This window comes from Bacillus sp. FG16 (assembly GCF_057809515.1).
Genome location: NZ_JBMDKC010000012.1, coordinates 1 through 82,791, shown reverse-complemented (window position 1 = coordinate 82,791; position 82,791 = coordinate 1). Strand labels below are relative to the sequence as shown.

Annotated in this window: 80 protein-coding genes, 4 pseudogenes and 1 riboswitch; of the genes and pseudogenes, 65 read left to right on the top strand and 19 right to left on the bottom strand. The window is 34.3% G+C overall.

From position 1 onward, the window contains the following. The coding region (locus ACODS7_RS07075; RefSeq protein WP_488826311.1) for a hypothetical protein at window positions 1-1,097 on the top strand (1,097 nt) is incomplete at its 5' end. Window positions 1,098-1,373: 276 nt separating this feature from the next. Beyond that, entirely contained in the window at window positions 1,374-1,970 is a 597-nt protein-coding gene (locus ACODS7_RS07070; protein WP_000487795.1) for a hypothetical protein, read from the top strand. 96 nt (window positions 1,971-2,066) lie between these two features. Here ACODS7_RS07070 and racA read toward each other — a convergent pair whose 3' ends face one another. Then, window positions 2,067-2,609, bottom strand: coding sequence for a chromosome-anchoring protein RacA (racA, locus tag ACODS7_RS07065; RefSeq protein ID WP_000456013.1), 543 nt, complete (start codon window positions 2,607-2,609; stop codon window positions 2,067-2,069). Between the two features lie 354 nt (window positions 2,610-2,963). Here racA and ACODS7_RS07060 point away from each other — a divergent pair, with 354 nt between their 5' ends. Together ACODS7_RS07060 and ACODS7_RS07055 are read left to right on the top strand one after the other, a co-directional pair. After that, complete coding sequence (locus tag ACODS7_RS07060; RefSeq protein ID WP_016081756.1) at window positions 2,964-4,319, top strand: hemolysin family protein; 1,356 nt, start codon at window positions 2,964-2,966, stop codon at window positions 4,317-4,319. Window positions 4,320-4,451: 132 nt separating this feature from the next. Next, window positions 4,452-5,876, top strand: a complete 1,425-nt coding sequence (locus ACODS7_RS07055; protein ID WP_029442231.1) for an aldehyde dehydrogenase family protein — start codon at window positions 4,452-4,454, stop codon at window positions 5,874-5,876. A gap of 115 nt (window positions 5,877-5,991) precedes the next feature. Here the strand turns inward: ACODS7_RS07055 and ACODS7_RS07050 are convergent, their stop codons facing one another. Next, window positions 5,992-6,384 (bottom strand): YueI family protein, encoded by a 393-nt coding sequence (locus ACODS7_RS07050; protein ID WP_016081754.1) that lies wholly within the window; start codon window positions 6,382-6,384, stop codon window positions 5,992-5,994. Window positions 6,385-6,620: 236 nt separating this feature from the next. Here ACODS7_RS07050 and ACODS7_RS07045 point away from each other — a divergent pair, with 236 nt between their 5' ends. Then, the gene (locus ACODS7_RS07045; RefSeq protein WP_080117203.1) at window positions 6,621-7,754 is read left to right on the top strand and encodes a BA2291 family sporulation histidine kinase; all 1,134 of its coding nucleotides are present in this window, start codon (window positions 6,621-6,623) and stop codon (window positions 7,752-7,754) included. A gap of 33 nt (window positions 7,755-7,787) precedes the next feature. On the opposite strand, the gene ACODS7_RS07040 is transcribed toward ACODS7_RS07045, so the two are convergent. Beyond that, window positions 7,788-8,537 (bottom strand): DUF4397 domain-containing protein, encoded by a 750-nt coding sequence (locus tag ACODS7_RS07040; RefSeq protein ID WP_016081752.1) that lies wholly within the window; start codon window positions 8,535-8,537, stop codon window positions 7,788-7,790. Window positions 8,538-9,490: 953 nt separating this feature from the next. Here ACODS7_RS07040 and ACODS7_RS07035 point away from each other — a divergent pair. The 10 genes from ACODS7_RS07035 to ACODS7_RS06990 all read left to right on the top strand — a co-directional run bounded on the left by ACODS7_RS07035 (window position 9,491) and on the right by ACODS7_RS06990 (window position 18,973). Further along, window positions 9,491-10,801, top strand: coding sequence for an aspartate aminotransferase family protein (locus tag ACODS7_RS07035; RefSeq protein ID WP_243168112.1), 1,311 nt, complete (start codon window positions 9,491-9,493; stop codon window positions 10,799-10,801). Further along, a complete protein-coding gene (gene atoD, locus ACODS7_RS07030) occupies window positions 10,798-11,496 on the top strand; it encodes an acetate CoA-transferase subunit alpha (protein WP_016081751.1) in 699 nt (232 codons plus the stop codon). The genes ACODS7_RS07035 and atoD overlap by 4 nt, the downstream gene beginning before the upstream one ends. After that, a complete protein-coding gene (locus ACODS7_RS07025) occupies window positions 11,481-12,143 on the top strand; it encodes a CoA transferase subunit B (protein ID WP_000525277.1) in 663 nt (220 codons plus the stop codon). The genes atoD and ACODS7_RS07025 overlap by 16 nt, the downstream gene beginning before the upstream one ends. A gap of 15 nt (window positions 12,144-12,158) precedes the next feature. Next, the gene (locus ACODS7_RS07020; protein WP_016081750.1) at window positions 12,159-13,427 is read left to right on the top strand and encodes a peptidase; all 1,269 of its coding nucleotides are present in this window, start codon (window positions 12,159-12,161) and stop codon (window positions 13,425-13,427) included. After that, window positions 13,424-14,323, top strand: a complete 900-nt coding sequence (ablB, locus tag ACODS7_RS07015) for a putative beta-lysine N-acetyltransferase (RefSeq protein ID WP_029442232.1) — start codon at window positions 13,424-13,426, stop codon at window positions 14,321-14,323. The genes ACODS7_RS07020 and ablB overlap by 4 nt, the downstream gene beginning before the upstream one ends. Before the next feature lie 163 nt (window positions 14,324-14,486). Beyond that, the gene (gene rocR, locus ACODS7_RS07010; RefSeq protein WP_080681755.1) at window positions 14,487-15,872 is read left to right on the top strand and encodes an arginine utilization transcriptional regulator RocR; all 1,386 of its coding nucleotides are present in this window, start codon (window positions 14,487-14,489) and stop codon (window positions 15,870-15,872) included. A gap of 210 nt (window positions 15,873-16,082) precedes the next feature. Next, a complete protein-coding gene (gene kamA / locus ACODS7_RS07005; protein WP_000902145.1) occupies window positions 16,083-17,504 on the top strand; it encodes a lysine 2,3-aminomutase in 1,422 nt (473 codons plus the stop codon). Next, window positions 17,501-17,773 carry a YokU family protein gene (locus ACODS7_RS07000; RefSeq protein ID WP_000995766.1) on the top strand — a complete coding sequence of 91 codons (273 nt, stop codon included), beginning with the start codon at window positions 17,501-17,503 and terminating at the stop codon, window positions 17,771-17,773. The genes kamA and ACODS7_RS07000 overlap by 4 nt, the downstream gene beginning before the upstream one ends. 72 nt (window positions 17,774-17,845) lie before the next feature. Beyond that, complete coding sequence (locus tag ACODS7_RS06995; RefSeq protein ID WP_000750717.1) at window positions 17,846-18,061, top strand: YozE family protein; 216 nt, start codon at window positions 17,846-17,848, stop codon at window positions 18,059-18,061. A gap of 249 nt (window positions 18,062-18,310) precedes the next feature. Continuing rightward, complete coding sequence (locus ACODS7_RS06990; protein WP_000101498.1) at window positions 18,311-18,973, top strand: hypothetical protein; 663 nt, start codon at window positions 18,311-18,313, stop codon at window positions 18,971-18,973. 4 nt (window positions 18,974-18,977) lie between these two features. Here ACODS7_RS06990 and ACODS7_RS06985 read toward each other — a convergent pair whose 3' ends face one another. Continuing rightward, window positions 18,978-19,133, bottom strand: coding sequence for a DUF3930 family protein (locus ACODS7_RS06985; protein ID WP_000431486.1), 156 nt, complete (start codon window positions 19,131-19,133; stop codon window positions 18,978-18,980). Window positions 19,134-19,282: 149 nt separating this feature from the next. Here ACODS7_RS06985 and ACODS7_RS06980 point away from each other — a divergent pair, with 149 nt between their 5' ends. The 5 genes from ACODS7_RS06980 to ACODS7_RS06960 all read left to right on the top strand — a co-directional run bounded on the left by ACODS7_RS06980 (window position 19,283) and on the right by ACODS7_RS06960 (window position 22,026). Further along, window positions 19,283-19,462 (top strand): YozD family protein, encoded by a 180-nt coding sequence (locus ACODS7_RS06980; RefSeq protein ID WP_000658451.1) that lies wholly within the window; start codon window positions 19,283-19,285, stop codon window positions 19,460-19,462. 110 nt (window positions 19,463-19,572) lie between these two features. Continuing rightward, window positions 19,573-19,755: a hypothetical protein gene (locus ACODS7_RS06975; RefSeq protein ID WP_000473371.1), complete on the top strand. Its 183-nt coding sequence runs from the start codon at window positions 19,573-19,575 to the stop codon at window positions 19,753-19,755. Then, complete coding sequence (locus ACODS7_RS06970; RefSeq protein WP_029442234.1) at window positions 19,755-20,576, top strand: serine/threonine protein kinase; 822 nt, start codon at window positions 19,755-19,757, stop codon at window positions 20,574-20,576. The genes ACODS7_RS06975 and ACODS7_RS06970 overlap by 1 nt, the downstream gene beginning before the upstream one ends. Then, complete coding sequence (locus ACODS7_RS06965; protein ID WP_243168111.1) at window positions 20,558-21,313, top strand: sporulation protein; 756 nt, start codon at window positions 20,558-20,560, stop codon at window positions 21,311-21,313. The genes ACODS7_RS06970 and ACODS7_RS06965 overlap by 19 nt, the downstream gene beginning before the upstream one ends. Window positions 21,314-21,390: 77 nt before the next feature. Then, complete coding sequence (locus ACODS7_RS06960) at window positions 21,391-22,026, top strand: phosphatase PAP2 family protein (RefSeq protein WP_000833369.1); 636 nt, start codon at window positions 21,391-21,393, stop codon at window positions 22,024-22,026. Here ACODS7_RS06960 and ACODS7_RS06955 read toward each other — a convergent pair. The 3 genes from ACODS7_RS06955 to ACODS7_RS06945 all read right to left on the bottom strand — a co-directional run bounded on the left by ACODS7_RS06955 (window position 22,016) and on the right by ACODS7_RS06945 (window position 24,361). Continuing rightward, on the bottom strand, window positions 22,016-22,897 hold the full coding sequence (locus ACODS7_RS06955) for a cation diffusion facilitator family transporter (protein ID WP_000380385.1): 882 nt from the start codon (window positions 22,895-22,897) through the stop codon (window positions 22,016-22,018). The two genes, ACODS7_RS06960 and ACODS7_RS06955, sit on opposite strands and share 11 nt — an antisense overlap. A gap of 353 nt (window positions 22,898-23,250) precedes the next feature. Next, window positions 23,251-23,565: a thioredoxin family protein gene (locus tag ACODS7_RS06950; protein ID WP_016081745.1), complete on the bottom strand. Its 315-nt coding sequence runs from the start codon at window positions 23,563-23,565 to the stop codon at window positions 23,251-23,253. A 265-nt stretch (window positions 23,566-23,830) separates the two neighbouring features. Then, window positions 23,831-24,361 (bottom strand): GNAT family N-acetyltransferase, encoded by a 531-nt coding sequence (locus ACODS7_RS06945; protein WP_000627261.1) that lies wholly within the window; start codon window positions 24,359-24,361, stop codon window positions 23,831-23,833. Between the two features lie 203 nt (window positions 24,362-24,564). Between ACODS7_RS06945 and ACODS7_RS06940 the strand changes: the two are divergent. The 6 genes and pseudogenes from ACODS7_RS06940 to ACODS7_RS06915 all read left to right on the top strand — a co-directional run. Then, a pseudogene (locus tag ACODS7_RS06940) lies at window positions 24,565-24,669 on the top strand (2TM domain-containing protein); the annotation flags it as partial. A gap of 231 nt (window positions 24,670-24,900) precedes the next feature. Continuing rightward, window positions 24,901-25,140 (top strand): hypothetical protein, encoded by a 240-nt coding sequence (locus ACODS7_RS06935; protein ID WP_029442237.1) that lies wholly within the window; start codon window positions 24,901-24,903, stop codon window positions 25,138-25,140. Window positions 25,141-25,403: 263 nt separating this feature from the next. Next, window positions 25,404-25,679: a hypothetical protein gene (locus tag ACODS7_RS06930; RefSeq protein ID WP_000355695.1), complete on the top strand. Its 276-nt coding sequence runs from the start codon at window positions 25,404-25,406 to the stop codon at window positions 25,677-25,679. 144 nt (window positions 25,680-25,823) lie between these two features. Further along, on the top strand, window positions 25,824-26,075 hold the full coding sequence (locus tag ACODS7_RS06925; protein WP_029442238.1) for a DUF3947 family protein: 252 nt from the start codon (window positions 25,824-25,826) through the stop codon (window positions 26,073-26,075). 137 nt (window positions 26,076-26,212) lie between these two features. Continuing rightward, window positions 26,213-26,749, top strand: a complete 537-nt coding sequence (locus tag ACODS7_RS06920; RefSeq protein WP_001278088.1) for a C1q-like domain-containing protein — start codon at window positions 26,213-26,215, stop codon at window positions 26,747-26,749. Window positions 26,750-26,902: 153 nt separating this feature from the next. Then, window positions 26,903-27,478 (top strand): complement C1q domain-containing protein, encoded by a 576-nt coding sequence (locus tag ACODS7_RS06915; protein ID WP_029442239.1) that lies wholly within the window; start codon window positions 26,903-26,905, stop codon window positions 27,476-27,478. 692 nt (window positions 27,479-28,170) lie between these two features. Here the strand turns inward: ACODS7_RS06915 and ACODS7_RS06910 are convergent. Next, the gene (locus ACODS7_RS06910) at window positions 28,171-28,365 is read right to left on the bottom strand and encodes a hypothetical protein (protein WP_043936529.1); all 195 of its coding nucleotides are present in this window, start codon (window positions 28,363-28,365) and stop codon (window positions 28,171-28,173) included. 272 nt (window positions 28,366-28,637) lie between these two features. Between ACODS7_RS06910 and ACODS7_RS06905 the strand changes: the two genes are divergently transcribed. The 7 genes and pseudogenes from ACODS7_RS06905 (at window position 28,638) to ACODS7_RS06875 (ending at window position 33,689) form a co-directional block, all read left to right on the top strand. Continuing rightward, window positions 28,638-29,234, top strand: coding sequence for a hypothetical protein (locus ACODS7_RS06905; RefSeq protein WP_016081741.1), 597 nt, complete (start codon window positions 28,638-28,640; stop codon window positions 29,232-29,234). Window positions 29,235-29,688: 454 nt separating this feature from the next. After that, a complete protein-coding gene (locus tag ACODS7_RS06900; RefSeq protein ID WP_029442240.1) occupies window positions 29,689-30,687 on the top strand; it encodes a glycoside hydrolase family 25 protein in 999 nt (332 codons plus the stop codon). Window positions 30,688-30,889: 202 nt separating this feature from the next. Beyond that, window positions 30,890-31,740, top strand: a pseudogene (locus ACODS7_RS06895) (peptidylprolyl isomerase PrsA). Window positions 31,741-32,157: 417 nt separating this feature from the next. Then, window positions 32,158-32,376 carry a hypothetical protein gene (locus ACODS7_RS06890; RefSeq protein ID WP_000864277.1) on the top strand — a complete coding sequence of 73 codons (219 nt, stop codon included), beginning with the start codon at window positions 32,158-32,160 and terminating at the stop codon, window positions 32,374-32,376. A gap of 247 nt (window positions 32,377-32,623) precedes the next feature. Further along, a complete protein-coding gene (locus ACODS7_RS06885; RefSeq protein WP_042968896.1) occupies window positions 32,624-32,854 on the top strand; it encodes a KH domain-containing protein in 231 nt (76 codons plus the stop codon). A gap of 14 nt (window positions 32,855-32,868) precedes the next feature. After that, window positions 32,869-33,030, top strand: coding sequence for a hypothetical protein (locus ACODS7_RS06880; RefSeq protein WP_230690613.1), 162 nt, complete (start codon window positions 32,869-32,871; stop codon window positions 33,028-33,030). 323 nt (window positions 33,031-33,353) lie between these two features. Then, a complete protein-coding gene (locus tag ACODS7_RS06875) occupies window positions 33,354-33,689 on the top strand; it encodes a YolD-like family protein (protein WP_001999741.1) in 336 nt (111 codons plus the stop codon). A 208-nt stretch (window positions 33,690-33,897) separates the two neighbouring features. On the opposite strand, the gene gerPF is transcribed toward ACODS7_RS06875, so the two are convergent. Further along, on the bottom strand, window positions 33,898-34,113 hold the full coding sequence (gene gerPF, locus ACODS7_RS06870) for a spore germination protein GerPF (protein WP_001141569.1): 216 nt from the start codon (window positions 34,111-34,113) through the stop codon (window positions 33,898-33,900). 208 nt (window positions 34,114-34,321) lie between these two features. On the opposite strand from gerPF, the gene ACODS7_RS06865 reads away from it, so the two are divergent. From ACODS7_RS06865 to ACODS7_RS06845, 5 genes and pseudogenes are all read left to right on the top strand, one after another. After that, a complete protein-coding gene (locus ACODS7_RS06865; RefSeq protein WP_016081736.1) occupies window positions 34,322-34,657 on the top strand; it encodes a hypothetical protein in 336 nt (111 codons plus the stop codon). Window positions 34,658-34,701: 44 nt separating this feature from the next. Beyond that, window positions 34,702-34,989 (top strand): annotated as a pseudogene (locus tag ACODS7_RS06860) (hypothetical protein). Window positions 34,990-35,130: 141 nt separating this feature from the next. Next, the gene (locus tag ACODS7_RS06855) at window positions 35,131-35,838 is read left to right on the top strand and encodes an SDR family oxidoreductase (RefSeq protein WP_243168110.1); all 708 of its coding nucleotides are present in this window, start codon (window positions 35,131-35,133) and stop codon (window positions 35,836-35,838) included. 245 nt (window positions 35,839-36,083) lie between these two features. Further along, on the top strand, window positions 36,084-36,758 hold the full coding sequence (locus ACODS7_RS06850) for a DUF6944 family repetitive protein (RefSeq protein ID WP_016081734.1): 675 nt from the start codon (window positions 36,084-36,086) through the stop codon (window positions 36,756-36,758). Window positions 36,759-36,957: 199 nt separating this feature from the next. Then, a complete protein-coding gene (locus tag ACODS7_RS06845) occupies window positions 36,958-37,170 on the top strand; it encodes a YqaE/Pmp3 family membrane protein (RefSeq protein WP_016081733.1) in 213 nt (70 codons plus the stop codon). 65 nt (window positions 37,171-37,235) lie between these two features. Here the strand turns inward: ACODS7_RS06845 and ACODS7_RS06840 are convergent, their stop codons facing one another. Continuing rightward, the gene (locus tag ACODS7_RS06840; RefSeq protein WP_000977080.1) at window positions 37,236-37,445 is read right to left on the bottom strand and encodes a KTSC domain-containing protein; all 210 of its coding nucleotides are present in this window, start codon (window positions 37,443-37,445) and stop codon (window positions 37,236-37,238) included. Window positions 37,446-37,911: 466 nt separating this feature from the next. On the opposite strand from ACODS7_RS06840, the gene ACODS7_RS06835 reads away from it, so the two are divergent. Beyond that, the gene (locus ACODS7_RS06835; RefSeq protein ID WP_243168109.1) at window positions 37,912-40,428 is read left to right on the top strand and encodes a PBP1A family penicillin-binding protein; all 2,517 of its coding nucleotides are present in this window, start codon (window positions 37,912-37,914) and stop codon (window positions 40,426-40,428) included. Window positions 40,429-40,821: 393 nt separating this feature from the next. On the opposite strand, the gene ACODS7_RS06830 is transcribed toward ACODS7_RS06835, so the two are convergent. Beyond that, window positions 40,822-41,106 (bottom strand): hypothetical protein, encoded by a 285-nt coding sequence (locus ACODS7_RS06830; RefSeq protein ID WP_029442241.1) that lies wholly within the window; start codon window positions 41,104-41,106, stop codon window positions 40,822-40,824. 235 nt (window positions 41,107-41,341) lie between these two features. On the opposite strand from ACODS7_RS06830, the gene ACODS7_RS06825 reads away from it, so the two are divergent. The 8 genes and pseudogenes from ACODS7_RS06825 to ACODS7_RS06790 all read left to right on the top strand — a co-directional run bounded on the left by ACODS7_RS06825 (window position 41,342) and on the right by ACODS7_RS06790 (window position 51,026). Beyond that, window positions 41,342-42,487, top strand: a complete 1,146-nt coding sequence (locus ACODS7_RS06825) for an MFS transporter (protein ID WP_029442242.1) — start codon at window positions 41,342-41,344, stop codon at window positions 42,485-42,487. 15 nt (window positions 42,488-42,502) lie between these two features. Then, a pseudogene (locus ACODS7_RS06820) lies at window positions 42,503-42,793 on the top strand (HesB/YadR/YfhF family protein). Window positions 42,794-43,188: 395 nt separating this feature from the next. Beyond that, the gene (gene mmgD / locus ACODS7_RS06815) at window positions 43,189-44,310 is read left to right on the top strand and encodes a citrate synthase (RefSeq protein WP_016081729.1); all 1,122 of its coding nucleotides are present in this window, start codon (window positions 43,189-43,191) and stop codon (window positions 44,308-44,310) included. A gap of 98 nt (window positions 44,311-44,408) precedes the next feature. Beyond that, the gene (gene prpD, locus ACODS7_RS06810; protein ID WP_029442243.1) at window positions 44,409-45,845 is read left to right on the top strand and encodes a 2-methylcitrate dehydratase; all 1,437 of its coding nucleotides are present in this window, start codon (window positions 44,409-44,411) and stop codon (window positions 45,843-45,845) included. An 18-nt stretch (window positions 45,846-45,863) separates the two neighbouring features. Continuing rightward, window positions 45,864-46,772: a methylisocitrate lyase gene (gene prpB, locus ACODS7_RS06805; protein ID WP_029442244.1), complete on the top strand. Its 909-nt coding sequence runs from the start codon at window positions 45,864-45,866 to the stop codon at window positions 46,770-46,772. Between the two features lie 154 nt (window positions 46,773-46,926). Beyond that, window positions 46,927-48,636 (top strand): acyl-CoA dehydrogenase FadE, encoded by a 1,710-nt coding sequence (locus tag ACODS7_RS06800; protein ID WP_029442245.1) that lies wholly within the window; start codon window positions 46,927-46,929, stop codon window positions 48,634-48,636. A gap of 16 nt (window positions 48,637-48,652) precedes the next feature. Further along, window positions 48,653-49,543: an NAD(P)-dependent oxidoreductase gene (locus ACODS7_RS06795; RefSeq protein WP_016081726.1), complete on the top strand. Its 891-nt coding sequence runs from the start codon at window positions 48,653-48,655 to the stop codon at window positions 49,541-49,543. 22 nt (window positions 49,544-49,565) lie between these two features. Beyond that, window positions 49,566-51,026, top strand: coding sequence for a CoA-acylating methylmalonate-semialdehyde dehydrogenase (locus tag ACODS7_RS06790; protein WP_000633344.1), 1,461 nt, complete (start codon window positions 49,566-49,568; stop codon window positions 51,024-51,026). Window positions 51,027-51,096: 70 nt separating this feature from the next. Here ACODS7_RS06790 and ACODS7_RS06785 read toward each other — a convergent pair whose 3' ends face one another. Then, window positions 51,097-51,729, bottom strand: a complete 633-nt coding sequence (locus tag ACODS7_RS06785) for a LysE family translocator (RefSeq protein WP_000572348.1) — start codon at window positions 51,727-51,729, stop codon at window positions 51,097-51,099. Between the two features lie 252 nt (window positions 51,730-51,981). Further along, the gene (locus ACODS7_RS06780) at window positions 51,982-53,037 is read right to left on the bottom strand and encodes an enoyl-CoA hydratase/isomerase family protein (protein WP_029442246.1); all 1,056 of its coding nucleotides are present in this window, start codon (window positions 53,035-53,037) and stop codon (window positions 51,982-51,984) included. 330 nt (window positions 53,038-53,367) lie between these two features. On the opposite strand from ACODS7_RS06780, the gene ACODS7_RS06775 reads away from it, so the two are divergent. From ACODS7_RS06775 to ACODS7_RS06760, 4 genes are all read left to right on the top strand, one after another. Then, window positions 53,368-53,625, top strand: coding sequence for a hypothetical protein (locus ACODS7_RS06775; protein WP_001119409.1), 258 nt, complete (start codon window positions 53,368-53,370; stop codon window positions 53,623-53,625). A gap of 184 nt (window positions 53,626-53,809) precedes the next feature. After that, window positions 53,810-54,049 carry a DUF2584 family protein gene (locus ACODS7_RS06770; RefSeq protein WP_029442247.1) on the top strand — a complete coding sequence of 80 codons (240 nt, stop codon included), beginning with the start codon at window positions 53,810-53,812 and terminating at the stop codon, window positions 54,047-54,049. Window positions 54,050-54,064: 15 nt separating this feature from the next. After that, window positions 54,065-55,222 (top strand): exonuclease SbcCD subunit D, encoded by a 1,158-nt coding sequence (locus ACODS7_RS06765; RefSeq protein ID WP_029442248.1) that lies wholly within the window; start codon window positions 54,065-54,067, stop codon window positions 55,220-55,222. Further along, window positions 55,219-58,308, top strand: coding sequence for an AAA family ATPase (locus tag ACODS7_RS06760; RefSeq protein ID WP_243168108.1), 3,090 nt, complete (start codon window positions 55,219-55,221; stop codon window positions 58,306-58,308). Before ACODS7_RS06765 ends, ACODS7_RS06760 begins: the two co-directional genes overlap by 4 nt. A 107-nt stretch (window positions 58,309-58,415) precedes the next feature. Here ACODS7_RS06760 and ACODS7_RS06755 read toward each other — a convergent pair whose 3' ends face one another. Beyond that, window positions 58,416-58,589: a hypothetical protein gene (locus tag ACODS7_RS06755; protein WP_016081721.1), complete on the bottom strand. Its 174-nt coding sequence runs from the start codon at window positions 58,587-58,589 to the stop codon at window positions 58,416-58,418. A 331-nt stretch (window positions 58,590-58,920) separates the two neighbouring features. On the opposite strand from ACODS7_RS06755, the gene ACODS7_RS06750 reads away from it, so the two are divergent. Next, the gene (locus ACODS7_RS06750; protein ID WP_000214794.1) at window positions 58,921-59,220 is read left to right on the top strand and encodes an ArsR/SmtB family transcription factor; all 300 of its coding nucleotides are present in this window, start codon (window positions 58,921-58,923) and stop codon (window positions 59,218-59,220) included. 58 nt (window positions 59,221-59,278) lie between these two features. On the opposite strand, the gene ACODS7_RS06745 is transcribed toward ACODS7_RS06750, so the two are convergent. Next, window positions 59,279-59,464, bottom strand: coding sequence for a YkvS family protein (locus ACODS7_RS06745; RefSeq protein ID WP_000646793.1), 186 nt, complete (start codon window positions 59,462-59,464; stop codon window positions 59,279-59,281). A gap of 354 nt (window positions 59,465-59,818) precedes the next feature. Here ACODS7_RS06745 and ACODS7_RS06740 point away from each other — a divergent pair, with 354 nt between their 5' ends. The 10 genes from ACODS7_RS06740 to ACODS7_RS06695 all read left to right on the top strand — a co-directional run bounded on the left by ACODS7_RS06740 (window position 59,819) and on the right by ACODS7_RS06695 (window position 76,435). Continuing rightward, on the top strand, window positions 59,819-61,021 hold the full coding sequence (locus ACODS7_RS06740) for an L-lactate MFS transporter (RefSeq protein WP_043936523.1): 1,203 nt from the start codon (window positions 59,819-59,821) through the stop codon (window positions 61,019-61,021). Window positions 61,022-61,660: 639 nt separating this feature from the next. Continuing rightward, on the top strand, window positions 61,661-62,446 hold the full coding sequence (dhbA, locus tag ACODS7_RS06735; protein ID WP_016081719.1) for a 2,3-dihydro-2,3-dihydroxybenzoate dehydrogenase: 786 nt from the start codon (window positions 61,661-61,663) through the stop codon (window positions 62,444-62,446). A 25-nt stretch (window positions 62,447-62,471) separates the two neighbouring features. Next, complete coding sequence (dhbC, locus tag ACODS7_RS06730) at window positions 62,472-63,671, top strand: isochorismate synthase DhbC (protein WP_029442249.1); 1,200 nt, start codon at window positions 62,472-62,474, stop codon at window positions 63,669-63,671. 12 nt (window positions 63,672-63,683) lie between these two features. Beyond that, window positions 63,684-65,300, top strand: coding sequence for a (2,3-dihydroxybenzoyl)adenylate synthase (locus tag ACODS7_RS06725; protein WP_029442250.1), 1,617 nt, complete (start codon window positions 63,684-63,686; stop codon window positions 65,298-65,300). Between the two features lie 24 nt (window positions 65,301-65,324). Then, window positions 65,325-66,218, top strand: coding sequence for an isochorismatase family protein (locus tag ACODS7_RS06720; protein ID WP_029442251.1), 894 nt, complete (start codon window positions 65,325-65,327; stop codon window positions 66,216-66,218). Window positions 66,219-66,251: 33 nt separating this feature from the next. Beyond that, window positions 66,252-73,409, top strand: a complete 7,158-nt coding sequence (locus tag ACODS7_RS06715) for an amino acid adenylation domain-containing protein (protein ID WP_243168107.1) — start codon at window positions 66,252-66,254, stop codon at window positions 73,407-73,409. After that, a complete protein-coding gene (locus ACODS7_RS06710) occupies window positions 73,406-73,630 on the top strand; it encodes an MbtH family protein (protein ID WP_000184060.1) in 225 nt (74 codons plus the stop codon). The genes ACODS7_RS06715 and ACODS7_RS06710 overlap by 4 nt, the downstream gene beginning before the upstream one ends. Further along, window positions 73,630-75,060, top strand: a complete 1,431-nt coding sequence (locus ACODS7_RS06705) for an MDR family MFS transporter (protein WP_000644934.1) — start codon at window positions 73,630-73,632, stop codon at window positions 75,058-75,060. The genes ACODS7_RS06710 and ACODS7_RS06705 overlap by 1 nt, the downstream gene beginning before the upstream one ends. A gap of 57 nt (window positions 75,061-75,117) precedes the next feature. After that, window positions 75,118-75,867 (top strand): 4'-phosphopantetheinyl transferase Sfp, encoded by a 750-nt coding sequence (gene sfp, locus ACODS7_RS06700; RefSeq protein WP_048564095.1) that lies wholly within the window; start codon window positions 75,118-75,120, stop codon window positions 75,865-75,867. A 25-nt stretch (window positions 75,868-75,892) separates the two neighbouring features. After that, window positions 75,893-76,435 carry a hypothetical protein gene (locus ACODS7_RS06695; protein WP_000959120.1) on the top strand — a complete coding sequence of 181 codons (543 nt, stop codon included), beginning with the start codon at window positions 75,893-75,895 and terminating at the stop codon, window positions 76,433-76,435. A gap of 38 nt (window positions 76,436-76,473) precedes the next feature. Here ACODS7_RS06695 and ACODS7_RS06690 read toward each other — a convergent pair whose 3' ends face one another. After that, complete coding sequence (locus ACODS7_RS06690) at window positions 76,474-76,746, bottom strand: HU family DNA-binding protein (protein WP_001043905.1); 273 nt, start codon at window positions 76,744-76,746, stop codon at window positions 76,474-76,476. A 204-nt stretch (window positions 76,747-76,950) separates the two neighbouring features. Here ACODS7_RS06690 and ACODS7_RS06685 point away from each other — a divergent pair, with 204 nt between their 5' ends. Continuing rightward, on the top strand, window positions 76,951-77,718 hold the full coding sequence (locus ACODS7_RS06685) for a DUF3891 family protein (protein WP_043938677.1): 768 nt from the start codon (window positions 76,951-76,953) through the stop codon (window positions 77,716-77,718). Between the two features lie 14 nt (window positions 77,719-77,732). Beyond that, window positions 77,733-78,257 (top strand): DinB family protein, encoded by a 525-nt coding sequence (locus ACODS7_RS06680; protein ID WP_043938679.1) that lies wholly within the window; start codon window positions 77,733-77,735, stop codon window positions 78,255-78,257. Window positions 78,258-78,348: 91 nt separating this feature from the next. On the opposite strand, the gene ACODS7_RS06675 is transcribed toward ACODS7_RS06680, so the two are convergent. From ACODS7_RS06675 to ACODS7_RS06665, 3 genes are all read right to left on the bottom strand, one after another. Next, window positions 78,349-79,542 (bottom strand): S8 family peptidase, encoded by a 1,194-nt coding sequence (locus ACODS7_RS06675; RefSeq protein WP_043938680.1) that lies wholly within the window; start codon window positions 79,540-79,542, stop codon window positions 78,349-78,351. A gap of 232 nt (window positions 79,543-79,774) precedes the next feature. After that, window positions 79,775-81,142: an alanine/glycine:cation symporter family protein gene (locus ACODS7_RS06670; RefSeq protein ID WP_043938682.1), complete on the bottom strand. Its 1,368-nt coding sequence runs from the start codon at window positions 81,140-81,142 to the stop codon at window positions 79,775-79,777. Window positions 81,143-81,248: 106 nt separating this feature from the next. Next, window positions 81,249-81,369: riboswitch (glycine riboswitch) on the bottom strand. Between the two features lie 208 nt (window positions 81,370-81,577). Further along, window positions 81,578-82,153, bottom strand: coding sequence for a hypothetical protein (locus ACODS7_RS06665; protein ID WP_048564094.1), 576 nt, complete (start codon window positions 82,151-82,153; stop codon window positions 81,578-81,580). 132 nt (window positions 82,154-82,285) lie between these two features. Here ACODS7_RS06665 and ACODS7_RS06660 point away from each other — a divergent pair, with 132 nt between their 5' ends. Then, entirely contained in the window at window positions 82,286-82,630 is a 345-nt protein-coding gene (locus ACODS7_RS06660; protein ID WP_043315206.1) for a hypothetical protein, read from the top strand. Window positions 82,631-82,791 lie beyond the last annotated feature (161 nt).

Below are 82,791 nucleotides of genomic sequence, written 5' to 3'. Positions count from 1 at the left end.
ATGCATTTCTTAAATATAAAGCGATGCAATTTCATCATTATTTAATTGAAGCTAAAAGTTTTTTACGTCAAACAATTGAAATATTAGAAAGAGAGAAAAAGAAAAAATCAGAAGAATTTCAAGCCGTAAAAACGATTATACAAACAATTGAGCGTAATGGATCAGTAACCGATAGAGAGAAGCAAAAATATAAAAATATACATTTACTAAAAGAAGCTGATTTACGAAAGAGCTCAATGAAAATACAAGAATATAAAATATTGGCGCATATTGTTCATGAAAATGTACAATACTTTCAAATATTAATGCACTCCTCGTTTTGGAGGGAAGTTACTGAAACGAGTAACATGAACTTACATGATTTACCGATACCACATCAACAATTACTACATCATTTAGAAGTACTCCCGCAATATACGGATCAATCTCCATCGTTATTATTTGTTAATAAGCCAACGTTTTTAGTGTATGAATATTACGCTTTTTTTATCGTTATTTCAATTTTAGAGCAAATTGGTTTTGAGGCTAGAAATTCCATTCGTGAACAAATACAAGAACATTTTTATGTAGATGGATTACAAGATGGAACGACAGTAGTTTTACAACGAGATGATATAAAGGTGCATGTCGCATTTAATGACTTAATTGAAACACATCCTCTTATTGCATTAAGTAAAGGGAGTAATTTTTACAATGGTGAGGATACGAAGAAGCCAGATATTCGCTTAGACTGTTATGTAAAAGAAGATGGGAAATACGTATATAAATCTTCTATTATTATTGAAGTGAAGTATAGTCCAATGTACAATATTTTTCAGCACGTCGGAAATACGAAAGCAACTGAGCAAATGTATAAGTATTGGTCTATAAAGTATGTAGAAGAACAGGATGGAAAGCGAGTCTATTATCGAAGGTCAATTTATGAAGTCATTTGTGTATATCCAGGAAGCCATATGCATAGTAAAAAAATTGAGTCTGGATGCGGTGTTTTCTTGCAGTTATATCCATATAAGACGAAACAAGGGGAAGAGAAATTAGCTGGAAAACATGGGATGGTACAAATTTTTGAAAAGTGGTTAAAAAGCATTGAGAAGTAAAAGAAATCCTTTTTCATAAAGGATTTTTTTAGATTAAGAAGAATTATATGCTGTATGGAAAGAAACATATTGTAATTTAGATTTGAAAAGTGATACAAATGTGTTATTAAAAGGAATGTGAGCGTGGGATAAAAGTCGATTAAATTGGAATCTAATTCATTTTGCAGAATATAATAAGTCATAAATATTTTTAGTTGCATACGAAGATTTGTTCTTATATGATAGATAGTGAAAGCGTTATCAAAAACAGAGCGACGATGGGAAAGGCGGTTAAATATGTTCCAGCGTGTTCAAACAAAGGAAGAACATTTTGGGTTCGAGCAACTATGGGGAGATTTTTGTGAAGAAAGAAACTTAATGTTCGTAGAACGTAATTTAAATCCATCACGATTTTTATTAATAGAAGATGAACATCCTATTGGTACAGTAGAATGTATTAAGTATACGGTACCTGAACAATCAAATTCTGAGTTTTTCTATCCGTTTTCTAAAAATGATTTAGTAAAAGATTTGAAGAATGTGTATGAAATAGGCAAGTTAAGTATTTCGAAAACGTCTCGTGGGAGAGGACATTTTAAAAGGCTAACAGCTATTTTATTTATACATGCGTTAGAAACAAAAGCTGAATGGTACATTGCAGCAGTAACAAAAAGAATGTATATGTATTTACTTACACTCGGTTTTCCAATTGAACCGATAGATAATCCATTTCAGTTTCATGATACTTTACAAGGTGTACCAGTAAGAATTCATGCTCGAAAAGGGGTTACGCATTTATATTCTTTAAAAGAATTTCGTGATGTGATTCAAGGGAATGCTCATGCACAGGCATTAATTGCAGAATACAGTAAAAATATTATGTTAACAAAATAAAACGAAGTGAATATGTATAATAAAGAGAATAATATTTTTATAGGATATAACTCTTCATTAAAAAAGACCCTTATTATTTTAATAAGGGTCTAAAAATTATAATCCAAATATACTAAAAATCATTTTGCGGCGCTTAGGTTTCTTTTCTCGTTCGTAGGTTGGTTTTGAATCAGGAGTAATATAAATGGGTTCTTCTTTCGTTAGGGCAGCTTCTAACTTTTGAATTCGCTCTAACATTTCCTCCATTTCACGACGGTGTTGTAAAAGTTGGTACGTGACGACATCATTTGCCTTATCTTGCATTTGTTCTTCCATTCGATCGAGTCTTCTCGTAATAGTGTTTAATTGATCAGCTAATTGTTCAAAATCATTCGATGATATGTTTTGAACAATTGTATTGACTTGAGTTTTTAATTCTTCAACCTCATTTGAGGAAGTCTTTTGAGTAGGTTGAGGATTTTGAGACTGCTCTATTTGAAATAGATGGTGTTCTAACATTTGATCGACATCATCTTGTGTGAAAATAAAGTGACCATATTTATTTTTTTCTATCGTAAGATTTAATTGTTGCGCGATCCGGACAACAGCCTTTGGGCTAACACCTAATTTTTTTGCGATAAATGGTGTTTTATATTCCAAAATAATCCCTCCTATATATATCCTGTTGAATGATTTCGAGCTATGAAGTAAGTTCCCTTCTAGTGCGACAAAAGAAGTGTGGAATCGGCAAAGAAAGTGTTTTTTCACGAAATTGAGTTAAGAAGAATAGTTTGTTTAAATAAAAATATTTTATCGTAACATTTAGAATAATTTGACTAGTGTAAATGAATTAGATTATCATAATGATAAATATCTTTTTTATGTATGCATATAATATATAAAAAGGTGGTTGCTAATGTAGAATTTTGTTAGAGTATTAGAATGCTTACTTCACTTGAATAAAATTAAGTAGGAGGTGGCTTCCTTGCTTACAATGTAAGTAAGGAAAAGTATTTGGACATATATAGTATAAGTATAGTGATTGTTTTAATTGCCTTAACGGCATTTTTCGTTGCAGCAGAATTTGCAATTGTTAAAGTGAGAAGTTCACGAATTGACTATTTAATTGCAGAAGGAAATAATCGTGCAACATCGGTCAAAACAGTCATTACAAACTTAGACGAATATTTATCTGCTTGTCAGCTAGGAATTACTGTTACAGCTTTAGGAATTGGGTGGTTTGGTAAACCTGCGTTAAAGCAAATGTTTGATACGCTTTTTGCAAATTGGAATATCTCTACTCAACTAGCAGACATTTTTGCTGTAACTTTAGTATTTTTGTTAATTACTTTTTTACATGTTGTAATAGGGGAATTGGCCCCAAAAACATTTGCAATTCAAAAATCTGAACAAGTGAGTTTGCTTGTTTCTAAGCCGTTAATTTTCTTTTATCGTATTGCATTCCCATTCATTTGGCTATTAAATGGTTCAGCTCGAATCATTACGAAGCTGCTAGGGCTGAAACCGCCGAAGGGGCATGATGAGGTTCATTCAGAAGAAGAATTACGGTTGTTAGTTTCAGAAAGTTATAAAAATGGTGAGATTAATCAATCTGAATATAAATATGTAAATAAAATTTTTGAATTTGATGATCGGATTGCAAAAGAAATAATGGTACCTCGAACTGAAATGAATATTATAAGTAAAGAAATGCCCGCTGAAGAAGCTTTGCAAAAAATGTCTCGCGAAAAATATACAAGGTATCCAGTTGTTGATGGCGACAAAGACCACGTAATAGGTTTTGTGAATTTTAAAGATATTTTTACTGAGTTTGTACAACATAAAGCTGTTAATAAGAATACAGTAGAGCAATATATGAGACCAATTATTTTAGTTATCGATTCTATTCCAATTCATGATTTGTTTTTAAAAATGCAAAAAGAAAGAACACATATTGCTATATTGATAGATGAATATGGTGGGACATCTGGACTTGTTACTGTTGAAGATATTTTGGAAGAAATTGTTGGAGATATTCAGGATGAGTTTGATACGGATGAGCAGCCAGAAATTCAACAAGTTAGTGAAACGAAGACGATACTAGAGGGAAAAGTACTTGTTAGTGAAGTGAATACGTTATTTGGTTTAGGGATTGATGATGATGGTGTTGATACAATCGGTGGTTGGATTTTAACGAAGAATATAGAGATTGCTGAAGAGGATTTCATTGAAATTGAAAATTATAAGTTTTGTGTGAAAGAATTAGATGGACATTATATAAAAAGATTAGAAGTTACAAAGATAGTAGAATCGATTGTTATTTTAGAAGATGAAAAACAAATTTCGTTACAAGAGCAAATTAGCTCGTAAACTCTGCTATATAGCAGAGTTTTTTTGAGCATAATGTTTTTTGAGGAATAGGGGCTATGATACAATGACATAAGTCAGACCTTTCACTAGGTGAAGTATTGTTGTATACATATATTTGGAAGGAGAAGAAGTATGAAAAAGCATTTATATATAAACGGAGATTGGAAATCTGTAAACACGTATAAACCATTATACGCACCATATTCTGAAGAAACATTAGCAGAAATTGCACAAGGAACGGAAGAAGATGTAAAAGAGGCTGTTACTGCTGCAAAAAATGCAATGACAAAAATGAATAAATTATCTGCATATGATCGAGCGACTATTTTAGAGAAGGTTGCACAAAAAATGGATGAAAGAAGAGAAGAATTTGCAGAGATTATTGCAAAAGAAGCTGCAAAACCAATACGTGCTGCAAGGGGAGAAGTAGATCGTACTGTTCAAACGTACAAATTTGCAGCTGAAGAAGCGAAGCGTATATATGGTGAGACATTGCCATTAGACGCCGCACCTGGTGCGGATGGGCGTATTGCATATACAATCCGAAAGCCGATTGGGGTTATAGGGGCTATTACCCCATTTAATTTCCCATTAAATTTAGTTGCGCATAAAGTTGGACCTGCAATTGCTGCCGGAAATACAGTTGTATTAAAGCCAGCTGATCAAACGCCATTATCATCTTATGCATTAGTTGAGTTATTTGAAGAGGCAGGATTGCCAAATGGAGCTTTAAATATCATTTCTGGCCCTGGCGCCACGGTTGGTGAGGCAATCGTCAAAAATGATTACGTTGCTTCTATTACTTTTACCGGAAGTCCAAAAGTTGGAATCGGAATAAAACAAAAGGCTGGGCTAAAACGAGTTACGTTAGAACTAGGCTCAAATGCTGCTGTTATTATTGATGAAGATGTAGAGTTAACAGATGAAATAATTGAACGTGTAAAATGGGGAGCATTTGTTAATAATGGGCAAGTTTGTATTTCCGTACAACGTGTTTTTGTACATGAAACGAAAATGCATGAATTTCTCTCGAAGCTAAAGAAAGTGATGGAATCAGTTGTTGTTGGTGATCCACTGCTTGAGGAAACGGATGTATCAGCTTTAATTTCAAAAAAAGATGTAGAGCGAATTGATATGTGGGTTCAAGAAGCAATCAAGGAAGGAGCAACTGTTTTATGCGGTGGTAAGAAGCGGGATGCAAGAATTTTTGAACCGACTGTATTAACAAATGTTCCAGATCATGTATCTGTGCAGTGCCAAGAAGTATTTGGTCCACTCATGACAGTAAATACATTTAAAGAATTTGATGAAGCGATTGAGCAAGTAAATAATTCGCGTTACGGCTTACAGGCAGGAGTATTTACAAATAATTTATTTAAAGCAATGCGTGCAATTGATGAGCTAGAGGTTGGTGGTGTCATGATTAATGATATTCCAACGTTCAGAGTAGATCATATGCCTTATGGTGGTGTAAAAGAAAGTGGCACGGGGCGCGAAGGAATTAAATATGCAATAGAAGAAATGACAGAAATGAAATTAGTATGTATTAAAAAATAAAGCATATAGAACTTAAACATTGCACTAAAAAACGAGTAGGAAAATGTTTACGATTCCATACTCGTTTTTTTAGTGTTTTTTACGTTTCTAGTTACTATTTAATTAAGTGTACCTTTTACTTCATTTCTTGTTTAAAAATAGTATCTTCTACATAAATATGCTCTTTATCTACAGCGGTGCTATGAGATAGTACTAAACCAATTGGTGTTTCTGTTCCTTTATTTTGTACAATTGTAAAGGGAACATTTTTTTCATTTGCTAATTTAATGTATTTTGATAAATGTGAGTAAGCAATGCCACCATTTAGGAATATTTGTAATGATTGAGAAGGGCGCATACTACTTGCCACTTCAGAATATACATTACTTTGCATTACTTGACCGATTGTTAAAGCGATTTCTACACGCTCACGTAATGTAGTTAAATACATATTACGTTCTTCTGGTTTGTTTTGCTTTTGGCCGTAAATGCCTTCTTGGAGATAATCTTCCACATTTTTATTTACCATATTTTTCACACCTTTCATTTTCTATTGTACGCAAGAATTAAAAATGATGCAAAAAAAGTCATTTTGACTACGGAAATAATGAAAATATGTGAAGGAAAAAGGGTATGTGAATACAATTAGTTAAATAAGAAAGAAAAAATTAATTTTATCAACAGAAATTAACAAAATGTGACAAAAATCTATTAACGAATCGTATTTTTTGTGTTAATATTCAAAATATAAAGGGTATTCGTCGTATGGAAATGGAGGGAATGGAGGTTTTTCCAATCGATAAGGATATTAAAGAAATATTTTGTTCACACTTGAAAAACAATAGGCACCAATTCGTAGAGAACTGGAAAAACAAAATGATAATTTCCGAAAAAGATCCATTTAAACTAGAAGTAGTTCAAAATGGAGAGGATTTACTAGAGTTAATTATCGAACTTACTATGGAAGATAAAGATATAACTTATCTTCAACCGTTATGCGAGAAAATTGCTATTGAACGTGCTGGAGCAGATGCGAATATTGGAGATTTTGTCTATAACGCAAACGTGGGAAGAAATGAACTTTTCGAAGCGATGTGTGAATTAGATGTTAGTGCTCGTGAATTGAAACCAATTATGGCAAAAATACATACTTGTTTTGACAAATTAATTTATTATACCGTTTTAAAATACTCGGAAATTATATCGAAGAATTTAGAGGAAAAACAGCAATATATTAACGAAACACATAAAGAAAGGCTGACGATTTTAGGGCAAATGTCAGCTAGTTTTGTACATGAATTTCGTAATCCGCTTACTTCCATTATGGGATTTGTCAAATTATTAAAGGCAGATCATCCGAGTTTATCGTATTTAGATATTATTTCGCATGAATTAGATCAATTAAATTTTCGTATTTCGCAATTTTTACTCGTATCGAAAAAAGAAATGTGGAATGAATCGGAACGGTTTTGGCTTAATGACTTGTTTCAAGACATTATACAATTCTTATATCCGAGTTTGGTCAATGCGAATGTTTCGATTGAAAAGAATTTACCGTATCCAATTCCGCTTGTTGGCTATCGAAGTGAAGTGAGACAAGTATTTTTAAACATATTAATGAATTCAATTGATGCTCTTGAATCAATGAAAGAAGAACGGAAAATTATCATTGATGTATTTGAAGAAGATCAAGCTATTCGAATTGTGATAAAAAATAATGGGCCAATGATTCCAGCTGAAAATGTAGAAACGATTTTTGAACCATTTGTAACTACTAAAAAGTTAGGAACAGGTATTGGATTATTTGTATGTAAACAAATTGTGGAAAAACATAATGGGTCCATTATGTGTCGATCAGATAACGATTGGACAGAATTTCAAATTGCATTTCAAAAATAAACAGTCTACACCAAATGAATGGTGTAGACTGTTTTAATTTGTAAGTATAACTGCTTCTAATTTAGGATCTTTATTTGAATAACCTGCTATTGAAATTGTATAAATAACATTTGGTTCAACATTGAATTTCGGTATAGTCAATAAAACGTTTTTATTATCTGCGAGTGAAATTTCAATATCTGCTGTACCGGGGCTAACTTGCAAAAAATCTGTTATTTGTTTAAAGAGTACATTTTCAAATAAATGATCCCCATCTTTTAAATCTACATTTACAACAGGGGTATCTGGAGAGAAATGTGCAAAGCGTATTTTGGCTTGACCAGCTGGTAAATGTGTATTATCAAGTATAGGTTGTAATTGTAGGTGATTATCACTGTTTATTGCAGCAAGAGTATAAGTATGATTTCCCATTATTGGTACCAATGCTGAAAAGATTGGAGTTTCATTTCCGACGGGTACAATATCTATACGGTATTTACCTTGTACTAATGATAAATAAGGGCTGAATTGCTTAAATGAAATATTTTTAATAATCTTTTGTCCGTTTACTAAAATGTCAACCGCCGGTATATTTGGATCGGCATGAAAAATTCTTATATGTGACGGTAAAGCAGCTTCTTGTGAATCCCTTGTTTCATACGCCTGTACAAGTTTCGATAGTGCATCGCAATATTTCATATATAATTCTATATATTTTTTAGGATTACGAAACTGATAGTAACGTGCGAGCTGTTCGTATTGCGTAACTTCTTGTCCATATTTTTCGATTTCAGGTTGAGACATGAACATTCCTCCTTTGTCATCATTAAAACTATATGCGAAGCAAGAAAGCGGTTATGCGAAAAAAATAATTTTATAAAGGGAAAATTAAAAATTGACAACAAATATGTCGTCATAAAGAGGTGCTGGTACTTACGAGTATTTCGTAGATTAAAGCAGTACATATGACTGCACGAAAGTAAAAACATATAAATGCCAAATTGACAGTGCATTTCAATTAACATATTGAATACATGTCCAACAATCGCTAGAAAACTAGAGTTTTTTTAAATTATAGGCAAATACACATACAAAGTGATAATTGTCCTACATAAATTATAAAGGAAAGGTAGTTTGAATCTGAGGAAAGGGGTGCCACTTCGGGATAGGGATATCCCGATAGTAATTGTGAATGAAGTTATGAAAAGGTTTTGTCTTATAGGCTGTAGGATGAATTTGTAAACTTGATTTTTCTATTTATTTAAGCAATTGACAGTATTAACCCATAAGAGAGCGTCATGACGAACTGATTAGTGTGGTTAATCGGTTCTTTTTTTATAGTTTAAAAATGAAAAGTTTACATATTAAATATGAATCTGAATTGATTAGTAAGGCAGGGTGTCGAAATTTGTTTTAAAATATGCAATTTAAAGTAGGATAATAGGAAGGAGTTTAACCGGAGTTCCGTCGAAGTGTACAGAATGTCGGCATATAAGGGCAGCTGGCATTATGCTATAAAACCATTTGGTGATGTAGTCATTTCATATAAAAGGGAGGGTTATTTGGGCGTATAGAAAAGGGTTGGTCTTCGCTTTGAGTTCTGAATTTTCTGTTTTATAAATATTTTTAAGCACTCATTTGTATATTTTATAATAGTTTTTTGATAAATTCACTGCTTTTGCAGAGGATTCTTTTTTATGAAAGAAACGTCAATTTTCTTCATATATATATACAAATTGGAGAAATGGGGGAGCGCTATGCGCGATTACTTAATTAAACCACTTGTTGGTCAGCCGTATCCAATGATTTCACATGGAAAAGGTGTTTATTTGTATGATCAAAATGGCAATAAATATTTTGATGGTTCGTCAGGAGCAATTACGGCAGGTATTGGGCATGGCGTAAAGGAGATTGCAGACGTTATTAAAAAGCAAGCTGAGGAGATTGCTTTTGTTTATAGATCACAGTTTACGAGTGAACCAGCTGAAAAATTAGCGAAGAAGTTAAGTGATTTAAGTGTAGGAGATTTGAACTGGAGTTTCTTTGTAAATAGTGGTACGGAAGCAAATGAAACAGCTATGAAAATTGCAATTCAGCATTTTCAAGAGCGAGGCATTCAAGGGAAACACAAAATATTATCAAGATGGATGAGTTATCACGGCATTACGATGGGTGCGTTATCGATGTCTGGTCACCCACTACGTAGACAACGTTTCGTATCTATTTTGGAAGATTATCCGACTATACCAGCTCCATATTGTTTCAGGTGTCCTGTTCAAAAGGTATATCCAACTTGTCAGCTGGCATGTGCGACTGAACTAGAAAGATCAATTGAAAGAATTGGTGCAGAGCATATTGCTGCTTTTATTGCTGAGCCGATTATCGGAGCAGCTGGAGGCGCGGTTGTTCCGCCGAAAGACTATTATAAAGTCATTAAAGATATTTGCGACCATTACGATATTTTATTTATTGCGGATGAAGTAATGACTGGGCTTGGTCGTACTGGAGCATGGTTTGCGATGGAGCATTGGGGTGTAGAACCGGATATTATGACACTTGGTAAAGGGTTAGGAGCGGGATATACACCGATGGCAGCGACAGTTGTAAGTGATCGTGTTATGGAGCCAATATTACGTGGGTCACGTTCAGTAATGAGCGGTCATACGTTAAGTGCAAATCCATTGTCTGCAGCAACGGCTTTAGCTGTTATTGAATATATGGAGAAACATAATCTCCCTGAAAAAACAGCAGAAAAGGGAGAGTATTTAATAAAAGGCTTACAGAAAGTTCAGCAACAATCGACAATCATTGCTGATGTGCGCGGAAAAGGGTTGCTAATCGGAGTAGAATTGCAACCGTTTACAAAAGCGTCGGAGCTTATTTCAGTTGCAGCTAAAAATGGCCTGCTTTTATATCAAGCAGTTTCAGGGCAAGCAGGAAAAGAAGATAGTGCACTGCTTGTAGCACCGCCAATGACATCTACATATTCCGAGTTAGATGAATTACTTTCAATTTTCTCTAAAAGTGTGGAAGAGATGATGCAAAAAGGAGGGCATAGTATCGCATGACAACTATTACAAATACATTCGGTAAATTAAAAGAAATTGAGGAAGTAATTTCTTTGTTCCATGATGATATGACATTAATGTTTGGGGGATTTGGAGGGATTGGATCCCCTCCATCTTTAATACAGGCAATTTTAGAAAAAGGCGTTACAAATTTAAATTTGATTGGAAATGACACTGGATTTCCTGATGTAGGTATCGGTCGTCTTGTTACAAATGAAAGAGTTAAATCACTAATTACTTCTCACATTGGATCCAACCCAAATGCAGGAAGGCAACTAAACGAGGGAAGATTACAAATTGAGTTTTCTCCGCAGGGAACATTAGCGGAACGCATTCGCGCAGGTGGTGTTGGTCTTGGTGGTATTTTAGTTGATGTTGGTGTTGATACGATTGTGGAAGAGGGAAAACGAACAGTTGAAATGAACGGTAAGACATATTTAGTTGAAACAGCATTAACTGCTGAAGTTTCAATTGTATATGCGAAAAAGGCAGATCCGTTTGGTAACCTTGTATTTGACAAAAGTGCACGAAATATGAATCCTCACGTAGCAATGGCTGGGGATATAACAATTGTAGAAGCAGAAGAAATAGTCCCGCTAGGAAGTTTAGATCCAGAGGAAATTGTCGTTCCAGGTGTTTTCGTAAATTATATTGTACCGTCGGAAGGAGTGAACTGGAAATGGGTATGGGCGTAGAAGTGAGGGATAAGATTGCTAGGCGTGCGGCGAAAGAAATACAAAATGGTATGATTGTAAATTTAGGTATTGGCATACCATCGCTTGTACCAAATCATTTGCCTGACGATATAAATGTTATGTTTCATGCGGAAAATGGAATCGTCGGCATGGGACCAACGCCAAGTAAAGGGAATGAAGACGAAAACTTGTGTAATGCAGCAGGTTTACCAACTTCTCTTATAACAGGAGCGAGTTATTTCGATAGTTGCACAGCGTTTGGGATGATTCGAAAAGGTTTGCTAGATATAACGATTCTTGGTTCATTACAAGTAAGTGAAAATGGTGATTTAGCAAACTGGATTGTACCTGGAAAACGTGTTCCAGGTATTGGTGGAGCAATGGATTTAGCACAAAAAGCGAAGCGGGTCGTTGTTGTGATGAATCATGTTGATAAGTACGGAAATGCAAAAATTGTTTCAGAGTGTACATTGCCATTAACTTCAAAGAAATGTGTAGATTTAATTATTACTGATATGGCGGTCATGGAGGTAACTCCGAGTGGACTTATATTACAAGAATTAATGAGCCCATACACAGTAGAAGATATAAAACGACATACAGAAGCGGATTTTCAAATTAGTTCTAACTTACTAGTAATTGAATGAAGGGAGATGTAATATATGGAGCAATTAAAAAAGCAAGTTTGTGATTATATTGAGAGACATGAAGAAGAAAGTGTGAAATTTTTAAAACGATTAATTCAAGAAAAGAGCGTATCTGGTGATGAAAGCGGTGCGCAGGCGATTGTGATTGAAAAATTACGTGAATTAGGTTTGGACCTCGATATATGGGAGCCTTCTTTTTCTAAAATGAAAGATCATCCTTATTTTGTATCACCCCGTACAAGTTTTTCAGATAGCCCAAATATTGTAGCTACTTTAAAAGGAAGTGGAGACGGGAAATCTATGATATTAAATGGGCATATTGATGTAGTTCCAGAAGGGGATGTCAATCAGTGGGAACATCATCCTTATAGCGGTGAGAAAATAGGAAATCGTATATATGGCCGTGGAACGACGGATATGAAAGGCGGAAATGTCGCACTCATGCTTGCGATGGAAGCGATTATTGAATCTAGCATTGCATTAAAAGGAGACATCTATTTTCAAAGTGTAATAGAAGAGGAAAGTGGCGGAGCAGGGACATTAGCAACTATATTACGAGGATATAAGGCAGATGGTGTCATTATTCCAGAGCCTACTAATATGAAGTTTTTCCCGAAACAACAAGGTTCCATGTGGTTTCGTTTACGTGTAAAAGGGAAAGCTGCACACGGTGGAACGCGTTATGAAGGGGTTAGTGCAATTGAAAAAAGTATGTTTGTTATAGAACATGTAAGAAAGCTAGAGGAGAAAAGAAATAGTCGAATTACAGATCCGTTATTTAAAGGGATTCCGATTCCAATTCCAATTAACATTGGGAAAATTGAAGGAGGGAGTTGGCCAAGTTCTGTTCCAGATGAATTAATTTTAGAAGGAAGATGCGGTGTTGCGCCGAATGAGACTATAGAGGCGGCAAAAGAAGAGTTTGAGAATTGGATTGTTGAATTAAATGATGTGGACAATTGGTTTGTTGAAAATCCAGTAGAAGTAGAGTGGTTTGGAGCGAGATGGGTTCCTGGTGAATTAGAAGAGAATCATGAACTCATTACGACACTTCATCACAACTTTGTTGAAATCGAAGGGAACGAACCAATTATTGAAGCATCTCCGTGGGGGACTGATGGAGGTTTATTTACACAAATTGCAAACGTACCAACAATAGTATTTGGTCCAGGAGAGACGAAAGTAGCACACTATCCAAACGAATATATAGAAGTTGATAAAATGATAGCTGCCGCAAAAATTATTGCATGTACATTACTAGATTGGTGTGAGGTGAAAAAATGAAATACTATGAATCTTTTAGAGAACAGACGAATTGTTATACAGTAGAAGGCGTTTTAGATTATTTTAATAAGCGTATTCGGGTAGATCACTATACAGGAAATGTTGAAAGTATTATACAGACAATTGACGAACTAGCAGAGAAGCATTCTTTCACTAAATGTATTATTAAAGGAAAGGGAGAGCATGTTTCAACATGGCTCTCTTTCGGTTTTTTGTTGGAAGCAACGATACCTCATTATTTTCAAGGACACGATGCATACTTTTTTGTGAAATATAATAATGATGAAAGACGAAATAGTATGCATTGGACTGAGGAAGATACTATATTAAGCGGTGTAAAAGGAAAAGAAATAAAAGAAAAAGTAGTTCCAGAGAAATTTTTGCTGAGAAAAGCGAATGAAGAAGATGCAGAAAAATTAGCAACTGTATTCGGAAAAGTATTTGAAGTGTATCCGACACCTTTAAATGAAGCGAGTTATGTATTACAGACGATGAAAGAAGAAGATACAATTTACTACGTATATGAATATGAGGGGAAAATTATTAGTACAGCATCTGCAGAAATGAATATAAAAGAAGGGAATGCAGAATTAACGAATTGTGCTACTTTACCTGAATATCGTAAACATGGATTTATGAAAAGTTTACTAATTAAATTAGAGGAAGAGCTTCGAGAAAGATCTATTTTCTGCTCCTATACAATTGCTCGATCGCTTTCTTTCGGAATGAATGCTGCCTTTCATCAATTAGGTTATACGTATACAGGAAGACTGGCGAATAATTGCTACATTTTCGATAAGTTGGAAGATATGAATATATGGGTGAAAGATCTTTCTAGCTATTCGAAAGCAGTAAAACTTCCGCCTCAAAATTCGGCTGTAAAGCAAAACAGTTAGGTGGAGCTGGGTGTTCGAAAAGCTGTACTAATTAGAGTTTCGAGTTATCTAATGAAAATATAAAATTGGTCAAAATTATAGAACGGAATCGTCATGCTTACAATCGCACATAGGTGTGCCGAAAATTCGGCATGTAATTGCTGGATTTTCGGCAAGAGGGGGGATGACATTGCTAGCAGTTTCGACACAAGAAGTCATTGAAGCGATTTTGGGCAGTATTGATGAGGCTATACACGCTGTAGATGAGAATGGAATTACAATATTTTATAATTCTGTAGCTGCAAAACACGATGGATCGAAGATTGAAAAAGTGTTAGGGAAACATCTGTTAGAAGCGTTCCCGTCTTTATCAAGGGAAACGAGTACATTGATGAAAGTACTAGATACAAAAAAACCTATCGTACATCAAGCACAGCATTATCAAAATTTAAATGGTGAAGATGTTTGTACAGTAAATACGACGTTACCTATTTTTATAGATGGGAATATTGCTGGGGCTGTTGAAATTGCAAAGGATTACTCTACAATTCAAAAACTTACTGACACAATTGTTGACTTACAGTCGAAAATAAAGCGATCATCTAGAAAAAAAGTGATTAAAAAACATGCTGCATTTGAGACGATAGTGACAAATGATACGCGGTTTAAACAGACGAAAGAGTTAGCACAAAAAGTAGCACCAACAGACGCAAATGTTTTAATATATGGTGAAACAGGAACAGGAAAAGAACTGTTCGTACAAGCAATTCATGAAGCTTCTAAAAGAAAAAACAAGCCATTTATTGCACAAAACTGTGCAGCTTTACCAGAGTCGCTATTAGAAAGTTTATTGTTTGGAACGACAAAAGGAAGCTATACAGGAGCGATTGAAAGAGCTGGGCTATTTGAACTTGTTGATGGTGGTACATTATTTTTAGATGAACTGAATTCAATGCCTCTTGATTTGCAGGCAAAAATGTTACGAGTGTTAGAAGATGGAGTCATTAGAAGAATTGGTGATAATAAGACGAGAAAAGTAGATGTTCGTGTTATTACCGCAATGAACCAGCCTCCAGAAATATGTTTACGAGAGAATAAAATTCGCACTGATTTATATTATCGCTTAAACGTATTTTCATTATATATCCCACCGCTTCGTGAAAGAACTGAGGATGTACTATTATTAGCATCTTATTTTTTGAAAGAATATAATAAAAGTTATAAAAAAGGTGTACTTCAAATTGATGAGGAAGCGAAAGATAGACTGCAAGCTTATCAGTGGCCTGGAAATGTCCGAGAGTTAAAACATACGATTGAACATGCTGTTATTATTGCAGAAGGGAATACATTAACAGCCAATTGTTTACCACGTACATTTCGGAAAGAGAATTTTTCGAAGAAGAAGGGTATAATGCCACTTAGAGCAGCACTTCATCAAACAGAAAAAGAATTAATAGATCAAGCGTTGATTGAAACGGAAGGGAATATATTACAAGCCGCAAAAATGTTAGGTATCCCTCGTCAAACGCTTCAATATAAACTGAGCAAGTACGACAAAACCGCCGAATAATCGGCGGTTTTTGTGTGTTTGCACGAATAAAAGAGCGTTTACATATATAAAAAGTAATGAATATGATGTTAAGTATTGATTTCATACAACGCTTAAAAATATTTTTTCGCTTATGTAATAGGGTTCTCCGCACATTTACTTATCAACAATGTAAAGTTGGCATAACTATTGCTTATATAAAGGATGAGCGTATAAAAAGGGGGAATAGCAATGTTACATGATGTATACAAACCAAATCGTCACTGGAAGGATATCGAATTATGGAAAGATGTTACTGAAGAGCAATGGAATGATTGGGTTTGGCAATTAACGAATACGATCAAAACGTTAGATGACTTAAGAAAAGTAATTAACTTAACACCTGAAGAAGAAGAGGGCGTTAAAATTTCAACGAAAACGATCCCGTTAAACATTACACCGTACTATGCTTGGCTAATGAATCCTGATGATCCACGCTGTCCGATTCGGATGCAATCAGTACCGATTTCGGAAGAGTTATATAAAACAAAATATGATTTAGAAGATCCACTTCACGAAGATGAAGATTCACCAGTTCCAGGGCTAACACATCGTTATCCAGACCGTGTACTATTCTTAGTAACAAATCAATGTTCTATGTATTGTCGTTACTGTACACGTCGTCGTTTTAGTGGACAAATTGGAATGGGTGTACCGAAGAAACAATTAGATGATGCGATTGCTTATATTAGTGAAACACCACAAGTGCGAGATGTATTAATCTCCGGTGGTGATGGACTTCTAATTAACGATAAAATTTTAGAATATGTATTAAAAAATTTACGAGAGATTCCGCATGTTGAGATTATTCGTATCGGAACGAGAGCACCAGTAGTATTCCCGCAACGTATTACAGAAAATTTATGTAACATTATTAAAAAATACCATCCAGTATGGTTAAATACACATTTCAATACATCTATTGAAATTACTGAAGAATCGAAAAAGGCATGTGAAATGTTAGCGAATGCTGGTGTTCCAGTCGGAAACCAAGCAGTAATTTTAGCTGGTATTAACGACAGCGTTCCAATTATGAAAAAACTTATGCATGACTTAGTAAAAATCCGTGTACGTCCATATTACATTTATCAATGTGACTTATCTGAAGGTATCGGTCACTTCCGTGCACCAGTATCTAAAGGTCTTGAAATTATTGAAGGTTTACGTGGACACACATCTGGTTATGCTGTTCCGACATTCGTTGTTGATGCGCCAGGTGGAGGCGGTAAAATTGCACTTCAACCAAACTATTTAATCTCACAAAGTGCAGATAAAGTTGTACTTCGTAACTTTGAAGGTGTTATTACGACGTATCCAGAGCCAGAGAGCTATATTCCAGGAAGAGCGGAAGGATACTTTAAAGAGATTTATCCGAACTACGAAGAAAAACGTTCAGATGTTGGTATCGCAGGTCTTATGAGCGATAAGAAATTTAACCTCGTTCCAGACGACTTACAGCGTATGAACCGTCGTAAAGACTATGAAGATAATGATACTCATGCATCTTTAAAAGATAAACGTGATAAGCGTGATCAATTAAAAGATAAAAAATATCAAGCGCAAATGGCTAAATTAGAAGAAAACGACAAAAAAACTGAGGGTGATGCAGTATGAATTGTATGTGGTGTGACAGTACAGAAGCGAAAGAAAGCTTGAATACTGTATATTGGGAATTACCAGATGGTACGAAAGCCATTGAAATCCAAAAGACACCATGTATTTCTTGTTCCTCGTGCGGGATGGACTATCAATCAGACCATACAGTAAAAGAAATTGAAGATCAATTATTTTTAATTTATACGAAAGATTTACCAAAACAACTAACATATGAAGAATTAATGGGAAGACCACGTCTATTAAAAAGAAATTATTTCGACTTTTAACCAGCTTTTATGCTGGTTTTTTTCTTTTTTGCCTTGTATAATGTACCCAAGTTAGAAAGGTAGGGAATATTTTTGAAAAAAACATTTTACCATTATATGATGAAGCATCGTGCAGCTTTATTTAGAAATGAAATTTCAGATTTAGCAGAGGCGATGTATGATGATTTAAGTTTTCCGAAGCAATCTGAAGACTATGATGAAATTAGTTCATACTTAGAGTTGAGCGGAATGCTAGAAAGTATGTCTATATTTGATGAAGCCTGGGATTTATACATACAAGATAGATAAAAACTATTTGAAAACATACAGAATACATTACTTTGTGTAAAGTGAAGTATTCTGTATGTTTTTTTATACGAAATTTGTTGATTTAAAGCTAGTCTAGTTACTAGCTTTTTTTTGAGTGTAACGTAAATTTTATAAGATTATAATTTTTATTGAAAAAATTTATGAATATAAGCTTCTGTGATAAGCGTTTTTATGTAGGTTGCATATACTGATATCAAAATCACGACGTCAAAAAAAGGAGAGATAGAGATGGCAAGAAAAAAACAACCTAAATACAACGTAGGGGACATAGTCGTGATTACGCTATATGGAACCGTTGGGAAAATCACAAATATGAAGGTTTTAGATGGAGTTTATGTATACGAAGTCAATAATCACGATGGATTTTACGTAGAGCAAACGTTGCAGCACGTTACAGAGCAAGATATGAAAAAGGGCGATACGGAGTGGATTGAATTAAATTATAATTTCACGTTTGGTGATCTTGTGCAAGTAACTGGATATGATAAAGATGTTTTCCGTATTGTTGGTTTTCGTACAGAAGTATGGAGATATAAGAATGACGCCTGGGAAGATACAATTTATGAATTGTCACGGATTACGGATGGTGAATGGTTAGAAGCGGATGAGTCAGATTTAACGTTACTTGCGAATGCTCAAACGGCAAATGCCATTTTGAAGAAACTGAAACAAGATAAAGCAGGTATGAATAAATTAGATTTAGGTAAGTTAAAGTCAATTAACAACTCGAAAAAAGTGAGTGTTAAGACGAATCGTCAAGAAATCATTGATGGGTTACTTGATATTTATAACGATTATCAATTATTGTTCGATACATTTAAAGATGAAGAATATAAAATTGTAATGGATGTTGTTCATAATTATTTAGTTAAATTGACAGAGAAAAAATAGTTAACTAGAAAGAGAGAATAAATTGAACAACAACATATGCAGTATAAGGTATGCCTACAACTATTAAAAAAATAAAAAGCCACTTTATAAGAGAGTCTGCCCATTGATCTTCATGCATGAACTCTTCTTTTGTTTGTCCTACTTCATATTGATTTTCCATTATTATTTCCCCCTTTGAATAGCTTGTACTACAATCGTATGCATCTCGTCCAAAGCTTATGACCTATAAAAAAATAAAATCTATTTTTCTAATCTCATATACATAATTTTGAGATTTTTTCATAAAACAGAAATAAAGGAGTGATGCTCATGAAGGAAATTGAAGTCGTGATTGATACGGAAGAGATTGCGGAGTTTTTTTATGAGCAACTAATTGAAAGAGGGTACGTCCCAAAACGAGAAGAAATTGAAGATCTCGCAGATATTACATTTGAGTATTTATTAGAGAAATGCATGATTGATGAAGTTTTTGATGAAGAGGATGAATGAAAGTAACGACGGGCATAACTCGTCGTTTTTTACTCTTTACAAACCTGTCACAAATATAGTCAATAATTATTGGTATAATGAAAAGGAAATTTTACTCAAGAGGTGAAGGGATGTTCAAAAAAATTATTGATTCTTTATTAGGAAAGAAAAAATATCGTTCGTATTCAAGTAGTGATTATCGTCGTAGAGGGCGCTCTTATTCAAGTAGCGATTATAAACGACGTTCATCTGGTTATGGACATCAACATTATAAAAGAAAACGTAAAAGCCGTAGCTTCTTTTCAAGTAGCTGATGAAATGGCGTCGTGTACTAGCATTATTTGATAGACCACTGCGAAAAAATACAATTGTTGCAGAACGTTATAAAATTGAATCAGTAATTGGAATGGGTAGTTATGGGGTTACATATGTCGTTAATGATTTACAAATAAATAGATATAAAGTCTTAAAACAATTAAGACAAAGTAAACAAAGATATGAGTCTGGTAGAAAATCATTTGAACAAGAGAAAATGATTTTACAAACATTGAATCATCATGCAATTCCTAGTCTATATGATCATTTCATATGGGAGAAAAAGAGCTTCTTTGTAATGGAGTACATGCCTGGTAAAAATTTTGAAGATTATATTTTCATAGATGGGTATGTATATACAGAACGTGAAGTTTTTGAGATTTTATATGAAATATTAGAAATTGTATCGGTGTTTCATAGTGAAGGCATTATTCATCGAGATTTACGCATTCCAAACATACTAATGAAAGAAAATCAAATTAGTATTATTGATTTTGGATTGGCTAAATGGAAAGGTGAGGATGATGAGCGAGCTACAACTTACGAAGGTGAACAAGCTTTGATGCGAGAAGTTCACTTTCGTAGCGACTTTTATGCGCTCGGTCATTTCTCATTATTTTTATTATATGCAGGATATGAATCTAATGAAAAACAGGAAAAACCATGGTACGAAGAATTAACTTTGGAAAATTATAATCGCGAAATTCTTATGCGAATGTTACAAATAAAAACGCCGTACTATGAGAATGTACAAGATTTAAAACAAGATGTAGCTTCTGCTTTAGAAAGGATGGAGACTCCATGTTTCAAAAGTTTTTAGCAAGCGTTGGTATTGGAAGTGCAAAGGTAGATACTGTTCTTGAAAAAGATGAGTATATTGTTGGGGAAGAAATAGTTGGAAAGGTTCATATAACTGGAGGTTCAGTTAGCCAACAAATTGAAAGCATTTACTTAACATTATCGACGTCGTATGTACGAGAAGTGGATGATAAAAAAGTAACAGCAACATATGATTTAGAGCGAGTACGCTTAACAGAACCTTTTTTTGTAGAACCGAATGAAAAAGTTGAAATTCCATTTTCTTTTCCAATGCCAATTGAAGCACCACTTACACTTGGTATGAAAACGGTTTGGATTCATACAGGTCTTGATATTAAACGTAGTATAGACCCAAGTGACCGCGACTACGTTCAAGTGTTACCCAATGCATTATTAAGTAGTGTTTTAGATAGTGTAAATGAATTAGGGTTTAAAGCACGTCATATAGAATGTGAAGAATTACCGCATCGATTACGTAAGCAAGTTCCATTCGCACAAGAATTTGAGTTTATTCCGGTTTCTGGAGAGCATTATGGGAAATTAGATGAATTAGAATTATTAATCTTGCCATGTGCATACGACCGACTAGAAATTATTATGGAAGTAGATAGAAAATCCCGTGGTTTAGCTGGATTATTCGCTGAGGCGCTTGATCTTGATGAGAAGGTGATTCGTTTTACCGTAACAAGAGAAGATATCCCTGAGATGAAGCAAAAAATTAATAATTATATTTTTTAATAAACTATGCATAAAAAAGAAGTGGAGAGGAAAACTAAAACAACCGCTCCATTTTTTTGCATAGTGAGGTTATGTATGTGAAACGATATCGACATTTATACTTGCTAAGTTTTACGTTACTCATTTGTTTTGTCGTATTATCACTTTCGTATCATACCGCTTGTATTGAGAATTTTGACAATATAGTCGCACATTTTATTCAAAGCTTTCGAAACGATTATTTGACGACCTATTTTACTTGGGTGTCTTTTATCGGTTCCAAAAGAATATATTTTCCATTACTCATTATTCTTGTAATGTATTTTCTCGTTAGAAAAAAGTTGCTTAGTGCGTTACTTCTAACAATTAATTACTACGGATCTCGTTATTTAAACAGTATGCTTAAACTATGGTACGAACGAGCAAGACCTGATGTCACGCAGCTTGTTACTGCGACTGGATATAGTTTTCCGAGCGGTCATACGATGAATGCTACTGCTTTTTTAGGATTTATTGCATACGTCACAATTACTGAAGATCGTATTTCGTTGCATAAAAAATTATTAATTATTCTTATAGCAAGCTTTGTTGTATTATCTATTTCAGTTAGCCGAATATATCTTGGCGTGCACTATCCATCTGACGTATTAGCAGGATGGGCAGCTGGCGGTAGCTGGCTCGTTTTATGTGTTATATTTCATAAAACGTTCATAAAAAAAGAACCTATGTCATAATAGGTTCTTTTTTCATTGGCTCAACATGAATGTGTGCATGGTAAATTCCAAACTTTTTGCGAAGCATAGCCTCGATATTGTCAGTAATACAGTGACTTTCTCCAACATCCATACGAGCATCTACTTCAATTGTAATATCAACGTACGTTTGATTCCCGTACATACGTGCTCGAATATCTACAATGTTTTCCACACCGCCAATATGCTCAATAGCATCAGCGTATTCTTCCATTTTATCAGGATCAATTCCATCTGTTAGCATATGAGAAGATTCTACGAAAATCTCCCATGCAGTTTTACAAATAATAAGACCGACAATTAAAGCGGCAATAGGGTCTAAAATAGGCATTTGGAACTGAGAACCGACAATACCTACTACAGTACCAATACTTACGAGTGCATCTGATAAATTATCCTTTGCAGCGGCTTCTAATGATTTACTTTTTGTTCGTGCTGCAATTTTTTTCGTATACAAATACACGCAGTACATAACGACAGCAGAAAATAAAGCAACCCATGCAGCGAGTACATTAGGTGCTGCTTGTTTCGGATTTAAGAAAGATTGAATGGCACTAATAACAACTTCTAATCCGACTGTTGCCATAATGAAGGACGCAACAAGTGATGCGATTTGTTCGGCCCGCGAATGCCCATACGGATGATCTGGGTCACGAGGTTTACGAGATATTTTTAGACCAATTAATATCGCTAAAGAAGCACCGATATCCGTTAAGTTATTTAAACCGTCAGCACGTAATGCGCTAGAGAGGGTAATATAACTGATGATGATTTTCATAGAGGATAAAAATATGTAGGCCATAATGCTGACAATAGCACCTTTATCAGCTTCTTTATGAGAAAGAGTATCCATTTTAATCACTCACCTTTCTTTAAAGGAATTTCTTTCTATAAATAGAGTATCAAACGAAAGTCGTGTGGGTCTATACAAACATTGTTGACGTTTTATAGCTTTTTAAGAAGGGGATAACAAAGTTTCGTGAAGGAAAAATATGTTGAAAAGTACAAAGTCAGGGTGTAAACCGAATGGGAGTTTATTTACTAAAGAGATAGGAGGCTAGATGGATGAAGAAACGAATACTTTTCTTACTATGTATTATTCTTATAATGACAAGGTGTAATTCATTAAACGATGAAAAACGTCAAAAGATAATTGTGAAAATAGATGAAAGCCCTCTGAAAAATATTTTCCAGAGGGCTTTTATTTTAGTATGCTTCTAAAAACTCAGTAACTTGCTCTTCAGTTTTTGCGTTAGCACTATGTAAGTGGCCTAACTTCTCACCATTTTGGTATACAAGTAAACTTGGAATACCCATTACTTGATACTCTTCAGCGATACTTGGAAACTCATCTTTATTAATAGAATACCATTCAAATTTATTGAACTCTTCCATTACATCTCCGATAAAGTTGTCCATACGTACGCAATCTGGGCACCATGTAGTAAAGAACTTAACAACTACTGGCTCCTCGCTTGCGATGAGGTCTTTGAATTCTTGTTCTGTTTTAATTTCTTTCATAAGTAAAACTCCTTTCAATATCACACGAATTTATATGCAAAATTCGTATTTGCAAACATGTTGCAAACTTATTATTTGTTTTTTAGTTTTGTAGTTCGTTCACACTTATAAAATTGTATGTAACATGACTGCGCTACTAAGTGTGAAAATAACGGAACCTCACTTTTCTTTATAAGCTTTTTCCAGGATTGTGTCAAACTTTTGAATTTTATACAGAAATTAAAGAAGCCCACACTTTGATTGAGTATGGGCAGAGTGACTAAAATTAATCGCTTATTAATTTCGAATAGATATTTAAATCGATAAGCTTTCCAGCTGATTTTTCGCTCTTTCTCAGAGTACCTTCAAAAGTAAAGTTTAATTTTTCTAATACTTTTATGGAATTTACATTTGCAGGTTCAACTTTTGCTTCAACACGATTTAGTTTTAGATGTGTAAAAGCATAATCTAATAAAGAGGATATTGCTTCAGGTGCATATCCTTTACCCCAAAATGTTTTTGAAATATCATAGCCAATCTCAGTCTTTGAGTTTTCAAAATCTAAGGAATTATAGCCACATGAACCGATAATGTGATTAGATTCTTTTTCAATAATAGTAAAACGTATAGCTTTATTATTTTGAGCGAGTTCGTTAAGGAATTGAATCATATCTTTTGCCTGGTTCTCATCAGTGAAATTACTTATATTCATGAATTTAGTAACATCAGGATCAGACCATATTTTAAACATACTTAGTGAATCAGATGCTTTCATTTTCCTTAAATATAATCTCTGTGAGTGTAGTTCTGTAATCAATACTTTTACCTCCGTTATGTTGTAATGATAGGTAGATTAAAAATATTGATATCTGCGCATAATTCAGTCCCTTCTAGATTAATTAACTTTTATTATACAAGAAAATAACTACATTGAACAAAAGCGTTAATTGGAGGTAACGAAATGACAAACTAATCAATTGAATATTGCGTTCAGTGTGATTAAGAAAGTGGTGTATAAAGATGGGACGAGATGAGAGTTACTGCCAAACTAAAAAAAGAGTAAATAATTTAAAAACATTTTACATTCATTTAACCATCTACATACTAGTCAATCTGATGCTTTTTTACTTTTTAAGTAGTGAATTAGCTATTTTTTATTCTATAAAGAAATAACTCCGAAGCTCATATCTTTTCATGATAATATAAAGTGAAGAGGAGGGCCTTCCCTTTAATTATTAGTACACACTAATCAGGTTTTACGGGTAGTTAATTTTTTATCTAACTTCCCCGTATGTACTGAATTTTAATGTGGAAATGTTCGTTAATGCGAGATAAAAGAAAAAAGAGGATATATGAATGCTTGTATTAGGTTTTATGTTAATTGGTTTAGGTATTTTTATTGTTTGTCTGACTGTAATTGATGGAATCAGAGAGACAAAGGAAGATGGTTTCAGTGGGTTTAAAGATTTTATTATTATTGTGCTGGTGCATATTATAGAAATAATCAGTGATTTATGGGGATTCCAATTGCTATTCATATTGATAGGATTGGTTTGCATCGGATTTGGCGTTGCTATTTTAACAGTAGAATTGTAGTGGAAGATAAGTAAAGGGCATCTAATTAAGATGCCTTTTTATATTAATTACAAAAATTGAATCAGGTTAGAAATTATATGGTTGTAATGGGAATTGAGGGATATGAATAAAAAAATTATCCTGCATTAACGGGCAGTAAGCCCCCCACTGATTAAAGTTTCACTTTATTAGGGATTTGCCTTAAACATTTATTGCAGTCAAGAATATTTATAATAATATGAACTAAAAAAGGTCCAATTTTTGTAATGTTGGAGGGGATTATTGTGGACATAACTCAAAGCGTATCAAGAATAGTGGTTAATGGGAAAGACCTTTCTTTCACTTCAGTTCAAACCTCTGCATGGAATCATGGACCTGTAAATGATTTAATCGTTACGACGAATCAGAGAGTGAATGAGCTTTATCAATTTATGTGGTCACAAGTACCGGTTACGATTTCGGTATATTTCCTTCAAGGAGCGGATTTACTTAGGTTCGTTAGGGTTGCGGGAATTAATGAGCGTGTAACGGGAGAATATGTATATCATTTCATTTGGTGATAAGAAGAATTCAAAGTAGTCTAGCAGCTACTTTTTTATTTTGTCATTTGAATATAATCGAGCGGACTAGCTTTATAGTACCCACTGAAATAATGAATCATAATATAATTTGTAATAAATTATACGGGAAGGGAGCTGAAAATAATGTTTTATTCATATTTTAATTCTGAAGCTGGTATGCGACCAGCTTATGGTACATCTATAACGTATAGTGGAGCACAAAGTACAGTCCAAGCTATTCAACAAGCATTGCAAATGCAACAACAATTGCAAATGCAGCAGCAAGGTGTACAACCGTATTATTCATCCGTAGAGTATTTTTACCCAGTACATCAAGTTACACCGTACGGAAGTTCTTTTCTGACTATTCCATATGGGACTGTATACAACTTATAACTAGTAAGGAATGAAGTGGTGTATATAAATAAGGGTGCAGGTTAATAGCGCCCTTATGAATAATAAAAATAGCTAGTCCAAACCTTATAAATCAAGCTTACATAATATGTAGTAATAAGTTTGAAAGGGGAATTAGTATGTCTTGTTATTACTACTGTAAGTATTGTAAGGAGTATAAAAAGAAGCATCATGATTGTTGTAAGAACACTAGTAAGTGTCATGATAACAAGGACAATCTTGTTAGAGCATCGGCATTTAGAGCTAGAAATACTGTGAATCAAAATGTTCCTGCTAATACTTTTGTGAAAGTGTTATTTCAAAATGAACAATTTGATTTAGCGAATGAGTATAATCCAGCAACATCTATTTTTATGCCGAAGACTAAAGGTGTATATTCTATTATTGGAACGATTGGTTTCTTTCCAAACGATCCAACTTTAAATTATAGAGCACGTGTAGAAATTCGTGTGAATGGAAACGCAGCGATAGCAATAGATAATGACTTTTTTGGTCCAATAAGTTTTGGAAATGTCGTAAGTGTTTCGACGATTGTTCAATTGAATGCAGGGGATGAAGTTGAGATTTATGCACAAAGTAGTATAGATGGAGTTTTAAGTCCTTTAGAAGATGGTGCACATTTTGAAGCAGCAAGATTTCCTTCTCCAATTAAATAAAGTCATTAAACAATGAGTTTACAGAAGCTTAAAGGTAAATCCTCACCGAAATGGTGAGGGGTTTTTACTCTATGAAAAGTAGTAACAGGTCGTCCAAACTATTCTAATCTATATTGCATACTTTGTAATAATTAATGTAAAGGGGGACTTACTATGACTTATTATTACTGTAAGTATTGTAAAGATTACAAAAAGGAAAGTCATGATTGTTATAGGAAAAGTAGTAAATGTGATAGGAAGTATGTAAAGGTGAAGTGTTGTGATGATAAGAAAGAGGAGCTTGTAAGGGCATCGGCATTTAGAGCAGTGAATACAGTTAATCAACCTGTTCTAGCAAATACTCCTATTAAAGTATTATTTCAAAATGAACAATTTGATCTAGCGAATGAATATAATCCAGTAACATCCATTTTTACTCCGAAAACTAGAGGGGTATATAGTGTATTAGGAAATATAACATTTTCTCCAAATGATTTTAATGTGAATTACAGAGCTAGAGTAGAAATCCGTGTAAATGGAAATCCAGCAATAGCGATAGATAATGATTTCTTTGGAACAGGAGTATTTTTTAATAATGATGTTTCCGTAACTACTATTCTTCAATTAGAAGCAGGAGATTTAGTTGAAATTTTTGCAGAAAGTAGTATTGCGGGCGTAATTGTACAAAATGTTAATGGTGTAAATACGGTTCACTTTGAAGCAGCAAGATTTCCTTCTCCAATTAAATAAAGCAGATCATCAAATGTTTTTTAGTAGGTTTAGTTAATCCCCTTACCAAATGGTGGGGGATTATTATTGTTTTTCTAAAATATATAAGTAAATAGGTAAAGTGTAGTTTAATTTTTAGATGCTTCAACCTTCTTCAGATAATGAACAAAATAATACGTAAATAAGTAACATGCTTGTGAAAACTCAGTGTTAGTAAGTTTACTAGTTTTCTTATAGAACAAGAAAGATGGAATACATAAAAGATCGTATCATTACGTTTTTTTTACTATATAGAAATTATATATTGAACATAGATTTGTGTAGGGAATGCTAATACACTGAAAAGAATAACATAAAGACGATTACACTATATAAAAACAAAATCAATCCTAAGATGAGTAGTATTGGATGCAGCTTGAACATATTTGACCTCCTTGAGTATATAAAGAATTTTAATATATTGTAGGTCAATTTAGAAGGGGAAGGTTACATAAAAAAAGAGCATACATAAAAAGTACGCTCCAAAGAAAGATAGGTTTTATGAGTGGATAATCTCCATACAATAATATATGCTCCTTTAATGAAAAAGTGTAAAGAATCAATAAATTATCAATGGAATATCATAAAATGAGTAATTTTAGTTTAGGAATGCAGTTATTTTCTTTCTCAGTTATTTTAGGTAACAAAGTTGTGAAAATCGTACATTATGCGGACTAACAACGGGATAGCGATCGTACTTCAGTTACATATTTCTTAAAGTCTGGGTATTGCGTGATAGTCTGACATTTAGGGGTGCATAGTTGATTAATTATAGACACATTTGTAATTACTTCGTTACAAGGACCGAAAAATGTAACTTTTAGTTTTGAATTAGGTGGAACTTTAAATATGATAGGTTTTTTTTTCACGAAATCAGCTCCTAATATTCCATAATATATATGCGTCACCTCTTTATTTAAATAATTATTAAGGTGTATTTATATAGTATGAAATCTTAGTTAAGTTGATTATAGTATAGAGCCTTATGGCCATATAAGTACTTAAACATGTGAAAAAAAACTGAGAATACTATATGAAATGTTTAATTAATATAATATGAAAAATGAGTAGTTTATCTAATGCATTTTTTGTCCTAATACATATTATGGTAGTGAGAATTGTATGAGGAGGTAATAAAAGAATGCAAGAAAATGTACAAGCTCAACCTCAGCTTTCACCACCGTGGATCACATATTTTAATAAATTGGTAAATTCAATAGGCGCTGATCCAACTGTTACAGTTGGTCCACTTATTCCAGTTGGTGGGAATTTTATTATTTTAGTGCATGCGTTAAGTAATGAAAAAGCGATAGCGTTAGCAACGCTTCTAAAATCTTTTGTAGAATTTGGGAACGTAAGTGTGACAGTTATTGTAACGAATAATGAAAATCAAATCGTAAATCCAGTACCTTGTCCACTAGATGCTTTTGAAATTGCACATTTATTTCTAGTAGCACTAGAAAATAATCCTTATTTTGATCAAGTTGTGGTACAGCCTCAGTTCCCTGGCGGATCTAATGTTGTCTTTCCGGTGTTTAAAGCCGAAGTGATTCAATTTTTTAATGATGATATTTCAAATTTATGTCAAACGTTTACAGGTGTTGCTGCAAATGTATTTCATGATGTTATGCAGGATGAGATTTGTGATATCCCAATTCTATTTTCCACAAGTTGTGTTATGAGTAGTGAAAATCAAGAATTGCAAAATGCAGATTTAGCACCAAAGTTATTTTATTAAACTGTAGAAAGACATTTTCATGAATAGAAAATGTCTTTTTATATGTATCAAAGTCGTTTTTTTAGCTAATATCCCGTTGATTAAAATTTTTCTAAATCTCAGCATGTAAAGATAGTAATTTTGACTTAAGAATATATAGAAAATGAGGGATGAATTTTTTAGTTGAAAGGGAATTGATATTGGAAATTTTAATTTAATAATGTAGGAGGATTTTTTCTAATATCCGTAAAAATGATTGATAGGACGAGATTACATAACAAATGAATAGTAGGGTGTATTTCAAATATTTTATGTGGCAAATATGTTAAAACTAATAGAAATATTTCTGAAAGAGAATATATTTTTAAAAACAGTAAAGATTCTTTTTATTTATATTATAGATAGCTAGTTTCAGAGAGGGGAGGCTTACAATAAAGCAAGCTATGAATAGGACATTAAAAAGGAGCTGGAATGTATGGGTTATATTGTAGATATTTCAAAATGGAATGGAACTATCAATTGGGATATTGCAGCATCTCAGCTAGATTTAGTGATAGCTAGAGTTCAAGATGGCTCTAATACGGTGGATTTTATGTATCAAAACTATGTTAGTGAAATGAAAAAGCATAGTATCCCATTTGGTAATTATGCTTTTTGCCGTTTTATATCTATTGCTGATGCAAAGAAAGAGGCACAAGATTTTTGGAATCGTGGTGATCAATCAGCTAAGTTTTGGGTGGCGGACGTAGAAGTTCAAACGATGGCAGATATGCAAGGCGGGACACAGGCATTTATTGATGAATTACGCCGTTTAGGTGCGGAAAAAGTAGGATTATATGTAGGGCATCACACGTATTTATCATTTGGAGCACGTAATATGGAAGCTGATTTCGTATGGATTCCTCGTTATGGAGGGAATAAGCCAGCATATCCATGTGATATTTGGCAATATACGGATTCAGGGAATGTTCCTGGGATTGGGAAATGTGATCTGAATCGATTAGTAGGAAATAAGTCACTTTCTTGGTTTATAGATTCGAACAAAGCAAATCAACCTAACATAGTGTATACACAGCAACCGAATGGCATTGGTATTGCAGTTTCGAAATATCCTGATGGATACGGAATAAATTTATATGAAAACCCCATGAATCCTCAATTTACAGGTGCACTCACTCAGAAAATTCCATATTTAATCTTAACAGGTTATTGGGGAGGCGGTGAGCAAGATATGATTTGTTTAGGGAACGATAAGCAGTGGGCATATTTAAAACATTTTAAGGTGAAATGGTTTTATACAACTTCGAAATATCCTGTTGGCTACAGAGTAAATTATTATGAAGAGCCTGAATGTATGAATTATAAAGGAACTATAGATGGATCGACATCTTTTCGAGTGTGGGGTAGAGTGGGAAATGCAGTAGATATCGGGCAGAATCGTTGGATACCTGAAGAACATGTAAGTATTAAGTAACTATAGCAGTCGTATTGTTTTTGAGGTGTATGTAAAGAGTCTTCTTACTATACATAATAGTAAGAAGACTCTTTATGTTTGGAAATGGAAATGCATGATACATAGTCAACTCATATGAAATGAATTACATGTAGAAAACACACTGTTTTCACAATGCCTGTGTATAGTTAATTTGCATAATGATAAAAGTGAGGTATTTGAATTGAAAAAGAAAAAAATATTTATTGGAACAATTATTTCATGCGTGATGCTAGCATTATCTGCATGCGGTTCCTCAGACAACGTAGTAACATCAAAAGTAGGAAATGTTACAGAGAAAGAATTAAGTAAAGAATTACGACAACAATATGGAGAAAGTACTTTATATCAAATGATGTTAAGTAAGGCATTGTTAGATAAATATAAAGTTTCGGATGAGGAAGCAAAAAAGAAAGTAGAAGAAGCAAAAGATAAAATGGGTGAGAACTTTAAATCGACTTTAGAACAACTTGGATTGAAAAATGAAGATGAATTAAAAGAAAAAATGAAGCCAGAAATTGCATTTGAGAAAGCGATTAAAGCAACAGTCACAGAAAAAGATGTGAAAGATAACTATAAACCAGAAATGAAAGTAAGTCACATTTTAGTGAAAGATGAAAAAACGGCTAAAGAAGTAAAGGAGAAAGTAAATAATGGTGAAGATTTTGCTGCCTTAGCAAAACAGTATTCAGAAGATACTGGGTCAAAGGAACAGGGGGGGAAATATCTGGTTTTGCTCCTGGACAAACAGTGAAAGAATTTGAGGAAGCTGCGTATAAATTAGATGCAGGCCAAGTAAGTGATCCAGTTAAAACAACTTACGGTTACCATATTATTAAAGTGACGGATAAAAAAGAATTAAAGCCATTTGATGAAGTAAAGGAAAAAATTCGTAAAGATTTAGAACAACAAAGACTACAAGATACGACAGGTAAATGGAAACAACAAGTAGTCAATGATTTATTGAAAGATGCTGATATTAAAGTGAATAATAAAGAATTTAAAGATACATTTAAATTTCTAGAAAAGAAATAATGATTGTAATCATAATTAGAAAAGGGAACTCATATAGAGTTCCCTTTTCTAATTAGTGTGTGAGTTATAAATAGATAGTAAGACAATACAATATTACATTTAAATATTAAGAATTACAATGGGAAATTATGGATGGTAATTAAAGGTGCTATAATTATTTCAACGAAAGTGTATATTATACGGTTTTCATTATGCAAGGGTGTTACATATATTTATCCTTTAATAATGGATATCGAACATAATTTGAAAAATAATACATATAATGTTTTTGAATAAATATTTAACATGGATAATTAGTAAAAAGCTGAGCATTCGAATGGAAAGGATGTTCTTTTTGGTGTGAAAATTTTAGGATAAAGAATGAATCGTTTTAAACGCGTCATTTACCACATCAATAAATTAAGGTGGGGAGAATATATGAAAGTAATCTTTCAAGGAGAGGGCGGCGCGAAAATTTTTGAGTCATATGATGAAAATGTAAGTGATTTATTAGCTATATTAAAAGAAACGAAAGGGATTAAAATCGGGATTGTTGAGTATAAAGTGTTAAAGTACGAACTTAATTATTTTCGTCATCCGAAAAAAGCGGATACAGAGAGAGAGTTACATATAATAGTACAACCTAAGTATATGTAATGAAATGTAATAATAAAAATCACTGATTCAGTTTTGTAAAGTTTCATAGAGTATGTAAGAAAAGAGAGTGTTGTAAATGCTCTCTTTTCTTATGCTTTGTGAGTTCGTTCATCATAGCATATGTTTTCAGTTATAGATGGTTAATAAACGAAAAAATTTAAAACTTTTTTGTTTAGGCAGGGATTTTATATTTAAGTAAACAAATATACTATGAAGTATTTTTATACGAATATTGGAGGAGTATAAAATGAGTTTAGCAAGTTACATAGGCTGTAATGTAGAAATTCCGTTAACGGATCCAGATTCTAATGATGTAATTGTTTTTGGACCGTGTTTTGCAGATGAAAGTATGCTTGAAATTGTACATGAGTATCAATTCCAAACAAATTACACATATGAGGTTTCAACTAGTTGGGGAATTGAACTTGTCGAGTGGCAAAACGTAAAGGAAAAAAAGAAGCGAAAGAAAAAATTTTAACTTTATGCAAGATTATGGAAGGCTATTCGGAAGATGGAGACTATTTCGAATTATTTAGTTGTTGGGTTGGTGATGAAGATAAGGAACGAGTAGGGGAATTGAAATTAAAAATAAATCATTTTAATATAGATGAATTATGTATTCCAGAAAGAACATTAGTTAGGATAGAAAAATAAAATTTGAAATATTTTTTAGAAACAGGCGATTTCACTTTGTGTGAAGTCGCCTTTTAGTTGTTATATGCATTTTACATAAAAAATGAGAAGTTTATTTGATAAAGGAAAAAAGTATGGAGATAATTAAAATTTTGTTTTTTGTTAAAAAATAATAAGTATGGCTCTTCTCAAAAGAACGTAAGTTCGTGTATAATAAGAACGAATGTTCTTTTGAGAGGGTAACCTAATTATAGTTTAGAAGTAAATCCGAGTTTAGTGAGTATTAAAAATAACTAAGGGATAGTATGGCTAAATAAATGTATAAATGATCAAGGAGATAAAAAATGAACGATGTAAAGATACAAAAAGAAGAAAGAGAGTGGGTTCCGTTTACAGTAATGTCCGAACAACTTTTAAATATGAGAAAGATTATTGGAGAGAAATTAAAAGTACAAAAACCGCTTTTAACAAACGAAGCAAAAGAGAGAATTTCTGATAAATTATTAACGTCATTACTGTCTGAGAAAGAAATATTGGTAACATATTTTGAAGATGGCTACATATTAACAAGCTATATGACAGTTGTACATATCAATCCGGTAAAACAAATTGTAATTTGTACAGACGCCTTTTATAAAACTTATGTATTTAACGCTATGGATATTATTGAAATAACGTAAAAGAAGCTGAATATTAAATGGCAGCTTCTTTTATTTCTGATTTATGAAACAAATAATACAAGAAAAAGCAGCTAGCTTCGTGCTAGCTGCTGAGCCCCAGGGAAAGGGAGAAAAAGATAGGGTACTCCAAAATCAACAAGAGCTGTCAAACAGCCTGATTATAGTATAGACAAATTTAAATTTTCTATACAGAAAGTTGAACATAAGATTAGGCTGTACCCACTTGGTTTTGATCTGCAAGGTCAGAATCAAATGTATTGGTCGCACTAACACCGCTAAAAGTATTAACAACAAAGCCAACGTTTGATGCGCCGGAACCATTATAAGCTTTCGTATTTTCTTTCGGAGAAACGTTGTAGAAATCACCTAAGTTAAATGAACCATTACTATTTTGTACAACTAAATTCCCTACAACTGATGGCATAATTTTCACCTGCTTTATAATAAGTTGTTAACATTACTATATGGAGGTATAGTCCAGATGGTTCATATAATAAAAATTGTGGAACAGTAAAACGTTTGGAGCATGGATTTCAATAAAAGTGTGTTAAAATTAATATAATAAAGTTGAGTAATTTTTTTAAAAAAATTTGTATAATTGATATATACGAAAATAAAGGAGGCAAAATGTAATGAAAGATATTATGAAAAAAGTTGATTTAACAGATGCCAAATCAAGTAATCTTGTTGCACTAATTTATAGTAATGAAGTTATATTAGTTGAAGACGCATTTTGTCCAAATGAAATAAAATTAAAGTTTAATGAAATTGCAATTTTATCTGCAATTAAAACAGCTCATATTGCGAAAGTGTCTATTAGGAAAGAACTTGAAGCGCTTTTTCATGATACGGGTGTTATATTAGTGAAACAAAATGTTGATTATGGTAGTAGCCAATCTATTACCATGCATTTTGAGCAATTTAAAAAATTGCAACATGAGATTGAATATTTAAATAAAAGTATGTAATAAGGCAGCTAAATAAAGGTTCTATCATAAGGATGGAATGTGTTGTGTTGAAAAAGTGGTTTAAAAATTATTTGAGTGAATCGCATTGTAAACATAAATATATTTTTATTAAGATGCAGGATAATGAAAATTTTTGAAAAAGTACACTAGGTGTAGTTTATCCCGCTATTTGCCGGGCAGCTCGATTGGTTCAACTAATAATCAGTGGAGGATGAACAAAACCCTCACTGATTAAAGTTTCACTTTATATGTATCAATGTGAGAAATGTGGAAAAGAGAAGTTGAAATGTAAAAACAATAATGAAATAAACAATGAATTTTTAGATATATAGCAAAAAGTAACCATGATGGTTACTTTTTTGTTTATGTATGCAATATCAAAACCATTACTAAAGTATGAGTTGAGTTGATACTTTAGTAAATGGCTGAATAAAAATGAAGAGAGTAAGATATAGGGAAGGAGGATGAGAGAAATGAAGCGAAAAGAAATTAGTAAATCTGTAATTATTACAGGCGTGACACAAGGGCTAGGACGTGCGATGGTTGATCGATTTCATGAATTAGGGTGGAACATATATGGTTGTGGACGTTCAAAAGATAAAATTGAAGAACTGAAAAAACAGTACAGTAAAATACATGATTTCCAAGTAATTGATGTTTCAGATTCTCAGCAAGTTAACAATTGGGCAAATTATATACTTAATAGACATACGGCTCCCGATCTTATAATAAATAATGCATCGATTGTAAATCAAAATGCACAACTTTGGAAAATTACGGCTCAAGAATTCGAAAATGTAATGAATGTAAACGTGAATGGTGTAGTAAATGTAATAAGAGCGTTTGTTCCCGCAATGGTAGCTAGGAAAGAAGGAATTATCATTAATATGAGTTCTAGTTGGGGGAGAGAAGGTGAAGCTGAGCTTGCGCCATATTGTGCCTCGAAATTTGCAATTGAAGGTATCACTAAATCTATGGCACTGGAATTACCCTATGGCATGGCTGTAGTTGCTTTAGATCCTGGAGGGAGTATTAGCACTCCAATGCTGAAGTCATGTGCGCCACAATATATAAATGAATCACCTACACCTGAAACTTGGTCACATAAAGCAATTCAATATATATTGAATATAACAATAGATGAAAATGGAGATTCATTGACATGCCCAGCATGCATATAAAAAAGCACCTTTAAGGTGCTTTTTTATATTAGTAACACATTATATCATTCACAAAATTACATCTGAAAAATAAAATAAAAGATTAAGGATGGAATTTGTTTATCCCGCTATTTGCCAGTCAGTAAGACCCCCACCTCAAAATTCAGCGAAAGCAAATAATTTAGGCGGAGGATGAAGAAAAAACCACTGATTAAAGTTTCTCTTTATTTTGAAAGGTTTAGAAAATATTTAAATAGGTGATAAAAATGAATCCAAGCGGTTTAAAAGTGACAGGGGCATGGTTTCAAGTAGGAGGGAACCTTACAGCTGCAATTGGAACGACAAGAGGGTTTATTGGAGAAGAGAAAGTTGAATCGGATCTTGTTATTGTAGGAAGCTCATTACAAGCCCTCGGGTATATATTACAAATCATTGCGAGCAAGTATAATGACGGGGAAGAAAAAAGGGAAAAGCAAAATATAGGCTTAGAGAATCAAAGTAAATTACTTGATCGAATAGGAATTGAGTTATTAGCATTAGGGAATATATCAACTGTAATAGGAACATATTTTAATATAAATGAACAATTGAAAGAAAATGATTATCTTATCATTACAGGGAACAGTTTACAATCAATCGGTGCTTTTTTAGGAGTAGAAGCAGCTTTGATAGATATAAATGTATTACAGAAAATTATTATATTAGGTAACTCCATGCAAAGTTTAGGTGCTGGATTACAAGCGTATCAAGGTGTTTCAAATGTATTGAAAGATGAGAGAGAAAATGAAGATAGTATTTTTGATAAGAAGGATGAGAGAATAATTGCACTCATTGGTATTTGGATACAAGCGATAGGAACGTTAATTTCTGCAATTGGAGTAACTGCAATAGAGGAAGAAAATAGGCTAGAAAACAATGGGAAGTCTGAAATACTTATATAAATAGAAGGAGATACATTGATTTTAGAAGCAGGTTAAGATTAAAATAGTAGTAGGTTTTTTTGCCTATAGTTAGAATATATTAAAGTAAGAGATGCTATGTATACTTAATGAAAATTTATGTAATGCCAACATCATAAGGTTTCTTTGCTTATATTTTGAAAAGTGATATATAAAATACAAAATAAGGAGTTTTCAAGGGATGATGTATTTAGTAGCAATTTTTCTTCCACCTGTTGCTGTATTATTTTGTGGAAAACCAATTCAGGCAATAATAAATTTCATATTAACATTAATATTTTGGGTTCCAGGAGTTATACATGCAATTCTTGTAGTGCATGATAAAAAAGCTGATCGGCGTTTGAAAAAACAAATTCAAGCATATGATGAAATCAATAAGAGGAATCGAAGATAATTCATCTATAAAATATTTTTAAAAGAAAGGAGGATTAACCTCCTTTTTTTTAGTGGGTGTTAAGTTTAAATTTTTGTGTGGCGGAAAGAATTTTTAATATAAGTTTTATGGTAATAACTTTTAGATTGTGCATGTAATAGGCCAGTATAAATACTTTCTGGTACATTAAAGAAATCGTACATACCATTCTTTAATTGGATTCGCAAAATCATAGAAAAAGGATTATAGCCAACAGCAACTATATTTTTTGAAATCACGGGAGATAGCTTCATCATTACGCAACTCCTCACTTTTCATTTTTAATAATTTCTTGTAGATGTTGAGGTTGTGAAGTTGAAATCCTTATAATTTAAGAGGTATTATACTTATATGCAATATATTAAATGTTTGTTATACGTAATTATAAAGAAGTTCACACGAAGTACATATCGTTGTGCTATTTTTATTTCACCTTTGATTTATAAATAAGAAAATATTGACCATTTGAAAAAAAGGTATATTATTTATACGAGGTATTAAAAATTCACTTTTTACATTCTATGCTTAAAGGGGCAGCGTTATTAGGAAAAATAGAAGTGAAAATAGTTTGTATAAGAAGTATTCTAAAATTTATAATCTGTGAATTGGGAAAATATTGAATGCTCCAGGTCAATATACTTTCTTAATCAAATTCATTTTAGAAAGTGACCTCAATATTTTTAAGTAAATCAACGGGAGAATTGAAAGGCAGGAGAAAGTAACATGTCAGAAAATTATCGTTCTCGAGAGGAACGACGACAAGTTAAAAAGAAAAAACAGCCAGCTTCTAAAACACAAAAACCAAAAGGTAAAACATCATTCTTTCGCAAGTTTTTAATTACTTGTTTATTACTTGGTATTGTTGGTTTAGTGGCGGGGGTTGCTACCTTTTTCGTAATGATTAAGGATGCACCAAAACTTGAGAAAGCAAAACTTGTTAATCCGTTATCCTCAAAAATTTATGATAAAAACGGGGATTTGGTATATGAATATGGAAAAGAAAAAAGGACGAATGTTACGTATGAGCAAATACCTAAATTAGTAGAAAATGCATTTTTAGCGACAGAAGATTCACGTTTTTATGAGCATAGCGGAGTAGATTTTAAAGGTACTGCCCGTGCTGTTCTAGTAAGTCTTAAAGGAGATTATGGTTCTCAAGGTGGAAGTACGATAACACAGCAAGTTATTAAAAACTACTTCTTATCAATGGACAAAACACCAAAGCGTAAGGCGCAAGAAATATATTTAGCTTATAAGCTAGAACAACAGTATTCAAAACATGAAATATTAGAGATGTACTTAAATAAAATTAACTTAGGAAACCGTTCATATGGGATCGCAACAGCAGCACAAAACTACTATGGTAAAGAATTGAAGGACTTAACATTACCAGAAGTTGCGATGCTTGCAGGTTTACCGAAAGCACCGAATAACTATGATCCAACGAAAAAAGAAAATGTTCAAAAAGCAACAGAAAGAAGAAATGTTGTTCTAAACTTAATGAATCGACATGGATATATAACAAAACAGGAAATGGAAGAAGCATCAAAAGTTGACGTAGAAAAGGGACTCAAGCCTGCAACTCAACTACAAACAATGCCATACCCTGCATTTATGGATGCAGTTGTGAAAGAAGTAGAAAAAGAATTACCAGATGCTAATATCGGTTCTGACGGTTTAGAAATTTATACAACGTTAGATCCGAAAGCACAGAAACTTGCTGATAATATTTTAAATAATAATATCATTGATTATCCGAATGATAAATTCCAAGGTGCATTTACATTTATGGATACGAAAACAGGAGAGGTTCGTGCTATAGGTAGTGGCCGTGGAGAAAATAAAGCTGTATTTAAAGGGCATAATATGGCAATTGAATTAGATCGTGCAGCTGGTTCAACGATGAAGCCGATTTTCGACTACGCTCCTGCAATTGAATATTTAAAATGGGCAACGTACCATCAAATTGATGACTCTCCATTTAAGTATTCAACGGGACAAGAAGTACGAAATTCAGATAGAAGTCATATGGGTCCAATTACAATGCGTGTAGCATTAGAAAAGTCACGAAATATCCCAGCAATTAAGACTGCGAAAGAAGTTGGAATTAATAAATCAAAAGACTTCTCTGAGAAATTAGGCATTACATTTAATGCGGCACCGACTGAATCAACAGCGATTGGTACAAATGAAGTATCACCAACTGAAATAGCGGGCGCTTATGCGGCATTTGGTAATGAGGGTAAATATACGAAACCGCATTTTGTTAAGAAAGTCGTTTATCCAGATGGTAAGTCACAAAGTTTTGGACAAAAACCAAAACAAGTTATGACAGATTCTACAGCATATATGATTACAGATATGCTTCGTACTGTAGTTACATCAGGTACTGGTACATCTGCAAACGTAGCATCCTTAGATGTAGCTGGTAAAACGGGTACGACAAACTACTCATCAAAACAATTAGCTCAATATAAAATTCCAGAAAGTGCAACTCGTGATAGTTGGTTTGCTGGATATACACCGCAATATACGATGGCAGTATGGACTGGGTATATGAAAGATGGTAAAGACGAGTATATTAGTAGTAAAAATACGAAAATTGCACAGTTGATCTTTAAAGAAATGATGAGCGAAATGGCTACAGATAAATCACGCTTTAAAATGCCAAGTAGCGTCATTCAAGAAGGTAGTGAGCTACGTATAAAAGGTGAAAAACGTGATTCATCGCCAAATACTAGCGTGCCGGATACAACGGAGCAACCAAAACAAGATCAACAGCAAAAAACTGAAGAAGAGAAAAAGCAAGAAGAATTAAAGAAACAAGAAGAACTGAAAAAACAAGAAGAACAAAAGCAACAAGAGGAACTTAAGAAGCAAGAAGAACAAAAGAAACTAGAAGAGCAAAAGAAACTAGAAGAGCAAAAGAAACAAGAAGAAGAAAAGAAACAAAATGAACAAAATAACGGAAATGGTCAAGGAACGACACCTCCAGCGAATAATGGAGGAGGCCAAGGAACGACACCTCCAGCAAATAACGGAGGAGGTCAAGGAACGACACCTCCAGCTAATAACGGAGGAAACCAAGGGACGACACCTCCAGCAAATAGCGGAGGAGGCCAAGGAACGACACCTCCAGCACATAATGATGGAGGTCAAGGAACTCCAACCCCACCTGCAACAGTACAACCAAATAATGGTGGAAATGCAGGAGAGGTTCCTGCCAATAATGGACAATAAGAAAAATTTATAGAAAAGTTTTCAAAAGAGCACTTAAGATTTGTAGGAATTTACAATCTTAAGTGCTTTTTTCATTTTGCTACAGAAAATGTAATGTTAAGGGCTGGATAGAAGAAAAAGAGTGAATTAACGTAAAGAGAGGAAAGTCTATTTGCAAAAGATGGTATGTGTTGGTTATCCCGCAAAGTGACTAACTGTGATGAATCATATAAAGTATTAAATAAGTAAAAATTATATTCAAATCTTTAATAAATATCTTTCTTTAATGGTTACTTTAGTTGGGGAAACAATTTAAAAAGTCGAATTTCTTATTTAGGAAATTCGACTTTTTTATGTTGAAACTGGAGTGAAGTTAATCTTTATTGCAATGTAGGGGGAATACAGTGATGGCTATTAAATGTTAAACGTACCATAAAAATTTTGAAAATAAATTGATGGGAAATGATAAAAGACTTGGGCCTGAGGTGGTGGAGCGTAGCTAGGGTGATAAAAGGTAGTGCTACTTGGATGGGCACCATGATGCCAAAATGAAGGGGTAGTTTGACCTGGTGATTGGTATTGTTGCCAAATTTCTGGAAGTTCAATGCCGACATCGGAACTTGCTGTATGAACGGCGGGGGCATGTATTTCGGGTATCGAAGGAACCGCGACAGTTACTCTTGATGATAATACCCACATAAAATAATCACTCCTAAGTTGTGATAATAAATTAGTATATTCTTTTCACACGTATAAAGGTACATATATAGGACTTTCGTTTAAAACATGCGTACAAAGTCTTAAGACTAATGTAAGCTGATGGTGGACTATTTAATAAGAAAAGATACGTCTATTTGCGGAGGGAAAAAAGATCAATAAAATGTACAATGAGGGTGTTAATCGTAATATTTTACGAGTGTATGGAGGGATTTTTATGGAACGATTATGGACGAAATCATTTATTCAAATGACTTTCGCAATGTTATTTTTATTTACAGGATTTTATTTACTTGTCCCAACGCTACCGCTATTTATTAAAGAGATAGGTGGCAATGAATCGCAAGTTGGACTCATGATGGGGATGTTTACAATAGCTGCTGTTGTAATACGACCGATTATTGGAGGAATGTTAGATCAATATGGTAGAAGATCCTTTATTATTTTCGGACTCATCTTTTTTGGATTAACGATGTATTCCTATAATATAGCATCGACTATTGTCCTTTTAGCTGTTTTACGTGTTATTCACGGAGTAACATGGGCTGTTTCTACAACAGCTGTTGGAACAGCAATAACGGATATTATTCCAGATTCACGCCGCGGTGAAGGTATGGGTTGGTACGGGATGGCGATGACAATTGCAATGGCGATCGGACCAATGATTGGACTATGGGTTGTACAAAATTATTCATTTCATGGTCTATTTTTATTAGCGACGTTGTTATCTTTTATGGCAGTCGTATTATCACTAATAACGAAGATGCCATTTACGCCACAAAAAGAAAAAGGAAAAATTCAGCTATTTGAGAAATCTGTATTAACAATCACGATTGTAGTATTCTTTTTATCGTTTGCATATGGAGGAATTACAACCTTTTTACCGTTATTTGCATCATCAATTCATGTGAATCCGGGAACTTTCTTTCTTGTATATGCAATTGCATTAACAATTGTAAGACCAATTTCAGGGAAACTATTAGATAAGTATGGAGAAGTATTCATCATACTCCCCGCATTATGTATTACTATTTTAGCTATAGTTGTTTTAACTATTTCAAATAGTTTGTTAGGTGTAATTATCGCAGCAACATTATACGGTATTGGATTTGGTTCAGCGCAGCCAGCTTTGCAAGCGGCAATGCTTACAATTGTTGATCCGAGTAAAAGAGGAGTTGCGAATGCTTCATTTTTTACAGCATTTGATTTAGGAATCGGATTAGGTGCTATTTTACTTGGAGTGGTTTCACAAATGTTTGGTTATCGTATTTTATTTTCAGGGAGCGCAATTTCAGCATTAATAGCCTTAATTATTTTCGTCTTCTTTGTAAAACAACGATTAGGAAAAAAAGAGTTTGCGTAAACTGGAGGAATAAAGATGAGAATTTCAATTGATCGTAAAGCTCTGCAATGGTTCCAGGAAGAATTACGTATAAAGCACGGTGAATCTGTACGTTTTACTGTAAGGTACGGAGGGGATAGTTCAATTCAGCCCGGATATTCTTGAGGGGTTGTTGCTGAGAAAGCAGATGGGGAAATAGTGTCAGTTGAGAAGGAAGGTATTATATTCTTTGTAGATTGTGATGATCTTTGGTATTTTCAAAACTATGATTTATTTGTAAGTTATTATGAGAAAATGGAAGAAATTCAATTTAATTATGTAAAATAATAACTTTATTAAAAATGAATAAGTTTTATATAAAAATTATATTTAAGAGATAGTGAAATAAATATCATATAGTAACGAGCTGTATTTATGTACAGCTCGTTTTTTCTATTTCTCAAATAAAATTAGAATAATGGTGTATTTGGCGGTGTTATATGAAAAATCTTTATATCTTGTTTTTAAAAATACACAAAGAAGTCTATTCTTTCTTTATAAAACATAATAATTATTTTCAAAAAATTGTATTGTTACAGTAAAAAAAGTGTAGGAAACTTATCATTATAAAATAAATTGAAATCTTCTAAAAACTCTGATACATTGAAATAGAAATGTAGTTTCACAATATTGTAAAGGCTTACAGTTATGTGCACGAAGATCTATTAGGATTGGAGGAAATAATGATGAAAGCTGAAGAAAAATTTTCCCCGGGATTAGATGGTATAGTGGCAGCGGAGACGAAAATCTCGTTTCTTGACACAGTAAAAGGTGAAATTGTAATTCAAGGGTATGACTTAATCGAACTCTCAAAAACAAAAGAGTATTTAGACATTGTGCACCTTTTATTGGAGGAACAACTACCGAATGAAGATGAAAAAGCAGTACTTGAAAAGAAATTAAAAGAAGAATATGCAGTACCAGAAGGTGTATTCAACGTACTAAAGGCATTGCCTAAAGAGACGCATCCTATGGATGGATTACGTACAGGTGTGTCGGCGTTAGCTGGTTACGATAATGATATCGAAAACCGCTCGTTAGAAGTGAATAAAAGCCGAGGGTACAAGCTGTTAAGTAAAGTGCCAAACATTGTAGCGAATAGCTATCATATTTTAAATAATGAGGAGCCAATTGAACCTCTTAAAGAATTATCTTATAGTGCGAATTTCTTCTATATGTTAACTGGTAAAAAACCAACTGAACTTGAGGAGAAGATCTTTGATCGTTCCCTTGTTTTATATAGTGAGCATGAAATGCCAAACTCTACATTTACAGCTCGCGTTATTGCATCAACACAATCAGATTTATACGGTGCTTTAACAGGTGCAGTTGCATCTTTAAAAGGAAGTTTACATGGCGGTGCAAATGAAGCGGTTATGTACATGCTTTTAGAAGCTGGTAATGTTGAGAAATTTGAAGAGTTATTACAGAAGAAACTATATAACAAAGAAAAAATTATGGGCTTTGGACACCGTGTTTATATGAAGAAGATGGATCCAAGAGCACTTATGATGAAGGAAGCTTTAAAACAGTTATGTGATGTAAAAGGTGATTATACACTATATGAAATGTGTGAAGCTGGAGAAAAGATTATGGAAAAGGAGAAGGGAATTTATCCAAATCTTGATTATTATGCAGCTCCAGTATATTGGATGCTAGGTATTCCAATTCAACTTTACACACCAATCTTCTTTAGCTCTAGAACAGTGGGATTATGTGCACACGTTATTGAGCAACATGCAAATAATCGTTTGTTCCGTCCACGTGTAAATTATATTGGCGAGCGACATGTACTTAGTAAATAAGAACAACTGGGGAGTTGTTAGCGCCGCCCGCCAGATGGGTGTTTGACCGACACCCATCATTAATAATAACGAATTTTCGACAGAAAGGGAAGGATAGCATGATTAAAACAAATGAAATTAAGCAAAAAGATGCATTATTAGAAGAGATTACGGATTATGTATTAAATAAAGAGGTTACTAGTGCAGAAGCATTCAGTACAGCTCGTTACGTATTACTTGATACACTTGGATGTGGAATTTTAGCACTACAATATCCAGAATGTACGAAATTACTAGGACCAGTTGTGCCAGGAACAGTCGTGCCAAATGGTACACGTGTACCAGGTACGTCTTATGTACTAGATCCAGTAAAAGGTGCATTTAATATCGGATGTATGATCCGTTGGTTAGACTATAACGATACTTGGCTTGCAGCAGAGTGGGGACATCCATCTGATAACTTAGGCGGAATTTTAGCGGTTGCAGATTATATTAGCCGTGTTCGTATTTCAGAAGGAAAAGAAGCTTTAAAAGTACGTGAAGTATTAGAAATGATGATTAAAGCACATGAAATTCAAGGCGTCCTTGCTTTAGAAAACAGCTTAAACAGAGTTGGTCTTGACCATGTATTATATGTAAAAGTAGCAACAACTGCAGTAGTTGCGAAAATGCTTGGCGGAACACGTGAAGAAATCTTTAATGCATTATCACATGCGTGGATTGATAATTCTAGTCTTCGTACATATCGTCATGCTCCAAATACGGGCTCACGTAAATCATGGGCTGCAGGTGACGCAACGAGCCGCGGTGTTCATCTTGCAATGACTGCTCTAAAAGGTGAAATGGGTTATCCAACAGCATTATCTGCACCAGGTTGGGGATTCCAAGATGTATTATTTAACAAACAAGAATTAAAATTAGCTAGACCACTAGAGTCTTATGTAATGGAAAATGTATTATTTAAAGTATCATATCCAGCAGAATTCCATGCACAAACAGCTGCAGAGTGTGCTGTGAAATTACATCCAGAAATTAAAGAAAGATTAGATGAGATTGACCGTATTACAATTACAACTCATGAATCAGCAATTCGTATTATCGATAAAGAAGGTCCATTAAATAACCCGGCTGATCGTGATCATTGTTTACAATACATTACGGCAATTGGTTTATTAAAAGGAGATATCGTTGCGGATGACTATGAGGATGCAGTAGCAAATGATCCACGTGTAGATGAATTACGTAATAAGATGGTTGTTGTTGAAAACAAACAGTACAGTTTAGATTACCTTGACCCGAACAAGCGCTCAATCGCCAACGCTGTTCAAGTTCATTTCAAGGATGGCACTGTAACAGAAAATGTGGAATGTGAATATCCACTTGGTCATCGTTTCCGTAGAGACGAAGCAATTCCAAAAGTTGTTCGAAAATTCACTGCAAATATGGCAGGTCATTATTCTAGTAAGCAACAAGAACAAATTCATGAAGTTTGTTTAAATGAAGAAAAGCTAGAAAATATGAATGTAAATGAATTTGTAGATCTATTCTTAATTTAATAATAGGGGGAATTTAGAATGGCTTGGGTTGTGAAAAAGCAGTCAACACAAGAGGAGCTTGCGAATCGATTCCGAGCTTTAGTAGAAGCAAATGAAATTTTGCAAATTCCAGGTGCTCATGATGCAATGGCGGCTTTAGTTGCAAAAAATACAGGTTTTTCAGCTCTTTATTTATCAGGAGCTGCTTATACTGCAAGTAAAGGCTTACCAGATTTAGGTATCGTGACGTCTACTGAAGTGGCTGAGAGAGCAAGAGATCTAGTTAGAGCTACAGATTTACCAGTTCTTGTTGATATTGATACAGGATTTGGCGGTGTATTAAACGTAGCGAGAACAGCAGTAGAAATGGTGGAAGCAAAAGTTGCGGCTGTTCAAATTGAAGATCAACAATTACCGAAGAAATGTGGACATTTAAATGGTAAGAAACTTGTTACTACAGAAGAATTAGTTCAAAAAATTAAAGCGATTAAAGAAGTTGCGCCAAGCTTATATATTGTGGCACGTACAGATGCTCGCGGTGTAGAAGGCTTAGATGAAGCGATCGAAAGAGCGAACGCCTATGTAAAAGCAGGTGCAGATGCGATATTCCCTGAAGCGCTTCAATCAGAAGAAGAGTTCCGTCTATTTAATAGTAAAGTAAATGCGCCTTTACTTGCGAATATGACTGAGTTCGGGAAAACACCGTATTATAGTGCAGAGGAATTTGCAAATATGGGCTTCCAAATGGTTATTTATCCTGTAACTTCACTTCGTGTTGCAGCGAAAGCATATGAGAATGTGTTTACTTTAATTAAGGAAACAGGTTCTCAAAAAGATGCACTTTCAAGTATGCAAACGAGAAGTGAGTTATATGAAACAATTTCATATCATGACTTTGAAGAATTAGATACTGGAATTGCAAAAACAGTATTATCAGAGGATCAATAGATAAAACAACTAAGGCGATGAGAATACATCTTTGGCAAAACGAACTGCTTGATGTGAAAATTCATCGCCTTCTGTTTTCAAAAATAAGAAATTCCACTCATCGTAGACGAGCATACATAGTAGCAAGTAAGGCCGAAATGATAGGGGGATTCAGATGGAGAAAACGAAGTTACCGTGGGATGAATTTTTTTCACTTAATAAAGATGTGAATCATGCTTTCTTTACGCCAGAAGATTTTTCAGGTGATGAAGATTTAATCGCAAAAACGACAGAACAATTCGTTAAACAAGAAATTGTTCCACAAATGGACAATATAGAAAAACATAACTATAAAGTTTCTCGTCAATTATTTGAGAAAGCTGGGGAACTTGGATTATTAGGTATTGAGGTACCAGAAGATTATGGCGGATTCGAGTTAGGAAAGGCTGTCTCAGGTCTTGTAGCAGAGAAAATGGGTTACGCTGGGGCATTTAGCGTTTCCTTTAATATACACGCTGGTGTTGGTACATTGCCTTACATATATTACGGAACGAAAGAACAGAAAGAAAAATATTTGCCGAAAATTGCGTCTGGAGAATGGATTGGGGCTTATGCTTTAACTGAGCCAAATGCTGGCTCGGATGCATTAAGTGCAAAAACGAGCGCAGTATTGAATGAAGATGGTACAGCTTGGAAGTTAAATGGTGAGAAGCAATGGATTACAAATGCTCATATGGCAGATGTATACGTTGTTTTTGCGAAGACAAATAAAGGAATGACAGCGTTTATTGTCGAAAGAACATGTGAAGGTGTATCTATTGGATTAGAAGAAAAGAAAATGGGGATTAAAGGTTCTTCAACGGCTACCCTAATTTTAGAAGATGTTGTCATCCCTGCTGAAAATGTTTTAGGGGAAGTTGGGAAAGGGCATCACGTAGCTCTTAATATTCTTAACTTTGCTAGACTTAAACTTGCTTTTGGAAATATTGGAACGGCAAAACAAGCAATTGGTTTGTCGGTACAATATGGAAAAGAGCGAAAACAGTTCCAAACGGAATTAGTAGATTTTACGATGATTCAAGAGAAAATTGCAAATATGATCATTGCTACATATGGAGCAGAAAGTGCAGCTTATCGTACAGCAGGTGTAATCGATGAAGCAATTCATGAGAGCGATGAAGATCTTATGAAGAAAATGTCCCAATTTGCAATTGAATGTGCACTGAATAAAGTGAACGCTTCTGAAACACTTGCTTATATCGTAGATGAAGCTGTACAAATTCATGGTGGTTACGGTTATATGCAAGAGTATGAGGTAGAACGATTATATCGTGATGCTAGAATTAGTCGTATTTTTGAAGGAACGAATGAAATTAATAGATTAACAGTTGCCAAAATGTTAATGAAGCAAATCGAACAATTAGAAGATACTGAAGTAGAAAGTGATGTAGCAAATGTCGAAAGAAACCATCGTTATATTTTATTAGCGAAAAAATTGTTGAAACAATCTTTGAAAACGCTCTCTAAAACTCCAGGTCTAAAAATCGACCAAGAACAAGAATATTCACGTGTAATTTCAAATATGTTGACGGACGTGTACGTCATGGAATCAGCGTTTTTACGTACGAGAAAAGCGGTAAGTAAAAATGGTGAGGAAAAAGAACGTACGAAGCAACTCATAACGGATGTTATTTGTGAAGAAGGATACCGTAAAGTAGAAGAAGCAGCGATTTCTGTACTTTCGGCGGCTGTCACAGAAGAACAAGATAGACATGTGATTTTAGCTGAAATCCGTCAATTATTAGTACCTTTATACACGAACGTATTTACGAAGAAGAGAGAAATTGCGAAAGCTATTATAAATCGCGGGAAATATATTGTGTAAATAGGAGGAAAGCGATATGAAAAAGATTGGTTTTATCGGTTTAGGTAACATGGGTCTTCCGATGTCAAAAAATCTAGTTAAATCAGGTTACACAGTATATGGCGTGGACTTAAATAAAGAGGCAGAAGCGTCCTTTGAAAAAGAAGGCGGAATTATCGGTCTATCAATCTCAAAACTAGCAGAAACATGTGATGTAGTTTTTACAAGTTTACCTTCACCTCGCGCTGTTGAAGCGGTATATTTTGGAGCAGAAGGATTATTTGAAAATGGTCACTCGAATGTAGTTTTCATTGATACAAGTACGGTATCGCCGCAGTTAAACAAACAATTAGAGGAAGCTGCAAAGGAAAAGAAAGTAAACTTTTTAGCAGCACCTGTGAGCGGCGGTGTAATTGGAGCCGAAAATCGTACATTAACGTTTATGGTTGGTGGATCAAAAGAGGTATATGAGAAAACGGAATCTATCATGGGCGTACTAGGCGCGAATATTTTCCACGTTAGTGAGCAGATTGATAGTGGTACAACTGTTAAGTTAATTAATAACTTATTAATTGGTTTTTATACAGCTGGTGTGAGTGAAGCTTTAACATTAGCGAAAAAGAACAATATGGATTTAGATAAAATGTTTGATATTTTAAATGTAAGTTATGGTCAAAGCAGAATCTATGAACGTAATTTTAAAAGTTTTATAGCACCTGAAAACTACGAGCCAGGATTTACTGTGAACTTATTGAAGAAAGATTTAGGGTTTGCAGTTGACTTAGCTAAGGAAAGCGAACTCCATTTACCGGTAAGCGAAATGTTATTAAACGTATATGACGAAGCGAGTCAAGCTGGATATGGTGAAAACGATATGGCAGCTTTATATAAGAAAGTTAGCGAGCAATTAATTTCTAATCAAAAATAAATTATACAAAGGAGAGAATATAATGATTACAACTGAAATTAAACGAGTAAAAAATCACATTAACGGTGAGTGGGTTGAATCGACAGGTACGGAAGTAGAAGCAGTTCCAAATCCAGCGACTGGAAAAATTATCGCTTACGTTCCACTATCTCCAAAAGAAGATGTTGAAAAAGCTGTTGAAGCGGCAAAAGCAGCATTCGAAACATGGTCTAAAGTACCAGTTCCGAATCGTTCAAGAAATTTATATAAATATTTGCAGCTATTACAAGAAAATAAAGATGAGCTTGCAAAAATCATTACGCTAGAAAATGGTAAGACGCTAACGGATGCAACAGGTGAAGTACAGCGTGGTATTGAAGCGGTAGAACTTGCAACATCTACGCCAAATTTAATGATGGGTCAAGCGCTGCCGAATATTGCTAGCGGAATTGATGGATCGATTTGGCGCTACCCAATCGGAGTTGTTGCTGGTATTACGCCGTTTAACTTCCCGATGATGATTCCGTTATGGATGTTCCCACTTGCAATTGCTTGCGGTAATACATTCGTATTAAAAACATCGGAAAGAACGCCACTTTTAGCGGAGCGACTTGTAGAATTATTCTATGAAGCAGGTTTCCCAAAAGGCGTATTAAATTTAGTACAAGGCGGAAAAGATGTTGTAAATAGCATTTTAGAAAATAAAGATATTCAAGCTGTTTCGTTCGTTGGCTCTGAGCCGGTAGCTCGTTACGTATATGAAACAGGTACGAAACACGGAAAACGTGTACAAGCGTTAGCAGGTGCGAAAAACCATGCGATTGTAATGCCAGATTGCAATCTTGAGAAAACAGTACAAGGTGTAATTGGATCTGCATTTGCAAGTAGTGGAGAGCGCTGCATGGCATGCTCAGTAGTAGCAGTAGTGGATGAGATTGCTGATGAATTCATTGATGTATTAGTAGCAGAAACGAAAAAATTAAAAGTAGGCGATGGCTTTAACGAAGATAACTATGTTGGACCATTAATCCGTGAATCTCATAAAGAGCGCGTTTTAGGCTATATTAATAGCGGTGTAGCAGATGGGGCAACTTTATTAGTAGATGGCCGTAAAATTAATGAAGAAGTTGGAGAAGGTTACTTTGTAGGTGCGACAATCTTTGATGGCGTGAATCAAGAAATGAAAATTTGGCAAGATGAAATTTTTGCTCCAGTATTAAGCATTGTACGTGTTAAAGATTTAGAAGAAGGTATTAAACTAACAAATCAATCTAAATTTGCAAATGGTGCGGTTATTTATACGTCAAATGGTAAACATGCACAAACATTCCGTGATAACATCGATGCTGGTATGATTGGTGTAAACGTAAACGTTCCAGCACCAATGGCATTCTTCGCATTTGCAGGAAATAAAGCTTCATTCTTTGGTGATTTAGGTACAAATGGTACAGATGGCGTTCAATTCTATACACGTAAAAAAGTTGTAACTGAGCGCTGGTTTTAATATAGAGTAAACAGCCAAATCAGCTATTAAATGAAAACCACCACTATTAATAGTGGTGGTTTTCATCTTGTTAATTATTTTTTTCAAAAGCTAGTTTAATACCAAATCCAATTAGGACGACTCCTGTTAGCCCTTGAATATAACGTTGCGTCTTTGGTTTTTTCATAAAAGCACTAATTTTATCAATTAAAAATATATAAAATGCAAACCAAATGACTGTTAAAACGAGGTAAGTAAGGCCCATTACAAGAAGTTGAATAAATGTATTATGATTTGGATTTAAAAATTGCGGTAAAAAAGTTAAAAAGAAGACTGCAACTTTAGGATTTAATAAATTTGTAAGAAATCCTTGGCGAAAGCAAGAAGTATGTTCGTTTTCATTATTCAAAGATAGATCATTTGTATCTAAGTTTTCTTTGTTTCTTACTGCTAAAAGGGCTTTAATACCGATATATATTAAATAGAGAGCCCCAACGTACTTGAAAATAGAAAATAAAAGAGCTGACTTTACAATAAGTGCAGAAAGACCAATTACAGCAGCTAAAGTATGAATTAATAGTGCAATACATGTACCAAACACTGTTTTCACTCCACCGATTTTACCAGCAACCAATGTGTTTTTCGTAGCCATTGCTGTATCTGGACCAGGTAAAATGATAAGGCAAATAGACATAATGATGAAAAGAAGATAATTTTCTATCATAGCCGCCCCTCCTTTTTATTTTTAGAATATTTGATTAAAATCAGTGTAGCACAAAAATGGATTTAATAAAATTAAATTTTATTAAAAATTATTAAATAAAAAAGGCTATATAGTAGCTGTAATTTCACTACTATATAGCCTCGATTTTATCCCGCTATTTGCGAGTAGTAAGATTTCCACCGCACAAGATTTAGCTGGAGCAAAGAAATTAGGTGGGGGATGAACAAACCACCCACTCGTTACAGTTTCATTTTATGCATTAAGTAAATTAAAGAAACGATTCACATCTTCTTCTGAAACGTCACTTAACTGTTTATATTTATAATTCGGATTTTGATCTTTATCAACGACAACGGAGCGTACTCCTTCGAAGAAATCTTCATGTCTCATGAAGTTTTTAGCAAGTATAAGGTCCGTAGCGAAACATTCTTCAACGGATTTATCTTGTCCATCAATAAACTGTTTTAATGTTACTTTTAGTGAAATAGGGGATTTTGATAACAGTGTTTCTTTCGTTTTTAGAGCAAAGGAGCTTTCATCTTTCTCCAATGAATGGATGATTTCTTCAATTGTATCGAAAGCAAAATGTGAATTGATTACTTCTAATGAAGGAGTCAGCTCGCTTTCTAAGTTTGGAGCAGTTGCGAATGTACGAATAACTTCTTTTAAATTAGTATGTACATCATCTTCTTTATGCCAATTTACACTTTCAAGTTCAGTAAGAAACTCTTGTAATGAATCAGATGTCATAAAGTAATCAGCAGCATTAATAAATAATACGTCAGAAGCTTTTAAAATAGATGCTGTTAAAGCAACGAAGCGTCCTGTATATCCAGGTGCTTTATTTAAGAAATATGCAGCTCCGACATCTGGGAAGAAGCCGATATTCATCTCTGGCATTGCCCATTTCGTACGTTCAGTTACAATGCGATACTTCGCACCATTTGTAAGACCGACACCACCGCCCATTACAATTCCATCTAAACAAGCAATAATCGGTTTTGTATATTGATAAATATATGTATCAATTTCATACTCTTCTTCAAAAAAACTTTCTGCATGTTGCAATGCCACTTCATTGGAACGCGCTTCATAAAGAGTTTTAATGTCGCCACCTGCACAAAAACCTTTTGTGCCAGCTCCTTTTAACACGATAAGTGCAATACGCTCATCGCGTTCCCACTCTTTAAGTTTTTGTCCGATAGGTTGTAACATGTCATAAGATAAAGAATTAAGTGCTTTTGGACGGTTTAAAGTAATTGTTGCAACGCCGTTTTCACTAACAGAAAATAAAACGTGTTCAGTCATAATGCATCCTCCCTTACATATCTTCTTATTCTTAATTCTTGATATGTACTGAAATGTCCTTTATAAATTTCGTCAAAAGTTGACGGTAAATATTAATTTGGTCACCGCGTATTTTGACGAGTTATCTTTGCAGGATTTCAGAGACTGAGGGGGAATATTACAACATTACTGTAAGTGTAATTATTTGAAGTTATAATGATAAAAGCGCTATTATATAGGTGTGAATTGTTCATTATCAATTCTAAAAAGAGTGTTTGAAGAAAAAATGAATCGTACAATTGTAATAAAAAATTTTACACTGAATTAGAAATAGAGAAAGGAGAAATCGGAATGCCAGGACCTTTACTATTGTCGGTTATTATTTTGTCTTCTTTAATGATAGGGATAACGCAGTATTTTCATCATACAGATACGACAGAAGAAGTGAAGGATAAAGTACGTCTCGTATTTCCGATTTTTATAATATCTATTTCATTCTGTATTTTATTAAATAAAGATGGGTACATTGTCGCAGTGTTCTCATTTTTCGTCGCAATCGTTTTAATTACCGTTTTATATTATGTAATGAAAGACTTTATACAAAAATAAAGATGTCATAATAGGCATTTTTATTTTGGGAAAAATATAAAATTTCACATACCGTATTTTATATAAAATACATAAAACATATAACAATAGAAAAGTATGTACTTTGCTGTGTATGTACTTGTCAATCTTGCATAGCCACTATACTATTAAAATGTAGAGATTATAAAAAGGGGTTGTATCTATCATGAAATTTGAGATGCACACAAAAATTATTTCAAATGAAAAAGAAGTAAGATTACATATTGAAGAAAATATATTTAAATTAATATTGGATGGTTATCACTTATTTACAATTCAAGAAATATTGCCTTTATATAAATCAAATGAAGAAAGAATTGGAAGTGCAACGATATTGAAGCTAGAGTGGGAGAACGGAAAAACTACAATAAACTATCAACTCGTTTCACTAAAATCAGTAAATTAAAAGGAGTAGAAAAATATGAAGTTATTTCATACAGCGGATTGGCATTTAGGTAAGCTTGTTCATGGCGTGTATATGACTGAAGACCAAAAGATTGTATTAGATCAGTTTGTACAGGCTGTTAAAGAAGAAAAACCAGATGCTGTAATTATTGCAGGGGATTTATATGACCGAGCAATTCCACCTACAGAAGCAGTAGACTTATTAAATGATGTGCTGCAAAAAATAGTTATTGATTTACAAACACCAGTTATTGCAGTAGCTGGTAATCATGATAGTCCGGATCGTATCCATTTTGGAAGTAGTTTAATGAAAAAACAGGGATTACATATTGCAGGCCAATTTCAATTCCCGTATGAACCTGTTGTACTAAATGATGAATATGGAGAGGTTCACTTCCATCTAATACCGTATGCAGACCCAAGCATAGTTAGACACGTGTTGAAAAATGAAGACGTACGTTCTCATGATGATGCGATGCGCATTTTTATGAATGAGCTCTCTGAAACAATGGATAAAGAAGCTAGACATGTATTTGTTGGACATGCATTTGTAACTTCTTCAGGAGAAGCGGAGGAGAATACAAGTGATGCAGAACGACCACTTTCAATTGGTGGTGCTGAATATGTAAATAGTCATTATTTTGATAAGTTTCATTACACAGCGCTTGGACATTTACATCAAGCGCATTTCGTACGTAATGAGACCATTAGATATTCAGGTTCACCACTTGCCTATTCAATTTCTGAAGAGAAACATAAAAAAGGTTATTACATTGTAGAACTGAATGAAACTGGTGAAGTAGCAATTGAAAAAAGGTTACTTTCACCACGTCGTAAAATGCGAACAGTAGAAGCGAAAATAGATGAATTATTACAGCACCCAGTAAGTGAAGATTACGTATTTGTAAAATTATTAGACGAAAACCCTGTCTTACAGCCAATGGAGAAAATACGATCTGTATATCCAAATGCAATGCACGTTGAAAGAGCGATGCAAAGGCGAGAACTCACAGATACAAATGAAGTAACTGTTTCAAGACATAAAACGGATGATTTATCTCTTTTAAAGGCTTTCTATAAAGAAATGAAAGGGTTAGATTTATCAGAAGAGAAAGAACGCCTATTTATAGATGTATTACAAACAGTGCAAGAACGGGAAGGTGAACGAGGATGAGACCGATTCAGCTTATTATGACAGCATTCGGGCCATATAAACAGAAAGAAGTAATCGATTTTGAAGATCTTGGAGAACATCGTATTTTCGCTATTTCTGGGAATACGGGAGCTGGAAAAACAACGATTTTTGATGCGATTTGTTATGTGTTATATGGTGAGGCTAGTGGAGAAGAACGTAGTGATACGAGCATGCTTCGAAGTCAATTTGCTGATGATGATGTTTATACAAGTGTAGAACTAACCTTTCAGTTAAAAGGGAAGCGCTATGAAATAAAAAGACAACTTGGACATAAAAAACAAGGGAATAAGACCATTACAGGACATGCAGTAGAATTATATGAAGTGATTGATGGAGAAAACGTTCCAGCCGTCGATCGTTTTCATGTAACAGACGTAAACAAAAAAGTGGAGGATTTAATTGGGTTAAGTAAACATCAATTTAGCCAAATTGTTATGTTACCACAAGGGGAATTCCGAAAACTATTAACATCTGAGACAGAAAACAAAGAAGAGATTTTACGTCGCATTTTTAAAACGGATCGTTATAAATTAATGCGTGAGTTACTTGATCAAAAGAGAAAACAATGGAAAGACGTCTTGCAAGAAAAACAAAAAGAGAGAGAGCTCTATTTCCGTAATGTTTTTAAATTACCAATCCGTGATGGAGCATTATTAGAGACATTAGCGGCACAAGAACATGTAAATACGCATCAAGTAGTAGAAGCGTTAGAACAAGAAACAACAGTGTATAAGGCAGAGGTTGAGCAATTACAAGTAGAACAAGATGTTCAAACGAAGCAATTAAAGGATGCAGAAACACGTTTTCATGCAGCAAAATCTGTAAATGAGAAATTTATAGATTTACAACAAAAGAATGAGAAATATAACACTTTACAAGAGAACCGTGCAGCAATTGAAAGAAAAGAAAAATCCTTTAAACGTGCGGAACAAGCAAAGCGCTTATTACCATTTGAACAATGGTATGAAGAAGCGATGCAAAATGAGCAGAAAGCTGAAAGTTTGTTAAAACAGATAATCTTCAAACAAGAACAGATAATGAACAGCTTTGAACTTGCTGAGGAGAAGTATGAAGTAGTAAAGAATAAAGAAGCTGAACGAGAAGAGGCTAAAAAACTTGTTCAAAGATTAGAAGAGTTACAAGCAATCATTGAATCATTAGCTGAGAGAAAGCTGAATTTACAAAATGCCGAGATTCAAATAGGGAAATTAAAAGAAAGTATGCAAAAGTTGGATCAACAACTAGAAGAGCATACAAGCCAAAAACAGAGAATGTCTGATGAATTGCAACAATTAGAACAAGCACTTGAGCAATATGTAGCTAAAGTAGAAGAACTAACGAATATGCGAGAAGATGCAAAAGTTTTAAAGCAAGCATATGATGTTTGGCAAGAAAAACAAAAATTCGAGCAAGAAAAAGAATCGGCAAATAATAAAATGCAAGTGGCAGTTCGCGCATACGAAAACATGGAGCGCCGCTGGTTAAGTGAACAAGCTGGTATATTAGCTCTTCATTTACATGACGGTGAATCTTGTCCAGTATGTGGTAGTACGAATCATCCGCAAAAAGCTACAGAGCAAAGTAATGCGATCGATGAAAAAGAGTTAAACGATTTAAGAGATAAGAAGAACATTGCTGAAAAATTACATGTGCAAGTAGAGGAGAAATGGAATTTTTATCGACTACAATATGAACAAGTGATAGAAGAAGTTGTGAAGCGTGGCTATAACTCCGAAAAATTAGTTGAAACATATAGTGCACTTGTTCAAAAAGGAAAACAATTAGCAGCAGACGTTAATACGTTAAAAGCAAGTGAAGAAACACGTAAGCAGATTGCTGCGAACATGAAAAGCGTAGAAGAAAAAATAGAAGAACTTCAGAAACAAAAACGGGAAGTAGAAACAATGCAGCACCGTACAGAAATGGAGTGCATGCAACTTCGTACGTCATATGAACATGATAAACGAAATATTCCAGAAAACATACAAACAGTACAAGCTTGGAAAGCACAGTTTGACCAAGCTATGCACGAACTCAAGTTTATGGAGGATGAATGGAAGAAAGTGCAGGAAGCGTATCAGCATTGGCAAAATGAAAATATACGTATTCAAGCAGAACAGAAAGGTGCTTCTAATCAATTTGAAAGTGCAAAATTGAAGAAAGAAGAGACTTTCGCACGCTTTATGAAAGAACTAGAACAAAGCGGAGTTACAGATCAATTCACGTATAAAGCAGCCAAATTAAGCGATGCCGAGATGGAGATGTTACAGAAAGAAATTCAAGGTTATTATTCATCTCTTGAAGTGCTTGCAAAACAAATTGAAGAGCTAAACTCAGAATTAAAAGATAAAGAGTATATGGATATTACATCTTTAGGTGAACACATAAAAGAACTAGAAATTAATCTCGATATAATTAAAGAAAAACGTCAACGTGCGCAAAATGCGGTAACATATATTTCTGATTTACATGAAAACATTAGACGTATTGACGAACAAATTCACGAGGAAGAAAAAGCCTTCCAAGAACTTGTTGATTTATATGAAGTAATGAAAGGTGATAACGAAAGTCGTATATCATTTGAACGTTACATTTTAATTGAGTATTTAGAACAAATCGTTCAAATCGCAAATGAACGACTACGTAAATTATCAAATGGACAATTTTATTTAAAACGAAGTGAACGAGTTGAAAAAAGAAACCGTCAAAGTGGATTAGGCTTAGATGTGTACGATGCATACACTGGCCAAACGCGCGATGTAAAAACATTATCCGGCGGAGAGAAATTTAACGCATCACTTTGCTTAGCGCTAGGAATGGCAGATGTCATTCAAGCATATGAAGGTGGTATTTCTATCGAAACGATGTTCATCGATGAAGGGTTCGGTTCATTAGATGAAGAATCATTAACGAAAGCAGTAGATGCCTTAATTGACTTACAAAAATCAGGTCGATTTATCGGTGTCATTTCACACGTCCAAGAGCTGAAAAACGCAATGCCAGCTGTATTAGAAGTAACGAAGCAGAAGGATGGTTGTAGTCAGACTAGGTTTGTGGTGAAGTAAGCTTAGAAAATGTAGTAGGGAATCTACTGATACTTTTAGTGTCATATGTATGAATCATAAAACGTCGTCTCTTCATATTGGAGGCGACGTTTTATTTTATAAAATATCTATGAATTATCTGTAGAAGGCGGCGTATTCTCCAAACGATTATAAGCTTTAAAGGCTGAAATTGCTGAGATAACCCCGCCTACTAAAAATAAAGCGGATCCTCCAACTAAGATGATACGACTGACATATGTTTCCCGTGCTTCTTCGACTTCTTCTTGTAACGCTGTAGGCATATGAATTCCCCTTTATAAAAGTTGTTTTATAAATAGTATATACAAACGCCTAAAATGTGTTAAAATAACTGATGATTTTATGCAGTGGGTAATTAGATGAGTAGGATGCGAGTGGCTAAATAAATCTTCATCACAAATTTATGCGAACTTCACATAGAGCACATATTAACATTGTATTATGTATATGTACCAAATAAATAAAGTGAATGTAAGTTCTGTTTTCAAAAATTTAAAATCCTTTTATTTCTATATAAAAGTTTTAATCGAGGGTTTTAAAAATTTTGGAAATAGATCTTATAAAAATGGAATTCATATAAAAGGGGAATGTCTTATGACAACATATACAAGTGAAATGAAAAAAACTTTAGTTTCAGAAGAAGATGTAGATATTTTAAAAATTATGGCGCATCCAATCCGACTGCAAATTGTAAATGAATTAAGTACAAGAAAAACTTGTAATGTAACACAATTAACAGAGTTACTGAACATCCCGCAATCTACTGTTTCACAACATTTATCAAAAATGAAGGGTAAAGTGTTACGAGCAGAGAGAAGAGGTTTAGAAATTTATTATCATATTAACAATTTAAAAGCGAGTAAGATTGTTAATGTTTTAGGGTATATAAACTAGTGAAATATTTTTATATAAAATAGCCCCTGCTGTTGAGCAGGGGCTATTTTGTGTTGTTTTATGTATTTGTATTTAAAACTTTATAGTTTTTATGATTTACAATTGTTCGATCAAATTCAAAAGTACCACCGCTTACATTTGTAATTTCAACTAAGACCGATTCAGTATAAAGTTTTAATACAGATCCTGTAATCTTTAAATTGTTTCGTTGAAAAAGTATAGTATCCCCTACGTTTGCTTTCATAGTACCTCCTCATTAAAGACAGAAATATTTTTTATTATATATATTAAACCACGGATAGATATATTAGTGAATATTTAGTTTTATTTATTGGGAAAAAAATTGTGATTTTATGAAAAATAAGGTGAATCGAAGTATAAAAAAATTTTCTATTGTATTTAATCAGTAGTTTTTTGTATTTCATCCTTCGTTTCTTGTAACTGATTCCATGTTTTTGACGCTCTATCTTGTAAGTGCTTACATAAGCGGAAACATCTTATACAATGAAGGTGTTAAATCAAAAGAGGTGACCAAAATGAACATAAAAAAAGTAATTTTAGCGAATAGCATTGAAATAGAAAGAGGAGGCGGAAAGATATGAAAAAATCAACTGTTAATCCATGGTTTGTTGTCCTTGGCACAGTTATAGTACAAATGGGGCTTGGAACGATATATACATGGAGTTTATTCAATCAGCCTTTAGTTAGTAAATACGGTTGGAGTCTTAACGCTGTTGCGATAACTTTCTCAATTACTAGTCTTTCTTTAGCATTTTCAACTTTATTTGCGAGTAAATTGCAAGAAAAATGGGGACTTCGTAAACTTATTATGATAGCTGGATTAGCATTAGGACTAGGGTTAATACTTAGTTCACAAGCGTCTTCATTAATATTGCTTTATGCACTAGCAGGAGTTGTTGTAGGTTATGCAGATGGTACAGCATATATCACTTCACTATCAAATTTAATAAAGTGGTTTCCAGAGCGTAAAGGTCTAATTGCTGGTATTTCTGTCTCTGCATATGGTTCAGGTAGCTTAATCTTTAAATACGTTAACGCACAGTTGATTGAATCAGTTGGTGTATCGCAAGCATTTATATACTGGGGTTTAATTGTTACAGCTATGATTGTAATTGGTGCTTGTTTAATTCATCAAGCTGCAGATCAAAGAGCAGTTCATGAAACAAAAACTAAGGAATACACAACGAAAGAAATGTTAGGCACAAAACAAGTATACTTATTATTTATCATGTTATTTACATCATGTATGAGTGGCTTATACTTAATTGGTATGGTAAAAGACATTGGTGTTCAACTTGTAGGACTTAGCGCAGCAACAGCAGCTAATGCGGTGGCTATGGTTGCAATCTTTAATACATTAGGTCGTATCATTTTAGGACCGTTATCGGATAAAATCGGGCGTTTAAAAATCGTTACTGGTACTTTTGTTGTTATGGCGAGTTCAGTCTTAGTTCTAAGTTTTGTAGATTTAAATTACGGTATATACTTCGTATGTGTAGCAAGTGTAGCGTTTTGCTTTGGTGGAAATATCACTATTTTCCCAGCTATTGTTGGTGATTTCTTCGGTATGAAAAACCATAGTAAGAACTACGGAATTGTGTATCAAGGATTTGGATTTGGGGCGCTTGCAGGTTCCTTTATCGGTGCACTTCTAGGTGGATTCAAACCAACGTTCATGGTGATCGGTGTATTATGTGTCGTGTCATTCATTATCGCAATTTTAATTCAAGCACCTAAACAGAAAAAAGAACACGAAGAAGAGTATCGCAGCGTAGCGTAAGTATACAAATCTTCTATAACACTATGATTACGAAAAAGCATCCTATTCTATTAATTAGGATGCTTTTTTTTATGAGTTATTTTAACAAGGTTAAATTACTTTTGGGATTTTTATAGATGTAAAAGTGAGTGGAACACCCATTTGGATTATATTGGAATATAATAAATTGATACATCGCATTCGAAATATATATTAAATCTTAAATGATAAAGAAGACATTCGTTAGTATTTGTAAGATATATTTTCAGAAAAATATTGAGAAAATATATACTTGAGTTTTTCATAAAGCATTGTAAATGAACGTATCTCTAGTTTGTCTTCTTCAATTTTAAAAAGAGGATTTGGAATTTTATTTATAATATAAGTACATTTAATACGTTTACATATGATTTTATTAAGAAGCATTAAAATACTTTGTCTGAAAAATAAAAAAAGATTGACAAGTTTATTGAGAAACATTATCATTTCGGTGTAAGATAGTAAATGAAAAACATTATCAATAAAATGGATTTTAAAGTAATGCGCACTTGACCAATTAGTTTAGTAAGTGTATTATTTTTTACAACACAACTGATAATGAAAATCAATATCATTGGTGTTACTTAATGAAATTAATGTTTATGTGAAAGGATAGAGAAAATGAACCTAGGGGAATTTGATGGGAAAACAGTTTTAGTAACAGGTGCAGCACAAGGCATAGGCAGTGTTGTTGCCAAAATGTTTTTAGAAAGAGGAGCCACAGTTATTGCGGTTGATCAAAATGAAGAGGGGTTAAATGTACTCTTAAATCAAAATGAATTAAATAATACACGTATGAAAACGTTTCGTTTAGATGTGAGTGATAGCGCTGCTGTTGAAGACATGGTAAATCATATTGCAAATGAAATAGCGCCAATAGATATTTTAGTAAACGTTGCAGGGATTTTGCGTATGGGACCAATTCATTCGTTAAGTGATGAAGATTGGAATAAAACATTCTCTGTAAATACTACAGGGGTTTTCAATATGTCCCGAACGGTAAGTAAAAATATGATGTTAAGAAAATCAGGGGCAATTGTTACAGTCGGTTCAAATGCGGCAAATACGCCGAGAATGGAGATGGCTGCGTATGCTGCGTCAAAGGCTGCAACGACGATGTTTATGAAATGTTTAGGACTAGAGCTTGCGGCATACAATATACGCTGCAACTTAGTTTCTCCAGGTTCTACTGAAACTGAGATGCAAAGATTACTATGGGCTGATGAGAATGGAGCTAAAAATATAATTGCTGGTTCTCAAAATACATATAGACTCGGAATTCCATTACAAAAAATTGCACAACCTTCAGAAGTTGCTGAAGCAGTGTTATTTTTAGCCTCAGATAGAGCAAGTCATATTACAATGCACAATTTATGTGTCGATGGCGGTGCTACGTTAGGAGTTTAATAAAAATTCAGGAGGTTATTATATTATGAATGAACATATAGCTGTAAAGGAATTGTCAGAAAAACTTTTAGAAGATTATAAGACTGAATCTTCATTCTTTTTTGCTTCACCAACTCGAACTATATTAGCAGAAGGAGAGTTTACTACAGTAAAGCATCGTGAAATTGAAAATTTCCCAGAGCTTGTGCAAGCGACATTAAGTAATGCGAAACAAGCTGGAAATCCAAATCCTATCGTTGTGGGTGCTTTGCCATTTGATCGTAGAAAAGAAGTTCAACTTATGGTACCAGAATATAGTAGAATTTCTGAGCGTTTACAATTGGATACAACAAATCAGCTTGAAACAAATGAGAACGTAACATTTGAAATGACGCCAGTACCAGACCCTGAAGTTTATATGAATGGTGTGAAGCAAGGAATTAAAAAAATACAGGACGGTGATTTAAAGAAAATCGTTCTATCTAGATCGTTAGATGTTAAATCTTCCGAAAAGATTGATAAGCAAAAACTTCTGCGAGAATTAGCAGAACATAATAAGCATGGTTATACATTTGCTGTGAATTTACCGAAAGATGAAAAAGAGAACAGTAAGACGCTAATTGGAGCAAGTCCTGAATTGCTTGTTTCACGTAATGGTATGCAAGTTATTTCTAATCCGTTAGCTGGTTCAAGGCCACGTAGTGAGGACCCAGTAGAAGATAAAAGAAGAGCAGAGGAATTACTTTCTTCTCCAAAAGATTTACATGAACATGCGGTAGTAGTTGAAGCGGTTGCCGCTGCACTTCGTCCGTATTGTCATACATTACATGTTCCAGAAAAGCCATCAGTTATTCATAGTGAAGCGATGTGGCATTTGTCTACAGAAGTGAAAGGTGAACTTAAGGATCCAAATACTTCTTCTTTACAATTAGCAATTGCCCTTCATCCTACGCCAGCAGTTTGCGGAACTCCGATGGAAAAAGCAAGAGAGGCTATACAGCATATTGAGCCATTTGACCGCGAGTTCTTTACAGGAATGCTAGGATGGAGCGATTTAAATGGAGATGGAGAATGGATTGTTACAATTCGTTGTGCTGAAGTACAAGAAAATACACTTCGTTTATATGCAGGAGCTGGAGTTGTTGCTGAGTCAAAACCAGAAGATGAGTTAGCAGAAACATCGGCTAAGTTCCAAACAATGTTAAAAGCTTTAGGGTTAAGAGATAGTTCACTTAATGAAAAATAGGGGGAAGAAAGAATGCTAGTAGGTTATACGGAATGGCCAAAAGAATTTGCAGATCGTTATCGAGAAGAAGGGTGTTGGCTTGGTGAAACATTTGGAGGAGTGTTAAGAGAGCGGGCTGAGAAATACGGAGATCAAATCGCGGTTGTAAGCGGTAAGACGCATATAACGTATAGTGAACTTGATAAAAAGGTAGATTGTTTAGCAGCAGGTTTACTGAGTTTAGGAATAAAGAAAGAGGACAGAGTTGTAATCCAGTTACCTAACATTATCGAGTTTTTCGAAATATGTTTTGCACTATTTCGAATTGGAGCGCTTCCTGTCTTTGCACTACCTTCACATCGAAGTAGTGAAATTAGTTATTTTTGTGAGTTTGGCGAGGCGAACGCTTACGTTATTTCAGATAAGGCTCTCGGTTTTGATTATCGAAAACTAGCAAGAGAAGTGAAAGAGAAAGTGCCAACTTTACAACGTGTAATTGTAGTGGGGGAAGAAGAAGAGTTTGTGAACATAAATGATCTGTATATGGATCCCGTCTCATTACCAGAAGTTCAGCCAAGTGATGTTGCATTTCTCCAATTATCAGGAGGGACAACAGGTCTTTCTAAATTAATTCCTAGAACACATGATGACTATATTTATAGTTTACGTGTAAGCGCTGAAATTTGTAATTTGAATGCAGAAAGCGTCTATATGGCAGTTCTTCCAGTAGCACACAATTACCCAATGAGTTCTCCAGGGACATTTGGAACTTTCTATGCGGGTGGAAAAGTGGTATTGGCAACTGGTGGTAGTCCAGATGAGGCATTTGCTCTCATCGAAAAAGAAAAGGTTACAATTACAGCGCTCGTTCCGCCATTAGCAATGATTTGGCTTGATGCTGCATCTTCTCGTAATGCCGATTTATCAAGCCTAGAGGTTATTCAAGTAGGTGGTGCTAAGTTTAGCGCTGAGGTTGCAAAACGTATACGTCCTACATTTGGATGTACGTTACAGCAAGTATTCGGTATGGCGGAAGGATTAGTGAACTATACAAGATTAGACGATCCGGAAGAAATTATTATTTATACACAAGGTAGACCAATGTCTGCACTCGATGAAGTACGAGTTGTTGATGAAAATGACAACGATGTAAAACTTGGCGAAGTAGGTAGTTTATTAACACGAGGTCCATATACAATTCGTGGTTACTATAAAGCCGAAGAGCATAATGCACGATCATTTACAAAGGATGGGTTTTATCGCACAGGTGATCTTGTAAAAGTAAATAAACAAGGATACATCATTGTAGAAGGAAGAGATAAAGATCAAATTAACCGTGGTGGTGAGAAAGTTGCTGCGGAAGAAGTTGAAAATCATCTATTAGCACACGATGCAGTTCATGACGTAGCAATTGTATCTATGCCTGACGATTATTTAGGTGAACGCACCTGTGCTTTTGTTATAGCTCGCGGACAAGTTCCGGCAGTAAGTGAATTAAAAATGTTTTTAAGAGAACGTGGTATCGCGGCTTATAAAATTCCAGATCGAATTGAATTTATTGAATCATTCCCGCAAACAGGAGTCGGAAAAGTCAGCAAAAAAGAACTACGTAAAGTCATTGCTGAAAAACTAATTATAGTAAAACAATAATAAAAACCGGAAGGAAGTGATTAGATGGCTATCCCATCTATTTCAGTATATAAAATGCCAATTGAATCAGAACTACCAAAAAATAAAGTGAATTGGACACCAGATCCGAAACGTGCAGTACTTTTAATTCATGACATGCAAGAATATTTTCTTGATGCATATAGCGATAAAGAATCACCAAAAGTAGAACTTATTTCAAATATTAAAATGATAAGAGAAAAATGTAAGGAACTTGGTATACCAGTTGTTTATACAGCACAACCTGGTGGACAAACGTTAGAACAACGAGGTTTATTACAAGACTTTTGGGGTGACGGTATTCCTGCTGGACCAGATAAAAAGAAAATTGTTGATGAACTTACTCCTGATGAAGATGATATATTCCTAACAAAATGGAGATATAGTGCATTTAAAAAGACAAATCTATTAGAAATTTTAAATGAACAAGGAAGAGATCAACTCATTATTTGCGGTATTTATGCGCATATTGGCTGTCTTTTAACAGCTTGTGAAGCATTTATGGATGGTATAGAGCCGTTCTTTGTAGCAGATGCAGTTGCTGATTTTTCACTAGAGCATCATAAACAAGCATTGGAGTATGCATCTAATAGATGTGCAGTAACGACATCAACAAACCTACTGTTAAAAGATTTACAAAGTGTAAAAGGTGATGAGAGTGAAGGAATCACTATACAGGAAGTGCATGAACTAGTTGCACAACTACTTCGTGAGCCAGTAGAGAGTATTGATATTGATGAGGACTTATTAAATAGAGGGCTTGATTCGGTCAGAATTATGAGTTTAGTAGAGAAATGGCGTCGTGAAGGGAAAGAAATCACTTTTGCAGATTTAGCAGAACGTCCAACTGTTACAGGTTGGTACAGTTTACTATCTTCACAAACAGCACAGGTGCTGTAACAAATAGACTACATAATAAAGGGGTAGTAAAGAATGCCTAACAGTCAAAAGATTCGTCATTCGTTATCATCTGCGCAGTCTGGTATGTGGTTTGCGCAACAATTAGATCCGCTTAATCCGATATATAATACTGGGGAATATGTAGAAATAAATGGAAATATTCATCAAGACATTTTTGAATTAGCTGTACGTAAAGTTGTAATGGAAGCAGAGGCACTTCACGTTCGCTTCGAAGAGGATGAAATTGGCCCATGGCAAGTTGTTGAAGAATCACAGTTTCATATGCATTTTATTGACGTTCGTAAAGAAGAAAACCCTGAAGAAGCTGCTAAAGTATGGATGAAAAATGATTTATCTATACCAGTCAATTTGAAAAAAGATATATTATTTACTGAAGCACTTATTCAAGTTGAAAATAATCGTTTCTTTTGGTATCAGCGCATCCATCACATTGTGATGGATGGCTATGGATTTTCACTTCTTAGCCAAAAGGTAGCGAATGAGTATACATCACTTATAGAAGAAACAAACAAGAGTCAAAAGCCATTTGGTTCTCTTGCAAAAGTCGTGCAAGAAGATATTGAGTATCGTGAGTCTAAACAATTTCAGGAAAATCGTACTTTTTGGTTAGAAAAGTTTGCGGATGCCCCAGAAGTTGTAAGTTTGGCAGAACGAGCACCGAGAACATCAAATGGATTTTCACGAGAAACAGCTTATTTATCTAGTTCTAGCACGAAAACTTTACTAGAAGATATCAATATTTCGTTAACAAGTTGGCCGGAATTCATTGTCGCTGTAACAAGTATTTATATGCATAAATTAACAGGTGAAAATGATATTGTTTTAGGTTTACCGATGATGGGACGTCTAGGTTCTGTATCTATTCATACACCAAGTATGGTAATGAATTTAGTTCCACTTCGTATTACAGTAACTCCAAATATAACTCTTGCGGAATTATTGCAGCAAGTTTCTAAAGAAATTCGAGATGTACGTCACCATCATAAATACCGTCATGAGGAATTAAGAAGAGACTTAAAGTTACTAGGTGAAAATCAAAGGTTGTTTGGACCGTTAGTGAATGTTATGCCTTTTGATTACAGGCTTAATTTTGCTGGAAATCGTGGTATTACACATAACTTATCAGCAGGACCTGTAGATGATTTATCGATAAATGTATATAAACGTTTTGATCAAAATGAGCTAATGATTCATTTTGATGCGAATCCCGAAGTATATAATGGCGCAGAGCTAGCATTGCATAAAGAAAGATTTATGAATCTATTTGAATTAGTAATAAATAATTATGAGAAAAACGAGTCGATTGGAAAAATAAACATTACTCTGCCTGAAGAAAATCATAAAGTTTTATTGGAATGGAATGAAACGAAGGAAGATGATGAGTTAATTAGTCTACCTATATCATTTGAAAAACAAGTGCAAAAAAATCCAAATAAACTAGCGATTACTTGTGACGGTGTAAACCTTACGTATAAAGAGCTAAATGAACGAGCGAATGAACTAGCACATTATTTAGTAGAAGAAGGAATACGACCAAATCAGTTTGTAGCTTTAGTATTCCCTAGATCAATAGAAATGGTAGTTAGTATGCTAGCAGTCGTAAAGGCTGGTGCAGCGTATTTACCAATAGATCCAGAATACCCAGCAGAAAGAGTTAATTATATAGTAAATGATGCAAAACCAGTTTGTATCATAACACATTCATCTGTTTCATCTAAGTTAGTTATAGAAAATGATATGAAAAAAATTGTATTAGATGATGAAGAAACGAAAATAGCGTTACATACATATTCTCGTATGAATATAGCATGTAAGAATGATGTATCACTTTTAAACCCAGCCTATACAATATATACTTCAGGCTCAACAGGAAACCCAAAAGGTGTAATCGTTCCTATGAGAGGTTTAAGTAACTTTTTAATGGCTATGCAACAAAAGTTTTCATTAAATGAAAATGATCATTTATTAGCAGTTACAACGTTTGCGTTTGATATTTCTGCTCTAGAAATTTATTTACCTCTTATTAGTGGTGCAAGTTTAACAATTGCGCAAAAAGAAGACATACAAGAGCCATCAGCATTAACGACACTTTTACAAGAAGAAAGAGTGACCATTATGCAGGCTACACCGACGCTTTGGCAGGCGTTAGTAACTGATTATCCAGAAAAGCTACAAGGGCTAAACATACTAGTTGGTGGTGAAGCTCTTCCAGCGCATTTAGCAAATAAATTAAAAGAATTAGGTTGCTCAATAACTAATTTATATGGACCAACTGAAACGACGATTTGGTCTACTTTCATGAACATTGATGCAGGTGAAAAGGGTATACCTCCTATCGGAAAGCCAATTTGCAACACAGAAGTGTATGTATTGGATGCAGGGTTACAACCAGTTCCACCTGGAGTTATTGGGGAATTATATATTGCAGGGGAAGGACTTGCAAGCGGATATTTAGGAAAACCTGAGTTAACAGCTGAACGGTTTGTTGCAAATCCTTATGGAGAATCAGGGAAGCGCATGTACCGTACAGGAGATCTTGTGAAATGGCGTAGTGATGGTGCGTTAGAGTACATTAGTCGCGCAGATCATCAAATTAAAATTCGTGGATTCAGAATTGAATTAGCTGAAATTGAAACGGTATTACAACGACATGAAAATATTCAACAAGCGGTAGTAATGGTACGAGAAGATCGTCCAAATGATAAACGCATCATTGCGTATATCGTTGCAGAAGAAAAGGAACCGATTAATCTTTCAGAAATTCGTTCTTATGTTTCAGAAAGTTTAGCGAATTATATGATACCATCGGCATTTGTTGTGCTAGAAGAATTACCATTAACGCCAAATGGTAAGGTTGACAGAAAGAAATTACCTGCTCCTGATTTTAATGGAATGAACAATGAGAGGGTTGCTAGAAATCCGAAAGAAGAAATATTATGTGATTTATTTGCAGAAGTACTTGGTGTTTCTCGAATTAGCATTGATGATAATTTCTTTGAAATGGGTGGACATTCACTTCTCGCATCTCGTTTAATGGCAAGAATTCGTGAAACGTTAAGTGTGGAATTAGGAATTGGGAAACTATTTGAATCACCAACTGTTGCCGAACTGGCGAAACAATTAAACCATGCAAAAAGTGCAAGACCAGCTATTCAGAAAGCAAGTAGGCCAAATGAAATTCCACTTTCATTTGCACAGCGCAGGTTATGGTTCTTAAATTGTTTAGAAGGTCCAAGTCCTACTTATAATATTCCGCTAGTCATTCGTATGAATGGAATATTGAATCGGGAAGCATTACAAGGTGCTTTTTATGATGTAGTTGAGAAACATGAAACACTTAGAACAATTTTCCCTAACGTATTAGGTAGTTCCTATCAGAAAATTTTAGATATGGAAAACTTAAATCTAGAAATGGTAATAACTAATACATGTAAAGATGAATTAGAAAGTGCACTTTCAAAGGCGGTAAGATATAGTTTTAACCTCGATATTGAGCCGGCAGTTCGTTTGCAACTTTTTACAGTGAGTGAAACCGAACATGTATTATTAATTCTATTGCATCATATTGTAGGTGATGGCTGGTCATTACAGCCGTTAACGAGAGATTTTACAGCGGCGTATAAAGCACGATGTCAAGGTGACAGAGTTCAGCTGGAGACACTACCCGTTCAATACGCAGATTATGCACTTTGGCAACAGCAATTGCTAGGTGATGAAACGACACCAGAGAGTCTTATTTCAACACAATTAGATTTTTGGAAAGAAGAACTTAAAGGTTTACCAGACCAAATGGAGTTACCTACAGATTTCCAGCGTCCAATTGAGACGAGTTACCGCGGGGAAACAATTCATTTTCATATAGATGAAGGTATGCATAGTAGGTTAGTAGAGCTTGCACGTAAAAATGGAGTTAGTTTGTTTATGGTATTGCAAGCAGGGCTTAGTGCACTATTTACAAGATTAGGTGCAGGAACTGATATACCAATTGGAAGTCCGATTGCTGGAAGAAATGATGATGTACTTTCAGATATTGTTGGTTTATTTGTAAATACATTAGTGTTACGTACAAATACTTCAGGAGATCCAAGTTTTAAAGAATTATTAAATAGAGTGAAGCAGGTAAATCTTGCAGCTTATGAAAATCAAGATGTTCCATTTGAAAGGCTTGTTGAAGTGTTAAATCCAGTACGTACTCGAAACAGCCACCCGTTGTTTCAAGTTATGTTAGCTTTTCAAAATACACCAGAAGCAACGTTTCATGCACCAGATTTAGAAGCGAGCCTTGAAATTCAAAGCGTTGGTTCTGCAAAATTTGATTTAACATTTGAAATTAGTGAGAGTAACGGGGTTGATGGTACTCCGAACGGTTTACATGGATTACTAGAGTTTAGTACCGATTTATATAAACGTGAAACGGTTCAAAAACTAATAGAACGATTCATTTTGTTATTAGATGATGCAGCTACAAATCCGGATCAATCAATTGGCAGATTAGAAATATTAACTGTAGCAGAGAAAAATACAGTGTTAGAAAAGTGGAATGGTGGTTTTCAAATTGTACCAGAGATGACATTGCCACAATTGTTTGAAAAGCAGGCTCATATAAATCCAAATTCTATAGCTGTTGTCTTTGAAGATAAGAAATTAACTTATGAAGAGTTAAATAGAAAAGCAAATAAAATAGCTCGATTCCTAATAGCAAAAGGGATTGGTCCTGATCAACTCGTTGCTTTAGCGATGCCAAGATCATTAAACATGGTTGTAAGCTTATTAGCTGTTCTTAAAGCTGGTGCTGGATACCTTCCGTTAGATCCAGATTACCCAGCAGACCGCATTTCATTTATGCTACACGATGCGAAACCATCATGTGTTTTAACGAATTCAGAAGTGGAAATTGAATGTGATGAGGCACTAAAAGTTTTAGTTGATGATGTGAAAGTAATAGCAGAAGTTGAGAAATATAGTGATGACAATATTGATGAAGTGGAACGAATTAAGCCATTATCTCCATCACATATTGCTTACGTTATTTATACGTCAGGCTCAACGGGTAGACCGAAAGGCGTTATGATACCTCATCAAAATGTAGTAAGACTTTTAGGAGCAACTGATCATTGGTTCCAGTTTGACGGAAACGATGTTTGGACGATGTTCCATTCATACGCTTTTGATTTCTCGGTTTGGGAAATTTGGGGACCTTTATTATACGGAGGGCGTTTAGTTGTAGTGCCACATACTGTAAGTCGCTCACCGAAAGAATTTTTACAGCTTCTTGTTAAAGAAAAGGTTACGGTTTTAAACCAAACTCCATCAGCGTTCTATCAATTGATGCAAGCAGATCGTGAAAATGAAGAGATTGGCCAAAAATTATCTTTACGATATGTTGTTTTTGGAGGAGAAGCACTTGAGCTAAGTCGCTTAGAAGATTGGTATAGTCGACATCCTCATAACGCACCAAAGCTTATTAATATGTACGGTATTACGGAGACGACAGTACATGTTAGTTATATTGAATTAGATGAAACTATCGTCTCTTTACGAGCAAATAGTTTAATTGGGTGCAGTATACCTGACCTTAAAGTGTATGTGTTAGACAACTATTTACAACCAGTGCCACCTGGAGTAGTTGGAGAAATGTATGTTGCAGGTGCAGGGCTTGCGCGTGGATATTTAGGAAGAGCAGGATTAACGGCTGAACGCTTTATCGCAGATCCATTTGGAAAGCCAGGTACAAGAATGTATCGTACAGGAGACTTAGCTCGCTGGCGTAAAGATGGGACGCTAGATTATATAGGACGTGCAGATCATCAAATAAAAATTCGTGGATTCCGAATTGAATTAGGAGAAATAGAAGCAGTCATAATGAAGCACCCTAAAGTTGAGCAAGTAGCCGTTATTGTACGGGAAGATCAGCCAGGGGATAAACGGTTAGTTTCTTATATCGTTGCATTAAATAATGAAGCGATTGATACGAATGAAATGCGTCAGTTTGCTAGTGGTAGTTTACCAGATTATATGGTTCCATACGCTTTTGTAGTAGTAAATGAGTTACCTTTAACTCCAAACGGTAAGTTAGATAGAAAGGCATTGCCAGCTCCAGAATTTATTGCATCATCTTCTAGTCGTGGTCCAAGAACACCGCAAGAAGAAATGTTATGTGACTTGTTTACAGAAGTGCTAAGTGTACCTCAAATTGGAATTGATGACGGATTCTTTGATCTTGGTGGCCATTCACTCCTTGCAGTGCAGCTTATGAGCCGCATTAAAGAGGCGCTTGGAGTGGAACTAAACATTGGTACTTTATTTGCAGCACCGACTGTTGCAGGGTTAGCTGAAAGACTTGAGATGGGGAATGGTCAAAGTGCACTTGATGTGTTGCTTCCATTACGAGCAAGCGGGGATCAATTACCACTATTTTGTGTACATCCAGCAGGTGGATTAAGTTGGTGCTATGCAGGACTTATGAAATCTTTAGGAACAGATTATCCAATCTATGGTGTACAAGCACGTGGTATCGCTAAAAATGAAGAACTTCCAAAAAGTTTAGAGGAGATGGCGGCGGATTACTTGAAACACGTTCGTGAAGTACAGCCTCATGGACCATATCGTTTATTAGGTTGGTCGCTTGGAGGAAATGTTGTGCATGCAATGGCGGCGCAACTACAAAATGAAGGGGAAGAAGTAGAATTACTCGTTATGCTTGATTCTTATCCTGGACACTTCTTACCGAATACGGAAGCGCCTACTGAAGAGGAAGCGTTAATCGCATTACTCGCTTTAGGAGGATATGACCCAGATAACATGGATGGTAAACCACTTACAATGGAAAGTGCAGTTGAAATCCTTCGTAAAGATGGAAGTGCATTAGCAAGTCTTGAAGAAGAGACTATATTGAACTTGAAAGAAACATATGTAAATTCAGTAGGGTTGTTAGGGAAATATGTACCGAAAGTTTATAACGGAGACATCTTATTCTTTAGATCTACTGTTATACCAGACTGGTTTGATCCTATTTCTCCAAATACGTGGCTAAATTATTTAGATGGGCAAATTGTGCAGCATGATATTGACTGTAGACATAAAGATTTATGTCAGCCAGGTCCACTTACGGAAATTGGACAAGTATTAGCGAAATATTTGCAGAATAAGAAAGGGGTAAGTAGAGTATGACGAATCCATTTGAAAATGATAATTACACATATAAAGTATTAATAAATGAGGAGGGCCAGTATTCTCTCTGGCCTGCTTTTCTCGATGTACCTATTGGCTGGAGTGTCGTATATGAAGAAGCTAGTAGGCAGAGTTGCTTAGAATATGTTGAATATAACTGGAAAGATTTGAATCCAAAAAGTAATCAAGTTCGTGAAAAAACATTAGCAGGAAAACGATAATGAAAGCAAAACTAAATCCAAAAGTAGTCGTAAGTATCGTTTATATAACTGCGATGTTTATGGCTGCGATGGATGCAACGATTGTAAATGTAGCACTACAAACGATAAGTAAAGAACTGCAAGTACCTCCATCTGCAATGGGGACGGTTAATGTTGGGTATTTAGTTAGTTTAGCTGTTTTCCTTCCGATTTCTGGTTGGTTAGGAGATCGATTTGGTACGAAAAGAGTATTTTTAATTGCTCTTTTCGTATTTACAATTGCCTCTGCTTTATGCGGAATGGCTAACGATATTACTTCATTGAATATTTTCCGTATTATTCAAGGTGCTGGTGGAGGGCTTTTAACACCGGTCGGAATGGCGATGTTATTTCGAACATTTTCACCAGAGGAAAGACCGAAGATTTCTCGGTTCATTGTACTTCCAATTGCTGTAGCACCAGCAATTGGTCCTATCATCGGTGGTTTCTTTGTAGATCAAATGTCTTGGCGTTGGGCATTTTATATTAATCTACCGTTTGGAATCGTTGCATTGCTCTTTGGACTTCTATTTTTAGCAGAGCATGTTGAAAAATCAGCTGGTCGCTTTGATTCTCTCGGCTTTATTTTATCAGCACCAGGATTCGCGATGCTCATATATGCACTCAGCCAGGGACCATCAAAAGGGTGGATTTCTCCAGAAATTATGAGTACTGGGATAGCTGGGGTTGTATTCATTACATTGTTTATAATCGTAGAACTGAAAGTAAAGCAACCAATGTTAGATTTACGCTTATTAAAAGAACCAGTCTTTAGAAAGATGAGCCTTATATCATTATTTTCATCAGCTGGTTTACTAGGAATGTTATTTGTTTTTCCACTTATGTATCAAAATGTGATAGGAGTTTCCGCGCTAGAATCAGGACTTACGACATTTCCAGAGGCGATTGGATTAATGATTTCTTCACAAATTGTGCCATGGTCATATAAGAAATTAGGAGCTCGAAAGGTAATTTCTATAGGATTAATTTGTACGGCGATTATCTTTGTTTTATTAAGTTTTGTAAATCACGATACGAATCCGTGGCAAATTCGGGCATTATTGTTTGGTATCGGTATTTTCTTAGGTCAATCTGTCGGTGCGGTTCAATTTTCTGCCTTTAACAATATCACGCCGCCTTCCATGGGGAGAGCGACTACTATATTCAATGTGCAAAATCGATTAGGTTCAGCGATAGGAGTAGCTGTTTTAGCTAGTATACTAGCTGGTTTTGGAAGTAATAACGTTCAATCCGATTTTTTACCATATCAAGCAGCATTAATTGGATCAGCAATATTTTTGCTCATAGCACTACTATTTTCTTTACGTATTTCCGATAAAGAGGTAATGTCAAATAAGAAAGAAAAAACATTATCTGTATCAAAAAAAGAGAAAGCACTCGTCAATGAATAACAATATACGTATGCTTTTTTATGAAAATTGATATTCGTTGAATAAAGGAGAGTTTACATGATAGAAAGTAAAGTTGTAGATTCTGTTCCAACTTTGAATGAGAATGATTGTCAAATATGGTGGGCAAGAATTTCAGATTTACAATCATGGCATTACAATTTACTAAATGATATAGAGCGAGAGAAAGCAAATTCGTATCATCATTCGGCAGATCGAGCTCGTTTTATAATAGGTTGCGTAATTAGTAGATTAGTTCTCGGCAAGATACTTTCTATGTCACCAGTCCAAGTACCAATTGATCGAATGTGCTCCGTATGTAAATTGCAACATGGTAGACCACAATTACCAGAAGGTATGCCGCAATTATCTGTTTCGCATTCAGGTGAGTGGGTTGTCGTTGCATTTACAAAATCTGCACCTGTTGGCATAGATGTAGAACAAATGAATCCAAATGTAGATGTTGTGAAAATGGCAGAAGGTGTATTAACAGACATTGAAATAGCGCAAGTTATGAAACTACCAAATGAACAGAAAATAGAAGGTTTTTTAACATATTGGACTCGAAAAGAAGCGGTGCTGAAAGCGACAGGCGAAGGACTATTGATTCCACCAGTACATATTACAGTATCAGCTCCAAATAATCCTCCAAAATTGTTAGTTTTTAAGGATAAGCAAGAGTTGGCAGATAATACAATGATGGAAGATGTAAGACCTAGTTTAGATTATATGGCTTCTGTTGCAGTATTCAGTAAGGAAGTGACTGAAATTACGCAATTAGACGCGGTAGCACTTTTAAATCTTAAATAAAAAAATTATAGAAGAGGTGTTCCTCATGTTAGTGGCGGAAAATAGAAAGAATGAATTCACTTATAACATACAAGCAATTAAAAATATTTTATTTTCTGGAGATACATCATCCATTCATGCTTTAGAAAAGCTTTTAAATGATACAGTTCAGTTTGATGTTCTTGAACAAGAGGCACTTGGTAGACAGTACATTCCGAAAGAAGCAAAGAATTTCTTTGATAAAGATGGAACATTTCTTTACCGTGTATCTAATGTTAGTTATAAAGGCAAGGTGTTATCTGAAAATCTAATTTTTGCAGACACTTCGTTTTTACCAGACGCAATAAAGAGTGAATTAGAGAGTGGAAATATTCCTGTTGAAAAGCTTATAGAAAAGATGGAAGTAAGAAGAAACGTATTATATGAAGGATATCAGCCATCTGGAAATATTATCGAATTGTTTGATGGATGTTCTGTTACAGCGAATGTGTATCCAACTAGAAAGTATCAAATTGTAAGTAACTGCAAATGTGTATTTTATATTTGTGAAGTGTATCATGCAGAGAATATAAAGCAATTGCTTAAATAAAAACAAGAAACCAGCCTATAAAATGGCTGGTTTCTTGTTTATTTAACAGCTTCTTTTAATTCTTTACCTGCTTTAAATGCAGGAACTTTACCAGCTGCGATTTGAATTTCTTCGCCAGTTTGCGGATTACGTCCTGTACGAGCAGATCTTTCGCGCACTTCAAAAGTTCCAAATCCGATTAATTGAACTTTATCGCCAGATTGTAATGCATTAGCAATTGTGTCAAATACGGATTGTACAGCTGCAGAAGCGTCCTTTTGAGAAATATCAGCTGATTGTGCTACGTTTTTAATTAATTCTGTTTTGTTCATGTTTTCACCTCATAAAAAAATTTTTGGAATGAATGTTTTAGTATAATAGATAGTAAAGATAAAGCTATCACTATGATTAGAAATAATACTATATAATTATGTTAATTTCGTTGCAAGAGACTGAATCCCTTCTATTATTTGGGGATTAATTAAGAATCGATGCATATAAAAAGCTTTAGTATGAGGATGAGGGGGAGTATACGAATGATTTTTCGTGAAAAAAATGAGAAGGAAAGTATATTAATTCGTCAACATGATCATGGTTTTTTAGCTGGAGAGATTGCAAAGCATATAAAAGAAGACTTCTTTGAAGGTAAAACATATTTAAAAGAAACAGTTGATGCAATATATGAGCATGACAGAGGATGGATAGAGCTAGATAAAGTACCAATTTTAAATGATGCTAAAAATATTCCATATACATTTATGGATTGTCCAAGCCCATTACGTTTTGTTTTTTATACGATTGGCTTGAATGAAATTGAAAATTCTAATCCATACGGGGCATTGCTTTGCAGTAAACATTTTTTATCATTTCCACTAAACGAGGAAGATGAAGAGATGATGTCATTTTATAAACATGAATTAGAACGACAAAAAAGAATTTTGAAAACGTTAACAAAGGAACAGTTTGCGATGTTTGATAAACATTATAGATTATTAAAGTTTTGTGATGAACTTTCTTTATACGTATGTATGAATAAGCCTGGTGTAAAAAAGAAAGATGAAATTGATTTATTTAAAGATGGTTTTGAAGGAACAGAAATGTTTAATAGTAAGGATGAGAAACTTATTCAAGCTGAATGGGTGGACGAGGAAACAATTCGGATTACACCATTTCCATTTCAAACGGAATTTCATACGTATGTAAAATATAAAACGATAAATAAACATGAAACGAAAGAAAAAGGGATTGCAAAGGTTGATAGAGAATCGGAAACGAAGAAACAAATTATTCGTTTCATACAATAGGGAGGTAATATAAATTGAAAGATTATATATTAAAACAGTTTGATTACCATGCTTGGGCTAATACTAGATTATTCAATCGATTAAAAGAGTTACCAAACTATGAGACAATTTTTAATGAGCAGATACAGAGTGTATTCCCATCCATTAAGGATACTTTTGTGCATATTTATATTACAGATCAAGTGTGGTTACACATATTGCATGGTAAAAGTATGAATGAAGCAATACAAGACCGAGAAAATTTACGAAAACAAATTGAAACTAAATCGTTACATGAATTAGAAAAAATGTTTGAAAACATGGCAAATCAATATAAAGACTTTTTAATTACAATACAAGACGTAAATGCTGTATTTGTTATTGAGAACCCATATGCAGAGGCATTAGAAACTTCAATTTTAGAGTTAGTACAACATGTCGTAAATCATGGTACATATCATAGAGGAAATATAACAGCGATGATCCGTCAACTTGGTCATTCGTCGACAATGATGGATTTTGTACTGTATTTACATATGGTTAAAAAGCAGGGAGAGTAATATAGTTTGTAAGAAGGAGAGGCTTTAATTATAGAAGTCTCTCCTTCTATTTTATTCCACATTCATGGTAGATCGACTGATTAAAGTTTTCTTAAGAAGCTTTATTTTCTTGTAATTGCTTAGCGTATTGTACAGCCTTAAGTGCATTGACTCTACCATTTTTCCAGTACGTACCTGTACCACTAATTTTATCAGAAGTTGACTCAATAATTTGGCGGATTTGTGTATTGCTATATCCTTGATTTGCTAAAAGGGCAGCGACTCCTGCAACATGAGGTGTTGCCATAGATGTACCACTTAATGATTGATACGTGCTTCCTTTATATGTGGAATATATATTTGAACCTGGTGCTGCAACATCTACCCAGCTACCATAAGTAGAAAATGAAGATTTCTTATCTGCTTGATCTGTAGAAGCAACTGCAATCACTTCGCTGTAATAAGCAGGGTAATTAGCTTTTGTATTTCCAGCATTTCCAGCAGCTGCAACTATAACAGAGCCTTTATTCCATGCATATTGAACGGCTTGTTGTAATGCAGTACCACCATTTGGAGCTCCTAAACTTAAACTAATTACTTTTGCACCTGAATCAGCAGCTTCTCGAATACCTTGCGCTACAGCATCAAGAGTACCACTTCCTTGATTATCTAATACGCGGACAGCATAAATTGAAGTTTGTGGGGCAACACCAGCAATTCCGACACTGTTATTCGTAAGTGCTCCAGTAATTCCAGCGCAATGTGTACCATGACCATTACCATCATCAGATGTATTGTCATTATCAACATAATCATGCCCGTAAATTACTTTTGAAGCCAAATCAGGATGTGAACCTTGAACTCCTGTATCAATAATAGCTACTTTTACACCAGGATCACTTCGTTGGCTATCCCAAGCTTGTGGAGCTTGAATTTTTTGTAATCCGTATTGATTGTTAAAATATGGGTCGTTTGGAGTCCAAAAGGCGTGAACGTAATAATTCGGTTCTGCATATTCTACATCTGGATTATTTTTATAACTCTTTATTTTTTCTTTTACAGTACCTTTTGAAAATTGAACGACTTCAAAACCTAGTTTATCATCTTTAGATAAGACATTAGCTCCGACAGATTTATGAAAAGATTGCACATTACTTAAAGATGCATTTTGCTTGAACTTAACGATTAATTGGTTAGGAACGTAATCAGTAGATGATGTTTCAGCGCTTGAAGTATTCGTGTTAAAGAAGAAACCACCAATGATAAATGATAAAACTGATAGGAAAACAATGATTTTGTTTTTCAAAAGATTTTTCCTCCCTTTTCTTGGATGAGTTTTTCAGCGACACTTTAATGTCGCATTCCTTTTCAACTATATAGTTAGACCATACGATTTATGACATTTATGTGAAAAACTTTTGGAGGAATAAAAAGGAGTAAACATTGATATAAATATATTTTTAATGATAGTAATTAAGTAAAAGAGGGGATGAAAAAAGGAATGCTCATCATGTATGAGTCATTCCTTTTTTCATAGATTAACTTGCCTGTTTTTTATTATTTTCTTTCAATTTCTCTGCTTGTAAAAAGCGATTCGTTTCAGCAACAACAATACTACTTAATCCAATTAGACCAATTAAGTTTGGAATGGCCATAAGTCCATTTGCAATATCAGCAAATGTCCATACGATTCCTAGCTTTAAATTAGCACCAATTGCAATCATGACGATAAAGATTGCTTTATAATATTTAACAGCACTTTCTCCGAATAAATAAGCTACACATTTTTCTCCATAATACGACCAGCCTAAAATAGTAGAGTAGGCAAATAAAATAATTGCGATACCGAGAATCATACTACCAGCAGTACCAAATACAGATTGGAATGCAAGTGTTGTAGCTTCAACGCCTGTTTTACCAGATTTCCAAGCACCTGTAGTAATTAATACTAGTCCTGTAATTGTACATACAATAAACGTATCTAGAAAAGTACCAGTCATTGAAACTAAAGCTTGCTTTGCAGGTGAATCAGTTTTTGCAGCCGCCGCAGCAATTGGTGCACTCCCTAAACCAGCTTCGTTCGCAAATACACCACGCGCCATTCCGATTTGAATAGCTGATGCAACTGTTGCCCCAATAAAACCACCAGCAGCTGCTGTACCATTAAATGCACCAGAAAAAATAAGTGAAAATGCTTCTGGAATTTGGTCGTAGTGATAGAAAATAATTATAAGACCAGCAATTATATAAAAGAAAGCTTTAATAGGAACGACATATCCCGTCACTTTCCCGATTTTTTTTACACCGCCTAAAATAACAATTGCGATTAAAAATGCCATTAGTATACCAGTTAAAGCAGGAGGGAAAGAGAAATTAATTCGCATTGCCTCTGCAACTGAATTAGATTGCACCATATTACCAATACCGAAAGAAGCAGTTGTACCGAATATAGCGAATAATACTGCCAGCCATTTCTTACCTAAACCACGTTCTAAATAATACATTGGTCCACCTGAATATTCACCATTTTCATTACTAACACGGTATTTCACTGCAAGTATTGCTTCAGCATACTTTGTTGCCATACCGAACAATGCGGTAATCCACATCCAAAATATTGCACCAGGTCCACCTATAGTAACAGCTGTTGCAACACCAGCGATATTTCCCATACCAATCGTTGCGGCCATTGCTGTCATAAGTGCTTGGAAGTGACTAATATCTCCAGAAGAAGAGGTATCTTCTGATTTTTTAAATGCTAGTTTGTGAGCGTATAATAGTTTACTAAACTGTAAACCTTTTAAACGCACTGTGAGAATGACACCAGTTCCAACGAGTAGCAACAAAGTTGGTAATCCCCACACGTATTGATTCAGTTGTTCTAATACTTTACTTACTGTCTCCATCTTTATTCTCCTTTTTTAGAAAAAATAAAAACCACTTCAAGTAAATGAAATGGTCTCTGGAGAAACAAGGGATAGAAAAATAAACCGATACAATCGGCTTTTTCTTTCGCTTGTCTCTGTCCTTTTACCTGAGAGATTATCCGCTAAAGTAGCGGATTTGCTCCTTCGGTGCTCGTTTTCCTCCGCGCTATATAAAAGCGAGAGGGAGTCTCTCCAGAGATTCGTCCCCATGCAGTTCTACTTGTAACCAAGACCTGAGAGTTTCAAAGTTGGTATAACAACTTTTTGCCCCGTCGGTAGATCAATAGACCTTCTCCTGAATGGTTCATCCGAATTATAAAATTTACAAACACATTGATTGTAAATCAATAAAAACATTATAGACATACAAATTGTGAATTGCAATCATTTTTTATTTTAAAATAGTAAATAGTTTTATTTTTTTGTAAGTCCTAATTTATCTTCAACTTCATTTAAAGTAGATAAAGCGATGACAATATGTTGATCCGCAAGTCCTAAAGCTTGTTTTGTTTTTTCAATAGTTTCATTGGTTGGAGTAGAGTTATTTGCTCCGTCTATAATCAAATTTGCTGCATCTTTCATGAAGTTTGATGCGGATTTAAACTGGGTTGTGAATTGAATTAGTTGTTTTTGTATATCTATATTTGTTATGTTTTCTTCAATTTTAAGCGTGTCTATTTCGTTCATAATTGTTTCATACCGCTTGGAAACAGCATTCATTGTAATTAATAGTTTATTTCGATCTACTGAATCTCCATTCGTGTTAATCTCTTCCCAGGCAGGCAACCAATCTTTTTCGATGATGTTATTATAAGTAGTAGTCAATTCATTAATTTTAGGTTGTAATTTCGTTTTGAAAGTTTTTGTATCCGCTGTTTCTACAGGTGCTTTTTCGTTGTTATTTTTAACATTAGTAACGTAGAAAATTGTACCGAAAATGATGAAAATAGAAATAATAACTGTCCATTTAGTAAAAAATAATTTCTGCAATATGTAACGCCTCCAAAATTTAAAAACTTATAATTATAATATATAACAATAATGTTGTTTGAAGTAGAGAAAATAGGTTAGAAATGATTTAAATTATATCTTTTCTATACATAAATAATTAAAGTTAGTAAAATGATGAAAGTTATATGTGAGAAAAGAGGGTTTTTAGTGAAAATGAATAGAAGAAAACTAGTTTCAAATATTTCAATGGCTATGTTATTAGTTGGTTTAATTGCATTCATATTTATGAATAAAGAATCTAAAATTAAAGGTTTTCCAGTACCAATGTCAGCAATTCATATTAACGATGATAAGGAAGAGGACTATCAATATATAAGTGTAATACCTATTACAAAAGCAAATGGATGGGAGAACTTAGGGGAAAACGGGCATACTGTTAGTTTTAAAAAAGGGGAGCGGAAGGTAACTGTATTACATTATCCAGGAGAAATTACGTATTCTATATTTGAAAAATAATTGATGATAAAAAAGATAGGGAGTAGATGATATTGTAGGATTGTTTACTTCCTATCTTTTTTAGTTTTTAATTCTGAATTGTTTGAATTAAAATTATTATGCGTATAGAATAAAATAGTATGTTTTTTGATGATATAGATAATCGGTAATACATAATTATA

Excerpts from the sequence above, each read along its gene's own strand:
- ACODS7_RS07070 (WP_000487795.1), top strand. The coding sequence starts at position 1,374 with ATGTTCCAGCGTGTTCAAACAAAGGAAGAACATTTTGGGTTCGAGCAA.
- ACODS7_RS07055 (WP_029442231.1), top strand. The coding sequence starts at position 4,452 with ATGAAAAAGCATTTATATATAAACGGAGATTGGAAATCTGTAAACACG.
- ACODS7_RS07050 (WP_016081754.1), bottom strand. The coding sequence starts at position 6,384 with ATGGTAAATAAAAATGTGGAAGATTATCTCCAAGAAGGCATTTACGGC.
- ACODS7_RS07045 (WP_080117203.1), top strand. The coding sequence starts at position 6,621 with ATGGAAATGGAGGGAATGGAGGTTTTTCCAATCGATAAGGATATTAAA.
- ACODS7_RS07040 (WP_016081752.1), bottom strand. The coding sequence starts at position 8,537 with ATGTCTCAACCTGAAATCGAAAAATATGGACAAGAAGTTACGCAATAC.
- ACODS7_RS07035 (WP_243168112.1), top strand. The coding sequence starts at position 9,491 with ATGCGCGATTACTTAATTAAACCACTTGTTGGTCAGCCGTATCCAATG.
- atoD (WP_016081751.1), top strand. The coding sequence starts at position 10,798 with ATGACAACTATTACAAATACATTCGGTAAATTAAAAGAAATTGAGGAA.
- ACODS7_RS07025 (WP_000525277.1), top strand. The coding sequence starts at position 11,481 with ATGGGTATGGGCGTAGAAGTGAGGGATAAGATTGCTAGGCGTGCGGCG.
- ACODS7_RS07020 (WP_016081750.1), top strand. The coding sequence starts at position 12,159 with ATGGAGCAATTAAAAAAGCAAGTTTGTGATTATATTGAGAGACATGAA.
- ablB (WP_029442232.1), top strand. The coding sequence starts at position 13,424 with ATGAAATACTATGAATCTTTTAGAGAACAGACGAATTGTTATACAGTA.
- rocR (WP_080681755.1), top strand. The coding sequence starts at position 14,487 with ATGACATTGCTAGCAGTTTCGACACAAGAAGTCATTGAAGCGATTTTG.
- kamA (WP_000902145.1), top strand. The coding sequence starts at position 16,083 with ATGTTACATGATGTATACAAACCAAATCGTCACTGGAAGGATATCGAA.
- ACODS7_RS07000 (WP_000995766.1), top strand. The coding sequence starts at position 17,501 with ATGAATTGTATGTGGTGTGACAGTACAGAAGCGAAAGAAAGCTTGAAT.
- ACODS7_RS06990 (WP_000101498.1), top strand. The coding sequence starts at position 18,311 with ATGGCAAGAAAAAAACAACCTAAATACAACGTAGGGGACATAGTCGTG.
- ACODS7_RS06985 (WP_000431486.1), bottom strand. The coding sequence starts at position 19,133 with ATGGAAAATCAATATGAAGTAGGACAAACAAAAGAAGAGTTCATGCAT.
- ACODS7_RS06980 (WP_000658451.1), top strand. The coding sequence starts at position 19,283 with ATGAAGGAAATTGAAGTCGTGATTGATACGGAAGAGATTGCGGAGTTT.
- ACODS7_RS06975 (WP_000473371.1), top strand. The coding sequence starts at position 19,573 with ATGTTCAAAAAAATTATTGATTCTTTATTAGGAAAGAAAAAATATCGT.
- ACODS7_RS06970 (WP_029442234.1), top strand. The coding sequence starts at position 19,755 with ATGAAATGGCGTCGTGTACTAGCATTATTTGATAGACCACTGCGAAAA.
- ACODS7_RS06965 (WP_243168111.1), top strand. The coding sequence starts at position 20,558 with ATGTTTCAAAAGTTTTTAGCAAGCGTTGGTATTGGAAGTGCAAAGGTA.
- ACODS7_RS06955 (WP_000380385.1), bottom strand. The coding sequence starts at position 22,897 with ATGGATACTCTTTCTCATAAAGAAGCTGATAAAGGTGCTATTGTCAGC.
- ACODS7_RS06950 (WP_016081745.1), bottom strand. The coding sequence starts at position 23,565 with ATGAAAGAAATTAAAACAGAACAAGAATTCAAAGACCTCATCGCAAGC.
- ACODS7_RS06935 (WP_029442237.1), top strand. The coding sequence starts at position 24,901 with ATGCTTGTATTAGGTTTTATGTTAATTGGTTTAGGTATTTTTATTGTT.
- ACODS7_RS06925 (WP_029442238.1), top strand. The coding sequence starts at position 25,824 with ATGTTTTATTCATATTTTAATTCTGAAGCTGGTATGCGACCAGCTTAT.
- ACODS7_RS06920 (WP_001278088.1), top strand. The coding sequence starts at position 26,213 with ATGTCTTGTTATTACTACTGTAAGTATTGTAAGGAGTATAAAAAGAAG.
- ACODS7_RS06915 (WP_029442239.1), top strand. The coding sequence starts at position 26,903 with ATGACTTATTATTACTGTAAGTATTGTAAAGATTACAAAAAGGAAAGT.
- ACODS7_RS06905 (WP_016081741.1), top strand. The coding sequence starts at position 28,638 with ATGCAAGAAAATGTACAAGCTCAACCTCAGCTTTCACCACCGTGGATC.
- ACODS7_RS06900 (WP_029442240.1), top strand. The coding sequence starts at position 29,689 with ATGGGTTATATTGTAGATATTTCAAAATGGAATGGAACTATCAATTGG.
- ACODS7_RS06890 (WP_000864277.1), top strand. The coding sequence starts at position 32,158 with ATGAAAGTAATCTTTCAAGGAGAGGGCGGCGCGAAAATTTTTGAGTCA.
- ACODS7_RS06885 (WP_042968896.1), top strand. The coding sequence starts at position 32,624 with ATGAGTTTAGCAAGTTACATAGGCTGTAATGTAGAAATTCCGTTAACG.
- ACODS7_RS06880 (WP_230690613.1), top strand. The coding sequence starts at position 32,869 with ATGGAAGGCTATTCGGAAGATGGAGACTATTTCGAATTATTTAGTTGT.
- ACODS7_RS06875 (WP_001999741.1), top strand. The coding sequence starts at position 33,354 with ATGAACGATGTAAAGATACAAAAAGAAGAAAGAGAGTGGGTTCCGTTT.
- gerPF (WP_001141569.1), bottom strand. The coding sequence starts at position 34,113 with ATGCCATCAGTTGTAGGGAATTTAGTTGTACAAAATAGTAATGGTTCA.
- ACODS7_RS06865 (WP_016081736.1), top strand. The coding sequence starts at position 34,322 with ATGAAAGATATTATGAAAAAAGTTGATTTAACAGATGCCAAATCAAGT.
- ACODS7_RS06855 (WP_243168110.1), top strand. The coding sequence starts at position 35,131 with ATGAAGCGAAAAGAAATTAGTAAATCTGTAATTATTACAGGCGTGACA.
- ACODS7_RS06850 (WP_016081734.1), top strand. The coding sequence starts at position 36,084 with ATGAATCCAAGCGGTTTAAAAGTGACAGGGGCATGGTTTCAAGTAGGA.
- ACODS7_RS06845 (WP_016081733.1), top strand. The coding sequence starts at position 36,958 with ATGATGTATTTAGTAGCAATTTTTCTTCCACCTGTTGCTGTATTATTT.
- ACODS7_RS06840 (WP_000977080.1), bottom strand. The coding sequence starts at position 37,445 with ATGATGAAGCTATCTCCCGTGATTTCAAAAAATATAGTTGCTGTTGGC.
- ACODS7_RS06835 (WP_243168109.1), top strand. The coding sequence starts at position 37,912 with ATGTCAGAAAATTATCGTTCTCGAGAGGAACGACGACAAGTTAAAAAG.
- ACODS7_RS06830 (WP_029442241.1), bottom strand. The coding sequence starts at position 41,106 with ATGTGGGTATTATCATCAAGAGTAACTGTCGCGGTTCCTTCGATACCC.
- ACODS7_RS06825 (WP_029442242.1), top strand. The coding sequence starts at position 41,342 with ATGGAACGATTATGGACGAAATCATTTATTCAAATGACTTTCGCAATG.
- mmgD (WP_016081729.1), top strand. The coding sequence starts at position 43,189 with ATGATGAAAGCTGAAGAAAAATTTTCCCCGGGATTAGATGGTATAGTG.
- prpD (WP_029442243.1), top strand. The coding sequence starts at position 44,409 with ATGATTAAAACAAATGAAATTAAGCAAAAAGATGCATTATTAGAAGAG.
- prpB (WP_029442244.1), top strand. The coding sequence starts at position 45,864 with ATGGCTTGGGTTGTGAAAAAGCAGTCAACACAAGAGGAGCTTGCGAAT.
- ACODS7_RS06800 (WP_029442245.1), top strand. The coding sequence starts at position 46,927 with ATGGAGAAAACGAAGTTACCGTGGGATGAATTTTTTTCACTTAATAAA.
- ACODS7_RS06795 (WP_016081726.1), top strand. The coding sequence starts at position 48,653 with ATGAAAAAGATTGGTTTTATCGGTTTAGGTAACATGGGTCTTCCGATG.
- ACODS7_RS06790 (WP_000633344.1), top strand. The coding sequence starts at position 49,566 with ATGATTACAACTGAAATTAAACGAGTAAAAAATCACATTAACGGTGAG.
- ACODS7_RS06785 (WP_000572348.1), bottom strand. The coding sequence starts at position 51,729 with ATGATAGAAAATTATCTTCTTTTCATCATTATGTCTATTTGCCTTATC.
- ACODS7_RS06780 (WP_029442246.1), bottom strand. The coding sequence starts at position 53,037 with ATGACTGAACACGTTTTATTTTCTGTTAGTGAAAACGGCGTTGCAACA.
- ACODS7_RS06775 (WP_001119409.1), top strand. The coding sequence starts at position 53,368 with ATGCCAGGACCTTTACTATTGTCGGTTATTATTTTGTCTTCTTTAATG.
- ACODS7_RS06770 (WP_029442247.1), top strand. The coding sequence starts at position 53,810 with ATGAAATTTGAGATGCACACAAAAATTATTTCAAATGAAAAAGAAGTA.
- ACODS7_RS06765 (WP_029442248.1), top strand. The coding sequence starts at position 54,065 with ATGAAGTTATTTCATACAGCGGATTGGCATTTAGGTAAGCTTGTTCAT.
- ACODS7_RS06760 (WP_243168108.1), top strand. The coding sequence starts at position 55,219 with ATGAGACCGATTCAGCTTATTATGACAGCATTCGGGCCATATAAACAG.
- ACODS7_RS06755 (WP_016081721.1), bottom strand. The coding sequence starts at position 58,589 with ATGCCTACAGCGTTACAAGAAGAAGTCGAAGAAGCACGGGAAACATAT.
- ACODS7_RS06750 (WP_000214794.1), top strand. The coding sequence starts at position 58,921 with ATGACAACATATACAAGTGAAATGAAAAAAACTTTAGTTTCAGAAGAA.
- ACODS7_RS06745 (WP_000646793.1), bottom strand. The coding sequence starts at position 59,464 with ATGAAAGCAAACGTAGGGGATACTATACTTTTTCAACGAAACAATTTA.
- ACODS7_RS06740 (WP_043936523.1), top strand. The coding sequence starts at position 59,819 with ATGAAAAAATCAACTGTTAATCCATGGTTTGTTGTCCTTGGCACAGTT.
- dhbA (WP_016081719.1), top strand. The coding sequence starts at position 61,661 with ATGAACCTAGGGGAATTTGATGGGAAAACAGTTTTAGTAACAGGTGCA.
- dhbC (WP_029442249.1), top strand. The coding sequence starts at position 62,472 with ATGAATGAACATATAGCTGTAAAGGAATTGTCAGAAAAACTTTTAGAA.
- ACODS7_RS06725 (WP_029442250.1), top strand. The coding sequence starts at position 63,684 with ATGCTAGTAGGTTATACGGAATGGCCAAAAGAATTTGCAGATCGTTAT.
- ACODS7_RS06720 (WP_029442251.1), top strand. The coding sequence starts at position 65,325 with ATGGCTATCCCATCTATTTCAGTATATAAAATGCCAATTGAATCAGAA.
- ACODS7_RS06715 (WP_243168107.1), top strand. The coding sequence starts at position 66,252 with ATGCCTAACAGTCAAAAGATTCGTCATTCGTTATCATCTGCGCAGTCT.
- ACODS7_RS06710 (WP_000184060.1), top strand. The coding sequence starts at position 73,406 with ATGACGAATCCATTTGAAAATGATAATTACACATATAAAGTATTAATA.
- ACODS7_RS06705 (WP_000644934.1), top strand. The coding sequence starts at position 73,630 with ATGAAAGCAAAACTAAATCCAAAAGTAGTCGTAAGTATCGTTTATATA.
- sfp (WP_048564095.1), top strand. The coding sequence starts at position 75,118 with ATGATAGAAAGTAAAGTTGTAGATTCTGTTCCAACTTTGAATGAGAAT.
- ACODS7_RS06695 (WP_000959120.1), top strand. The coding sequence starts at position 75,893 with ATGTTAGTGGCGGAAAATAGAAAGAATGAATTCACTTATAACATACAA.
- ACODS7_RS06690 (WP_001043905.1), bottom strand. The coding sequence starts at position 76,746 with ATGAACAAAACAGAATTAATTAAAAACGTAGCACAATCAGCTGATATT.
- ACODS7_RS06685 (WP_043938677.1), top strand. The coding sequence starts at position 76,951 with ATGATTTTTCGTGAAAAAAATGAGAAGGAAAGTATATTAATTCGTCAA.
- ACODS7_RS06670 (WP_043938682.1), bottom strand. The coding sequence starts at position 81,142 with ATGGAGACAGTAAGTAAAGTATTAGAACAACTGAATCAATACGTGTGG.
- ACODS7_RS06660 (WP_043315206.1), top strand. The coding sequence starts at position 82,286 with ATGATGAAAGTTATATGTGAGAAAAGAGGGTTTTTAGTGAAAATGAAT.